This window comes from Paracnuella aquatica, from assembly GCF_003332885.2.
In the GTDB taxonomy this organism is placed as follows: Bacteria; Bacteroidota; Bacteroidia; order Chitinophagales; family Chitinophagaceae; genus Flavisolibacter; species Flavisolibacter aquaticus.
On the sequence record NZ_QOWJ01000009.1, the window covers coordinates 115344 to 200194 of the forward strand.

An 84851-nucleotide genomic window follows, 5' to 3' on the forward strand; every position below is an offset into this window, starting at 1 on the left:
CAGCGTATCATGATTATTTTAACTCGTTCAGCACCGCATACATTTTTTGCACAATGCCTGAAGCAGCACCGTTGTAGTTGTTGATGAGAATGGAAAACGCATAAGTGGTACCGCTCTTTGCCGTGTGGTAACCGGCAAAACCCTTTACGCCACCAATGGTTCCGCTTTTCATTTTCATACCATTATACACAGGCAGCGACGCAAAAAAACCGGGATACCAGGCTTGTTTTTTTGCAAACAACAACACCGCCACCTGCGCCCTGGTGGTTACCCGGTTGGCCGGCGAAAGTCCCGATCCGTCTGCAATATTCAACTCGGTTTGCGGTATGCTTTGCGCCTTCCAAAAATCTTTTACTACCGTCACCGCATCTTCCGTGCTGGCTTTTTTTCCTTTTTGCAGCGCTATTGTTTTCAATAGCGCCTCGCCATACAGGTTAATGCTTTTTTGATTGAACCAATAAATGATGCTGTCCAATGAGGGCGACAGTTCTTCATGCAAAACGTTGCCTGCAGGCAACCCTTCTTCCAGCACCAGTGCCGGTTCGGCGGGCAATTGTGCGGTGTTGCGCAGCGCTTCAGAAAGGGTTTCAGTAAACTGGTGCATCGGGTTGGGCATGGCCCCTGATACTTTAAACTGCTGCTCCCCTACCGGTATGGTTCCCCTTATCACACCTTCGCGGCTCATTACCGGCAGGTAAATCAGTGTGCGGTCGCCGGTGCCTTTTGCCGCACTGCGCACCTGCGATTGCAACGAAAAATCATACAGTTTAGGAACTGTGCCAGCCACCTGCACAGCATCGCCCACGGCATTGCCCGACTGCAGCAGCACATCATATTGGTTTTCGCGCCAATTGAGTCCATAAGCACCGGCACCGTAATAATTGCCCATGTCTTCCCAGGTCCAGCCGCCTGGTATGGCTTCTTCGTTCCAGCCTTTGTGGTACACCATGATGTTGGCTAACTGCCCTGCACCGCTGTTGCGCACCGCCGTTGCAATACGCTGTACCACTGCGGCTTCGGCAGTGCTTTTCCAGCGCCAGCTACCCAGCGTGGGATCGCCGGAAGGCTGTATGGCCAGCGTGTTGGCTGCGCCATTTTTGATCAAAGCAAATTGGGTGCGGTACCGGAAATCGCGGCCCAGCAAAGCATATGCGGTGGCACTGGTAATGAGTTTTTGTGTAGATGCCGGCGCCATGCCCACGCTGCTGTTGTGGGTAAAAACGGCTTTGCCGGTGGCGGCATCAGCCACGTAAACGGAGAGCATGGCCTGCTGCATCTGCGGGTCGGATTCGAGTTTCTGCACGGCTTTTTGCAACGCTGCAGAAACATTTTGCGCACTGCTTGTTATTACACACAACAGGCAGAGCGAAAGTGCAAAAAATGGTTTCATACTGTTTGGTACCTTGCGCTAAAATTAACCCTTCCTGCACAACACGATGAAAGAAGTAGCTGCGGCCATCATTACCATTGGCGACGAACTCCTGATTGGGCAAACCATTGATACCAACAGCGCCCATATTGCACAGGAACTAAACAAGATCGGTATTTGGGTAAAACGCAGGATTGCCATTGGCGATGATGCGGCGGAAATTGCAACCGCCTTGCAGGAGCAAAGCCGCGACTACAATGTGATCATCATTACCGGTGGCCTGGGCCCTACTGCAGATGATATTACTAAACCCACGCTATGTGCTTATTTCAACGCCATGCTGCGGGTGGATGAAGGCGCCCTGCAAAATGTGACCGACATTTTTACACGGCTGGGCCGCCCCCTCACCGACCGCAACCGAAAGCAGGCCGAAGTGCCCGATGTATGCACCGTGCTGCCCAACCTGCGGGGCACCGCGCCGGGCATGTGGTTCGAAAAAGATGGCGTGGTGTACGTGTCGCTGCCGGGTGTGCCGCATGAAATGGTGGGTTTGATGCAAAGCAGCGTGATTCCCAAGCTGCAAGCCTATTTTACCATGCCTGCCATCCTGCACCGCAGCCTGCTTACATCGGGCAAAGGCGAAAGTGAAGTGGCGGAAATACTGGAAGATTTTGAAACCCGTTTACCCGCACATATTAAGCTGGCTTACCTGCCGTCGCTGGGTATGGTAAAATTGCGGCTCACCGCAAAAGGCAACAACGAACAGGCATTAACCAACGAAATAGAACAGCAGTTTACGGCATTGCAGCAACTGTTGCAACCCTGGCTGGTGGCAACGGAAGATATACCGATGCAACAGGTGTTGCTCAACCTGCTTAAAGAACGGGGCAAAACAATGGCCACCGCGGAAAGCTGCACGGGCGGCTATATTGCCCATTTAATTACATCCATTCCCGGCTCCTCATCAGTGTTTTTGGGCAGCGTAGTAAGCTATGCCAATTCAGCAAAAGAAGCCCTGCTTTCTGTTGACCCACACACACTGGAAGCTGTTGGTGCCGTTAGTGAAGAAACGGTACGCCAGATGGCTTTGGGCGCCCTGCAACAATTTGGCTGCGATTATGCAGTAGCCACATCAGGCATAATGGGCCCCGATGGCGGCACCGCCGAGAAACCGGTGGGCACCGTGTGGGTAGCTGCCGGCAGCAAGGCGCAGATCCGTACCCGCTTATTCAAGTTTCGGTACGGCCGCAAACAAAACATTGAGCTGGCCGCTACCAATGCACTCAACTTTTTGCGGCAACTGGTGATTGAGGAAATTGGTTAGTGTTTAATTAAAAATTAAAAAGTCAAAAGTCAAAAGGAATACCGCTGTTAAAGGGTTCTTCTTTTTGACTTTTTAATTTTGACTTTTGTTTTTCAATCCTTTCCCACCTTAAAACCGCCCCACCTGAAATGGTTTCTGGCCCTTTGCTTATTTTTGACCGCTTATTATAGAGAAATGGTGCGGCGGAAAACTGGTGTTGAGTAATTACGCAACCACCGTCAATGCTGCACCAGTACATTGTTCACATACTTAACGATTGCTTACTTAAACAAAAATGATTATGGCTACAGTGGACCTGGTGATGCCGAAAATGGGCGAAAGCATTATGGAAGCGACCATTTTAAAATGGCATAAACAACCCGGCGACCCGGTAAAGATGGATGAAACAGTTTTGGATATTGCCACCGACAAAGTGGACAGCGAAGTGCCGTCTACTGCCGAAGGTGTCATTGCTGAATTATTGTTTGGCGTGAACGATGTGGTGCCCATTGGCAGCGTTATTGCCCGCATCCGCACCGGCGCCGAAGAAGCCAGTGCACCCGCACCACAAGCAGTACAGGAAATAGCTTCGGAAGACGTATACAGCGGCGAAGATGAAGAAGCCGCTGCCGCCGTGCCTTATGTACCTGCAGCAGTAACCACTGCGGCTCTTGCCGCCGGCAACGCCAACCGTTTTTACTCGCCGCTGGTGCTCAACATTGCAGCGCAGGAAGGTGTGAGCATGTCGGACCTGGAGCGCATACCCGGCACCGGCAGTGAAGGCCGCGTTACCAAGAAAGATATTTTGCAATATGTGCAGCAGAAAAAAGACGGCAAACCTGCCACGCAGCCCGCACCTGCACAGCAAACAGGGCCAGCGCAACAACCTGCACGCCACCCGCAGCCGGCCGTGATCATGGAGCAAAAACCCAAGGCCGAAGAGCAGGGTTTGCAACGTACACAATACAACGGCAACGTGGAGATTGTGGAAATGGACCGCATGCGCCGCTTGATTGCCGATCATATGGTGCGCAGCAAACATACCAGCCCGCACGTTACTTCTTTTACCGAAGCCGATGTAACCAACATGGTGCAGTGGCGCGAAAAAGTAAAGAAGGAATTTGACCGCCGCGAAGGCACCAAGCTTACATTTACTCCGCTGTTCATTGAAGCTATTGTGCGGTGTATTAAAAAGTTCCCGTTGATTAATTCATCGCTGGACGGTAACAACATTGTTGTAAAAAAAGACATCAACATAGGCATGGCAACGGCACTGCCCAGCGGCAACCTGATCGTGCCCGTTATCCGCAATGCAGACCAGCTAAACCTAGTAGGATTGGCCAAGCAGGTAAACAATTTGGCTGATGCGGCACGCAACAACAAACTGAAACCCGAAGACATTGCGGACGGCACATTTACCATGACCAACGTTGGCACTTTTGGCTCGCTGATGGGTACGCCCATCATCAACCAACCGCAGGTGGCCATATTGGCCGTAGGCGCCATTAAAAAGCGGCCCGTGGTGTTGGAAACGCCACACGGCGACAGCATTGCCATCCGCCACATGATGTACCTTTCCATGAGCTATGATCACCGCATTGTGGACGGCAGCCTGGGCGCAACGTTCCTCACGCAAGTGGGCAAAGAGTTGGAGAACTTTAATCCTGCTCGTGAATGGTAGTGAGGAGTTGACAGTTTATAGGCGACAGTCGGAAAAGAAATTTTCTAAAACCATAAAAGATAAAGCCCGGAGTTGATCCGGGCTTTATCTTTTATGGTAACGGTGTGGGTTAGTTGCCAAAGCGTTTCTTTTCCAATTGTGCTTTGTCGCCTTTTATTTTCAGTAAAAAAAGATCGCCGTATTGGCTGTCGGGTAAATCTTGCAGCAATTGTTTTCCGGCGAGGCCGTTGATGATGTCGTCTACTGTATTGGAATGGCCCACTACCAGTACCGGCGCACCTTTATGCTTGCGCAATTGCGGTAAAAAGCGGGCATCGGTTGGATTGTAAATTTGTATGGCCACGCCGGTTTCGTTGCTCAGCGGCCTGGCCGTGCCGGTGGTGCGGTGTGTGGGTGTTGAATAAATTGTACCGATCTTTTTGTCTTTCAGCGCATCTTTCAGCGCTATGGCCCTTTGTGCACCGGCCGCCGACAGTGGCACATCTGTTGTCATGGCATCACCGGCCGCCGCATCTTTTTCGGCGTGGCGTACAACATAAAATTGCGTGGTAGCGCAGGATGTAAACAGGAGTGAAAGCATCAAAACAGGTATCCGCATAATCTCAAATTTTTAACAAGGTACGCCGCAGCCGCAAAATGGGCTGTCGGCAGATTTTATTAAATTAGGTTACAAATAAAATGCGAGGCAATGAAACAATTATCCGAAACCTGGTTTGCAGAAGGATTTATTGATTTTGAGCAAAAAAAATATACCCTGCTGGCCTACCTGCAACAGGTAAGCACCTGTTTCAACGAAAACAAACTGTACCCCCAACTTTCGGACCTGATCTTTCATTACAATAACCTCAATGCCTTCCGCGAAAACAAACGTTTTCTGCAGGAGCAGTTTCCAAAGAAAGTAACGGGTTTGCAGCTCGAAAAATTGCAATTGCTGTATGAACAAATGATTGAAGACAACGAAATAATGCAGGAGCTGGAAAGCATCATCAATTTTTCGGCAAATAAGATGAAGACCACCATCAGCAGCGGCGCCGAGATCTATGATTTTGTGGAAGACAAAATCACCATCACACCTGTTGGCCTGGTGCCGCTGGATGTACAGGAAGGATATTTCTTTTTGAGTGCCGGCAAAACCCGCGACACACGTGTGTACCACTACCGGCTTTCTATTTTTGAAAAACACAATGAACGTTTCCGCAGCATTAAAACGGCATTTATCCAAAACGAAATGCGGTCGCTGGCCAGTACCTATGAAAACATGAAGCAGCAACTGATTCGCTACCAAAGCCAGTTGCCCAACCCTGCAGTGTACAGCATCGAAACGGAATACAGTTTTCCCATTGAAGAAACGCTGTTGCCGGTGGCAAAAAGAAGCCTGGTGAAGTATATAGCAACGGCCTGATGCGAGGCAAATGATGGAACGCGGCAGTCTAAAGTTTGCCTATTGCTACTTATTACGGGTACGGCTACCCGAAAATGGCTGCAGCAGCCGCCACATATGCAGGGCCACGGCCAGTGCAATCAGCAAAAAACCCAGATAGAACCAGTTACTCAGGTGTTCATTTTCCTGGTAAATAGCAAATGCCAGCACAATACCGTACAAAGGCTCCAGTGTTAGCGTCAGGTTCATGGTAAATGCGGAAATATGCTTAAGCGACCGGATGTAGAGGAAAAAAGTAAAAATGGTGCACACCCAACCCAGCACCAGCAGCCAAAGCCAGTCCCATGTAGAAGGTAGCATGCTCCCCTCCGACCATTGCAACAGCAAGGGCAACAATAGCGTCAACCCAACAAAGCCACCTGAGAGTTGGTATAATGTGATTTGCTGTGGTGTGTACTCCCTTACAATTTTTTTATTAAGCACCGAAACCAACACGGTAAGCAGCGCCGACACCAGCCCAATGATGATACCCCAGGAAAACTGCAAGTGTGTATTGTAAATAACGAGTATGCCGGCAATGGCAAAAAATCCCAGCAGTATTTCGCTGCGCTGAAATTTGTGTTTTAAAATGATGGGCTCTATCAATGATGATAAAAAAGCAGTAGTGGACAAACAGGTAAGGGCAATAGTAACGTTGGCCAGCTTAATGCTTCCATAAAACGTAACCCAATGCAGGGCCTGCACCAACCCAATTCCGCCAATGACCAACATGTACCGAAAGGGCAACCGGGTGATCTTATTTTGCACGGCAAAAAGCACCCATAGGGAAACAGCCGTGACCATCAGGCGGTACCAAACCAGCAAGGTTGCATCGAGTGAAATGGCACGCCCCAACACACCGGTAAAACCCCACAAAAACACGGCAACATGCAACTGCAACAACGCCTTTTTCATGGCCGCAAAGGTAAACGCCAAACCACCATACGCAGGCCGGAAAAGACATTATACATCGGCCCTTTTGATTTTATCCCAGCTGATATTGGCTATGCTGTTCACCACCGTCCAGGTAGCAGCGGCCGAAAGCAGCAGGCAGATCAATATCACCGGCAAATTTGAGTACAGCAAATAATGACCCGCACCGAGCAGGCCCGTAAACAGCAATACCATTATGGACCGCAATACATTGACGCCGCGATTCTGTGTTTGCTGCGGCACCGAAAAAGGAAATTCCCTTTGATTAACATACACCAGCACTGCGCCAATGAGCAGTTGATTAGCCAAGCCAAGCAGGATGTTGGGAATCATGAGCGGACCGGCAAAAACGGTTCCCACCAAAAAAATAAGCAATGCCAGCGGCAGGTAAAATTTAGCCACCAGCGCTTTGAAACCACCCACGATCAGCGGCCCCGGCTGGTGCAGCGGCGTGGCATAAAACACCCACGAAGCTTTCCATTTATCGGAAAACTTCATTTGCCCTAGTGCCACAACCAACACATAAGTGCCAAAATACAAAACCGAAAGCACCAGTGCTTTACCCCGGTCGTTGAAGGCCGAAAAGTTGTTTTTAGATAAAGCCCGGAACAAAGTGATGCCTGCAAACACCAGCAGGTAACCAATGGCGGGCAGCACCTGCATGCGAAAGTCGCGGCTGCGGCCGCTCATTTTCCAGGCAAATAAAAAACCGGCACGCTGCAAACCCTGGGGCGTTAATATACGGGCAATCTTTTCCGCAAGCCCCGATGGATGACCTGCAGACGTTTTATTCGAAACTGGGGTTTCCGCATTTCGGTTAGCCGACAACGTTAGCTGCTGAATGAATGCCCCAGCCAGGTACCGCACCACAACCCAAATGGCCAGCAACGGAATAAAAAGCCCTAGAGCTAACCCTGCCTTTTCCCAGCCGGCCAGCGGTGCATGCAGCACCTGCCACACCGACGCAAACCAAAATGGCGGCAGCAGCGGCGCAAACCAATAGTTTCCAACCTGCAGGTTCAGCCCATCGAACCTGTTCATCAGTGCAGGCACTACCTGGTAACTGGCGTATATGCCAATGGCCATACCAATTTGCACATAGCTGATGATGGCCTGAAAGCGTTGCGGCGACACCATGCGCATGAAAACGAGGTAAAGCGCATTGATAAAAAATATAGAAAACAAAATAAGCAACACTACGGGCACCAGAAACCACAAGGCCATGCCAACGCCATAATTATAACCAATGTAAACAACACCCGGCAGGCTCATGGGCAACACCAGCTTGGTGAGGTGAATGAGTATGTGCAGCAGCCGTGCCGTTAAAAAAGTAGCATCGTTTACAGGCCTGGTCAATATGATTGTATTGTCCCGCACATCTAGCAGCACCGATGTAAAATCGGCAATGAGCATGGAAGACAACAATACAAAAAACATGAAAAAATAGATCGTCAATTGGGTTACCACATCCTGCCCCAGTGCAAATGCCGACAGGTATAAAAGGCCCATAATAGCGCTCATGAACATGGCGCCCAGTGTTGCCGCTTTGGCAGGTTTACTTGCACCTTTTCGCTGCAATTGCTGCATGGTATTGGGTGTGCGGTCGTCGAGGGTAAGCTTGGTTGCCAAAATGGTTTTTACCAACACCACATCGGCTCCCATACGGCGGTAGAGTGGCGCTGGCAGCAGCACGGCCTGCATCAGCCATTTGTTGAGGAGGTTCATAGGGCGTTATTGTTTTCAAAAGCCCGCAGCAGTTCGTCGGCCGAAGAGCCTGGCTGCTGATGCTTAGTAAGCGAAGAAAAGATCTGCTCCAGATGCTGCTGGCCCATGCGTTGTTGCAGGTTGGCAAAAGTATCATCGGCCACCACAGTGCCTTCGGATATCAGCACAATGCGGTCGCTTACTTTTTCCACCACATCCATCATATGGCTGCAATAAAAAATGGTTTTGCCTTCCCGCGCCAGCCGGCTGATCAACTCTTTTACCAAAATAACGCTGTTGGCATCGAGGCCGCTGAGTGGCTCATCGAAAATGATGATGCCGGGGTTGTGGAGGATGCCGGAAATAAGCAGCACTTTTTGGCGCATGCCTTTGCTGAACGAATCCATGCGCTGGTGCAAGTTGTCCCGCAACCCAAAGGCTTCCACCATTCGTTGGATGCGGGTTTCATAAACCGATGGCTCCATGCCTTGCAGCGTAGCCACAAATTCAAGGTATTCCCAAGGCGTGAGCACTTCGTATAAATCGGCCAGTTCAGGCACATAGCCCACCAGTTTTTTCACGGCCAGCGGATCGGCTTTTACCTCCACACCTGCCACCTGCACTTGGCCGGTATAATCGGTGAGCAGGCCGCACAATATTTTTACCGTGGTGCTTTTGCCGGCGCCGTTCGGGCCAATGTAGCCTATAACCTGTCCGGGAAAAATATCGAGGTTGATATCGTGGAGCACCTGCTTGGTGCCGTACGATTTATTTACTTGCTTCAGGCTGATGATGGGTTCCATAGCAGTTGTTTGGAGGGTGACCTGTTGTTGATTTCAATGGAATGAAATTAAGGTTTCTGCCGGGCTGGCAATGCTTTGGGTAGAAAAGTGGGGCGGCAACTTGTCAATGCGGCCCTTACTTTTTTTGCAGGTGCTTGTTCATTGCCTGTCACCCTGAGCGCAGCGAAGGATCTGAGCTTTCACCTGAATGAAGTGCTGATAAAGTGCCCGCTCCTTGTTCCTTAATCACTGCATTGTGCAGGCTCAGATGCTTCGCTGCGCTCAGCATGACAAAGCGCGGTATGGTTAAATTTGAAAAAGGGAAAAGTTGGGGCACATATCGAAGCATCAAGTAAAAACCACCAAACATTTTGGCATAAAAAATGGCCGCTCAACAAGAGCGGCCAGCTATTTCTTTGCTTATCGTTCGGCAGGAATTGCCGGTGCTGTTTTTACCCGCCGGCGGTAATTGGTAAACAGGCTGTACCAGCGCAGCTTCAGCACGCCCAGTACGCCTTCCTTAATGATGCCCTTATTCATTTTCGACTCGCCGTACTTGCGGTCTTCAAACTGAATGGGCACTTCTTTGATTTTAAAACCCAATTTCCATGCGGCAAACTTCATTTCGATCTGGAAGGCATAACCTACAAAATGGATCTCGTCGAAATTGATGCTTTCGAGCACTTCCTTTTTATAGCACATAAAACCCGCCGTCGGGTCGTTGATGGGCATCCAGGTAATGAGGCGGGTGTAAATGGAACCGCCTTTGGACAGCGCAATGCGGTCCCAAGGCCAGTTCACTACTTTGCCCTGAGGCACATACCTCGAGCCAACGGCAACATCAGCGCCGCCGCGTTTGCAGGCGTCGTACAATTTGGGTAGGTCAATGGGGCGGTGCGAAAAATCGGCATCCATTTCAAAAATAAAACGGTAGCCGCGGCTGATGCCCCATTTAAAACCATGAATATATGCGGTGCCCAGGCCCAGTTTGCCGCGGCGCTCCTCCAGGTGCAGAAAGCCGGGATACACGCTTTGCAAATGGCGCACAATATCGGCGGTGCCGTCCGGCGATCCATCGTCGATCACCAGCACATGAAAATCCTGTTGCAGCTCAAACACCGCTTTCAGAATCGATGCAATATTTTCCTTTTCGTTAAACGTAGGAATGATAACTAGCTTCTCCACCAGCAACCGGGATTATTATTTTTTCAACATTGAGCGGGTATAGATCTCCGTCAGCTTTTGCTTGGTGTTCATGGGGAATTCGCCGCGCATCATCCAATCGTAATACTGCGGCTCGGCTTTCAGCACATCGGCCACTGCGCGGCCTTTGTGTTTTCCGAAATTAAATATTTCCACGCCTTTTTCGTCATAAACAAAACGGCGGGCAAAGTCAATGAGGTTGTCCTCTCCCACTACTTTCAAAATAGAGTCGAGGGTATTGCCCAATTGCGGGTAACGCTGCAGTTGCGCATCCAGGATTTCGGCGGTAGCCGTGGCATCTACTTCGGCGCTGTGTGCGTTTTCCAGCGATTTGTTGCAGTAAAATTTATACGCCGCCGACAAGGTACGCTGCTCCATGTGGTGGAAGATCTTTTGCACATCCACCAGCTTGCGGCTTTTCATGTCGAACTCCACGCCGGCGCGGATAAACTCCTCCACCAGCAGCGGGATATCGAGGCGGTAGGCATTGTAGCAGGCAATATCGCAGCCGTCGAGGAACTGTTTGATCTCGGCAGCCGCTTGTTTGAACGTGGGTGCGTCTTTCACCATCTCGTCGCTGATGCCGTGGATGTCCACAATATTTTGCGGAATGGGCATCATCGGGTTCAGCAGCTTGCGCTTTACTTTCCGGGTTCCGTCCGCCAGGTTTTTGATCATGGCAATTTCCACGATGCGGTCGGTAGCCGGGTTGGAGCCCGTGGCTTCAATGTCGATAAATGCGATCGGTTTGGTAAGTTGTAGCATGACCCGTGTTTCTTAAAAGGCCGTAAAGGTAAAGCTTTGCGGTACTATGCGGCAATATTAGCCAAATATCGAATGGAGCAGCGGGGTTTGGGGTTTAAAGTTTAAGGTTTAAGGTTGGGTAAACGGTGCCATGTATTCAATATGTTTTATCGGTTCAAGTTGTTCAATGAGTTTAAACCGTTCGATTCATTTTAAACTCCATTTCTTTAAACCAGCTGGAACAAATTGAACACATTGAACCATTTGAACATCTTTAAACCTTAAACCTTAAACTTTAAACTTCTCAGCAAACGCTGCCACATCCAGCCCGTCGTAATTTCCGGAGCTCATGAGCAGCACTACGCTGTTGGCAAATTGTTGCGTTTGCAGCCAGGCTTCAATCTCCGCACGGGTGTTTACCACCTGCAGGCCGTTTTTGCCAAAACCTGCTACCACTGCGTTCTTCGGCAGCGGCGGCATGCGTTTCAGTTCCAGCGCATGGTGGCTGTAAAAAACAGCGGCCTCATCGGCACCGTCCAGTGCGCCGCGGTACTCCTGCATAAACTGTTCGTTCAGGCTGCTGAATGTGTGCAGTTCCAGCAAGGCAATGATTTTGCGGCCGGGAAACTGTTGCCTTGCGGCATCCACCGTGGCTTTTACTTTCGAAGGTGCATGGGCAAAATCGCGGTACACAACCGTCTCCTCATTTTGCGCCAGCAGCTCCAATCTTTTTGCAGCACCGGTAAACGAGCTCATGGCCGCAACAAATTGTTCGGCATCTACGCCCAACTGGCGGCATACATGCCAGGCAGCGTGCAGGTTCAGCAGGTTGTGGGCGCCAAATACTTTCAGCTCGCCACGAGCACCCGCTATTTCAATGGTGGTTTTGCCGCCAGCAATTTCGTGGCGCGGCACGCCGTAGGGCATGTACACAATATCGTCGCGGCGGTGCTCATCCACCAACGCAGCCAGTGTTTCGTCGGTTTCGTTGTACACCAGGGAGCCCCCGGGTTCTATTTTGTCCAGGAAAATGCGGAACTGGTCGAGGTAATTTTCAAAAGTGGGAAACACGTTGATGTGGTCCCATGCAATGCCGGTGAGCACCGCAATATGGGGAAACAGGAAATGAAATTTGGGGCGCTTTTCAAGCGTGCTGGCCGGGTACTCGTCGCCTTCGCACACAATTACCGGCGCATCGGTAATGTTTACCGACTGGTCGAAACCCTCCAGCCGTGCACCCACCAGGTAATCGAAGGGCAGGCCCGACTGGCGCAGCACGTGCATGATCATCGAGGTGGTGGTGGTTTTGCCGTGGCTGCCGCCCACTATAACCCGTTGTTTTTCACGGCTTTCCTGGAAAATATACTCCGGGAATGAATAAATGGGCAGGCCTAGCTCCGTGGCTTTCTGCAGTTCGGGGTTATCCGCCTTTGCATGCATGCCCAGGATCACGGCATCCAGTTGCGGGTGAATGTAACCGGCGTTCCAGCCCATGTTTGCCGGCAGCAGCCCTTCGCGTTCCAGCGCGGTGCGGGAGGGTTCAAATATCTCGTCGTCCGAGCCGGTAATCTGGTATCCTTTTCGCTTTAGCGCTATTGCCAGCTGGTGCATCACGCTGCCGCCAATGGAGATGAAGTGCAGTTTCATGAGGGGAAAAACTTATGTATTCGCCGGTGTTTCCCAAAAAGCGGCTGCGCCAAATGGAACCACCTGAGCAATATTTATATATTTGTTTAAAATAATCCGGCAAAATAAACCGTTTTGCCACAAATCCCTTTGTAAATGAAAAGTAAATTATTGGCCTTTGCATTGCTCACCATTACCGTAATTTCGCTGTCCTCCTGTGCAGCCAGCCGCAGCAAATATGGCTGCCCCATGGCACAGAGCACCGGCAAGTTTAAAGGGTAAAAAATATTTCTGCTGTTATGCATTGGATCCATCTTACTGAAGACGAACAACTGGCGCAGATCGCCACCAGATCACACGAGCGGCCACAGGTCATTTTCAAGCACAGCACCCGCTGTTCCATTTCCTCGGTGGCTCTGCAGCGCCTGCAAAAGGTGGCGCAGCCCACGGACGTGGATTTTTATTACCTCGACCTGATTGCCTACCGGCACCTGAGCAACAAGGTGGCGGAGTTGTTCAAAGTGCACCACGAGTCGCCGCAAGTGCTGGTGATCCGCAATGGCGAATGTGTGTACGACGAAAGCCACCTCGGCATTTCGATGGACGAAATCATGGAGCAGGCAAAGGCAGCGTAACCGCTGATTTTTAGCGGCGAACGCACCCCAACTTTTTAGACAGCTACTCTTATCGGAGTGGCTGTTTTAGTTTTTATGTAACTGGCACTTGGATCATTATTAGGCTGCTGTTGCGTCGCACACTTGCACGTTCTGTATCGCTATTGGGCTTTAATCATGCACCTGTAATAAACTGCTGCCTTTTATTACCTGTCATGCCGAACCTGTTTCGGCATCTCCGACATCTCGCGGTGTTTGCAAATGCACAAGGGATGCCGAATGGAGCTCGGCATGACAGACACTGCTTGTAATCAATGTCCTCCACTACAACTGGCATGATATTCTTGGCTCACAATGCATTTTGCCTTCCAATCACGCTTCCCGCTTGTCATCCTGAGCGCAGCGAAGGATCCGAGCTTTGCACCAGGACGAACGTTGAATTAATGGCGAGCCTACTTTTTCAACACTATATTCTGCAACCATAAAATTTAGATGCTTCGCTGCGCTCAGCATGACAGCCAAAGACTGAGCACGACCAACAAAGAGGCTGCATTAAAAGAAAAAAGCCACAAAGGGCTCAACCTTCGTGGCTTTTAATTTTATCAATTGCTATCAAGAAAAAGCGCTGCTAAAAGAACCTTTCGCCACTCAAGCAGAAAGCCCATCTAACGCCTGCACAATATCCTGCACAATATCATCCGCATATTCCAGCCCTACCGAAATACGGATCAGTCCCGGCGTGATGTTTACTTCCAACCTTTCGGCTTCGGTCAGCTTTGCATGCGTGGTACTGGCCGGGTGTGATGCAATGGACCGCGCATCGCCTAGGTTAGCAGTAAGCGACAGCACTTTCAGGCTGTTCAAAAAACTCCTGCCCGCTTCGATGCCGCCAGCGAGCTCAAAACATACAATGCCGCCCCCGTTATGCATTTGCCGCGTGGCAATTTCGTATTGCGGATGCGAAGGCAGGAAAGGATATTTTACCCAACGCAACGCCGGGTGGCCCTCCAGCGCTTTGGCCAGGTGCAGCGCATTGGCTGCGTGGCGCTCCATGCGCAGGTGCAGTGTATCGAGGCTTTTACTCAGTACCCATGCATTAAAAGGCGACATAGCCGGGCCGGTACTGCGGCAAAACGCATAAATTTCTTTGATGAGGTCGGGGCGGCCCACCACCACGCCACCCAGTACACGGCCCTGCCCGTCCATCCATTTGGTAGCAGAATGAATGACCAGATCGGCGCCATATTCAATGGGCCGTTGCCCAATGGGTGTGGCAAAACAGTTGTCCACGTTGAGCAGCACGCCGCGCCGCTTGGCTATCTGCGCCACCAGCTGCAGGTCCACAATATCCAGCCCGGGGTTGGTCGGCGTTTCCAGGTAAATCATCTTCGTATTGGGCCTAATGGCTGCCTCCCATTCTTCTGCCGTAGCATCAGCTGCCACATAAGAAGTTTCGATGCCGTATTTGGGCAAAAACTTGGTAATGACTGTATGTGTTGAGCCAAACACAGCCTGGCAGGAAAGCAGGTGATCGCCGGATTTCATCAGCGCCATGAACGAAGCAAAAATGGCACTCATCCCGGATGCCGTTGCAAAGCCTGATGCGGCACCTTCCAGCACGCATACTTTGTCAACAAACTCCTGCACCGACGGGTTGGAAAAACGGGTGTAGATATTATCATCGGTTTCATCGGCAAACGCGGCCCGCATGTCTTCCGCATTATCGAAGCAAAACGAAGAAGTTAGGAACATCGGCGACGAGTGCTCCATTTGCTGCGTACGGGGCGCATGGGTTCGGATGGCTTGCGTGGTGGGATGAAGGTGCTGTCCTTCGTTTTGTGTTTCGTTCATCGTAATGTTTTCGTTTGTTGTTGCACAAAAAATGTGGCGCAAACAATCGTTGTATTTCTTGTTAAACCGCTGCCAACGGGGCAACGTTTACCTCCCAAGTAATAGTGGCTCCTGCCCTGCGCAGCGTTTCGGCCACCGAGCAATATTTGTCGATGGAAAGCTGGCAGGCACGTTCGGCTTTGCCTGCGTCCACATCGCCTTTTATTTCAAAAACCACATGCACTTTTTTCCACAACGAAGGCTCCACGCCTGCTTCCCGTTCGCCGCTGATGTGCATGGTAAATGCATCGATCTGCTGACGCTGCTTTTTTAAAATAGAAACAATGTCGATGCCGCTGCAGCCGCCCATTGCCATTAATAATAATTGCATGGGCCGCACACCTGCATCGCCGCCACCGTTTTCCGAAGATGAGTCGGTAAGCACGGCATGACCGGCTGCGTCTTTTGCTTCAAATCCATAATCGCCACTTGTGCGTTCCAATGTGATGCGTATCATCGCTATATTTTTTTTCAAAAGTAAGCCTGCAGGAGTTTACTTTGGGGCCAGAATGGAGCGGATGAATGCTTTTCACTACAAAGGCCCTTTTCAACTGGAACGTGGCGACCAGCTTACCGGAATCACCATTGCGTACCACACTTACGGCACCCTCAACAACGAGGGCAGCAACGTGGTGTGGATCTGTCATGCACTTACGGCCAACTCCGATGCTGCCGACTGGTGGCCCGGCATGATTGGCCCCGGGCTGCCGCTGGATACAAACAAGTATTTCATTGTTTGCGCCAACATTCTTGGCTCCTGTTATGGCTCTACCGGTCCGCTAAGTACCAACCCGCAAACCCGCACGCCTTACTATCTCGATTTTCCTTTTTTTACCATCCGAGACATGCTTGCGGCGCATATACTGCTCCGTAAGCACCTTGGCATTGAACAAATACATTTACTCATTGGCGGTTCAATTGGCGGCTACCAGGCGCTTGAATGGAGCCTTACCGAACCCGACCGCATCGGCCGCATGTTTTTGCTGGCTACATCGCCGGCTGAAAGTGCCTGGGGCATTGCCATACATACCACGCAACGCATGGCCATTGAAGCCGACGGTACCTGGGGACAGCCCCATGCCGATGCCGGTGCGAAAGGCCTGGCTACGGCCCGTGCCATTGGCATCCTTACCTATCGCAACTATGCCATCATGGTGGCCAAACAATCCGATGGCGATGCGCAACGGGTTGATGATTTTAGGGCATCTTCATACATGCGCTACCAGGGTAAAAAATTGGTAAACCGGTTCAATGCCTACAGCTATTACCTGCTCAGCAAAGCCATGGACACCCACAATATTGCCCGTGGCAGAACGGAAACCATTGCCGATGCGTTGCAACTTATTTCCGCACCTACACTCATCATCGGTGTGAGCAGCGATATTCTTTGTCCCGTGCAAGAGCAACAGATCATGGCTGCCAATATTCCCAACGCTACTTATATTGAAATTGATTCGGCTTACGGCCACGATGGCTTTTTAGTAGAAACACCGACCATTGCGCAGCATTTGTTGCAGTGGCTTGGGAAGGATGATAGATGAAGGATGGTGGATGATAGTTGATAGTTCTGAGTATTTGGGATGATAAGCTCAATTCAGGTAACAATCTCACTACACAATACAATCACTTTTTTGCTTTTTGTATAAAATAAAAAACATCCTCCTAAAAATCCTTCGTGTATCTTCCTTTCCTTCGTGCCTTCGTGGCTCAAATCCCTACAAAAATGCTTTGATCAAAATACGTAGGCTCCAGATGATGACCATGGCACCAACGCCGATGAACATGGTTTTCATGGGCAGTTTACCAGCGAGGCGTGCCGCCAAAGGTGCACCCAGCATACCGCCTAAGATCAATCCCACAATTACCTGCCAGTGGCTTAGTCCCAGCATCCCGAAAAACGTAAGTGCAGAAGCCAGCGTTACAAAAAACTCGGTGATACTAACAGAGCCAATCACAAAACGCGGTGTCCGTCCTTTTGAGATGAGCGTACTGGTAACCAGCGGTCCCCAGCCACCACCGCCAAACGAATCGAGAAAACCACCGGCGCCAGCCAGCCAGCCCACACGTTTAACCTTTTGCGGTTTTTGCTTTTTCTTAAATGCAGTAAACAAGATGCGGATGCCCAGTATCAGCGTGTAAGCTGCCAGTATGGGGCGGATGATATCAGCGTATTGATCGCCGTAAACAGAAAGCAGGTAAGCGCCGACAACCGCACCGATGATGCCGGGAATAAGCAGGGCACGAAACAGCTTTTTATTGACGTTACCAAACTTGTAATGGCTATAGCCCGATACACCGCTTGAAAACATTTCAGCGGTGTGAATGGATCCGCTGATGGCAGGAAGATTGACACCCATGGAAAGCAGCACCGTAGTACAAGTGACGCCGTAACCCATACCCAGTGCGCCATCAATCAATTGTGCTACAAAGCCGGTGAGTATGAGGTAATAAAATTGCTTTTCAATTTTGATCTCGCTGATGGCTGTGCCCCATTCACGCAGTGGCATGTAGGACAAGAGCAAATGCCCGACGATCATAAATAAAAACGCAAAGAGAAAATAGGTTGCAATGCGTTTCCATTTGCGTTCGCTGCTGGCGGCCACTTCTTCTTTTTGCGTGGAAAGTACCGAAGTGATCTCGTTCAACTTGTGCACCTTTTCAGTAAAATCGCCCTTCAGCCGATGGCGTATCGACTGCATGTTATCGAGCACCTGGTCCAGTTCGGAAGGCAGCGTTTCTTCTAAAGTTTCCTTGATGCGTTTGGCAATGGTTGGCGATTTCCCGTTGGTGGAAATGGCCACCTTCAGGTTCCCTTTTTTTACAACAGAAGACAAATAAAAATCGCAGAGTTCTGGTTTGTCGGCCACATTTACCAATATGCCGCGGCTCTTGATCTCCGCAGCAATGGCCTCACTGATCACAGCATCGTTGATGCCTACAATGGCAAGGTCAATGTCATCCGCATCTGAAGGAGTGAACGGCTGCTCCCAGATTTGAATGTTGTTGTGTTTCGCGGCCAGTGCTTTTATTTCATCACTCACCGTAGTGCCCACCAGACGGATGGATGTGGCAGGTGCGTTTTGCAACACAGCGGTCAGTTTTTCCATACCCACATAACCGCCGCCCACAATGAGCAGCCGTAATTGCTCCAGTTTCAAAAAAACCGGGAACAGGTGATTGGTTGCCGAGCCTTCTTTTTTAATGGCCTTAGTTTTCGATTCCGCTTCTTTCACAGTTATAAAAAATGAGTGATGAAATGTTGCCCAGTTCCAGCTACAACCGCTTTACTATGGCCATTATGTTCAAATATTAGTCCACAAAAATAGTAGAATACACCAAATACGAACGTTTCTTTCGAAAATCTTCACAATCCTGACTGCACGGCGCTGCAAAGATTTGCGCAGTTATCCCCTATTATTTCGTCTCACTTCTCCTACGTAAATCCAGGTTGTGCGTGTAAAAAATCCGTGCAACATGACTTTGGCGGTATTTATTGCCTGCGGCCTGTTGCTGAAAAATATGCATATAACCCGCCTGTATAAACGAAGCCTTACCTGTTTGCCACTGCACCCCGGCAATGATCCGGTTCTGGTCAAACGTGTTGTACACAACTTCTTTTCCGAAATTTAGCATCGCTTCGTCTGCCACCATCAAAGCCAATGTACCCGGTGCATACAACCTTTTACTCAACGGATAAAGCAATTGCCACTGTGCCCTAAAGCGCCAGTTGAAATTATATCCCGGCAATGCTTCGCCCCTGCTGCCCATATGCTGCCGCCAGCGCTCCTCCGTCCTGATGCGGTTTTGCAGCCGCAGCTTTGGCCCGTTGTTCATCCACAAAATCTGCTGGTACAAGCGGTGCTCCGGCCTTGCATCCTGCGGGTGGCTTTCGCCGGCGAAGTAATGAAAATGCGCATAACCGGCGGTGGCCTGGGTGCGGTCGTTGAAAAAATAAGTGGCGCCTGCACGCAGCAACCACAAGTTATTTCCCTGCACCCAATTGTTGACCGTTCGAAAATGTACATCTGCAATGGCACCCCATTTTTCGGTTAGGCGTACCTGTTGTATATAGCCCAGCCAGGTCTGCTCCGATGTGGTTACATCTTTTTGTGCGCCGCACTGCAACACAACTAACAACGCAAAAAATGTAATGCCCCTTTTCATAACAAAAACCAATGGCAATGCGGGGCATTGCCATTGGTTCAATTGGTGTACTTTCTTTTAAGCCGTTACTGCCGGCTGAATGTATTTGCGGTAGCTAAAATCGCCGAATGTTTCGCCGGCACTTCGCTCCTCCTTAAAAGCTGCAAACGCCGCATCCAACTCGGACAGGATTTGCGCTTCATCCAGGCTTTCCTTGTAAATCTTATTCAGCCGCAGACCCAACCGGTCGCCGCCAAAGTGTAAATTATAGCGGCCATAAGCCGTACCTACAAAACCAATTTCCGCAGCATAAGGACGGGCACATCCGTTAGGGCAACCCGTCATGCGCATGATCAGTTCTTCATTTTGCAGGCTATGTTTTTCCAGCAAACCTTCCACTTTATCCAATAGCGATGGCATGTAGCGTTGCGCCTCGGCCAGCGCCAGTGCGCAGGTGTTGAGTGCCACGCAAGCCATTGCGTTGCCACGCAGTTTGGTAGCCCGCTCGGTGTGTGCAATCAATCCGTATTGTTCCAAAATACCGGCAACAAAATCCTTGTCTTCCGGCTTAATGTCGGCAATGATCAGGTTTTGATTGGTGGTAAAACGAAACGCTGCTTTTTCGGATTGTGCTATTTCCAAAAGGGCCTGTTTCATTTTCAACTCCGGTATATCCAGCACCCGGCCGTTTTCAACAAAAAGCGTGTAATACCAAAGGCCTTTATGGTTTTGCTCCCAGCCATAATTATCGCGGCGTGAGGTGAACTCAAACGGCTTGGGATCTTCCAGCTTGAAGCCGCAACGGCGCTCCAGTTCTTCACGCCACCAGGGCAGGCCCAGGCGGTCAACAGTGTACTTGAGGCGGGCCAGTTTGCGGTCGCTGCGGTTGCCATAATCGCGTTGAATGGTGAGCACTTCGTACACCGCCTTCATGATGTTTTCCGGCGTGGTAAAAGCTAAGGGTGAAGCCAGTCGTGCATAGTGGTCGGGGTTGCCATGCGTGGTGCTCATGCCGCCACCCACGCAGATGTTGTAGCCTACAATAACGCCTTTTTTTACGATGGCAATCAGGCCCACATCATTGGTTAAAATATCTACATCGTTGGCCGGCGGAATGGCAATGCCGATCTTGAATTTGCGCGGCATATAACGGTCCTGGTACAACGGATCTTCCTCCAGTTGTTTGTCCGCAATTTTTTCGCCTTCCAGCCAAATCTCGTAATAGGCATTGGTTTTGGGCAGCAACATTTCGGCAATGTCGTTGGCCAGGCCAAAAATCTCCTCGTGCAGCGGCGATGCTGCCGGGTGTGCCGTGCAACATACGTTACGGTTGATATCGCCACAAGTAGCGATTGTGGTCAATGCCGCTTCGTTGAATGCTTTCAACGTGGGCTTTACATGGCTTTTTAAAACGCCGTGCAATTGTATGGTTTGCCTGGTGGTGATTTTGATGGTGCCTGTAGAATGATCGCCTGCAATATGATGCAGCGCCACCCACTGCGCCGGAGATATGTAACCGCCGGTGAGGCGCAACCGAATCATGAATGAATACAGCCGCTCCAGTTTTTTTGCGGCCCGCTCTTCGCGGCGGTCGCGGTCATCCTGCAGGTACATGCCGTGAAAACGAACCAGTGCCTGGTCGTCTTCGGCAATGGAGCCCGTTATTTCGTTGGCAACGCTTTCGGCAAGTGTGCCCCGCAGGCTGTCGCTGCTTTGTTTGATGCGTTCGGTGGAAGAAAGATTCTGATTATTCTGATCTGCCATTATGTAAATCCTTTTGAACTTGTTCCAGTTGTTGGAACCCAGTCGGTGTTCTGTCTGCTAATTAATAAACGTCTTTCAGGTAGCGGCCCGCTTCTTTCAGCTCCGCCAAATAGGCTTCCGCCGCTTCGGCCGATTTGCCGCCATGCTCCGCAATGATCTCCAACAGCGCCGATTCCACATCCACACTCATCGGGTCTTTTGCACCGCAGATGTAGAGTGATGCGCCACCTTGAAGCCAGTTGTACAGCTCTTTTCCCTGCTGCTTCATTTTGTGCTGCACGTACACTTTTTCTTTTTGATCGCGGCTAAAGGCCACGTTCAGTTTGGTGAGCACACCGGTATCAAACCAGTTGAGCAACTCGGTTTGGTACAGGAAGTCGGTAACAAAATGCTGGTCGCCAAAGAACAGCCAGTTGCGGCCGCTGGCGCCGGCAGCATCACGTTCGGCCAAAAACGAACGGAACGGTGCGATGCCGGTTCCCGGCCCTACCATGATCACGTCTTTGTCTTCGTCAGGCAGGCGAAATGCACCATTTTTATGGATGTAAAATTCAATGGTGGTGCCTTCTTCGAGGCGGGCCAGGTAATCGGAGCACAGCCCGAATTTATCTTCACCGTTGATGCAAAACTTATCGCGGGCTACGGTTACATGCACTTCCCCGCTGTGCGCCTCGGGCGACGAGGAAATGGAATACAACCGTGGTGCAGTGGGCTCCAGGATCGCCACCAGGTCTTCGAATGGTGCGGTGGCTTTGTATGGATAAATTTTCAACAAGTCGAGCAGACCCATGCGGGTTTCCGGGATCGTTTGGCCGGTAAGGGCAGCATATTTGGCCACCACCCGTTCGGGCAGGTGTACAATGTTCAGGCGTTTGGTCAGCAGGTCAGCAACGGCCCATTGTTCGTCTTTGTAACTTATTTTTTTCGCAGCATCCACACCGGCTACCGCCAAAATATCGGCCACCAGAGGTGCAGGGTTTGGCGGAATCATTCCCAGTGCATCGCCGGGCAGGTAGGCCACATCCTCCGCTTCAATTTCAATATGATAGGTTTCTTTATTCGAGCCGCGGTCGTTCAGGTTTACGCTGGTAAGGATGGTGCCGGTGTATGTTTTTTTACCCGCACTTTTCTTCACCGCCGGTGCGGCGGTGGCTGCAGCCGGTTCAGCGCTGCTGCTCAGCGAATGGAGCAAGGAATCAAACCAGCTTTCGGCATCGGCCTGGTAATCGGTATCGCATTTTGCCAGCGATACCAAACGCTTGCCACCGAGTTTATCCAGCTGTGCATCCACATCTTCACCTGCCTTGCAAAAAAGCGGGTACGAGGTATCGCCAAGCGCCAACACGCCGTACTTCAATTTCTCGAGCTTAAAGCCATTGGCATGAATGCCGTCGTAAAACTTTTTGGCGGCAGCCGGCGGCTCACCTTCACCCTGCGTACTGATGATGGTAACAAAATACTCTTCCTTCGGCAGGTCGGTTAGCCGGTACTGGTCCAGGCTCACCAGCTTTGCATTGATGCCGCTTTTTTTTGCCTTGGCGGCAAAATCAGCAGCCAGCTTTTTGGAGTTGCCGGTTTCGGTACCGTAGGCAATGGTGATTTTACCGGCCTTTGCAGGGGCTGCAGTGCCACCGGCCAAAGCCGATGCCGCAGCGGCTACGTTGGCGCCACCACCGGCGGCTACGCCAGCCAGGTACCCGCTGATCCAGGCCAGCTCTTCGCGGCTGGATCCTGCAATCAGTTCTTCAACAATTTTCAGTTTCGGCGATGCTATCATGCGGTTATAAGTTCAGCGTGTTAAATCTTATTTCAAAAGCTCAGGCCCTTTTGGCATCCGGCCCGTAAGCCACCAGGTTGCCGGTTACGGGGTTAAAATATTCCTCCGCGCCGTTACCATTTGGCCGCCAGGCAAATTGCCGGTGCAGGCCCACCACGTTGCCAATAATGACCAACGACGGCGATTTTAGTTGCAGCCCAGCCAACTCGGCCTCGTAATGTTCCAGCGTGCTGGTGTGCACCTGTTGCAGCGGCGTGGTGGCTTGTTCCACAATGGCCAGTTCCCTTGTTTGGGGCGCACCATTTGCCTTTAATTTGGCTACCACCTGCGGCAGTGTTTCGGACGACATATAAAAAACCAGCGTGTCCGATGTTTGTGCCAGCTCGGCCCAGTAATCATCGGTTACCACATCGTTTTTATAAAAAGTAAGGAATCGCACCGCGGTGCTGTACCCACGAGCAGTAAGCGGAATGCCACTGTACGCAGCTGCACCCAAAGCAGCCGTTACGCCGGGAACAATCTCATAAGAAATGCCGTTGGCGCTGAGCACTTCCAGCTCATCGAGTATGTTGGAAAAAATGGAAACGTCGCCGCCTTTCAGGCGCACTACCCTTTTGCCTTCCAATGCATACTCTACCAACAATTCGTTGATGGTGCGCTGCGGAGTGGAGGCACCGCGGCGGCATTGTTTGCCTACGGCAATGATCTCGGCTTCGGGGTTCGTAAGTTCTTTTAAAATTTCCGGGCTCACCAGCCGGTCAGCCAGCACCACCTCGGCACGCTGCAACAGGCGCAGCGCTTTCAGGGTCAGCAGCTCAGGATCGCCGGGGCCTGCACCCACCAAGGCAACATGCCCTTTCTGGCTCCGCTCCGGCCGCTGCATGGGCTGCGGTGTGGCTGGTGTATTCTTGATCGTTGTGTATTCCATTGTGCTGCGGGTATAGCCGGGCAGTAGCGAAAGTATTACCCCACCAATTTTGTAGATTATGCAAATATAGGGAGCCCGTTTCTAACGTCCCATCGTTTTTGCTTTTTTTTCAAACTGCCAAGGCGAATAATAGATGAAACAGCAGGGCTTGGCGGCTTTTTTAAAATTTTGTACAATAGAAAATGGTCGGGTTGTTTAGGCAGAGGAGCCGACTTGGGAGAAATTCCCGCACAAAACAGCCGCAGCATGATTCATTTTTGCCAAAAGAAGCTGTGCCGTAAATATTATTTATTTTTGCCTTATTCGGCTCTTTGGCCCCGAAAGCAAAAGCGGCGTCTTATCTTTCCGGCCGCTATTCCGCACCTAATCAGAATTAACTACCAATGGGTACCACCATTATTCAGGCAGAACATTTATCCAAACGATACCGTTTGGGCACAATAGGTACCGGTTCGCTCCGGCAAGACCTGACCCAATGGTGGCACAAATCCATAATGGGCAAAAACGGGCAACCGCATTTTCCCGACACCGATGCATTGGGCAACACCAAATACTTGTGGGCACTGAAAGATGTCAGCTTTGAACTCAAAGAAGGCGAGGCCATGGGCATCATTGGTTCCAACGGTTCCGGCAAATCCACCCTGCTCAAAGTTATTTCCCGCATCATCAAACCCACCAGCGGCACCGTTCGGGGCCGCGGCAAAATCAGCAGCCTGCTGGAAGTAGGCACCGGGTTTCATGAGGAGCTGACGGGGCGGGAAAACATTTTTATCAGCGGCTCCATCCTGGGCATGCGCAAAGCTGAGATCCAGCGCAAGTTCGACGAGATCGTAGCTTTTTCCGGCGTGGAGCAGTTTTTAGATACTCCGGTAAAACGATATTCCTCCGGCATGTATGTGCGGCTGGCTTTTGCCGTGGCTGCCCACCTGGAGCCCGATATTTTGATTGTGGATGAAGTGCTGGCCGTGGGCGATGCCGAATTCCAGAAAAAATGCCTCGGCAAAATGAACGAGGTATCGCATAAAGAAGGCCGCACCATTTTGTTTGTGAGCCACAACATGCAGGCGGTTACCAACCTTTGCGACAAAGCGATGTGGCTGAACAAAGGTACGCTCATGAACGTAGGCATTGCCACCGACGTGGTGAACAAATACATCATGGGTGTGCAGCAGTTGCAAAACGAAAAGGTTTGGACCGATGCAGCCACTGCACCCGGCAACGAGTGGGTAACGATGCAATCAGTATCGCTTGTGCCGCACCGCATCAACCCCGATGCGCCGCTCGATATCCGTACCCCGCTTACGGTGAAATTCAAACTATGGAACCATGTGCCCGGCGTACAGCTCAATGTAAGCCTGCATGTGTTTTCGTATGGTGGCGAGTGCATTTTCGACCTGCCGTCGCCTGCTATCGAATGCGATAAAGGTGTGGTTGAAGGCGTTTGCGAAATACCCGGCAACTTTTTTAACGACGGCGCTTATTTTATCAACCTGGTGGTGGTAAAAGACACCTCCGTTATGTTGTTCGAGCTCAACGAATGTTTGTCTTTTGAACTGGAAGACTACCGCGGTGATATTAAATGGTATGGTAAATGGATGGGTGCCGTTCGGCCGCAGTTTCCATTCATCATAAAACAGGATCAATTTGCGCCGCTGCCCAACACCTTTTGATGTTTTTTTTCGTTATTGTACGAAAATGGAGTTTTTTGTAACCCGCATGACGCATGAAATTTAAGGCTTATCATATTGCCCATCTTTATTTCGACCAACCGCTGGAGGATTTCCCTCTGGCCACAGAAAGCAATGGGCAGTATGTGGTGTATTGGTGGAAAGACATTCCGCTAGGCCACACATATTTCGAGGCAGGCAGCAACAATGCTTTGCCCCATGCCCTGCCTAAAATAGTGGCTTCCATTTCGGAGGCCATACAATTTTACACCGGCAAACAAGCCGCTGAATGGAGCAAGCCGCTGTTGCAAAACAACTGGCCTGAATTCCAAAGCTGGCTGCAACAGGCGCTGGACCAGCCGGAACAAAACGAGCTACCGCAATCCGTGCCGGTAAGCGTAGTGATCTGTACCCGCAACCGTGCGGCGCAATTGGCCAACTGCCTGGTATCCCTGGCTACACAAAGGGTAGCGCCGCAGGAAATCATTGTGGTGGACAATGCGCCATCCGACAACAGCACCGCCGAAGTGGCCGCTCGTTTCCCCGATATCCGTTATATCAGGGAGTCGAAAACCGGGCTCGATATTGCCCGCAATACCGGCGCACTGGCGGCCTCTTACCCTGTTATTGCCTATACCGATGATGATGTAAAACTGCATCCGCTGTGGACGTATCGCATCTGGCAGGCGTTTGACGAAAGTCCACGCATGGCTGCACTTACCGGACTGGTAATTGCCACTGAACTAAAAACCGAGGCACAACTCATTTTTGAAAAATTCTGGAGTTTTAACCGCGGTTATGTAGACAAAGTATACGGCCGCGATTTCTTTGAAGGCAACCTCCGTTCCGGCCCGCCCGTTTGGGAAATTGGCGCCGGCGCCAATATGGCTTTTCGCAAAACAGCATTTGAGCAGGTGGGCTATTTCGATGAATTGCTTGACGCCGGCAAAGCTGGCTGCAACGGCGATTCGGAAATATGGTTCCGCATCCTCAACCACGGCCTGGAGATCAATTATAATCCACGCGTCATTGCTTTTCACGAGCACCGCCGCACCATGGCAGAATTGAAGCGACAGATGTTTCATTACCTGCGCGGCTTTACCGTAGCGGCATTGCTGCAGCAAGACCGTCAGCCGGCCGCTGGCTACCGCCGCCGCCTGTACCTGACGCTGCCGCGGTACAATGCCCGCCGCATCATTGATGGTTTTCCTAATTACAGGTTTCAGTACCGCACCATCGGGCCCGAAATGCGTGGCATGGTATCAGGCTTTTTTTACTACCTGAAAAATAAAAAGTACTCTTCCATTATTCCGTACAATGCTAAATAAAGCATCCGCACCAACAATTTCGGTTATTATTCCCTGTTATAATCACGGAAAGTACCTGCAGCAGGCCATTGACAGCGTCAATAGCCAGGCAGGCGTGCATACAGAGATTGTTGTGGTGGATGATGGCTCTTCCGACAACACAAAGGAAGTGGCCGGGCAAAATGGTGAGGTCAAATACATTTACCAAACCAATGCTGGCCTATCGGCTGCACGCAATACGGGCATAAAAGAGAGTAATGGCGAGTACCTGCTGTTCCTCGACGCCGACGACTGGCTGCTGCCCGGCGCCCTGCAAATCAATCTTCGCCTGATGGAGCAGCACCCCGAGGCTGCATTTGTATCGGGCGGGCACGAAAAAGTGTTTGCCGCCACCGGCAAAAAAGAGGTGGAAGACATGCCGGTTACCGATAACCATTACATGAACCTGTTGCAGGGCAATTATATCGGCATGCATGCCACCGTTTTATACCGGCGGTCGGTTTTCAACGAATTTTTGTTTGATGAAACCCTGCGTGCCTGCGAGGATTATGACCTTTATTTAAAAATTGCCCGTAAATACCCGGTGCTGCATCATACCCAACTTATTGCTGCATACCGCATACACGGCGCCAACATGTCGGGCAATATTCCTTTTATGGTGCGGCATGTGGAGCAGGTGTTGCACCGGCAGGAGCCGGTGTTGCGATCATCTGAAGAACGTGCAGCGTTAAAAAATGGCTTTCATATTTGGCGCGACTACTATGCCGGGCTTTTGCTGCAGCGGATAAAAAGGGAAAAAGGGCTCCGCAGCATCCGCGACGGTGCATATTTGTTTAGCTTGCAGCCCCACCGGGTATTCAGCATTTTCAAACGAAAAAACTAACATGCTTAAATCGATCATCAAGAAAACAATGCCTGCATCCGGCATCCGGCTCATACAAAAACTGGGTTTTTACAAACACTATAAACCTGCGCCTGGAACGGTTTCGATGGGCGACCTGAACCGGTTGACACCGCTGAGCACCGAGTTTGGCTACGACCGTGGCGGCCCTGTTGACCGCTATTATATTGAAAACTTTTTGAGTCAGGAAAGTGCCGCCATCAAAGGGCGGGTGCTGGAAATTGGCGACAATGAATACACGCTGCTTTTTGGCGGTGCTAAAGTGCAGCAAAGCGACATCCTGCACGTGGATGCCACCAATAAAAAAGCAACATTTATTGGCGACCTGAGCAATGCACCGCAAGTGCCCGACAACACATTTGACGCCATTGTGCTGACGCAAACACTGCACCTGATTTACGATGTAAAAGGCGCACTGGCCACTTGCTACCGGGTGCTCAAACCTGGCGGCGTATTGCTGCTCACCGTTCCAGGTATTACCCCTATTGATCACGGCGAGTGGAACAAAACCTGGTACTGGGCTTTTACCGATAAAGGGATGCGGGCCCTGACGGCCGAGATGTTTCCTGATGGCAACACGGTGGTGGAAAGCCATGGCAATGTGCTGGCGGCTACTGCATTCCTGTACGGCATGGGACTGCCGGAAGTAGCTAAAGAAAAACTTGATCATAACGACCCGTTTTTCCAGGTGATCGTAACCGTTAGGGCACAGAAAAAAGCATAGTTTGAAGCAACTGCTCACCACATTTTACTACCGTTACCTGGCACCAAAATGTATGGTGCTGATGTACCACCGTGTGGCTACGCCACCAACGGATGTGTGGGAAATTGCAGTGAGTCCAAAACATTTTGAAGAACAGCTGCAGGTGTTACAGGCTACCGGCAGAGTGGTGCCGTTGAACGACATGGTGCAATCGATCAAGCAAGGGAAGATCAAGGATAAAACCATTGCCCTGACCTTTGATGATGCTTATGCCGATAATATAACAGTGGCACTGCCGTTATTGGAACAATACGGCTTGCCCGCAACCTTTTTTGTAACATCCATTGAGAAAGGACCTTTTTGGTGGGATGCACTTGAGCAGACTTTGCTCACCTCTCCGCACTTGCCGGCTACATTACAGATACCAATGGATGGCGGAAGTTTCGATTTGACGGAGGAAGCTACACTCACCGAACGGCTACAGCAACTGCATCGTACGTGGAAACCTTTTGAAGCTGATGCACCTACCCGCAGGGCAAAATTGTACTTGCAATTGTGGCAACAAATGCGGCCCATGGTTCCGGCGCAACAGCAGCATTTTTTACAACAATTATTGCAACTGAATAATTTAGTTTTAACCGCACCAAACGAAATCGCTACACCGCGACAGTTGCAATCACTCAAAGGGCACCGCCTGATTGACATAGAAGCCCATACCGCGCAGCACCCGGCATTGGGTATGCATGATGCGCAGTTTCAAAAAGAACAGGTACAAAGCAACAGGTTGGCGCTGGAACAACGCTTTGGCAAGAAGGTATCGCTGCTGGCTTATCCGTATGGCCATTACAATGGCGACAGCATGCAGGTGGCCGCCAGTCTTAACTTTGATGCGGCTTTTACCACCAATCCCGAACCCATCACCAAACGCAGCCATCCGTTTCAACTTGGACGATTCCAGGTGCCTGATTGCAGCGGCGATGCCTTTGCACAAAAACTGTCCGGCTGGCTCCGCAAATATTAAACCTATGGAATTAACACCTCTTGTTTCGGTCATCATCACTTTTCTCAATGAAGAGCGGTTCCTTGCACAGTCTGTGGAAAGCGTGCTTGCCCAGACTTATAAAAACTGGGAACTGATCCTGGTAGACGACGGCTCCACTGATAGCAGTGTGGCGCTGGCAAAACAATATGCAGCCCAACACCCCGGAAAAATATTTTACTACGAACATCCCGGCCATTCGAACCAAGGGCTCAGTGCCAGCCGCAATGCAGGCATCGCTGCCTCACGGGGAAGCCTGGTTGCTTTTTTGGACGCCGATGATATCTGGCTACCCGAAAAAATGGTGCAGCAGGTGGGCTTGCATCTCAAATACCCTGATGCAGGATTGATTGCCGAAGGATCGGTGCATTGGTACAACTGGAACGAACGGCAGAAAGAAAACTGTATCGTGCCGGTGGGTGTACCGGGTAACCAATTGTACCCGCCGCAGGCACTTACCGTACTATTATACCCGCTGAAAAATGCAGCAACCCCAGGGCCCTGTTCGTGGATGCTTACCCGTGCAGCCATCGACCGGGTGGGCGGCTTTGAATCTTCATTTCGTGGCAACTTGCAGTTGTACGAAGACCAGGCGTTTTTATGCAAAGTATACTTGAACGAATACGTGTATATAGCCAACACCTGCAACAACTGGTACCGCCAGCGTGACGGTTCCATCATGAAATCGGTAAAGGATGATGGCAAGTATGATGTGGTGCGCCAGCATTTTTTGGGCTGGATGAAAGCGTACTTGCAGCAAAAAGGCATTCATAATACGGAAATAGACAAGCTGGTGGATAAAGCGCTGTTCCCATACCAACATCCGCAGTTGCATTTCATCATGTACCAATTGCCGAAAAAAGTATGGAACGGTGTAAAACGGGTGACGCCGGTACGAGTGAAAGATGCGTTGCAAAAACTAACCGGCGGCGCATGATATCACTCACTGTTGTGCTGCCTGTGTACAATGGCCTGCCGTTTCTTACAGCAGCCGTCAACAGTGTGTTGCAACAAACCTTCACCGATTTTGAATTCATCATTATTGATGATTGCTCTACCGACGGCAGTTACGAGCTCCTGCAAACCTATACTGATCCGCGTATCCGCCTTTTTCGCAACGAAGCAAATAGCGGCATCAGTTTTACACTCAACCGCGGCATTGCGCTGGCGCAAACCGACTGGATTGTGCGCATGGACAGCGATGATATTTGCCGACCCAACCGGCTTGAACAGCAGGCGAAATTCATACAACAACACCCCGATGGTGCCTTGTACTCCTGCGATGTACAAAAGATCAACGAGCAGGGCGCACCCATAAGCAGCGACCGGTTTGATACCCAGTTTTATTTTTATCACCTGCATTTTTTCTGCATTGTTTACCACCCTGCCGTGGTGATGCGTAAAAGCGCCGTGCAGGAAATTGGCGGCTACACCGTGCCTTATGCCGAAGACTGGGAACTGTTTTGGCAACTAAGCCGCAAGTATAAAATGTACCACCAACCTGAGGTGCTGCTCGATTACCGGGTGTCGAGCAAAAGCCTGCACCAGGTGGTGCGTAAAAAAGAATATGCAGCTGCGCAAATGGAGCAATTGATGCGCAACCTGCATTCGGTTACACATCCCCGTTTGCAAGTGCCCCAAAGCCACTTATATTGCCTGCAGCACTATTACGAGCCGCTGGAAGCTGAAGGCAACATCCGCAGTATTGCAGCCTGTCTGCATACGTTAGATGTCATTTCAGAAGGCATTGCAGCGCAACCGAATCCCAACAATGATCCTGCAATAACAAAGCAAGCTGCTGCGAGCAAAAAGCGTTTTATTTTAGAACATTTCATGCGCAGCCTGCCCGGCCCCAAAGCCGTGGCACTGCTGGTTTTGCTGGGCGAATGGGCTTACCTGTGGGACCGGCTTACCAGCCGCTTACCTTTTAGCAAAGCGCAATAAAAAAGCAGCCCAAAGGCTGCTTTAAAACATTTATATCAATTCGGTATTTACACCAGTTTAAAACCGTCTTTCTCCAGCTTCTTATACTTGTGGCTGTCGAACACGTAAAGGAATGCACCCTTCCGCGATGACTCTTTTTCCTTTTCATCCAGCTTGCGCAGAATTTCAAAAGAAAGAATTTTGCGGGTAAAATTGCGTTTATCCAACTCCGTTTCATAGATGGCCTCATACAGCGCCTGCAATTGCGGCAGCGTAAACTTGTGCGGCAACAATGCAAACCCGATGGGATAGTTTGCCACCTTTTGCCGCAGCCGTTCGCGGGCCATATCCAGCATGTGGCGGTGGTCAAACACAAGCGGCGGAATCGCCTCCATGCTAAACCACTGCGCCTGGTGTTCTTCCATCAGCTCGCTGCTGTAGTCATCTATTTTAATGAGGGCATAATAAGCAATAGAAACCACGCGGCCACCGGGATCGCGTTCCACTTCGCCAAAGCAATGCAGTTGCTCCATGTAAATATCCTGCATGCCGGTAAGCTGGTCTAGGATGCGCTTGGCAGCATCATCCACACTTTCCTCCTGTTGCACAAAGCCGCCCATCAGCGACCACTTGCCCTGCTGCGGCTCAAATCCGCGTTTAATGAGCAAAGCTTTCAATTGGGAACCATCAAAGCCAAAAATGATGCAATCGATGGCCAGCAGTACGGGTTCGAATTTTTTGTATTCGGCTATCAAACTAAACTGCGTTTTAATAGATGATGAAAACAGCAAAGTGCCAACAAGATGCGGCACTTTGCTGTCACAATATTACCAGAATTTAATATACAGCGCACTTAAAATAAGCAGCGTGGCCACAATGAGGGCGATGGTTCCCGGCTTTACCTTAAACATCGAAGAATCAATTTCGATGGCTTTCGGGTTGTCTTTAGGCCCGAACATAGAGATGGCGACCATTACCAACACGGTGAAGAAGAACGACCAGCCCATGCTGATGAGGAACGGAATTTCCACGAAGGTTTTTGTTTCACCGCCAACTACTTTGGTGTATTCATAGGCAGTGTACAACAGGGTTTCGCGGCCAAACATATCGGGCAGCACCGTGGTATTGAATAGCAGCGAAACAAGGAAACCTGTAAGGATACCAGCTACCGCAGCAGCGCCAGTGGTACGCTTCCAGAACATGCCCAGGAGGAACATGGCCAGGATACCCGGCGAAATAAAGCCGGTGTATTTCTGGATAAAAGTAAAACCGCCTTCGCCGCCAATACCCAGCAAATCTTCCCAGGTAAAAATGAGGGAAACCAGCAGGGATGCAATCACCGTCACGCGGCCGATCCACACCATTTTCTTTTCGGTGGCGTCTTTGTTGAAATACTTTTTATACAAGTCCAACGTAAAGATGGTGGAAATGGAGTTGGCCTTTCCCGCCAGCGACGCCACAATGGCTGCCGTCAATGCCGCCAGCGACAAGCCTTTCAGGCCGTTGGGCAAAAACCCGAGGATAGCCGAATAAGCACCGTCTTTGTTGCCTTCAAGCTGCGGCAGGTCACCATTTTCGTACAGCGCATAAGCGGCAATACCCGGAAGCATTACAATTACCGGCATGAACAATTTGAGGAAGCCGGCAAACAGGATACCATTGCGGGCCGTGTTGAGATCAGCACCGAGGGCACGCTGTGTAATGTACTGGTTGCAACCCCAGTAGTTGAGGTTTACAATCCACTGGCCTGCAAAATACATGGCAATACCGGGCAGCACCACATATTTCTGAATGTCCAGGTTCGATGAATTGGGTCCGGGCTTTTCGAGAATCATTTTAAAGTGATCGGGGTGCTTGTCCATCAGCACCTGGAAGCCGGCAAACGCATCGCGGCCCACGCCAAATTTTTCACCCACAATGGTCAGCGCCATCCATGTGGTAGCCAGGCCACCAATGATGAGCACCGCTACCTGGATTACGTCGGTATAGCCAATCACCTTCATACCGCCGAGGGTAATAATGAGGGCCATGATAGCCAGCGCCACCATGATGGCATGCAGGTATCCGCCGCCCATCAAACCATTGATGGCAACGGCACCGAGATACAGGATGGAAGTAAGGTTTACAAATACATACAGGAACAACCAGAAGATTGCCATGATCAGTGCCACCGTGCTGTTGTAGCGGTTGGTGAGGAACTGCGGCATGGTCATGATCTTATTCTTCAGGTATATGGGCATGAAGAACACGGCAATGATGATGAGGGCCAGGGCGGCAATCCATTCGTAGGCCGCAACCGCGGTACCTACAAAAAAGCCGTCGCCCGACATGCCGATAAATTGCTCTGCAGAAATGTTGGAAGCAATCATTGAGGCACCGATAGCCCACCAGGTAAGCGAACCTTCGGCGAGGAAGAAATCATGTGTGCTGGTTTGGGCCTTTTTCTTTCGGTTGTAGATCCAGTAACCATAGCCGGCCACAATCACGAAGTAGACCAGGAACACTACATAATCACTCCAGTTAAGTCCATTTCTCATAATGGAAGTATGCGTTTTAAAGTTGGTGGAAGAAAGATGCGGCGGGAAACCGCATCTTTCAAAAATAGGGCAACATGGGGATTTCGGATTGCGGATTTTAGATTGACGATTTAATACAGTTAGCCGGTAAAAGAAGGCGAACTATCCATTTTCATAAACCCAATCCAAAATCTTAAATCGTACATCCGAAATCCTCTTAACCTTTGATTTGATGATACACTTCGCTCCAGCGCAGCTCTTGCTTCAGTTGGTGCAGCCTGGTGTCCTGATCGATCAAAACATACTCGATGCCGGCAATCTCGGCAAAGTCGGCCATGTGTTCAGCAGTCAGGTTTTGGCTGTAGCAGGTGTGGTGTGCACCGCCGGCATAGATCCATGCAGCGCAACCGGTTTTCATATCCGGCATCGGTTTCCACAGCACACGGGCTACGGGCAGTTTGGGCAGTTCGTGTTGTGGTGCCACGGCTTCAACCGTATTGACCAACAGGCGGAAACGGTTGCCCATATCCACGATGGATGCGTTTAATGCAGCACCGCCATCTACGTTAAACACCAGGCGCACCGGGTCGGCTTTGCCGCCAATACCCAGCGGGTGAATTTCGCAGGAAGCTTTTCCGTTGGCAATGGAAGGACAGATCTCCAGCATGTGCGACCCCAATACCAGCGGGTTCTTTGGATCGAAGTGGTAGGTATAGTCTTCCATGAACGAGTTGCCGCCAGGTAGCCCCGCTCCCATTACTTTCATGGCCCGCACCAGGGCAGCAGTTTTCCAGTCGCCTTCGCCGCCAAAGCCATAGCCATCGGCCATCAGGCGCTGGGTGGCAATGCCCGGAAGCTGCACCATGCCGTGCAGGTCTTCAAACGTATCGGTAAATCCTTTGAAGTTTCCATCCACCAAAAACTTGCGCAGGCCCAGTTCAATTTTAGCGGCATCACGGAGCGAAGAATGTTGTTCACCGCCTTTCTTCAGCTTATCGGCCAGGTTGTAGGTGGTTGCATATTCTTCAACCAGCGCATCCAGGTCGCCATCACTAACGGCGTTGATCACCTGCACGAGATCGCCAATGCCATGATAGTTTACCGAGTAGCCAAACTTCATTTCGGCTTCTACTTTGTCACCTTCGGTTACGGCCACAAAACGCATATTGTCGCCAAAGCGCACAAAACGTGCACCCTGCCAGTCGTTCCAGCCGGCGGCGGCCCGGGTCCATGCACCCAGTTGTTGCAGCACTTCTTCGTCCTGCCAGTGGCCTACAACCACTTTGCGGTTGAGGCGCAGCCGGCTCACCATAAAACCAAACTCACGGTCGCCATGAGCGCTTTGGTTCAGGTTCATAAAGTCCATGTCGATTTCGCCCCAGGGAATATCACGGTTGAACTGCGTGTGCAGGTGCGCCATGGGTTTTTGCAAAATCTGCAGCCCGCGGATCCACATTTTTGCCGGCGAAAAAGTATGCATCCAGGCCACTACGCCAATACACTGCTTGGCGGCGTTGGCTTCGGCGCAAACGCGGTAAATTTCTTCGGGAGTGGTTACTACCGGCTTAAACACAACAGACACCGGAATGGCTGCAGCGCCGTTGAGCGACTGGGCAATTTCCTGCGAATGGGCAGCTACCTGCTTCAGGGTTTCTTCACCGTACAGATGCTGGCTGCCGGTAACAAACCAAACTTCGAACTCTTTTAAATTGATCATTGTGGTTGGTCTTGATATTATTAGTTGAAGAAGTTAAACGAGTGGCCTGCGCAGCGACCGTTGCTTCACGGCGCTGGGGCTACATTTTAAAAAAATGGGGTGCAAAAAATTTTGAAAAGGTAATGAATGATGGGGCAACATTTACAACCGCAACAGATTGATGAAAGCATGGAGCATGTGCAGCAAGCAAACGGCCTTGCGGCACCTGTTGCAAACAGGCATCAAACAAAATTTGGGAATGGCTGTAAGTGTTCATTTTTTGTTGCGGGCAATCGTAAAAATGGAGCAAAGCCAATGTAAAATGGTCAATGGCGAAACTAAACCTGTTGTGCGCCATTGACCATTTTATTTACTGACCGTAATAAGAATTCGGTCCGTGCTTGCGTTCGTAATGCTTATTCACCAACGCATCTTTTAACCTCGGTGCGTTCGGATTGATCTGCTCGGTTAACAAAGCCATTTTAGCAACCATTTCCAGCACGGCACTATTGTACACTGCTTTGTCTGGTGTTTTGCCCCAGGTAAATGGTGCATGGTTGCCCACCAAAATCATTTCTACTTCTTTGTAGCTCAGGCCCCGCTCCTGCAGGCAATTGATGATCTGGAAACCGGTCTGGTATTCGTAATCGCCGCGGATCATTTCATCAGACATGGGCGGTGCACAGGGAATGTCCACTGTTGTATGATCGGCATGCGTGGTACCGTAGTTAACAATATCGCGCTGCGATTGTGCCCAGGCCGTTGCATACACCGAATGCGTGTGTACAATGCCGCCAATATCTTCCCAATGTTTGTACAGCACGGCATGCGTTAATGTATCGGAAGAAGGCCGCAAAGAACCGGCAACGGTTTTACCGTCAAAATCAACGATCACCATTTTATCGGGCGACAAATCCTTGTAAGGCACGCCGCTTGGCTTGATGGCAAATACGCCCTGGCTGCGGTCGGCGGCGCTAACGTTGCCAAATGTAAAAAGCACCAGCCCCAGTTCGGGCAGTTGCATGTTGGCTGCATAGGCAGCTTCCTGTATGTGTTGATACGGATTCATGTCAGGCTTCGGTGAGTGTATTTTCTGCGATCAGTTTTTTGGTTTGTGCTTCGATGAATGCACCGGTCCGGGCATATTTCTGGTAGCGTTTGGCATAAATGCCTACACTTTCTTCATTGGGAAAATACTCGGCATCAAAGCCCTGCCCCATTGCGTTCATGGCGTCTTCTACTTTATCATACACACCAGCGGCAGTTGCAGCAAACATGGCAGCACCCAGGGCGCAGGTTTGCTCAGAGCGGTGAATGCGAATAGGCATGTTCATTACATCGGCCATCATCTGCATAATGAACGGCGATTTTTTGGCAACGCCACCCAAGCCGATCAAACCTTTTACAGGCACGCCTTCTTCTACAAAACGATCAACAATGGCCTTAGCGCCAAAGCAGGTAGCTTCCACCAGTGCACGGAACATACGCGGTGCATCGGTGCCCATATTGAGGCCAGTAAATGCACCTTTCAGCAGTTGGTCGGCATCGGGTGTGCGGCGGCCGTTGATCCAGTCAATGGCCAACTCGCAGTTGTCGTCGGGCTCAATTTGAGCAGCCTGGCGGCTTAGCTCGGGAATGATTTTATCCACCGATTCTTCTACCAGTTTTTTAGCGGTATCGGCATCGATGATCGACGATTGCGTGAGCACATTTTGCAACGGCCAGGCCAGCACATTGCGCAGCCACGCATAGGCATCGCCAAAGGCCGACTGGCCCGCTTCCATACCCAGCATGCCAGGAATAACAGAACCGGGAACCTGTCCGCAAATGCCCCGCACCAGTTTGTCGCCCACTTCTTCGTTGGGCGCCACCAGTATGTCGCAAGTTGAAGTGCCCATTACTTTCGACAAGTAATAAGGCTCAATTTGTCCGCCCACTGCACCCATATGGCAATCGAACGCACCGGCGCCGATTGCAACGGTTTCGGGCAGGCCCAGGCGCTGCGCCCACTCGGCCGAGATGGTGCCTACAGCGGTATCGGACGTGTATACTTCGGTAAATAATTTTTGGGTAATGCCTTGCAGCAACGGGTCCAGTGCAGTGAAGAATTCATCGGGAGGCAATCCGCCCCACTCAACTGCCCACAGCGCTTTGTGGCCCGCAGCACACACGCCGCGTTTGATATCAGCGGCACGTTTGCCACCGGTCAGCAAAAACGGGATCCAGTCGCAATGTTCCACCCACGAATGTAGGGCGCTGCGCACAGCGGGATCAACGCGAATGGTGCGCAGCAGTTTTGCCCAAAACCATTCCGACGAATAAATACCGCCTACATACTGCAGGTAGTTGGTGTCCCACTTGTCGGCATGGGCATTGATTTCAGCGGCTTCGCCTACTGCGGTATGGTCTTTCCACAACACAAACATGGCGTTGGGATTTTCGGCAAACTGCGGCAACAGGGCCAGCGGCGTACCGGTTTCGTCAACAGCAATGGGTGTGGAACCGGTAGTGTCTACCGAAATGGCTTTTACATTGGCAGCAATGGCCGGCCCGGCCTGCAACAGGCAACGTTTGATGGTATCTTCCAGGCCTTCGATATAATCGAGCGGGTGCTGCCGAAACTGGTTAGCGGCAGCATTGCAATACAAACTTTCTTTCCAGCGGGGATAATAAAAAACTGCGGCGGCAACCTCAGTGCCATTGGTGGCATCTACCAGCATGGACCGCACCGAATCGGTACCGTAATCCACGCCAATTACGTAGGCTTCTGACAAGCTCATAGTCAAGCGGGTTTTGAATAGGAAAGATACAGCATTTCTTTAGAAGTGTCAATATTACATTTATGGAGCTATGCTATTTTTGCCCACTCCTTTTTTGGCAAAACAAGTTACTGCAACCATCGCATGCTCCATGCGTCCATTTTTAGGACCAAATCGGTGCTGCGTAAGGGATACGTGTTTAATTAAAACAGCCACTGACCAGTTTGGCAGCGGCTGTTTTAAATTGTGTCAGGTAAATATTGTAACGGCCAACTCAGCCCTTACAAAGATGCCAGCGAAGCTTTGCCTACTGCATTTTTGCGTTGCATTACTTTCTGCACCGCTTGTACAATATGCGCAGCGTCGAGGCCATATTTGGTCATCAGTTGTGCAGGGGTTCCGCTTTCGCCAAAGCTGTCGTTTACAGCCACATACTCCTGCGGTACCGGGTCGTGCTGCACCAGCACCTGCGCAATGCTGTCGCCCAAGCCACCCAGGCGGTTGTGCTCCTCGGCCGATACCACGCAACGGGTTTTCGCAACCGATTTCAAAACAGCTTCCACATCCAGCGGCTTGATGGTGTGGATGTTGATGATTTCGGCATCAATACCCATTTCTGCAAGCTGCTCGCCAGCCAGGATGGCTTCCCACACCAGGTGGCCTGTTGCAAAAATGCTCACATCGGCACCTTCGTTTACCATCCATGCTTTACCGATCTCGAACTTCTGATCATCGGCGGTAAAAATGGGAACAACCGGGCGGCCAAAACGCAGGTACACCGGGCCATGATGTTCGGCAATGGCGATGGTGGCGGCTTTGGTCTGGTTAAAATCGCAAGGGTTAATTACGGTCATGCCGGGCAGCATTTTCATCATGCCCAGGTCTTCCAATATCTGGTGGGTAGCACCGTCTTCGCCCAGGGTAAGACCTGCATGCGATGCGCAGATCTTTACGTTCTTGTCGCTGTAGGCAATGCTCTGGCGGATCTGGTCGTACACACGGCCGGTGGAGAAGTTGGCAAATGTGCCGGTGAATGGCACTTTGCCGCCAATGGTTAAACCGGCTGCAATGCCCATCATGTTGGCTTCGGCTATGCCTACCTGAAAGAACCGCTCAGGAAACTCTTTAATAAAAGCATCCATTTTCAGCGAGCCTACGAGGTCGGCACAAAGCGCCACCACATTGGGGTTGCGGCGACCGGCTTCCAGCAATCCGGCACCAAAGCCGCTGCGGGTATCTTTCTTTTCGGTGAATGTATATTTCTTCATTTTGAAAAAGTCTTTGGTAATGTGATTTATGGTGAATTATGATTGATGAATGATGAGTTATGAATGAGGGATGTTTTCGTGATTGAAGCATCCATACAATTCATAATTAATAATTCCTAACTCATAATTCAATCGGCTATTTCGCTATTTCATAATCTTCCAGCGTGGAATGCAGTTGCTCCAGCGCCTGCGCCAGCTGCTCGTCGTTGGGTGCAACGCCGTGCCATTTGTGGCTGCCCATCATAAAGTCTACGCCATAGCCCATGCCGGTGTGCATGAGGATGCAAACGGGTTTGCCCTGTCCGCACATGCCTTTTGCTTTTTCAAGGGTTTCTACCACTTCGTCCATGTTGTTTCCGTTCATTTCCAGTGCCTGCCAGCCAAAAGCTTCCACTTTTGCACGCAGATCGCCCAGCGGCATTACCTTATCGGTAGAGCCATCAATCTGCTGCCCGTTGTAGTCAACGGTCCAGATCAGGTTGTCTACTTTTTTGCCAGGTGCATACAAGGCTGCTTCCCAGATCTGGCCTTCGTCCAATTCGCCATCGCCGGTAAGTACAAAAACAAAGCGGTCGTCGCCGTTGAGTTTTTTCGCTTGTGCGGCACCGATAGCCACCGAAATGCCCTGGCCCAGCGAGCCCGAAGCAATGCGCACACCGGGTAGCCCCTCGTGTGTGGTGGGGTGGCCCTGCAGGCGCGAATTTATTTTACGGAAAGTAGCCAGTTCGGATACGTTGAAATAACCAGAGCGGGCCAGCACCGAGTAAAACACGGGCGAAATATGACCGTTGGAAAGAAAAAACAAATCTTCACCCGTACCGTCCATATTGAACTGCGGGTTGTGTTTCATTACCTTAAAATAAAGGGCAACCAGGAAATCGGCGCAGCCCAGCGAGCCGCCGGGGTGGCCCGACTGGCAGGCATGCACCATGCGAACGATATCGCGACGCACCTGCACCGCAATACCTTTTATTTCTTCAATGGAACGTTCTTGACTCATGTTGGAATTGGTGATTGTAAACGTGAATGGTGAATGGTCAATAGAGGAACGTGAATCGTGAATCGTCAAACGTGAATAGTAAACCTATTTGCCAAAACCACTACACAATTTTGACGATTCACGTTTGACGTTTCACGAAAAAGCTTTACGCCTTTGCAACCGTTTCCAGCTGCATCTTCTGGGCGTCTTCTACAAACTTGGCCAGGCCAATGTCGGTGAGCGGGTGCTTCAGCAGGCCCAGGATGGGCTCCAGCGGGCAGGTGCACACATCGGCACCGGCAGCTGCGCAATCAATAATGTGGTTGGGGTTGCGGATCGATGCAGCCAGGATCTGTGTTTTGAAACCCTGCACGCCAAAGATCTGCGCAATTTGCTCAATCAGTTGTACACCGTTCCAACCGCTGTCGTCAATGCGCCCAATGAATGGCGATACATAGGTGGCACCTGCCTTTGCAGCCAGGATGGCCTGACCTGCAGAAAAAATCAGGGTGCAGTTGGTTTTAATGCCGTTGTCGGTAAACCATTTAATGGCTTTGATGCCGTCTTTGATCATCGGCACTTTCACCACGATGTTGGGGTGAATGGCTGCCAGTGCTTTGCCTTCGGCAATGATGCCGTCGAAATCGGTAGACAGCACTTCGGCAGAGATGTCGCCATCAACCAGTTCGCAAATGGTTTTATAATGGTTGTGAATTGCTTCTTCGCCACGGATGCCTTCTTTGGCCATCAGTGAAGGGTTGGTCGTTACGCCGTCGAGGATGCCCAGGGCGGCGGCTTCTTTAATCTGCGCCAGGTTGGCGGTGTCAATGAAAAATTTCATGATGTTGAAACTTGACTGTGGTTATATAAAACGTTAGCTTATTACCGGTAAAAATGAACTTTTTCGGCCTAATTTCTTGACTACTTATTATTGATTACTGACTGAATTTTATTGAATACCGCGGGTAAATGGCGGATAATTTCATCAATATTGAATAACAAGCAATGCAGATCCGTCGGCCTTTACTATTCCAGCACCAGCACAAATCCGCCCGACGGCTTCAGTGTGATGGTGTGCTCGGCAGCAACCGTTGGCAGCACTGTTTCCACTAAAAACTGATCGTTGCCCGAATCGGTGATCAGTGTACCCTTTTTCTTTCCAAACTGGGCCAGTGGCAACCGCAATTCTTTGTCTGCAGTTTCGCTGCTGAGGCCTGCAAGGTACCAACGATTACCCTTACGGCGGGCCAGTACGGCAAATTTTCCCGGAAACCCATCTATGTAGCGTGTTTCATCCCAGGTGGCGGGCAGCTGCCGCAGGTAATCTTTTACAAAAGCGGGCATTTTAGCCATGCCCTCAGGTGACTCTGCAAAGTGCTGCACTCCCGACAGGAACATCACCGTAGTGGCCAGCTCGAAGGCCGGTGTAGTGCGCCGCTTTACGTTGGTGTAAATGCGGTTGAGGTTCATGGGTGTAAAGTCCATGGGGTCAAATGCATTGCGGGTAAACGGCAGCATGGTGGAATGCGTAGCCTCCTGGTCGGCATCGTACTGCGAAAAAGTAATGAACTCAAAACCTTTCACTGCTTCCACCGTTACCAGGTTGGGATAGGTGCGCTGCCAGCCACGCGGCAATGTGGCGCCATGGAAATTCACCATCAGGCCAACCACCGCGGCGTCTTTCAAAATCTCGTGGTAGTACTTGATATTCGATTGACCATCGCCGCCAAAAAAATCAATTTTCACCCCGCTGATGCCCATCGCTTTGATGCGGTTAAACTCCTGCATGCGGCTTTCGTGGGTCAGCAGTTTATCCTTCGGTGTATATTTCACCGTGTTCCAAGGTCCCGCCGAGTTGTACCACAAGATCAGCCCCACTCCTTTTTGGGCACCATATTTAGCCAGCTCCGCAATTTTATCGTAGCCAATTTTCTGGTCCCAGTTTACATCAATCAGGCAATATTGCCAGCCCATATCAGCAGCAAAATCGATGTACTTTTTTTGTTCGTCGTAAACAATAAAATCATCTTTTGAATTGATCCAGCTCCACGATGCCTTGCCGGGTTTTACAAAAGCCGTATTCATCTTGATCTCCGGTGCTGCTACATCGGTGCCCAGGGTTGAGTGCACAATAGTGGCCAGCGAGCCCACTACCAGCACACGCCACGGCGAATACAGTGCACCGCTGCTGCGCGGTAGTAAATTACCGTCGCCAATCACTTCGCGGGGATCGGGAAAAGCCACGCGGTACTCACCGCCGGTGGATGCCGAATCCAGGCGGGTGCCGCAATACGCAGTATCGAGGCCGGCTTCTGAAATAAGTACCCAGTTGTTGCCTGTTTGAAACAACGCAGGATACACCCAGCCAGCTTTGTTAGGTGCTGGTGTGCCTGCGGCTATACCTTGCCGGTAGTGCTCCTCGTAAGAAGGGTTGGTACTTTCCCAGCCGGTTTTGGCTACCGACATGGGTTGCAGCCACGCCTTTGTTTGAGCCGGGAAAAGAAAAGAAGTTTTTTCGGCTTGCACCGTTTGCATTGCGCCGCCCTTTGCGGGCAGATGATAGCGAAATGCAACGCCATCATCCGACACCTGGAACTCAATATTCATCTGTTGCCCGGCGCCGTTGCGCAACTGCAGCACCTGGCGGTTAGCAGTATAGTTAGCTACCATTTTTTTACCGGTAAACAACTGGTAGCGGTCCTGAACTTTCTGCAGCGGCGTGGTGCCCCCTACAGAAAGACCTTCCGAAAAATCGGCATCGGGCTGCACCAGGCCCAGGGACGAAGGCTGCAGTACCATCTCGTTACCCAAGTAAACGGCGTATTTCGGTTGTCCCTGCCCGTTAACAAACGCAGTGACCTTTATGTTACCCGAAGGGCTTACTACACTCAGCGATGGCTTTTGTGCTGCAACAATGTTACCCGCCAAAAAAGAAAATGCAACGACGAAAAAATGTTTCATGCTGGAAAAAGAATAAAAAAGTGATGGGCAGTTGCCCGCCCATCACCGAGGAAATTATCGAACAACCGAAACTTTGTACACGGTTTCGGTATGGTACTTCTGACCCGGCTGCAAAATGGTGCTTGGGAAAGAAGGTTGGTTTGGTGAATCAGGGAAATGCTGTGTTTCAAGGCAAAAACCGGTGTGCTTGTTAATGGGCTGGCCGGCGTTCGACTTCAGGGTGCCATCAAGGAAATTACCCGAATAAAACTGCAGGCCGGGCTCCATGGTTTGCACTTCAAGCTGGCGTCCGCTTACCGAATCGGTAACGGTTGCCACAGAACGCAGCGCCGTGGTTTTGCCGCCATTGAGCACATAGTTGTGGTCGTAGCCGCCGGGCACCTGTGCAATGCGTTCGCCAATAACTGTTGATGTATTGAAATCGAACGGCGTACCTGCAACAGCTTTCAGTTCGCCGGTTGGGATCAGGCCGCGGTCAACCGGAGTGTAGCGGTCGGCAGCAATCTGCAGCTTGTGGTTCAAAATAGTGTTGGCCACATCACCAGTGAGGTTGAAATAGCTGTGGTTGGTGAGGTTCACTGGCGTTGCTTTATCGGTAGTTGCATCATACACAATACGCAACTCATTGGCGTCGGTTAGGGTGTACGTTACCGTTACATCGAGGTTACCGGGGTAGCCTTCTTCGCCATCTTTGCTCAGGTAGTGCAGCGTGATGGAAGGGTTGCCTGCAGACGGTGCAGCGGTAACATCCCAAACCACTTTATCAAAACCCTTGTTGCCACCATGCAGGTGGTTGCGGCCGTTGTTGGTAGCCAGTGTATACGTGGTATCATTCAGCTTAAACTTGCCACCGGCAATGCGGTTGCCGTAGCGGCCAATGAGTGCACCAAAATAAGGCGGCGGTGCCAGGTAGCCTTCCAGTTTGTCAAAACCCAGAACCACGCTGCTGCGGTTGCCGGCCTTATCGGCAGTTACCCACGATGTAACAATGCCGCCGTAGTTGATGATCTTTACTTCATCGCCGGCCTTATTGGTAAGGGTGTACTGCGTGATCTTTTTACCGTCCACTTCGCCGAAATCATTTGTCATTGGGGATTGGTTTGTTGTTGCAGAATCTGTTTGGGTGCTGTTGGCGCTGCCATCGTTGCCACAGGAAAAACTAATGAGGGCAAGCGTTGCAACCGCCAGTGATGAAAGCTTGATTTTTTTCATGCCTGCTGTTGGGTGATTGGTGAGTTATTGAAAAATGATGAATCAGTGATCAAGGTAAATGAATGTGTTCAAAAATAGCCTTTACGTTTTCAAGCCTTCGCTGGCAACAGCCCGTTCTTTTGCTCATTTCTTTTGATAGAAACCGGCTGTGGCTATTGGATGGCTGCGGTTTCTTTTGCAACATTCAAAACCGGCCAGCCCGCTTTATCCCAGGTCATTGGCTCAATGCGCAGTTTTGAAATCCCACGGTCTGCCGCATCGTATCCATGAAAAACAAGGTAGTCCTTGCCGTCGAAGGTATATGCCGAATTGTGCCCTACGCCATGCCACGATTTATCGCCTTGCAGTACCAATGTGCCGCCGCCATAACGCAGGTCTTTTCCTTCCCTATCCAGAAACGGTCCTACTGCGCTTTTCGAGCGGCCCACGATCATTTTGTACGTACTGTTTTCGCCTTTGCAGCAGTAATCGATGGAAGCGAAATAGTAGAACCAATCGCCTTTTTTAAACACAAACGGTGCTTCAATGGCATTGCCGCCGGCATCTTTTGGATTATTGTCCACTGCAGGCGGGTTGTCGGCCGACGATTTTGATTTGCGGCTGGCAACGGTTGGAATGGTTGCTACATCTTCTGCAGTGTGCAACCGGTCGGCGGTTAGTTTTACTACTTTCAATCCATCCCAAAACGAACCGAAGTGCATGTACGCGTTGCCTTTTTTATCAGTAATAATGTTGGGGTCAATCGCATTCCAGTTGGTTTTACCGGGATAAGACTGGATCACCCTTCCATGATCCAACCATTTAAAATCAGCCGATGCGGAATCGAGTGTTTTGTTGGTGGCTACGCCAATGGCCGATGTGTTTTTACCAAAAGCCGACACCGAATAATAAAGGTAGTACTGACCGTTGTGGTAGCTGATATCCGGCGCCCAGATATGGCCGCGAAAACCGGGAATGGTATCCACTGCCCATTGCGGCGCTTGTGCAAATACGGGGCTTTCCTTGCGCCAGTTGCGCAGGTCTTTTGATGACCAAACCGAAATGCCCATACCGGTGCAAAAAAGATAATAAGTGTCGCCTTGTTTCGCCATCACGGGATCGTGTACCGAAACTTTTTCGATGGGTAAAATTGAGCCCACGGGCAGTTGTGGCGGCCGTTGGCCAAATGCTGCAACAGCGCACAGCATGAATATAGTGGCAATGAATTGTTTCATGTTTGTTACATGTTTTTATATGGCAAAAAATGGAACGGGCAGGGCTGTATACCGTGCAACTTTACAATTGGATGCACTGTACGCAACCGTTTGCCCCTTCCCTCATTCAGGGCTATTGCCCTTACATTTTGATCCGCACCACGTTGAATGAATAAGGCTGCGCATTCAGCTTTACAGCCTTGCCATTTACGGAAATGGTGCTTTCTTTCGGTGCCAGCGCCTGCGGGTTGTTCAGCGTGTTCACCAAGTCCAGGTCGCTGCTTTGCATCACGGTCAGTTTACCTTGTGCTGCCAGCTTTTTCACGCCCTGCAGGTTCATGGTTACATCCTGCGCCTGCTCCGATGCATTGACCAGTTTTAAGATCAATTCATTTGTTTTGGTATCTACCGCAGCCGATGCAAACAAACTGTCCTGCCCCGCCACTGTTTCATTGCCGAGTGTTACCGGGATGATCTTATTGCCTTTATTGAGCGAATACAATTTTTGCACATAATAATTAGGCGTACCGTAAGCCTGCAGGTTATCCACCCAAATCATATCGGGCGTCCACTGCCAGCCCTCGCTGTGTGCAAAAAGCGGTGCATACGATGCCATGGTTACCACATCGGCATTGCGTTCGAGGCCCGTCATGAATGCGGCTTCGGCAATGGCGGCCTTCCAACTGTTTTTGTTGTTGGGGCTGGCAATGCGATCGGTTTGCGCAGCATACTCACCGGCAAATACTTTGGAACCGTTGCGTGGGTAATTATCGTAGCGACGTGCATTTTGCAAAAACCAGCCGGGCGGCCGGTAATAATGTTCGTCGATGATGTCGGCGTTCATTTTGCGCAGCTCGGTATTAAGCAGGTCAAAGCGGTCGCCGTTGGGATCGGTACCCGAAGAAGTGATCAGTTGAATGTTGGGATATTTATCTTTTACGGCCTTGGTAAAAATCTTCAGGCGCTCCAGATACTGCGGGCCCCAGTTTTCGTTGCCAATGCCCAAGTATTTCAGGTTAAATGGCGCAGGGTGCCCCATCTGTGCCCGAACGGCGCCCCATTTCGTTTGTACATCGCCGTTAGCAAACTCAATCAGGTCCAGCGCATCCTGCACGTAAGGATCGAGTTCATCCAGCGGTACCACTTCGGCAGTGTTGAACTGGCAGGCCATGCCGCAGTTTAAAATGGGCAGCGGCTCAGCGCCAATATCTTCTGACAGTTGGAAATATTCAAAAAAGCCGAGGCCGAATGTTTGGAAATAATCGGGCGACGGACGATGTGCAAATTCAAAGTTCCAGCGGTTGATCACCAACTGGCGATCTTCGAGCGGGCCGATGGTTTTTTTCCATTGGTAGCGCTGCGACAGGTCGTAGCCTTCAACAATACAGCCACCGGGGAAGCGTACAAAACCGGGCTTCATATCGGCCAGCAGTTGGATCATATCGGCACGCATGCCGCCGGGCCGCCCCTTCCAAGTATCGGTCGGAAACAGAGAGATCATATCCAGGTCCACGCGGCCGGTACCTTCCAGCCACAGGTTCATTTTGCCTTTTGCTTCAGTAGCAGTGGCCGTTAGCGAGCCTGTTGCTTTGTGCCATTCTTCGCCGGCCTTGGGCAGGGCCACTACGGTGCTGCCAATGGCTTTGCCGGTGGAGTCGGTGAGTTCCACATGCAGTTTTACACCGGGTGCCTGCTGGCGGTACATTACAGAAAAGTCGTAGCGCAGGCCCGACTTGATGCCCATGCCTTTAAAGCCTTCGTTGGTGAGGCCAACATCGCCCTTGGCGGCATTGCGAACAGTGGCCTGCAGGTAGCGCGGGTTGGAAGGCTTTTCGTCCTTCCGGTTTTGGATCAGCAGGTCGCCTTCCTTAACGCCTTTGCCTTTGATGCTCCATCCCATCATGGGGCGGAAAAATTCAAAGGAGCGGTTCTTGACCAGTTCGGCATAAATGCCGCCGTCAGCGCCCATGTTGATGTCTTCGAAAAACACACCCCACATGGTGGGCTGAATTTCGCCCTTGGGTGCATTTACCGCAACCTGCAACGTTTTTTGTGCCGTTGCCAATGCAGGTGCCAGCAAAGCCGCACCCACACATAAGTTTAAGAATTGTTTTTTCATATACTTTCAAACGTTTGTGAGAACAGAGGTTTTCCTGCGGGATAATGAATACCCAGGCAGGACTGCGCCAAATGTGGCAACTCCTTTTTGCGGAGCGCATTATGCACCACTACCAGTAAGGAGCAAAAGAGAATAGACCTAGTAGCAAAAGCAGTGTTGTTTGTTGCAAAAACAAGTGTAGTGGCGCTGTGTAAAAGACTGCAAATAGAAAGTGCAGTAAGTGTAGATAAAAATGAATGCCTGGCAGCCGATTGCACCCATGCGCTGCTTAAAGCGAAAGCCTTAATTGATCCATGCAGGAATTGTTGCAAACCTGCACCTGGTGTTGGGCACAAAGCAATCATGAATGGTTGTTTATATGGCTGCGCAATGGCGAGGCGTAAGGGAAAGTAGCTGCACCGGTTACAGCAAACCGGCGCAGCTACTGGGTTTCAACAGCAGATAATTAATTCAATTGCAAAACAACCACGCTGAATGGCGGCATTTTTACATTCAGGGTGTTGCCTTTGATGGTAGCACCTTTAAATGCTGCCGGCTGGATTTTATTGGGTTGTTCAAACGAGTTGTAGTCCTGCAGCTTAGCCGAAGCCAGGATACGGCCACTAACATTTTTGAACTGCGCACCTTGCAGGTCGATGGAAATATCCTGCGCCTGTGTTGCGTGAATATTGGTCAGCGAAATATGGGTTCTGCCCAGGCTGTCTTTTGATGCCGATACCGACAGTGCCGGCAGCGTTTCGTTGCCTACTTTATAATCAGCCGTCTTGATGGTCAGCGGCAGCCATTTTGCATCCTGGTGCACCTTGTACATTTCCATAACATGGTAAGTCGGTGTCAACAACATTTTGTCGCCCTGGGTAAGGATCACCGCCTGCAACACGTTTACCACTTGCGCAATGTTGGCCATGCGAACACGGTCGCTGTGGTTGTGGAAAATATTGAGTGTTGCACCGGCCAACATCGCATCACGCATCGTATTTTGCTGGTACAAAAATCCGGGGTTGGAGCCGGGCTCCACTTCATACCATCCGCCCCATTCGTCTACTACAAGGGCAATCTTTTTTTCCGGATCGTATTTATCCATGATGGCCGCATGCTTGGCAATAAGTGTATCCATAGCCAGGGCCCGCTGCATGGTGGTAAAATATTGCTGCTCGTTGAAGGCGGTAGAAGGCCCCTTTTTGTTCCAGTCGATCACGGAATAGTGGTGCAGTGCAATGCCTTCGATCAGGGATTTAGGCACATTCTTCATCAGTACTTCCGTCCAGTTGTAATCGTTGGAGTTGGCGCCGGAGGCAATCCGGAACATATTTCCGGTGTTGGTCCAATCGGCCATGAATGTGGCGTATTTACGATAAATGTCGGCATAGTACTCGGGGCGCATGTTGCCGCCGCAGCCCCAGGCTTCGTTACCCACACCCCAGTACTTTACATTCCAGGGTTTGTCGCGGCCGTTTTCGCGGCGCAGTTTCGACATGGGGCTTTCGCCCGGAAAATTGGTGTACTGCACCCAGTCGGCCAGCTCCTGCACCTGACCGCTGCCCACATTTCCAGACACGTAAGGCTCGGTGCCGAGCAGTTCGCACAGGTTCAGGAAATCGTGGGTACCAAACGAGTTGTCTTCGGTAACGCCACCCCACCATACGTTTACAATTTTAGGACGTTGCGCCCTTGGGCCAATGCCGTCTTTCCAATGGTAGGTATCGGCAAAGCAGCCACCCGGCCAGCGCAGGTTGGGGATCTGCAGCTTTTTCAGCGCAGCCACCACGTCGTTGCGTACACCGGCGGTGTTGGCAATTTTCGACGTGTCGCCCACATACAGCCCGCCATAAATAAGGCGGCCGAGGTGTTCGGCAAAATGGCCATAAATATGTTTGGAAATAACCTGCTTGGGACTGCCCGCCTGCAGGGTGGCCGTGTTTTGCGCATCGGCATAGGGCAGCGTGCCCATCAGCGCAATAATTCCGGTTAGGATTTTTTTCATACAGATTGACAAGGAATGGTTAGATAAACGCAATATGAACAGAAAAAAGTTTACAAAAAAGACCGGTGCTGCTCCAGTTTTGTGCCTGCCTGTTATTGCAAAATCATCAGACTATAATTTACAGCAACACCGCTGCGTTGCGCCTTTACCGGGGCAAAGCAAACAATCAATAGCGCCGATCCAATTGACCCAAGTGGACTTTATCCATAACAATACTTACCTGCACCAAATGGGGCTGAATTGGAAAGTCGAATTTAAGTGTATTTTTTACAATTATAAATTTTTCTTGTAAAAATCCTGTCCCCTTTTGGTAAAAAACGGAAAGCCGGTTTGCGGGTAAATGATGCGGCTTGCAGATACAAACGCCGGCAGTTGTTTACGATTGCAACAGCGGCTGCAGCACCGGGTCGGTATAATCTTTTATAAATGCGAGGATGTTGCTGTATTGCGCAAACTCGTGGGCTTCGTGCATGGTGGTGAGCACAATGGCCTGCATGCCGGCGTTTTGTGCAGCCTCCACTCCTTTGGGCGCATCTTCAAACACAATGCATTGCTGCGGCGGCACGCCCAGCCGGGCCGCTGCCTGCGTAAAGGTTTCGGGATGGGGTTTGCTTTCGGCCACGTCTGCAGCGGAAACGATTGCGCCAAAATAATGGCGGATGTCCAGGTTGTCCACCACAAAATCAATATTGAACGGGATGGCAGCCGAACCAATGGCCATGGCCTTTCCCCCTTTTTTAGCCCCTTCCAAAAATTCGGGCAGTCCTTTGATCAGCTGGAGTTTGGGAAAAAATTCCTTTTGATACCGCTTTTCTTTTTCAATGGACAAGTGGTCCATTTCGGCCAGCGTAAACCGGTCGGGACCAAACACCCGCACCAGCAGTTCGTGGTTCTTGCCATACATTTCCTGCTTCAGGTCGTCCCAACTAAGTCGGGCGCCCAGGTCGTTGTTGAGTATATCGTACCAGGCACGGGTGTGAAATTCCATATCGTCGATCATGGTTCCGTTCAGATCGAATAAAAATGCTTGTGCAGTAAACGACTTCATGAATGTAAAGCTTTGCGGCAGGCGGGATCGTTAGTCCGGGCTGGGCCCGGTGCAAAGTAAAGGAGGTTTGGTGATAGTGTGCAATTAGAAGTTGATGGTTGAGAGTTGGGAGTTGACAGTTGATAGTTGGTAGTCTGGTATTCATCTGAATAAGATATTGTTTCCTAATTGTCAATGCTCAATGCTGCCGGGAACACAGATTCTTAGTCGAATAACGTTTTCTCTTCGTTGCATATCAATGGCGTTTTTATACAAATGAAAAACGTCCAGGAATGGTGCAATGACACGGCTCCTGAACGTTTTGTGCTGATACTGTTATTTATTTTTTTCGCTAAAACATAAACAAACGGTCGCGGCCACCCACTTTTTTCGGCGCAGCCATGTTGCGGATGTTGTAGGTGAACGAAAGCAGGAAATATCGCTGCAGCACATTGGTTTGCGTGTCGACCACCTGGTTGAGTGTTGCATACCGGTAAAAAGCATTGTTGCGGTTCAGGATATCAAACACGCTGAGCTTCAGCAAACCTTTACCATCCTTGTTGGTGAGGAAGGTCAGGCCTGCATTCCAGAGCACATTGTCTTTGGGCAGCCCCGGCGCCACCTGGCTGTTGTAGCGGTAGGCCACATTCGTTTCCCAAACAAACCTTTTGGGCAGCCGAATGATCAGTTCACTTTCCAGGTTGTGCGTGGTAACATTTAGATTAGTAAAAGCGGGATCGGAGTAACGGGTACGCGTAACGCCGGGCCGGTATTCGGGCCGCAGTTCCACTACATCGTTCCAGTTCAATCCAACCGAAACATAAGGACCGTATTGAATATTTTGAACGCTGCTGGTAATGCTGTTCACGATCATCTTGCGCCGGTCAATATAGAAATAAGGCGATACGCGGAAATTGAAAATAAACTTGGTGTTGCGCTTAAACTCACGACCGTAACCCACTGAAACATTCAACCGCGAGGAGCCATCCACGTTTACCGGAATGGAACGGGTTACGCCTTTTGCATCAATGGTGCGGCTCATGACCACATCATCATCTGTGACGCCGCCACTGATGTACATGTTGATGTTGGTGCCGCTGCCCGCTATATACTTATAATTATTAATGGAAAAGTTTTTGCTGCGGGAGGGCCGTAAATACGGGTTGCCGAGCCGAATGAAAAATGGATTGGTACTGTCGGGAATGGGAACAAGATAGAATGCGGAAGGCGCCGTTACATTCTGGTTGTAGTTTACAGACAACTGCTTCCATGTAAGTGCAAAACTGGGCAGCACGTTGAAATAATCCATTTTTACAGGATTGGCAACGCTGTAGAAATGGTTATTTATTTTTTGCCACAATGCATTTACACCGCCGGTAATATTTACCGCTTTGATCCGGTATGATACCGATGCGTTGGTGTTGAAACGATGCTGTGTTCTGTTGTATCCGCTGTTGCGCCCTAAATAACCCAGGTCGTATTTATCGGTTGCGTCATTTTTTCCAAACAGCGTTACATCCTGTTCATCAGAAATATACTCATGCCCGCCCGAAAGGCGCAACGTAGATTTCGGGTTCAATGGTTGCGCAAATGTTGCGGTGCTGTTCACCCGTAGGTTGGGCACATCCTGCCGGCGCAATTGTTCAAAAAGCCGCGTGGTGGTGTCGGGGTAATAATAATCGAGGTCCGATTCCGTCACGTATCGCTGCAGGTTATTGGTGTAGTTGGTGTATTGGTAAACGTTGAGCGATCGCCCTTTTTTCTTCGCAGAACGGCGGGTTACAGTGAGGCTATGATAGTAGTTGTTGTTAAAAAATTTGTTGAACAGGTTGCCACTGCCGCTGCTCACCGGTCCAACTTTGTTGTTTCTAACGCCAATGGATGCCCGAATATCGTCGCTGCTGGCAGTGTAGGAGTAGGTAAGCCTTAAATTAATATCAGTCAACGAGTCGGGTTTTAGGTTGGCGCCTGCACCGAGGTTGTGTGTGTTGTTATTTCGAATGGTTTCGGTAGCGGTCCGCGTGGTAATGGTTGTATCTGATATAAACTGGTCGGTGTTGTTCAATTCCTCCACCCTGTTGTAGGTGTTGCCCAGGAAATACTGGAGGAAAAAGGTTTTGCGTTTGGATGGCGCATGGTTTAAATTAAATCCACCTCCACTCGACCGGGCAATGCCCGCTTCGGTGCCGCCGAAGTTGATGTTATTGATCGCAAAGCCTTCCTGTCCGCCCCTGCGGCTGATCATCATAGAATTGTAGCCGCTGCGATTGAAGCCGCCCAGGTCCTGCACATCCTTCATCGAAAAGCCGCTTCGGTTTACGTTGTTGCTGAAACCCAGCACACTGAGTTGCATCGTATCGCGGTAAATGTTGGCAATACCACCAACCTCATACCGGTCGTCGGTACCCACGCCGCCATATGCTTTACCAAACCAACCTTTCTTTACGCCTTTACGCAATGTAAGGTTGATCACCTGGCCCACGTTGGTCAGGTCGCCGTCCGTGTTGCGGTTGATTTCATCTTTATCATCGGTCAGTTGTACCCGATCAATTACATTGGCTGGCAGGTTGCGGGTGGCCATCTTCGGGTCATCGCCAAAAAACGATTTACCATCCACCATAATGCGATTAACACGACGGCCATTGGCGGTGATGTTGCCGTCGCGGTCTACCTGCACACCGGGCAGTTTGCGCAGCAGGTCCTCCACCAGTGCCGTAGGCAGGGTTTTAAATGAGGCCGCATTGAATTCAATGGTGTCTTTCCGAACCGTTACCGGTGGACGTTCGGCTACAACCATCACTTCTTCCAATGCCTGTGCTGCAGGCGCCAGCGCCACCGAGCCCAATTCAAATGCATTGTCGTCGCTGAGCGTAAACTCTTTTCGAAACACTTCATACCCGGAAAAAGAAATCACGACGCGCAGCGGCAAACGCAGCGGCAGACCGGGCACCCGGAACTCGCCTTCGGGTGTGCTTAACCGGTAGGTGATGAGGGCAGTATCGGCTGCTTTGAAAACGGTGACCGTAGCAAGGCCCAACGGTTTTTGTGTGGTGGAGTCCAATACTTTTCCGCGGACAGAACCTTGAGCAAAAAGCGGGTGATTGAAAGAAAGGCAGGCAAGGACAATAAGCAGGTAGCGCATGGTTTGGTTTGTGGGATTTAATATACGCAGCAATTATTATACGTATCGTGAAACGACCGGTTAAATTTTGTCTTTGTCTCTTATTCTTTTGCCAATGGCTTCGTGGTTATTTGAAGAAGCGCCGCGTCAACGCCTAAGTTTTTCTTTGCGTAAGACCGGTCCATGGCACCAATTGATTCAACCTGGCTGCGTGCCAGTTTCCTGTTTACTTCGGCACCCGTCATTTGTACCCCATCCACCATTACCACATCGGTAATTTCATCAACGCTGGCCCAGCCGCCGCCTGATGTCACATAACTTTTCCCTTCAAACGCCAGGTACACTTCATCGGTTTTATCGCGTGCCAGCTCAAATCGTTCCTGCTCTTTCCATGAGCTGATAGCATCGGGTAATTGGGCAGCAATCATTTCATAAGTTGGCGCCACTTCACCGGCTGCGCCTTCAATTGGTTTACCGGTGGTGGCCAAGCCGGTGGTACCGTCAGCACCAGCACTTTTCATCTTCATGATAAAGGCAATCCTGTTTTCTGCTGCATCACCTGTAAATGTTTTGGTTTGGGTGAACGAACCATAACCTTCTTTACGCAGGTTAATATTTGATGCAACAGCAGGCGCTGTAAGGGGAAGTCGCAAACTAAAATATCCTTGCGCATCAGTTTCTGTTTGTACATGGGTAGCACTGTCGGAAATGATGACGCCGGGCAAGCCCTTGTATGTTGTTGCATCTACAATGATCCCGAAATAGTTAGCTTCATTGCCACCAGTTGGAGGTTCAAAAAAATGGTTATTGCTCCGGCACGCCACCAGCAATAGCGCCGCTAAAGGAAAGACCAGCAAAAACCTGATGGCATTGGTTTTTGCACTCGGCATCCGGTTGAGCATGACGATGCGTTGTTTGATGGCTGAAAAATTAAACTGGTGTGCCACCGGGTAAGCAACACCGCCCATGACATTAAGGAGCAAATACTGGTATGCGGTTTTGTTTGCGCCGCTTTGCACTACTTTACTGTCGGCAATAAACTCAAGGTTTTGCCTAACAGCATGACGCAGCAACCACGCAAACGGGTTGAACCACGCAAACACACAAAGCAATTCTGCCCAAACCACATCGACCGTGTGCCGTTGCCGCACATGAACCAGCTCGTGCCGGATGATTTCTTCCATTTCAGGTGCTGTATGCCGCTGCGGATTAAGGTAGATGGCGTTGCCAAACGAAAAAGGCAGAACAGGCCCTTCCAACTGGTAAAGCTGCATGCTATTGTATGTAAATGGCTTCGCGCCATTGCGCAACCGGAGGTAAGAAAAAAGGCCCACCATAATGCGCACCAATAACAACATGCTTCCGGCCAGCCAAACAGTTGCCGCTACACTCCAAATATCAAAAGCAGCTTGCTTGCTGGGCGTTGCGATCGATGCTGTTTGCGAGCTGATATAATCGTGCACTGATGGTATGGATTGCACCACGATTGCTGTTGTATTTCCCTCCGCTTCAATCCATCCGGTTACATCAATTAAAGGCACTGCAAAACACAGGAGCGAAAAAAGGAGCAGGTACCAACGGTTGGCTGTGTAAAAAGTTAGTCCGCGCAATACCAGTCTGTAGAACAAGTAAACAATCAGCAAACCGGCAGAAACTTTCAGCAGGTAAATAAGGATGGCAGGCATGGGCAAGAGTTTAGGCTTTGTCTTTTTTTGGATCGATCAGGTCGAGGATTTCTTTCAGTTCGTCAGCCGACAATTTTTTCTCCGACACAAAAAAGCTAACGAGCTCTTTATAGGAGTTGTCGAAATAATTTTTCACTACGTTGGTGATGAACTTTTTTTTATACGCTTCTGGCGTAATGGCCGGCGTGTACAGGTAAACGTTACCCACCATGCGGCTGCGCAGGTAACCTTTCTTTTCCAGGTTTTTGATGGTTGATGCCAATGTAGTGTAGGGTGGCTTGGGCTGTTCTATCTGTTCCAGAAAATGTTTTACGGTGCCTTCGCCGGCCTGCCACACGGCACGCATGGCCTGTTCTTCGGGAGGGGTAAGATTTTCCATTTTTACGACTATTTCGTAAACCTACGAACATTTCGTAATTCATGCAAACGTTTTCCCTAATATTTTATCACGTATTAAATGTTTCGGCGCTCCAATTACGCAACCGCGATTACCTCCAACGGATTTTTTTAGAAGATGTAACCCATTTGGCGCTTGTGAAAGGCTTAATGCGACCCGCACTACCGGCGTTTTATTTTTCCAAATAATTCCTTGCCATAATGTGATTGCCCCTAGCTTTGCGGCGCCTTCGGGCAATCGGGCAGTGCTGCTGCCCCTATTATATGAACCACACCTCCCACCAAAAAGTTACCGCTGCCGGTTTACTGGTAGCGTTGGGTATTATCTACGGCGACATTGGCACTTCTCCCCTGTACGTGCTCAACGCCATTCTGAAAAACAAACCGGTTACCGAAACCCTGATCTTGGGATCGCTGTCGCTGGTCATCTGGACGCTGACGCTGCAAACCACCATCAAATATGTACTGCTTACCCTCCGCGCCGACAACCGCGGCGAAGGCGGTATTTTTTCCCTGTATGCGTTGGTGCGCAAACAGGCTAAGTGGCTTGTGTTCCCGGCCATGATTGGCGGTGCTGCGCTGCTGGCCGATGGCATGATCACACCGGCCATTTCGGTGACTTCCGCCGTTGAAGGTTTGCGCAACATCCCGATGCTGCACGAAATTTCGGATCAAACAATTGTGGGCATTGTGCTGGGCATTTTGGCATCACTATTTTTCCTGCAGCAATTCGGCACGCATTCTATTGGTAAATTATTTGGCCCTGTGATGGCCATTTGGTTTGGCATGCTGGCCGTGTTGGGCAGCCTGCACCTGGCCGATGATCTATCTGTTTTTAAAGCATTCAACCCGTGGTACGGGTATAATTTGTTGGTCAACTTTCCGCAAGGGTTTTGGATACTCGGTGCGGTGTTCCTGTGCACCACTGGTGCCGAAGCACTGTACAGCGACCTGGGGCATTGCGGCCGCAGCAACATTAGGGTGTCGTGGATGGCAGTGAAGCTGTGCCTGATCTTGAATTACCTCGGGCAGGGCGCATGGCTGCTCAGTCATTACAGCGGCAAAACCATCACCGGCCAAATGATTGAAACCGGGTTCAATCCATTTTACGGCATCATGCCTTCCTGGTTTTTGGTAGCCGGTGTAATGATCGCTACCATTGCCGCCATCATTGCCAGCCAGGCCCTTATCAGCGGCTCATTTACCCTTATTTCAGAGGCCATGCGCCTCAACCTTTGGCCCAAAATGAAGATCAAATACCCCTGCGAAACAAAGGGGCAGTTGTATATGCCGGGCATCAACCTGATCCTGTTCCTGGGATGCACGGGCATGGTGCTTTATTTCCAAAAAGCTACCAACATGGAAGCGGCTTATGGCTTGGCCATTACGCTGTGTATGATGGCCACCACTATTTTGTTTACCCACTACCTGTTGGCCCACCGCACCAGGCCATTTTGGATCTGGCTGTTCCTGCTGGTGTACACCTCTATTGAAGTGGGCTTTACCGTGGCCAACCTGCAAAAATTTCCGCATGGCGGCTATGTGGCGCTCCTTATTGGTGGCTGCCTGTTGCTCATCATGTACGTTTGGTATCGTGCCCGCAAAATTAAAAACCGCTACGTGGAATTTGTGGGGCTGGATTATTTTGTGCCCAAGATCCAGGACCTAAGCAATGACCGCTCCGTGCCCAAATACGCCACACACCTGGTGTACTTAACATCGGCCAACAACCCAAAGGAAATTGAGCACAAGATCATGTACTCGATCCTGAACCGCAAACCCAAGCGGGCCGACATTTACTGGTTTGTGCATGTAAATACTTTGGACGAACCATATACCACCGAGTACGTGGTGGAGCACATTATTCCCAACGACATTATCCGCGTGGAATTTAACTTGGGCTTCCGGGTGCAGCCCCGCATCGATTTGCTATTCCGCAAAGTGGTGGAAGACCTGGTAAAAAACAAAGAAGTAAACATTACCAGCCGCTACGAAAGCCTGGAGCGCCGTAACGTGGTAGGCGATTTTTCGTTTGTTGTGATGGAAAAATACCTGAGCCAAGACAACGACCTGCCCATTGTGGAACGCATGGTGATGAAAGCCCATTTTCTGCTGAAGGACATTTCACTTTCAGAAGAAAAAAACTTCGGCCTCGATACCAGCAATGTGGTCATTGAAAAATTCCCGCTGGTGGTGGCACCGGTAGCCAACATCAACCTAAAGCGGGTGTTTGACCCCGAGCCAACGCTGTAGGGCGCTTTGTAATAAAGCCGGTCGCTCAAATATTAATACTTCGGTTGCGGGCACCCGTTGCCCAGGAGGCTGTTACTCTTCCCTGTTCAATCACCGCCGCCCGGTCGTAGAGCGACACGGTGGGGCAAATATGGTGCGGCAGGCCAAACAGCACATCACCTATTTGAATGCCATGCCCCGCAGGCAGTTGAATAACTCCGTGCTCTTCCGAGTGTTTTACCAACTCCGCATCCGGTGCATTTAAAAAATGTACCCGGTGCGCCATATCGCTTTCCGAAGCCACCGCCTTATGTCCCAGGTCGATGGTCAGTTGCGTGTCACTGCACTGCGATACCACGCGGGTAGCAAGCAGCGCCGCCGGTATAAAAGGCATTTCCGGGAAAAGCCTTCCATAACCCGCATCCCAATACACAAATGTGCCGGGGCTGCACTCACGGTCGGGGTACTGCGCATGCACCAAAAAAGTGGGTGTGCCGCCTGCAATCAGTTGCGGCATGGGCAGCCCCTCGGCCTGCAGTTGGCGCCGCATCTCTTCCACCGGTTCAAAAGCCGCATCGCAGGCCCGCTGGCGCTGCTCCATATCGGGCTGGGTAAGATGGCCGTCGTATACATGAAACCCAATGGGCTCAATTCCTTTTTGCTTGTGGCACAGCCGGTACAGGTACAGCGCTTCAATACCGGGCAAAATGCCGGTGCGGTTCATGCCGGGGTTGATGTCAACAAACACAGGCAGGTGCAACGCCAGGCGTTGGGCAGCCGCAGCAATAGCCTTTGCCGGCACCGGGTGGTCGACCAGGCAGGAAAACTGCGTGGCCGGGTATTGCTGAATGAGTTGCATCAGCCGCTCCACTTTTGGCCCCACGGGCTGGTAAGCCAGCAACACATCAGGCGCACCGCACATGGCTACCAACTCGGCTTCGGCTATGGTAGCACATTTAAATTTACGGATGCCTTCATCCAGCAGCATCTGGCACACATGTGAGCATTTGCTGGTTTTCATGTGCGGCCGCAACCGGTCCGGTCCACCCGCCAGTAATACCGCCCGGCGAATATTATCGCGAACCCTGTCGGGGTACACCAGCAGCGCAGGCGTGTCCAGCTCTTCAATGTTTTCGATCTCAAACCAGTCTTTTATGTTCAACAGCGCAGGACTTTCGGATGGTGTATGCATGTGTGGCGTAAATTAATGGTAAACAAATGGCGTGGCATTGGCTGTAATAGCTCGCTAAAAACCGGCCAGAAAACTTTGCCGGCCTTTGGGTACCAACAAGTTCCTGCCACTGAATGTTGAATATAGCGCTGCGCAACTGTTTGGCCATGCGGCCCGCTGATTATTTATAAAATGCCGCGTTGGAGATTGGTAGCGGTTCCGCATGCGAAAGCCAGTCGCTGCCGGTGGCGTAACTATTGCAATTTAATGCGGGCCCACGGGCTTTTATTTTTTGCAAAAACTACAACATGAACCCCCTGAAGCTATATCAAAAAACAGTGGTGATCACCGGAGCATCGAGCGGCGCCGGCAGGGCCATTGCCCTGCAGTTTGCACAGGAAGGCGCTTATCTGGTGCTGGCGGCCCGGCGCCAAGCAGCCCTGGATGAGGTGGCCGCGCTGTGCAGCGATGCCGGCGCCAAAGCCACCGTGGTGGTGTGCGATGTAACCGATGCCGCGGCGGTAAAAAGCCTCGCTGAAAAAGCCTTCATTACCTATGGCAGCATTGATGTGTGGGTAAACAATGCCGGTGTGCTTGCAGCCGGCACTTTTGAAGAAACGCCCATTGAGGTACACGACCAGGTGGTACGCACCAACCTGCTGGGCTACATGCACGGCGCCCATGCCGCGGTGCCTTATTTTAAAAAACAAGGGCACGGCGTGCTGATCAACAACATTTCGGTAGGCGGCTGGTTTCCCACACCATACGCCGTGGGCTACACCGCCAGCAAGTTTGGGCTGCGCGGCTTTTCCGAAGCGCTGCGTGCCGAGCTGAGCCGGTTTACCAACATCCATGTGTGCGATGCCTACCCTGCTTTTTTGGATACACCGGGCATACAACATGCCGCCAACTACACCGGCCGCTATTTAAAACCTGCGCCGCCAGTGTATGACCCGGTGCCGCTGGCAGCAGCCATCGTAAAGCTGGCCAAAAACCCGGTAAACCGCACCAATTACAGCGCAGTGACTACCATCTTGAAAACCGGTTATGCCCTGGCGCCAAAGCTTACCCGCAACACCACCGCGGCTGTGATCCGGGCTTATCTAAAAAATGCACAACCGCTACCCGATACACCGGGCAATGTGTTTGCGCCGACCGAATTTGGTACGGGCATTCATGGCGGGTGGAACTCACCGGCCGATGCAGCTAAGCGGAAAAAAAGTGGCCTGCTCCTGCTTGCGGGGCTGGCACTGGGCTGGATGTTGCTGGCAAGGCGATAACATTTTTGCAAACGCAAGCTGCATTTACCAATACGGCATTTTTGTTTACGGTAAAATAACTTACTGTTGTACCATCGCTACCTTTGGTACCCACTCTTTTTTGTATCCCTAATATGCGTTCAGCCGCCACCGAAAGACTTTACCGGATTGTTTTTGGCACCGATACCCGGGCCGGCAAAGTGTTCGACATCACGCTGCTTTGGATGATCGTGATCAGCGTGGTAGTAGTTATTTTGGAAAGCATTCCGCGCCTGAGCCGCGAATACCGCAGCTTATTTTTTTCGCTGGAGATTTTTTTTTCGGTGTTGTTTACGGTGGAGTATATCCTGCGCATTGTTATTTCGCCCAACCCGTTTCGGTACATCCGCAGCCGGCTCGGCATCATTGACCTGCTTGGCATTTTGCCCTTTTATATGAGCATGTTTGCAGTGGGTTATCATTACCTCATCGTGTTCCGCTTTCTGCGGATGCTAAGAGTGTTCCGCATCCTGCGGCTGTTCCGGTTTGTACGCGAATCGGAGCAACTGTTTGCCGCGCTTCGGGCCTCGTTTCATAAGATCGCAGTATTCATTTCATTTGTACTCACCATCGTGGTGTTGCTCGGCACATTGATGTACGTGGTGGAAGGACAGGAAAACGGTTTTACCTCGATCCCGGAAAGCATTTACTGGACCATTGTTACCATTACCACCGTGGGCTACGGCGACATTACGCCGCAAACGGGTTTGGGTAAATGGATCGCTTCGGTGATCATGTTGTGTGGCTATGCCATCATTGCAGTGCCCACCGGTATTGTTACGGTGGAAATGACCCGCCGGGCTGGAAGCATCGGCAAAAAACCCTGCGCTAATTGCGGGCACAACAACGAGGAACAAGCCCGTTTTTGCAACTACTGCGGCACCCAGTTTACCGAAACGCCGCAGCAATAATTACTATCTTTTGCAGGTACATTTTGGGGCAACAAAAGTTGTGGTAAAGCAATTTTAAAAAGGTGTAATTACCACTTGCATAATTGCAGGCTTTTTCGCCAAGCGCATCATTTACATTGCAGCCTAAAACCAGACAACCGCTTATGTGCTGCACCCTAAAGCATGCATTTTTCCTGATGGCATTTTGCCTGATCCAAATATGCGCCACTGCGCAGGATGCACGTTTGCGCCTTGGTGCCGGCGTCAATTTCGTCGCCAATAATTTTGACGAATCAACCCTGAACAGTTTTGCTACCTACTCCCTGAATACATCGTACACGGTGCTGCAGCAGCAACGCTACCTGGTGGTGTGGGAACAAAATATTATGCTGCGCAACAGCGAAGCTGACTTAAAGCACAAACGGGCCTTTGTTTTTTCCGTTCCGCTTTCCTTTCGGTTTCAGCCGGGCTATAAAATGGGCTATTATATTGGCTTTGGCCCTACTTATATGAGCCAGCGCTACAACGATCCCAACATCACCCAACGGGTACGGGGCTGGAATGCTACGGCGCAGGCAGGGTTGGCCTATAAAACGCAACCCATTGCAGATGCCCTGTTTGTTGAGTACCACCTGAAAGCCGGTGTGCACCATAGCCTTAATGGCAGCGGAAATATGGCGCCATTCATTACCCTTGCGGTGCAACTGGGCGCCAACCAGCGGGTGGAACGGCTGGCTAGTAATTAAATCCCGGATTTGAGATAGGCAACAGCCATGATTTTTTGTTTAAAGAATGTACGAATACCGGCCACTTTTTTATAGTTTTTTCAAAACGGCTTCATAAAAACCAAAAAAAGTTAGCCTTTAACACCGATTGCTAAGAAAGGGGCTGTAACTTACACCCATTGATGGCGCAACAGCTTTCATGTAATTCTTCACCCAAACAACAATATCTGATGAGCCTGAGAGAATTTTTGTCGATTTTGCTTGGTTATAAAAAGCCGGAACTGGTGCCGGTACGAGTGCAACCCCAACAAAAAAAATTACCTAAGAAGTAATCAAAATACAAAGCAGCGACGGCTGCTTTTTTTATGCCCACAGGTGCCACAAAAGGCCCGCTATAACAGCACCCACTAAAGTATTCAGCGCATTTACGGCATTATTACCCAACACCCCGCCCCGCTCCAAAGTAGCACCCAGCCACGAGTCGGTAAGATTGCCCGCCAGGCCCGCCAGCACCACCACAAACAATGCAATGATAGAAAACTCCGCCTTAGCCAACAGCAATGATCCAATCACCACACTGCCCACCACACCCAATAAGGTTCCCTCCAAACTAACGACGCCATCCAGCCCACGCCGGTCGGGTCGCATGGTGCGGATATTGTAAAACCGGCGGCCATACAACACACCCAGTTCCGAGGAAAGCGTATCGGCTGTGGCGGCCGAAAAAGAACCTGCCAGCATGATAGTCAATAGCATTTGATGTTGCGGCCAGACGGCAGCACAAAGCCCACAGAAAGCTGCCACACCACCATTGGCCAATACCTGTCCTGCTGTGCGCCGGCTGCTTTCAGCATCGGCCAGTGCTGCTTTTACTTTTTTTTCTTTTTGCCAGGAAGTGGCAGCCGTGCCCAGTATGAAAAATGCACCGAGCAGGATGATGCCAATCCAGTCTGTTCCGGCCCAAATAACTACGGCAACAGCGCCGGCGGTAAGCGTGCCGGCAAGGGTGAGTTTTTTTGCAACATATACTAGGGCCAACACGAGGAGCAACGCCAGCAAGGCCAACCAGGAATTCATTGGTGCAAAGATGGAAGCTTTTTTGGGTAACCTGCCGTCGGAATACTGTTCGGCTGCTGTTGCGTCGCACACTTGTGCGGCAGGACCTTTATTCAGCAATTTTATTTAACAACAATACACATCACTGCATATCTCCTCCTTCATACCTGCGCAGTGTTTTGGCCTTGTCATGCTGAGCGCAGCGAAGCATCTGGTCTTTGCAAAAGGTACTTCGTACAGAATTCAGATGCTTCGCTGCGCTCAGCATGACAAAGCAGTAATCACTCCTTTACTCGAAAACACATCGCGAACAACGACGCCTTGTCCGTGCCCGCAGGTTATTTCAACAACCGCACATAAAAAATACCGCCGGCCATGGAACCCGGATGTGCCGCAAATTTCACCGCCATGGTTTCATTCGCCAGGTTTTGCAACAACGCAGCCGGGATGGCATAGTCCACATCGTAAAACCCTTGCTGCTGGCGGCCTTCGAGCCGCACTGTTTGCAACAGTTGCCCATTGATGAAAATATCAAACGTACGGTTGCGGTCGCCGCTGGCATAGGTGATCCGCAGGGTGCGGCCCTGACCACCCTTGTTCTTTAAATCGTAGCTAAACCAACCGCTGGCATGGCGCCAATGCCGGTCCTGGAACACACCTGATTCGGTTTGCTCCCCTTTGAAATTATGGTCCGATTCGGGTTGTTGTTCACCCGGCGCCACCTGGTCAATCGTGATGCTTTCCAGTTGCAAGCGGGCTCGTTCCCGTTCCCGGATGGCTTCGGTTCGCTTGGCCAAACCTTCAGGCGTAGTCAGCGGCCAGTACACCATGTACCGCGCCTCGTGCACGGTATAAAAAGGCACCAGTTGCAACGACTTATATTGTTCCGGATGAATCAAACCTGATGCGGTAAAGTGCAGCGGCTTTCCGGGCACCGGTTTCAGTGCGGCAGCCACATCAGTATTGTTGGTTACCAGCAGCGGCGCATCATCGGCCGGGTACAGCGGCCCATTGGCAATATGGCCCATGCGGCTGTTGTCGGCCCAAATGCCCTGCAAATTGGTGGTGTCTGTAGCGGCCGCCAGCACTACCGGCCCGTGCACAAACGATACCCACGGCGATCCATCAGGCAGTTTTTCAGCCTTGGTTTGCATGGGCAGCATCACGGTTACCACATCGCCAGTTTTCCATTGGCGGTTCACCGCCAGATAAGATGAGGTGGCATCGAGCTTACCTGTCACTGCTTTGCCATTTACCAACACCTTCATGGCCCCTTTGATCCATGACGGCTGGCGCAGGTGCAGCGCAAATTGCTGCGGCTTTTGTATCGTGATACGGATGCTCGTTTTTTCTTCAGACGGAAATGCCGTTTGCTGTGAAAGGCTGATGCCTCGCTCCTTCCACTGCAACGTGGACGGGATGAATAGGTTTACGAAAAGGTCTTTATCGTTGTGGGCATAAATCAATTCACCGTACTTAGTGTGGTTTTCCAAACCCGATCCAACGCAGCACCAAAAGCCTTCCTGCGGTTGTGAGTACACCCGGTAATGGCGTGGCCGCATGGGCGTAAAATAAACAAAGCCGCCATTGGGGTGCTGCGATGAAAGAATATGGTTGTATTGTGCCCGTTCGTAATAATCCATATAAGCTGCCGACGGCTGTTGCAAAAACAGCTGCTTGGTCAGCTTCAGCATGTTGTAGGTGTTGCAGGTTTCGGGGCCTTCCTTCGAATCAACCATCGACGAAAAATCCGACGCGGGATGGAAATGTTCCCGCACACTGTTGCCACCGATTGAAACAGTTCGGTTGTGCACCACCGTTTGCCAGAAGTAGTTGGCAGCTGCCGCCCACTCCTTATTGCCATCCACTTCGGCCACCCGCATATAACCAATCACCTTTGGAATTTGTGTATTGGCATGCATGCCGGTCAGCGAATCTTTTTGCTGCAACAGGGGCTGCAACACCCGCTGGTGCGAAAACCTGCGGGCCAGCTCCAGGTATTTTTTGTTGCCGGTAAAATGGGCCACATCGGCAAACACTTCGTTCATGCCGCCGTGCTCGCTGCGCAACATATTTTGCAATTGCTGGTCGGAAAGATTGGCAACCAGATTGGCGCACCAGTCAGAGAAGCGCACCAACATGATCTTTGCTTTTTCATTGCCGGTCTGGCGATACACATCTGCAAGGCCCGCAAACATCTTGTGTATGTTGTACCACGGCACCCATTTGTCGTTGAGCGAAAAGCTGCCCGCATTTATTTTACCGGCCGCAATATCCTGCCACAATTGTTTACTGCCCGGCACGCCGCCCAGGTAGCCGTTGCCATTTTGCACCTGGCATTTTTCCAGCCAGTCCAACATATAATCGAGGCGCTTTTTTATTTCCGCATTGCCGGTTGCTGCATACATATTGGCCAGCGCCGAAACATAGTGGCCGCCAATATGCCCGTCAAGCCCTGTGTTTTCCCAGTTGCCGTATGGTGCCGCTTTGGGCGTGATGCCCGCTTCGCGTAAATACGGCGCCAGCAGGCGGTCGGCATCCAGTGCCAATATGTATTTCAGGTCGGTTTGCTGCGCTTGCTGAAAAGGACTTTCCAAAAGCCGCACCGACTGTAACGGAAAACTTTGAACGCTTTGCTGCTGGCTAATAGCAGCTACCGGGGCCAACAGGGAAAAGGAGATTTTGATAAATAAATGCTTCATTACTTACACATTACTCAACGCACTGGGCGTTTTATTGAATAGAAATTGATGCGAACCTATTTTTCAGATGCTTTCAAAGTTAGCCTTTGTTGCAGTGCGCCCATTTTAAAATAATGGCAAAAACATCTGCACTTACATGACGTGCATAAAAAAGACAGCATTGCCGCTGTCTTCAAACGTTATCAATAAAAATGAAATGTCACTCAGTTAAATCCAATCGATGCCTTACAACGGGCGGATCCAAATGTTGCGGAACGAAATGGGCTCGCTGGGATCACCATGGTCCTGCAACTTGATCGGCGTAGGTCCGTGTTTCACATACTGCGGCTTGCCGATGTAGCGGGTTTCGCCCAGTATCTCTACGTTGTTTTGCACCAACACACCATTCAAAAATGCTGTTACCCGTGCAGGCGTTTTTACGCTGCCATCTTCGTTAAAACGTGGTGCGGTCCAAGCAATATCGTACACGTTCCACTCGCCGGGAGGCCGCACGGGATTGGCTAGCGGAATATGTTGTTTGTAAATAGAACCTACTTGTCCGTTTACATAGGTTGGGTTATTGTAGCTATCGAGGATCTGAATTTCATATCCGCCATCGCCTTTGCCATAAGCCGACAAGAACAAGCCGCTATTACCGCGGCCCTGACCCTTACCGGAAATATTGGTGGGCACCTGCCATTCAAGGTGCAGCTGGTAATCGGTAAATGCATCTTTGGTTTGGATATTGCCGGTTCCTTTTTTTACCGTCACCACGCCGTTGGCAACGGTCCACAAGGCGGGTTTTAACGTATCTCTGGTGGATACCCATTTATCTAGGTTCTTTCCATCAAAAAGGATGACGGCGTCGGCCGGCGGCGCCACCAGCACCGACTTTCCGGTGTTCACCATTTTGGGTACCGGCTCCCAAATTTCTGTTTCTTCGGGTTTGGTTTGGGCTCCTGCTACCATCGAGGTTGCCAGCGCCATCGTCATCAATGCAAGTGTACGATTCATACAGCGTTCGGGGCGTTTAAGGTTTAGTATTGTTAGGCAAATATTTAGGCAGACAAGTTAATGTTTGTTTCTGCATCCGGCGCTGCCAAACCGCCGGTTTTTGCAAAACAAATTGCGGCACCTCCATTATTTCAGCGTGTTGATCCAGGCTGCAATGATGCGGGCATCGGCCTCCGGCACATGCGGCATGGGCGGCATGGGCGTGGCGTAATCAGGCCAGTTTTGCGGCTGCGGGTTATGAATCAGTTGCACAATTTTGTTTACCGTGTATTTACGTTTAGCCACGTCCTTAAAGGATGGACCAACCTGGCGCTTGTCTGCATTGTGGCAGGCATTGCAGGTGTGTTTCGCCAGCAATGGTTTTACATCGGCAAAGGTTGGTGCCTTAGGCGCTGTTGCAGCAGCTTTTGCAGGGGCAGGTTTAGCTGCGGCTGGCTTTGCCGAAGGCTTAGCAGCAGGCGTTGCCGGCTTGGCTGCCGAATTACGGGTACTCATTTCCGTTACCGAAAGCTTAACTCCTTCCGGAATGGCATTCAATGTGTAATACGCAGTTGGGTGCACCAGCGAAAAATGTGTTTCCGCATCGCGCAGCCCTTCCAGTGTAATGGTGTGCACATAGTATGGCCGCAGGCCATCAACCACAATGCGGGCCCGCAGGCCATCCGGTGAAACCTTCACACCTTTTACTTCCAGCTTCTTCCCATTTACGGGCGGCGATCCATACACCGAATGGTATTTGTAGATATAACTTTCGACGTTGTATGAAGCTAAATCCTCGGCATATTTACGGTCAGCAGGGCGGGTAAATTCAATTTCGAAACCATCTGGCATGGCCCGAACGGCCCGCATTTCAAAAGGCACTTTGCCGTTCCAAACCAGCCGCTGCAGCCCCTCGCCTGCTTCACCTGCCGAGCCCCATCCGCGGGCAGTTTCGCCGGCAAAAAGCGACCCGTCCTTACCCCATGCCAGGCGCACAATGCCGCTTTGAAACCCGCTACGGAACTCGATCGCAGCTCCCTGATACTCGCCATTCACCTTTTCCATAAATACGCGGCTCAATTTGCTTTGGCCCTGGTCGCCCACCAGCAGCTGGCCGGCAAAAGGCCCAAAACTGCCTTCCGGAATTTTTACAATTTCGGAATTGGATATGCCCAGGATACCGTGCGGCAACCACACTGCGGGCAACTGCAACTCAGGAATCTTGCTTTTCACCTGGTATTCAGAAAGGAATGTTTCATTGACAATATTTTCTGGCTTTACCGGCCGGCCCGCCTTGTTTACATCATTGCGCATGGGCACCAGCGAATAAATTTGATCTTCTTTCAGCTTAAGCGGCGAGTTGGGCAGCGAGGTCCAGACAAGGCTTGCCGGGTGCCCCATGAAAGCGCCTTTTTTTACATGCATAATCGACCCTGAGCCAACCCAGTCGCCCTGGTTGTCGGTATAGAAAAGTTCGTCGTCGATCATCGAAATGCCACATGGCGAACGCATGCCGGCAGCCCAAGGCTCCACGCTCCCATCGGCACCGATCTTAAGCGTCCAGCCACGCCAGGGCACCATGCTTTTAGGATGCCACCAGGTGTCGGGAAAACCAAGGTTGAGGGTCACGAAAAACTTTCCGTCCGGGGCTATTTTAGGTCCAAAACTATACTCGTGGTAGTTGCCCGAAACCGGCCAGGCGTATACGGTTTCATACAAGTCTGCTTTGCCATCGTGGTCGGTATCGGTAAGCTTGGTGAGCTCGCCGCGCTGTGCGCAATACAGCGAACCATCTTTATAAGCCACACCCAGCACCTCGTGCATGCCGGTGGCAAATTTTCTGAAAAAAGGTCGCGGGCTGGTGGGATTTTCTACGATAAAAACATCGCCGCGGCGGGTAGTCAGCGCGAGGTCGCCGTTGGGCATGGTACACAGGCCGCCCACTTCCAGCAGGTTGCCTTCAGGTACAGGCACCCGCATGATCTTGAAGTAATCGTCTTCTTTTGCCGACTCGGCCTGTGCAACGGCTTGTCGGTTTGTAACCAACAGCGCTGCAAGCGCCAGCAAGCAGATGCTTGTTTTTTTAAAAAAATGTGTTGATATGAATTGCATGGTATGGAAGCAATGAATGAAGCAATAAAATTGTGTGGTTAGGGCTAATTTTCGGTTGTGCCTGCCTGTTAAAACAGCAGCGCATATTTTACCGTCGACTTCAGCGGCAGCAATAGCTCTTTGCCATTCGCACCATCGCGAATAAGTGGTGTTGCGCCACCTGCATCATCAATGCGCAGGTAAGCGGCCTTGTCGCCCACCAGGTATAGCCCTTTTGATATCTCGGTAAAATTGGCGCCTTCAGCAATGCGCACATACAGGTTGGTGGGTGCATTTTCCGCGGTGATGGTGCGTTGCAGCTCATGCCCATCGGCACTTACGCGGGGTGCATCCTGAATAAATGCGCCATGCGTTTGAATGCGAAAAGTAGGGCGATCGTCACGGTCTACCGCGTAACCTTTCGAGGCAAAATTGCTGCCGGTAGAATCCTTCGGCCATGCGGCACCGTTATCCTGCAGCACTGCAAAAGCCGGTTTGGGTAGTCCAAAGTTTAAGACAGAACCGGTAGCGCGGGAAGATCCGTCGCCACGCGAATGCCACATGGGGGTAGCATCTAAAAAGCCTCCGCGCCACACCTGAACGATTGTTCCGTTGTCCAGATCATAAGTGTAATGCAGCCCTTCGGCCGAACCTATATTAATGGCATGCGTAACCCGGTAATTTCCGGGCAGGTCCACAAAAGAACGTAGCATCGTGTTTTTGGGTGCCTGCACCAAGATTGGGTCGACAGGATCAGCGGCACTCAGCCCCGATTCGCTCAACAGCGTTTCGCGCAGTCCGGGACCAGAAATGGAAAACGAAAGTGCGGGTTTGGCCCAGTCGGCAATTTTTGCATAAACCAGTTCTACCTGGTGATTGCCGGCACTTAATTCCGTGCTGTTTCCGCCCTGCCGCTCGCCAAAAGGAATCACTTCTTTTCCGTCGATCTTCAGCATGCCTTTAGCGCCAGGTGCCGCCAGGCGAAACGAATATTTGCCTGCCTTTTCCACCGATAAATTGCCAGTATAGGCCACCAAAAAATCGTTGGCCAGCGTGGTAACGGCAGCAGACAGCTGCAACAGATTACCTGTTACCAATGGTGTGGTTTGGGTGGCCTGTGCTGGGCTTTCAAACTGGCCTTTGTACACCGAATATTTCAGCCCCGAAAGCGCAGGCTTGGTTACATCAAATTTGTTGACTTTAATGTTGCGGAATGCAACAGCTCCGTGGTCGCCTTGGATGCGGATTGGGCCTTCGGCCACTTCATTGTTTTGCATGGCGCCGCGGGTAGGGCCGGAGAGCTCCACATCTTCATGTATCGTTACGCCATTAAGACTTAAGGAAAGAATGCGTGCATTCTGGATCTTTTTACCCGAGCCGTCAAAGCGGGGAGCCTGAAAAGAGATCCGCATCTTTTGCCAAAGGCCAGGTGCTTTTGAAACGTTTTGTCGCGGTGCATGGCCTTCGTACCCTTTTTGCCCATCGGGTTTGCTATCATCCCAACGCTCATAAATACCGCCATTATCGCCGGCACGGGGCTGGGTTACACCCCAGGAATCAAGCAATTGAATTTCGTAGCGACCCTGCAGGTAAATGCCCGAATTGGAGCCCTTTGCCATCAGGTATTCCAGCTCTATGTCGGCATCGCCATGGGTAAGGTTGGTAAACAGGTCGGCGCCCTGCTCTTTGTTGGTGGGCACATTTACCAGTACACCGGTGCCACTGGCCGGCTTCAGTGCATTGGCTGCTGCAAGATCGGCCTGCACATCGCCTGCAATGCGCCAGGTTTTGGAAGAAGGTTGAAAAGAAGACAGATCGTTTAGGGGCAGCGCCTGCTGGGCGTTGGCAGCCGCAGTGCCCAATAGCAAGCAACTGCAGAAAAAAGCGCTCAACCGGAGCGGTTGCCGCCCGGGTGCATCATTAAATTTCATCAATGGATCAACGGTTTGCGATGGTTCGGGAAAAAGTAAAAAGAAAGTGAATGCTGCCGCAGTATGTTATTGCAGTGCAATTTGTTGAGCAAAAAATATGGGGCAGCAATCGACATCATGGCATTTTTAAAACGGCACAGGGGCCATACATTATTGAAAGGATCAAACATATCCGGGCTACAACAGCATTCACCATTTGGCGTTAACTGTTCATCCGGTTCTTGACCTCTGTCCCGGAAAGTTAAACCCCTTTGGCGAATGATAGACAACCCGGCCGTATCAATCTTCAATAATTTATGGCCCCCTTGCACATTTTTCTCCCGACACATCGCATTGCAGCGATGAAAAGATGCGCTCCTTACTGCACCGCAGTATTAAACGTCACATCCACATCCGAGGATGATTTAGGACTGTCCCACGTATCCTGTGCGCCTTTGTTGGGTGGGTTGCCGCCGTAGTGGCGCAACACCACACGCAGGTTGCCGGTGCCGGCAGCGCCGGTGGTGATAAAGCCGGTAGTGCCCAGCGGAATACCATTATCGTCGTTGTTCAAGCCAGTAACCTGGATGTTGCTGCCAGCAGAAGGCAGGTAATAAATGCGGTGGGCATCGCCTTCTTCATCCACTTCGCCGGTAATATCGGCTGCGGGATTCTTGGTTTTGTCCAGCAGTTCCAGCTCAAAATGATACATGGTATTGGGCGCCAGTACCACGTTTTGCTGGGTGGGTAGATTGCCTCCGGGGCCATCCGGGTCGTCGATGCTAAATACGACTAGGTTGCCGCCACCGGTGTGGGGCGTCACTTTCAGGTTTACGGTAGTGATTACTTCTTCATCGTTGTTTTCGCCATCCGAAGCCTTGCTGCATGCGGTAAGCAAAATTGGCGCTGCCAACAGCAGCATCGACCAACGCTTCATTGTTTGTTTCATCATGATCAGGGTTTGTTTTAAAAAATGTTTGGAAAAATGGTAATGAACGGCAAGTGCCGACGCAAAGCGGTCATCCACTTTACCGAGTAAAAATTTTGGAAAAATGGGCTTACCCTTTGCCCGCACCAATGGGCACTTTCAGGCGCAGCTGCACGTTGCGGCCCATTTCATCGGTAAAAAACCGCAGGTAGTTCAGGTAATCGCGGTAGCGTTCGTTCAGCAAATTGCGTATGCTGATGCCCAGGCCCACCGGCACCGAGCCGATGGTAATGGTGGTGCCCGCATCAATATGGGTTAAAAAGTAGCCCGGTGGCGGCGGCGCATAGTCTTGCTTGCCGCCGGTTTCGTCGGGCACCCGTGTTTGGCGCCACACCTGCTGGCCTTCAATCATCAGGTAAGTGGCGCTGCGTTTGGCACCGTCTTTAAAAGTATAGCGCAACGAAGACGCCAGCCGGTCGGCGGGCATGCGGATCAGCCAGTCGGCCGTTTTCTTATTTTTTGCCCGCAGCAAATTGTATTGCCCGGTCCACTCCCACTGCGCCGCCGGCTTCCACCAAAAAGAGGCATCCATCCCTTGCAGCCGTGCATCGGTTTGCGCAAAGCGCAGCGCCTGGTACACACCCGAAATCGTTACTACCGGCTCGCCGGGCAGCGGTTGCTGGTAAATAAAATCCCGGATGTTATTTTGGTACAGCGACAACTCGCCGCCCAACGTACCCTGGCGGTTGTTAAACCGCTGGCCCAGGTGCAGGTAAACGGATCGCTCCGGTTTTAAATTAATATCGCCGGTTTCAAAAGTAGCGGTGCCCTGGTGGATGCCGTTGCTCAGCAACTCGTTGATATGCGGCGCCCTGCTCGACAGCGTTGCACCGCCCGAAACGCGCCAGCCATCAGTGATGCGGTAACCACCACCCAGCGAAGCAGCAAAAGTGTTGAAATCAAAATCGTAGCGGGCAAACTCGGCGCCACCGGCCCGCAGCCGGTTCGATTGAATGGCGCGGCTGTCGAACCGCAGGCCGCCTTGCAGGTCAAGGGCGTTGTGGTTCCATTTGGTGATATAGTATCCGCCCCAGTTCTGCGCGTTGTAGGCCGGGATGTAATAACGGCCGGCATAACTATTGGATTGCTGCATGGCCAAAACGGCTGCGGTGTGCTGCCATGGGCCTTTGCGCGGCGCCTCCCAGTTCAGCTCCTGCTGCAGCGTGCCGATGGTGAGGTGCATTTGCGGCCCACGCCGGCTGCTGCTCCGTACCACGTCAAACTCCTCGCGGTCGTTGAACTGACCCGAAAGCAGCAGCGAAAATTTATGACCCGACACATCCACCACCGTTTTTGATTTCAACAGGTGGTGCACCACGGCCTGGTACGGCCGGGCAATGTCAAAGCTTTGTTGGCCGGTAAAAGTCGGATCGGGTTTTGCCGCATCCAAGGCCTGCTCAAAATCGGTGGTGTTGCCGATATGGGCGCCGGTGAACTGCCCAAGTTTTGTTTGGAAATAAGAGTAAAAAAGTTCGGTTTGAAAATGGTGCCGGCGGTAGCCTCCTGCAATGGAAAAGTTGCCTTCCCTGCTGGCCGTGTTGTTCAGCCGGTAACTAGGCGTTGCCACATTGCCGCTGCCTTTCAAGGTGCCTTGGAGGCGGTAATTAAATCCCTCCCATTTTTGGCTGGCCCCTTCCCACACCCCCGAAACAACGCCCTGGCGGTTGTTGGTGCCATACACCGCATTTACCTCACCACTATTGCCATGTGCCTGGCGGATGGGTTTGGGTTCCACCAGGATAATGCCGCCGATGGCATCGGAACCATAACGCAACTGGTCAACACCGGTTACTACGGCGATTTTACCCGCAATGAAAGGATCCACTTCCGGCGCGTGTTCGTTGCCCCATTGTTGGCCTTCCTGCCGCACGCCGTTGTTGATGGTCAAAATACGGTTGCCGTGCAGCCCATGAATGATGGGCTTGGCAATCGTAGAGCCGGTTTGCAAGAGGGTAACGCCGTTGATTTTTGCCAGCGCATCGCTAAACGAGCGGCCACGGGCTTCTTCAAGGGCGGTGCCGCTTACCTCGGAGCGGGTGCCGGCCAGGGGCACATTGCGCTGCGCCGCCACGGTCACGCCTTCCAGCACTGTACGGCTCACCGGCATATCCACATCGAGGTGGGCCGTGCCCTGCAGGCCAACGTACCGCACAATAGTATCGAACGACACATGGGAAATGCGCAATGTATAATGACCGGCGCAGAGCGCATCAAAACGAAAATCGCCTTTGCTGTTGGTGGTGAGGGTGCGTTGGAGTTCCAACAACTCCACGGTGGCACCAGCCAGGTTTTCGTGGCTGGCAGAATGGTGCACATGACCGGTTAGCGAACCGGCGCACACCTGTGCCTGAACAAGGGCAGCTTGCCCCACAAAGAGCAGCAACAATAACTTTTTCACGGAAGAAAAGTTTACACAGAAAAAAGGGTGAAGCAACGGGAAAGCTTACCCCTGGGGCGGTCCACGGCTTTGGGCGTTGGCGTGAAAGCCGGCAGCCGGGTCTGTGTAAAAAAATGGTATTTCGGAGGAGTGGTACACTACCTGCAGTGCGGGCAGTTGCACCGGGTTGGCACCAGTGTACGGCGATTCGGCCACCTGGTGGTCAAAGCCGCATTGATAGGTTGTGGCGCTGATCCATTTGCCCTCACCTTTGAACCCATAGCTTACATCGCTATGGCCGGCCAGTGCATCGTGCAGGTACTTTTTGGGCGTGCTGCCCAAAAGCGCCACTGCCAGCAGCAGCATTGCAACGATAGACCGTATGGTGCCGGGTGTTTTCAAAAATGTGATTTCATTGATTGAAGCGGTATGCTAAATATACGCCATCACTTTGTGGTGTTCCTAAATTGGTCCATATCGGTGATGGAACACCAAAATTAAAGGAATGCAACTAAGTTGCAAAAACAAAATCGGATTAATTCGCGTAGGTTAAAGCTGGAAGCAGCCACAAGATGTTGTTAAGCCATCTTAGTTAGTCTAAACGAGCAATTTTTATCTGGCCTACTGCCTATTTTTGCAGCCTGCATGTCGCTATTTATTGCATCGCTCAACTCGGGCTCCAACGGTAATTGTTATTATGTGGGCAACGGCACAGAAGCCGTGCTGGTAGACGTGGGCATTTCGTGCCGCGAGGTAGAAAAGCGCATGAAAGACCTGGACTTGCCGCTGAGCGGTGTCAAGGCTATTTTTGTTTCGCATGAACATACCGATCATGTCCGCGGCATTTCGCGGCTAGCCAACAAATGGCGCCTGCCCGTATACAGCACCAAGGCCATGCGCCGCAACGGCGGCTTTTGGGTAGATGCCGAACTCGTGTGCACCTTTACCGCCCACCAACCGGTAACCGTTGGCGGCTTGAGCATTACGCCATTTCCCAAATTTCATGATGCGGCCGACCCGCACAGTTTTATTGTGCAGGGCAATGGCGTAACGGTAGGTGTGTTTACCGACCTGGGCCGCCCTTGCGACCAACTGGTGCGCCATTTTTCGCAGTGCCATGCGGCTTTCTTGGAAAGTAATTACGACGAGGAAATGCTGGAGCGGGGCAATTATCCTTTTCACCTCAAAAAACGCATCCGCGGCGGTGATGGGCACCTGTCGAACAAACAGGCGCTGGATATTTTTATACAACACCGCCCGCAACACCTGACGCACCTGTTACTGGCACACCTGTCGAACAACAACAATCATCCGCAACTGGTAGCCGACCTTTTTGCGCCCCATGCCGGCAATGCACAGGTCGTAGTTGCCTCCCGGTTTGCTGCTACGCCCCTGTTTGAGATCAGGGCCGAAGGAGCTGCAGCGCCGCTTTTCCGCGGCAGCATGCCCGAAGCCCAGCAACAGCAACAGTTGGCGCTTTTTGAGTAAAAGGCATTGTACAGCGTTTTCCCAACCTTATTTGTCCGGCCGGAGTAAGATTCACTCTTGGTTTGCACCTACAGTTCGCGACCGACGAATTGAACGAGCATGTTCGGTTTTACCGTATTTCACTGCACAGCAATAGTTTGGGCATAAAAAAAGTCCCGGCGGAAACCGGGACTTTATCAACAAATACTTTGCTATTACTTTTTAGCGCCAGCACGCTTAGCGGTTGCTTTTTTAGCAGTCGCCTTTTTTGCGGTGGTCTTTTTAGCTGCAGCTTTTGGAGCGGCTTTCTTAGCAGTTGCTTTAACGGCCGCTTTTTTTGCTGTGCTTTTTTTGGCAGCAGCCTTAGGGCCTGCTTTTTTCGCTGTAGCTACCGCTTTTTTGGGCGCTGCTTTTTTGACAGCAGCCTTTTTAGCGGTGGTTTTTTTTGCAACTGCTTTTGGAGCAGCCTTTTTTGCTACGGCTTTTTTAGGCGACGCAGACTTAGCCGCGGCCTTTTTTGAAGTTGCCATGTTTGTTGAATTTAATGGTTAGTAAAAAACGGATCTAGGCAAAATTAAGCGCAAATGCCCAGCTTCCAAAGTTTTTTACAACCATCATGCCAGTTAGGCAGAAACAGCAACAGGCGTAACCGAAACAAAAGTACGGTCGTGCTTGCCTTTGCGGAATTCAACAGTACCGGAGGTCAGTGCGAACAGGGTCCAGTCTTTACCTACACCTACGTTGCTGCCGGGGTGGTAGCTGGTGCCACGCTGACGTACGATGATGTTACCGGCAATGGCTGGTTGACCGCCATAGATTTTAACGCCCAGGCGCTTGCTTTGCGAGTCGCGGCCGTTCTTTACACTACCTTCACCTTTCTTATGTGCCATGGTGATTTAGAATTTTGAATGTTTTAAATCCGAAATCCGAATCCGTTTCGGATTTCGATATCCTATTTTCGGATTTACTTAAGCGATGTCCGCAATGCGGATCTTGGTGTACTGGATGCGGTGTCCTTTTTTCTTGCGAAAACCCTTGCGGCGCTTTTGCTTGTAAGCAATCACCTTATCACCCTGCACATGGTTCAGGATTTCAGCCTGTACTTTTACGCTAACTGCGCTGCCAACCGACAGGTTGCCATCGGCGTCAGCCAGGAGCACTTCACCGAATTCTACTTTATCGCCAGCGTTGCCACCTACGTGGGGCACGTACAAAGTCTGGTCTTTTTGCACCTTAAACTGCTGGCCGGCTATTTTTACTATTGCGAACATAACGGTTCAAAAATTAGGACGGCAAAAGTAGTGAGAAATAAATTACTGACCAAGGAAAGCGGGAGAGAATTTCGGATTTCGGATTTGTGATTTACGATTTAACAACACACTACCGCTTTTTCGAGGGTATTCATTTCCGTCTTTAAACCAAAATCCAAAATCCAAAATCCGCAATCCGAAATCGTAAATCATAAATCCCTTCCTACCTTGCAGCCAACTTAAGAATGAAATGAAGGTTAAATCATTGCTGGCCAAACCGCTTGCCTATTTTGTGCACAGCCAGGTAAAGAAAGGGGCGCAAACCGCCGTTCCTGACCAGGAGGCCTTGTTTAAAAAGCTGGTTGCTGCCGCTGCCGATACCGAATTTGGCCGCGACCATAAGTTTGCCCAGGTGGCTTCCCATACCGATTTCAGGCAGGCGGTGCCCATCCGCGACTACGAGGGCCTGAAGCCTTATATTGAAAAAATCAAAAGTGGTAAGCACAACATCCTCTGGAAAGGCAAGCCCATTTATTTTGCAAAAACTTCAGGCACCACCAGCGGTGTAAAGTATATACCTATTACTAAGGAGTCGATTCCCAACCACATCAACTCGGCCCGCAATGCGCTGCTTTGTTATATGGCTGAAACGGGCAACACGGCTTTTTCGGATGGCAAAATGATCTTCTTGTCGGGCTCGCCGGTGCTGGAGCGCATTGCCGATATTCCTACCGGCAGGCTAAGCGGAATCGTAAACCACCATATTCCAAAATACCTGCGCACCAACCAGCTACCCAGCTACGAAACCAATTGCGTAGAAGACTGGGAAACCAAGCTCGACCGCATTGTAGGAGAAACCATCAACCAGAATATGACCCTGATCTCGGGCATTCCGCCCTGGATGCAGATGTATTTCGACCGGCTTGTGGAAAAATCTGGTAAAAAAATAGCCGACCTGTTCCCGCAGTTTTCGGTGATGGTGCACGGCGGCGTCAATTTTCAACCCTACGCGGCCCGCTTGTTTGAAACCATTGGCCGCAAGGTGGATGCCATTGAAACCTTCCCCGCCTCGGAAGGCTTTTTTGCTTTTCAGGATACGCAAGATGGCGAAGGCCTGCTGCTGAACACGGCCAGCGGTATTTTCTTTGAGTTTGTGCCCGCCGCAGAAATTTTTAACGAGGCCCCCACCCGGCTTACCCTGCGCGATGTAAAAGTGGGCGAAAATTATGCGCTGATCATCAACAGCAACGCCGGCCTTTGGGGTTATAATATTGGTGATACGGTCAAATTTGTGTCCACCGATCCCTACCGCGTGGTCGTGTCGGGCCGCATCAAGCACTATATTTCCGCCTTTGGCGAGCACGTAATTGGCGAAGAAGTGGAAGCCAGCCTGCTGAAAGCAGCGCAGGAACACGGCGTGCCCATTACGGAGTTTACGGTGGCGCCGGTGGTGGATGGCGGCCGTGGCAAAAGCTACCACGAGTGGTTGATTGAATTTGGCACCGAACCCGCCGACCTGGCCGGGCTGGCCCAAAAAATAGACGACAACCTGCGCCAAAAGAATATTTATTACGACGACCTGATCCGGGGCAACATCCTGCTGCCGCTGAAAATATCAGTGGTGCGTAAAAACGGTTTTATCGATTATATGAAATCGGTGGGCAAACTGGGTGGGCAAAACAAAGTGCCCCGCCTGAGCAACGACCGTAAAATTGCAGATGCCCTGATGCCCTGGACCGAGCGGAGTTGACAGTAGAGAGTTGATAGTTGACAGTTGGTAGTTGACAGCGATTTGAAAATTGGTCTACTCTGTATTCACTATCAACTATTAACTACCAACTATCAACCAATATCTCCTTTACTTTGCTACACTTACCCCCAGCATGAATCAAAGCGGACAGATTAAAAGAATCGCCATTTTCGGCTCAACCGGCTCCATCGGTACGCAGGCCCTCGACGTTATTGACGCCAACCGCGACAAATTCAGCGTTGAAGTGCTTACCGCCAACAGCAACGCCGAGCTGCTCATTGAACAGGCCCTGAAGTACCAGCCCAATATTGTAGTGATCGGCGACGACAGCAAGTACGCCCAGGTGCGGGATGCGCTGGCCAGCTCCGATTGTAAAGTATTTGCCGGCGAGCAGGCCCTTGAGGAAGTGGCCTCCATGGATGTATACGACCTGATGCTGGCGGCCATTGTAGGTTATGCCGGCCTCCGCCCTACCCTCAATGCGCTCAATGCCGGCAAGCCCATTGCCCTGGCCAATAAAGAAACCTTGGTAGTGGCTGGCGACATTGTGATGCGCACCGCCTACGAAAAGCGGGTGCCCGTCATCCCCGTCGATTCGGAGCATTCCGCCATTTTCCAATGCCTGGTGGGCGAAACCCGCAACCCGGTGGAGAAAGTGATCCTCACCGCATCCGGCGGGCCATTTTTAGGTAAAAAACCCAATTACCTGCTGAATGTGCGCCGCGACCATGCCCTGCAACACCCCAACTGGACGATGGGCGCCAAGATCACCATCGACTCGGCCACGCTGATGAACAAAGGCCTCGAGATGATCGAAGCCAAGTGGCTGTTCAACCTTGAGCCTTCGCAGATCGAAGTGGTCATTCACCCGCAAAGCATCATCCACTCCATGGTGCAGTTCCAGGATGGCAGCATCAAAGCACAAATGGGCCTCCCCGATATGAAGCTGCCCATCCAATACGCCATGGGTTTTCCGCGCCGCATTCCCAACGATTTTCCCCGACTCGATTTCCGGCGGGTTCGCACCCTTACGTTCGAGGAGCCCGATATCCGCACATTCCGCAACCTGGCCCTGGCCATGGAAGCGCTCAACCGCGGCGGCAACCTGCCCTGCGTGATGAATGCCGCCAATGAAATTGCAGTCTATGCTTTTTTGCGCAACAAGATCGGGTTCCTGGAAATGACCGACGTCATTGAAAAGACCATGGACAAGGTGCATTTTGTGCAGCAGCCCACCCTCCACGAGTATTTTGAAAGCGACGGTGAGGCCCGCAGCTATGCCGCTGATATGATCAAGCTTTAAAACGTGGTTAAAGCCGCTGCCGCCCGTCCATTGGCGGCCGGTTCATTTCGCTGCATCCCTTATCTTGCGGAGTAAGTATTTTTTGAAGCCGGCTTTAGTGCCCCTGCCCACCTTTGGTTGTGTCACTCACTTCGGCGTTCTGTTCTTTATTCAACCATTACAATCAGCGCTTCCGGCCCGCGCTTTGGGCCAGGGCAAACCTAAGTATGATTTTATTAGCTGTTAACTGGTCGGCTTTTTTTGCCAATGTTGGCCAATTTATCCTTGCCTTTTCCATCCTGGTGGTGCTGCACGAGCTGGGGCATTTTCTGCCGGCCAAATGGTTTGGCTGCCGCGTGGAAAAGTTCTACCTGTTTTTTAACCCCTGGTTTTCGCTTTGGAAAAAGAAAGTGGGCGAAACCGAGTATGGCCTGGGCTGGGTGCCACTGGGCGGATATGTAAAAATATCCGGCATGATCGACGAAAGCATGGATAAAGACCAGCTCAACCGTCCGCCGGAACCTTGGGAGTTTCGCAGCAAGCCGGCCTGGCAACGCCTCATCATTATGCTGGGTGGTGTTACCGTCAACTTTATCCTGGCCCTGGTGCTGTTTGCCGCCATCCTGTTTGTGTGGGGCGAAGAACGGCTGCCCATGAGCAGCCTTAAATACGGCGTGGCGGTCGATTCGCTGGCCAGCGCTGCTGGTATGCGCGACGGCGACCAGATCAAAGCCCTTAACGGCGAGCCCGTTCAGTATTACGGCGAGTTTATGAAAGACCTGGCCTACAGCGAGTCGGTTAGTTTAACCGTAAACCGCAACGGCGCCGATACCACCCTCCAGTTTCCCGAAGGCACGGTGCGCCAGCTTACCCGCAACCAGTTGCGCGGTTTTGTTACGCCCCGCATGCCGGTGGTGGTGGATAGCATTGGCGGTACTCCTGAATACACCAGTGGCGAACTGATGAAAGGCGACCGCATCCTTGCCATGAATGGCAAACCCACGGCCTTTTTCGACGAATTCAACGAAGTAAAACAACAATACAAAGGGCAGAACGTAACCATGAGCCTGCTGCGTGGTGCCGATACCGCCACCGTGGGTGTAAAGGTGAAAGAAGACGGCTCTATTGGCTTTTTCAACATTGCGCCGGACCGCATTTTCCAGACCGAGAAAAAAGAATACTCTTTTGGTGAATCCATTCCTGCTGGTGTAAACTACGGCGTGGACCGCCTGGGCGAATATGTAAACGGCATCCGCCTCCTTTTTACCTCCAAAGAGCATAAAGTTTCCGACAACCTGGGTTCAGTCATTTCCATTGGCAAAACCTTTGGCGGCACCTGGGACTGGCAGCGTTTCTGGACCATGACAGCCCTGTTTTCCATCATCCTGGCTTTTATGAACATCTTGCCCATTCCGGCGCTTGATGGCGGCCATGCGCTGTTTACCATTGCCGAAATGGTGAGCGGCCGCAAGCCCAGCGACAAGTTTATGGAATACGCCCAAATGGTAGGCATGGTGCTGCTGCTTGGCCTGATGCTCTACGCCTTCGGCCTCGACATCTGGCGCCTGGTGAGATAATTGCACCAGTTCCAAACATTTAAATCTGGATTCTATCCCCAATAAAAAAAATCCATCTCTCCCACGAGATGGATTTTTTTATGGAACAAACAGTAGTAATGCTGTTCAACGTCTGTTGCGTCGCACACTTGTACATTCTGTCCGCTGCCGGGCTGACAACTACTTCCATCACCGCACCCAATTTTCAGGCAAACACTGTCGTGCATCCATCACTATGTACCCCGCTCCTTTTTTAAGATTTTAAAACCCATGCTTGCATATAAAATGCTTATTTTTGTCGCCGCTGAAAACCTGTTCGGACTTCGGACTTTTTCTCCCCGGGGGTGTTTGGTTTTGACAGCATAGGTCTTTGAACGTGTAAGCATGCCGAGCGTTGTATCATTAGCTCGTAAATCTGAAGATTCAAACTCTAAATGGCGAATCTAACTTTGCCATGGCTGCCTAATCAGTGATTAAGTAGTCATTAGGGCCGCCGCGCAGGTTGGTCTCTTACCAAGCGCCGCCGCCGACTTAAAAACAAAAGAGGCTGCTGCAACGAAAGGCTGTGATCGTTGCTTAAGCCCATCCAGCTAAGGAAAGAATTGGTTTGTTCCGCTCCGGTTTTTTCCCGACAATTAATTCGGAAATAAGCATGTAGAAAGCGTTTGGATATCATGTTTGGACACCGGTTCGACTCCGGTCACCTCCACAATGGTCCATTTTTGAACATTTGTAGAGCCGACTCTTTCCCTTCTGAGGATCGCAGTCGGCTTTTCTTTTTTTCCCTGGATCCCGCGTCTTTACTGCCATTTATAAAAAAGGGGCTGGGTATGGATGGGGCGAAAGTTCTTCCTACGGTTCGATTCCATTCTTTAAAAAGGCACTTTCCAGTAGTAGAAAATACTGCTACCTGTTATGGACCACTACCAATTTTGGCAGCAATTTGGTCTCACTTTTTTGGTTTAAGCCTTGGTAGGAAAGGGTTTCAGCACTTCTGTTTTGTTGCGGTTTTCTTTTGTTTAAAACCGTTAAACATATGGAGTCACAAATCAAAATTTCCTTCTTTCTCAACCATTCCAAACGCACCAAGACCCGCCAAACCCCCATTTACATGCGGATCCGCTACAACTACAATCAGGTAACGGTATCCACAGGCCATTTCATTGCGGCTGCCAGCTGGGATAAGAAAGCCAAGAAAGTAAAAGGTCAAGGTGGGGAAGTAGCTTCCATTAACGGAGGCTTGAAAGCGTTGGAAGTAAAGGTTCGTTCTATAATTAACAAGTTGATCCTGGAAGGAAAGCCTTTTAACGTGTACACGGTGAAAGAAGCTCTCACAGGTCCATCTAAACAGGCGTACACGGTAAAGGATGCTTTTGAAGCCTACCTCTCTATGGTAAAAAGCCTCATTGGCAGAGAATACTCACCAATCACCCATGGTAAGTACAACCAAACTTTTGATCGGGTACTGGAGTTTGCAAAACACAAGTTTCGCCGTAATGACTTTTACCTCTACGATCTGGATGATTCATTCATGGAAGAATTTGCATTGTACTTGAAGGTGCAGATTGGAAACAATCAGACGACTGTTTATAAACACTGGCAAAGGCTATCCAGAGTAAGGGTTGTCTTAAAATAGGTAATTGGTTGGTGTAGAGTTTGGGTATTGGATGGAAAAGGAGTTGTTATGAAGCGGAAGCCCATCATTGATTTGTGGAGTTTGTTTGAGCCAATGGTCATCAGGAAATATGGCAGAAAGCGGGGCCCCGGCAGACCACCTGTAGACCTGAAACGGACCTTTGAGGCAATCATTTGGATATTGAAAACCGGTGCACCCTGGCGGGCCATACCCGAGGATTTATATCCTTCATTTCAGAGCTGTCACCGTTATTTTCAGATGTGGGCAGATGAAGGTTTATTCAAAAAGCTGATGCGCAAGGTGCGCCGGCACCCACTTTATGGTAAGGACATCCGGGTGCAGGAAATGTTCTATATCGATGGAAGCTTTGCACCATCCAAAAAAGGGGGGCGCACCAGGGTCCTACCAAGAAGTGTATCGGCCCCTTATAAACTGGAGGGTTTTTCAAAGGTAGTTGAGTTATTTTTTAAGTATTCAAAAGGGTTTGGATTAAAATATTGTTGATAGACAGCATTGGGTGTTTTTCCCTTCAACGAACCATGTCTTCTCTTTTCATTGTACCACTGATAATAGCGGTTGATGATCATCTGGGCGTGGTAGATGGAATCAAACTCAAACCTTTCCATTACCTCCCGCTGCAGATTTGAATGCAGCGCCTCGATGTAAGCATTATCTTCTGGTGTAGCCACATGCGAGAACTCCTGCTTTATCCCTTTTTCTTTTAAAAACTGCCGAACCGCCGTGGCAATGAACTGTGAGCTATTGTCATTTCTGATGCGCATGCCTTCTGTTTTATACTCCAGCAGCATCAGCGATAGCATGACCAGCACATCTCCTTTTTTAATGCTTTGCCTGCACATATGAATCAGCACCTTGCGGCTGTAAATGTCCATGACCGTCAGCAGGTAAACATTTCTGTTCCATCCATGGATGTGTACATACTTAATGTCCATGGACAGATACTGAAGCGGCCGCTCAGCTCCAGGTGTTCTAAAGCGTATAAAATCACGTTTGAAAGGTTCTGGCCTGATCCTGCCGCCATACAGCAGCTTTGAGATGGTCTAATTTTTCTGGACAGTTGACTTGCGTAAATTAGCAAGTAACAATGCAGCACAAAAATGCACAGAAACCCCGGCGCAAGTACGATGCTTCCTTCAAATC

At 50.9% G+C, this 84851-nt stretch carries 72 protein-coding genes and 1 other RNA gene; 27 read left to right on the forward strand and 46 right to left on the reverse strand.

From position 1 onward, the window contains the following. Positions 1-13 precede the first annotated feature (13 nt). Complete coding sequence (gene dacB / locus DRJ53_RS13685) at positions 14-1390, reverse strand: D-alanyl-D-alanine carboxypeptidase/D-alanyl-D-alanine endopeptidase (protein ID WP_114236216.1); 1377 nt, start codon at positions 1388-1390, stop codon at positions 14-16. 46 nt (positions 1391-1436) lie between these two features. On the opposite strand from dacB, the gene DRJ53_RS13690 reads away from it, so the two are divergent. Together DRJ53_RS13690 and DRJ53_RS13700 are read left to right on the forward strand one after the other, a co-directional pair. After that, positions 1437-2693, forward strand: coding sequence for a CinA family nicotinamide mononucleotide deamidase-related protein (locus DRJ53_RS13690; RefSeq protein WP_114236217.1), 1257 nt, complete (start codon positions 1437-1439; stop codon positions 2691-2693). A gap of 280 nt (positions 2694-2973) precedes the next feature. Beyond that, positions 2974-4353, forward strand: coding sequence for a dihydrolipoamide acetyltransferase family protein (locus DRJ53_RS13700; RefSeq protein ID WP_114236283.1), 1380 nt, complete (start codon positions 2974-2976; stop codon positions 4351-4353). A 109-nt stretch (positions 4354-4462) separates the two neighbouring features. On the opposite strand, the gene DRJ53_RS13705 is transcribed toward DRJ53_RS13700, so the two are convergent. Then, positions 4463-4951, reverse strand: coding sequence for a SixA phosphatase family protein (locus DRJ53_RS13705; protein WP_114236219.1), 489 nt, complete (start codon positions 4949-4951; stop codon positions 4463-4465). Between the two features lie 90 nt (positions 4952-5041). On the opposite strand from DRJ53_RS13705, the gene DRJ53_RS13710 reads away from it, so the two are divergent. Beyond that, positions 5042-5755, forward strand: a complete 714-nt coding sequence (locus DRJ53_RS13710) for a hypothetical protein (protein WP_114236220.1) — start codon at positions 5042-5044, stop codon at positions 5753-5755. Between the two features lie 45 nt (positions 5756-5800). Here DRJ53_RS13710 and DRJ53_RS13715 read toward each other — a convergent pair whose 3' ends face one another. The 6 genes from DRJ53_RS13715 to DRJ53_RS13740 all read right to left on the reverse strand — a co-directional run bounded on the left by DRJ53_RS13715 (position 5801) and on the right by DRJ53_RS13740 (position 12786). Further along, positions 5801-6688, reverse strand: coding sequence for a DMT family transporter (locus DRJ53_RS13715; RefSeq protein ID WP_114236284.1), 888 nt, complete (start codon positions 6686-6688; stop codon positions 5801-5803). A 48-nt stretch (positions 6689-6736) separates the two neighbouring features. Next, positions 6737-8431 carry a hypothetical protein gene (locus DRJ53_RS13720; protein ID WP_114236221.1) on the reverse strand — a complete coding sequence of 565 codons (1695 nt, stop codon included), beginning with the start codon at positions 8429-8431 and terminating at the stop codon, positions 6737-6739. Continuing rightward, positions 8428-9213, reverse strand: coding sequence for an ABC transporter ATP-binding protein (locus tag DRJ53_RS13725; protein ID WP_114236222.1), 786 nt, complete (start codon positions 9211-9213; stop codon positions 8428-8430). Before DRJ53_RS13725 ends, DRJ53_RS13720 begins: the two co-directional genes overlap by 4 nt. Before the next feature lie 399 nt (positions 9214-9612). Continuing rightward, entirely contained in the window at positions 9613-10377 is a 765-nt protein-coding gene (locus tag DRJ53_RS13730) for a polyprenol monophosphomannose synthase (RefSeq protein ID WP_204743178.1), read from the reverse strand. Between the two features lie 15 nt (positions 10378-10392). Next, positions 10393-11160, reverse strand: coding sequence for a 3'-5' exonuclease (locus DRJ53_RS13735; protein ID WP_114236223.1), 768 nt, complete (start codon positions 11158-11160; stop codon positions 10393-10395). 267 nt (positions 11161-11427) lie between these two features. Further along, positions 11428-12786, reverse strand: coding sequence for a UDP-N-acetylmuramate--L-alanine ligase (locus DRJ53_RS13740; RefSeq protein ID WP_114236224.1), 1359 nt, complete (start codon positions 12784-12786; stop codon positions 11428-11430). 135 nt (positions 12787-12921) lie between these two features. Here DRJ53_RS13740 and DRJ53_RS21795 point away from each other — a divergent pair, with 135 nt between their 5' ends. After that, positions 12922-13047, forward strand: coding sequence for a hypothetical protein (locus DRJ53_RS21795; RefSeq protein ID WP_262707868.1), 126 nt, complete (start codon positions 12922-12924; stop codon positions 13045-13047). A 17-nt stretch (positions 13048-13064) separates the two neighbouring features. Continuing rightward, on the forward strand, positions 13065-13400 hold the full coding sequence (gene ytxJ, locus DRJ53_RS13750) for a bacillithiol system redox-active protein YtxJ (RefSeq protein ID WP_114236226.1): 336 nt from the start codon (positions 13065-13067) through the stop codon (positions 13398-13400). 627 nt (positions 13401-14027) lie between these two features. Here ytxJ and DRJ53_RS13755 read toward each other — a convergent pair. Further along, positions 14028-15230: a trans-sulfuration enzyme family protein gene (locus DRJ53_RS13755; protein WP_114236227.1), complete on the reverse strand. Its 1203-nt coding sequence runs from the start codon at positions 15228-15230 to the stop codon at positions 14028-14030. Positions 15231-15291: 61 nt separating this feature from the next. Beyond that, the gene (locus tag DRJ53_RS13760) at positions 15292-15726 is read right to left on the reverse strand and encodes an OsmC family protein (RefSeq protein ID WP_114236228.1); all 435 of its coding nucleotides are present in this window, start codon (positions 15724-15726) and stop codon (positions 15292-15294) included. Between the two features lie 61 nt (positions 15727-15787). Between DRJ53_RS13760 and metX the strand changes: the two genes are divergently transcribed. Continuing rightward, entirely contained in the window at positions 15788-16810 is a 1023-nt protein-coding gene (gene metX / locus DRJ53_RS13765) for a homoserine O-acetyltransferase MetX (protein ID WP_114236229.1), read from the forward strand. A gap of 174 nt (positions 16811-16984) precedes the next feature. Here the strand turns inward: metX and DRJ53_RS13770 are convergent, their stop codons facing one another. From DRJ53_RS13770 to cobA, 5 genes are all read right to left on the reverse strand, one after another. Next, complete coding sequence (locus tag DRJ53_RS13770; RefSeq protein WP_241558553.1) at positions 16985-18502, reverse strand: TSUP family transporter; 1518 nt, start codon at positions 18500-18502, stop codon at positions 16985-16987. A gap of 181 nt (positions 18503-18683) precedes the next feature. Beyond that, the gene (locus tag DRJ53_RS13775) at positions 18684-19433 is read right to left on the reverse strand and encodes a DUF2490 domain-containing protein (protein ID WP_114236230.1); all 750 of its coding nucleotides are present in this window, start codon (positions 19431-19433) and stop codon (positions 18684-18686) included. Positions 19434-19490: 57 nt separating this feature from the next. Continuing rightward, positions 19491-21176 carry an NADPH-dependent assimilatory sulfite reductase hemoprotein subunit gene (locus DRJ53_RS13780; RefSeq protein WP_114236231.1) on the reverse strand — a complete coding sequence of 562 codons (1686 nt, stop codon included), beginning with the start codon at positions 21174-21176 and terminating at the stop codon, positions 19491-19493. 61 nt (positions 21177-21237) lie between these two features. Then, entirely contained in the window at positions 21238-22953 is a 1716-nt protein-coding gene (locus tag DRJ53_RS13785) for a diflavin oxidoreductase (protein WP_114236232.1), read from the reverse strand. Positions 22954-22993: 40 nt separating this feature from the next. Continuing rightward, the gene (cobA, locus tag DRJ53_RS13790; RefSeq protein WP_241558554.1) at positions 22994-23881 is read right to left on the reverse strand and encodes a uroporphyrinogen-III C-methyltransferase; all 888 of its coding nucleotides are present in this window, start codon (positions 23879-23881) and stop codon (positions 22994-22996) included. A gap of 431 nt (positions 23882-24312) precedes the next feature. Between cobA and DRJ53_RS13795 the strand changes: the two genes are divergently transcribed. The 7 genes from DRJ53_RS13795 to DRJ53_RS13825 are packed head-to-tail and all read left to right on the forward strand — an operon-like array spanning position 24313 to position 31442. Further along, positions 24313-25551, forward strand: a complete 1239-nt coding sequence (locus DRJ53_RS13795) for an ABC transporter ATP-binding protein (RefSeq protein WP_241558555.1) — start codon at positions 24313-24315, stop codon at positions 25549-25551. A gap of 53 nt (positions 25552-25604) precedes the next feature. Next, the gene (locus DRJ53_RS13800) at positions 25605-26876 is read left to right on the forward strand and encodes a glycosyltransferase family 2 protein (protein ID WP_114236234.1); all 1272 of its coding nucleotides are present in this window, start codon (positions 25605-25607) and stop codon (positions 26874-26876) included. Next, positions 26866-27738 (forward strand): glycosyltransferase, encoded by an 873-nt coding sequence (locus tag DRJ53_RS13805; protein ID WP_114236235.1) that lies wholly within the window; start codon positions 26866-26868, stop codon positions 27736-27738. Before DRJ53_RS13800 ends, DRJ53_RS13805 begins: the two co-directional genes overlap by 11 nt. A gap of 1 nt (position 27739) precedes the next feature. Further along, the gene (locus tag DRJ53_RS13810) at positions 27740-28480 is read left to right on the forward strand and encodes a class I SAM-dependent methyltransferase (RefSeq protein ID WP_114236236.1); all 741 of its coding nucleotides are present in this window, start codon (positions 27740-27742) and stop codon (positions 28478-28480) included. Position 28481: 1 nt separating this feature from the next. Then, the gene (locus DRJ53_RS13815; RefSeq protein ID WP_114236237.1) at positions 28482-29480 is read left to right on the forward strand and encodes a polysaccharide deacetylase family protein; all 999 of its coding nucleotides are present in this window, start codon (positions 28482-28484) and stop codon (positions 29478-29480) included. Between the two features lie 4 nt (positions 29481-29484). Beyond that, complete coding sequence (locus DRJ53_RS13820) at positions 29485-30435, forward strand: glycosyltransferase family 2 protein (RefSeq protein ID WP_114236238.1); 951 nt, start codon at positions 29485-29487, stop codon at positions 30433-30435. Then, positions 30432-31442: a glycosyltransferase family 2 protein gene (locus DRJ53_RS13825; protein WP_162303875.1), complete on the forward strand. Its 1011-nt coding sequence runs from the start codon at positions 30432-30434 to the stop codon at positions 31440-31442. The genes DRJ53_RS13820 and DRJ53_RS13825 overlap by 4 nt, the downstream gene beginning before the upstream one ends. Positions 31443-31489: 47 nt before the next feature. Here DRJ53_RS13825 and DRJ53_RS13830 read toward each other — a convergent pair whose 3' ends face one another. The 3 genes from DRJ53_RS13830 to araA all read right to left on the reverse strand — a co-directional run bounded on the left by DRJ53_RS13830 (position 31490) and on the right by araA (position 35654). After that, on the reverse strand, positions 31490-32176 hold the full coding sequence (locus tag DRJ53_RS13830) for an NUDIX hydrolase (RefSeq protein WP_114236240.1): 687 nt from the start codon (positions 32174-32176) through the stop codon (positions 31490-31492). Between the two features lie 72 nt (positions 32177-32248). Beyond that, the gene (locus tag DRJ53_RS13835; RefSeq protein ID WP_114236241.1) at positions 32249-33958 is read right to left on the reverse strand and encodes a sodium:solute symporter family transporter; all 1710 of its coding nucleotides are present in this window, start codon (positions 33956-33958) and stop codon (positions 32249-32251) included. A 196-nt stretch (positions 33959-34154) separates the two neighbouring features. Continuing rightward, complete coding sequence (gene araA / locus DRJ53_RS13840) at positions 34155-35654, reverse strand: L-arabinose isomerase (protein ID WP_114236242.1); 1500 nt, start codon at positions 35652-35654, stop codon at positions 34155-34157. A 126-nt stretch (positions 35655-35780) separates the two neighbouring features. Here araA and DRJ53_RS21320 point away from each other — a divergent pair, with 126 nt between their 5' ends. Continuing rightward, the gene (locus tag DRJ53_RS21320; RefSeq protein WP_155523213.1) at positions 35781-35954 is read left to right on the forward strand and encodes a hypothetical protein; all 174 of its coding nucleotides are present in this window, start codon (positions 35781-35783) and stop codon (positions 35952-35954) included. A 49-nt stretch (positions 35955-36003) separates the two neighbouring features. Here DRJ53_RS21320 and DRJ53_RS13850 read toward each other — a convergent pair whose 3' ends face one another. The 11 genes from DRJ53_RS13850 to DRJ53_RS13895 form a co-directional block, all read right to left on the reverse strand. Further along, complete coding sequence (locus tag DRJ53_RS13850) at positions 36004-36702, reverse strand: L-ribulose-5-phosphate 4-epimerase (RefSeq protein WP_114236244.1); 699 nt, start codon at positions 36700-36702, stop codon at positions 36004-36006. A gap of 1 nt (position 36703) precedes the next feature. Next, positions 36704-38413, reverse strand: a complete 1710-nt coding sequence (locus DRJ53_RS13855) for a ribulokinase (RefSeq protein WP_114236245.1) — start codon at positions 38411-38413, stop codon at positions 36704-36706. 260 nt (positions 38414-38673) lie between these two features. Next, positions 38674-39660 carry a transketolase family protein gene (locus DRJ53_RS13860; RefSeq protein WP_114236246.1) on the reverse strand — a complete coding sequence of 329 codons (987 nt, stop codon included), beginning with the start codon at positions 39658-39660 and terminating at the stop codon, positions 38674-38676. 136 nt (positions 39661-39796) lie between these two features. Beyond that, positions 39797-40660 (reverse strand): transketolase, encoded by an 864-nt coding sequence (locus DRJ53_RS13865; RefSeq protein WP_114236247.1) that lies wholly within the window; start codon positions 40658-40660, stop codon positions 39797-39799. A 145-nt stretch (positions 40661-40805) separates the two neighbouring features. Beyond that, complete coding sequence (gene fsa / locus DRJ53_RS13870; protein WP_114236248.1) at positions 40806-41480, reverse strand: fructose-6-phosphate aldolase; 675 nt, start codon at positions 41478-41480, stop codon at positions 40806-40808. A 185-nt stretch (positions 41481-41665) separates the two neighbouring features. After that, complete coding sequence (locus DRJ53_RS13875; protein ID WP_114236249.1) at positions 41666-43600, reverse strand: glycoside hydrolase family 97 protein; 1935 nt, start codon at positions 43598-43600, stop codon at positions 41666-41668. Positions 43601-43654: 54 nt separating this feature from the next. After that, positions 43655-44812, reverse strand: coding sequence for an aldose epimerase family protein (locus tag DRJ53_RS13880; RefSeq protein WP_114236250.1), 1158 nt, complete (start codon positions 44810-44812; stop codon positions 43655-43657). Between the two features lie 152 nt (positions 44813-44964). Then, positions 44965-46026, reverse strand: a complete 1062-nt coding sequence (locus DRJ53_RS13885; protein WP_114236251.1) for an arabinan endo-1,5-alpha-L-arabinosidase — start codon at positions 46024-46026, stop codon at positions 44965-44967. 121 nt (positions 46027-46147) lie between these two features. Further along, complete coding sequence (locus DRJ53_RS13890; protein ID WP_114236252.1) at positions 46148-48124, reverse strand: alpha-L-arabinofuranosidase C-terminal domain-containing protein; 1977 nt, start codon at positions 48122-48124, stop codon at positions 46148-46150. Continuing rightward, positions 48121-48468, reverse strand: a complete 348-nt coding sequence (locus DRJ53_RS21135; RefSeq protein WP_123893568.1) for a hypothetical protein — start codon at positions 48466-48468, stop codon at positions 48121-48123. The genes DRJ53_RS13890 and DRJ53_RS21135 overlap by 4 nt, the downstream gene beginning before the upstream one ends. 101 nt (positions 48469-48569) lie before the next feature. Continuing rightward, on the reverse strand, positions 48570-50108 hold the full coding sequence (locus tag DRJ53_RS13895; RefSeq protein ID WP_114236253.1) for an alpha-N-arabinofuranosidase: 1539 nt from the start codon (positions 50106-50108) through the stop codon (positions 48570-48572). A 34-nt stretch (positions 50109-50142) separates the two neighbouring features. Between DRJ53_RS13895 and DRJ53_RS21140 the strand changes: the two genes are divergently transcribed. Beyond that, complete coding sequence (locus DRJ53_RS21140; protein ID WP_123893570.1) at positions 50143-50400, forward strand: hypothetical protein; 258 nt, start codon at positions 50143-50145, stop codon at positions 50398-50400. 84 nt (positions 50401-50484) lie between these two features. On the opposite strand, the gene DRJ53_RS13900 is transcribed toward DRJ53_RS21140, so the two are convergent. The 4 genes from DRJ53_RS13900 to DRJ53_RS13915 all read right to left on the reverse strand — a co-directional run bounded on the left by DRJ53_RS13900 (position 50485) and on the right by DRJ53_RS13915 (position 56320). Next, the gene (locus DRJ53_RS13900) at positions 50485-51156 is read right to left on the reverse strand and encodes an HAD family hydrolase (RefSeq protein ID WP_114236254.1); all 672 of its coding nucleotides are present in this window, start codon (positions 51154-51156) and stop codon (positions 50485-50487) included. A gap of 331 nt (positions 51157-51487) precedes the next feature. Further along, positions 51488-54277 (reverse strand): outer membrane beta-barrel protein, encoded by a 2790-nt coding sequence (locus DRJ53_RS13905; RefSeq protein WP_114236255.1) that lies wholly within the window; start codon positions 54275-54277, stop codon positions 51488-51490. A gap of 80 nt (positions 54278-54357) precedes the next feature. Next, positions 54358-55941 (reverse strand): M56 family metallopeptidase, encoded by a 1584-nt coding sequence (locus DRJ53_RS13910; RefSeq protein WP_114236256.1) that lies wholly within the window; start codon positions 55939-55941, stop codon positions 54358-54360. Between the two features lie 10 nt (positions 55942-55951). Continuing rightward, positions 55952-56320 carry a BlaI/MecI/CopY family transcriptional regulator gene (locus DRJ53_RS13915; protein WP_114236257.1) on the reverse strand — a complete coding sequence of 123 codons (369 nt, stop codon included), beginning with the start codon at positions 56318-56320 and terminating at the stop codon, positions 55952-55954. A 281-nt stretch (positions 56321-56601) separates the two neighbouring features. Between DRJ53_RS13915 and DRJ53_RS13920 the strand changes: the two genes are divergently transcribed. Further along, a complete protein-coding gene (locus DRJ53_RS13920; RefSeq protein WP_114236258.1) occupies positions 56602-58590 on the forward strand; it encodes a KUP/HAK/KT family potassium transporter in 1989 nt (662 codons plus the stop codon). Between the two features lie 25 nt (positions 58591-58615). On the opposite strand, the gene DRJ53_RS13925 is transcribed toward DRJ53_RS13920, so the two are convergent. Then, positions 58616-59761, reverse strand: a complete 1146-nt coding sequence (locus DRJ53_RS13925; RefSeq protein ID WP_175580755.1) for a D-TA family PLP-dependent enzyme — start codon at positions 59759-59761, stop codon at positions 58616-58618. A 287-nt stretch (positions 59762-60048) separates the two neighbouring features. On the opposite strand from DRJ53_RS13925, the gene DRJ53_RS13930 reads away from it, so the two are divergent. From DRJ53_RS13930 to DRJ53_RS13940, 3 genes are all read left to right on the forward strand, one after another. Continuing rightward, positions 60049-61020: an SDR family oxidoreductase gene (locus DRJ53_RS13930; protein WP_114236259.1), complete on the forward strand. Its 972-nt coding sequence runs from the start codon at positions 60049-60051 to the stop codon at positions 61018-61020. Positions 61021-61133: 113 nt separating this feature from the next. Then, positions 61134-61949, forward strand: a complete 816-nt coding sequence (locus DRJ53_RS13935) for an ion transporter (RefSeq protein WP_114236260.1) — start codon at positions 61134-61136, stop codon at positions 61947-61949. 143 nt (positions 61950-62092) lie between these two features. Further along, entirely contained in the window at positions 62093-62674 is a 582-nt protein-coding gene (locus DRJ53_RS13940; RefSeq protein WP_114236261.1) for a DUF3187 family protein, read from the forward strand. Between the two features lie 342 nt (positions 62675-63016). Here the strand turns inward: DRJ53_RS13940 and DRJ53_RS13945 are convergent, their stop codons facing one another. The 8 genes from DRJ53_RS13945 to DRJ53_RS13980 all read right to left on the reverse strand — a co-directional run bounded on the left by DRJ53_RS13945 (position 63017) and on the right by DRJ53_RS13980 (position 75151). Next, the gene (locus tag DRJ53_RS13945) at positions 63017-63730 is read right to left on the reverse strand and encodes a DUF92 domain-containing protein (protein WP_114236288.1); all 714 of its coding nucleotides are present in this window, start codon (positions 63728-63730) and stop codon (positions 63017-63019) included. A gap of 317 nt (positions 63731-64047) precedes the next feature. Further along, a complete protein-coding gene (locus DRJ53_RS13950; RefSeq protein WP_114236262.1) occupies positions 64048-66411 on the reverse strand; it encodes a glycoside hydrolase family 127 protein in 2364 nt (787 codons plus the stop codon). Between the two features lie 225 nt (positions 66412-66636). Continuing rightward, the gene (locus DRJ53_RS13955; protein WP_114236263.1) at positions 66637-67404 is read right to left on the reverse strand and encodes a 3-keto-disaccharide hydrolase; all 768 of its coding nucleotides are present in this window, start codon (positions 67402-67404) and stop codon (positions 66637-66639) included. 126 nt (positions 67405-67530) lie between these two features. Further along, positions 67531-69450: a c-type cytochrome gene (locus DRJ53_RS13960; RefSeq protein ID WP_241558556.1), complete on the reverse strand. Its 1920-nt coding sequence runs from the start codon at positions 69448-69450 to the stop codon at positions 67531-67533. 113 nt (positions 69451-69563) lie between these two features. After that, positions 69564-71405 (reverse strand): 3-keto-alpha-glucoside-1,2-lyase-like domain-containing protein, encoded by a 1842-nt coding sequence (locus DRJ53_RS13965; protein ID WP_114236265.1) that lies wholly within the window; start codon positions 71403-71405, stop codon positions 69564-69566. A 358-nt stretch (positions 71406-71763) separates the two neighbouring features. After that, positions 71764-72336, reverse strand: a complete 573-nt coding sequence (locus DRJ53_RS13970; protein WP_123893572.1) for a hypothetical protein — start codon at positions 72334-72336, stop codon at positions 71764-71766. A 106-nt stretch (positions 72337-72442) separates the two neighbouring features. After that, the gene (locus DRJ53_RS13975; protein ID WP_162303876.1) at positions 72443-74770 is read right to left on the reverse strand and encodes a TonB-dependent receptor; all 2328 of its coding nucleotides are present in this window, start codon (positions 74768-74770) and stop codon (positions 72443-72445) included. 45 nt (positions 74771-74815) lie between these two features. Next, positions 74816-75151, reverse strand: coding sequence for a hypothetical protein (locus tag DRJ53_RS13980; RefSeq protein ID WP_123893574.1), 336 nt, complete (start codon positions 75149-75151; stop codon positions 74816-74818). A 243-nt stretch (positions 75152-75394) separates the two neighbouring features. Between DRJ53_RS13980 and DRJ53_RS13985 the strand changes: the two genes are divergently transcribed. Both DRJ53_RS13985 and DRJ53_RS21485 read left to right on the forward strand, forming a co-directional pair. Next, positions 75395-76237 (forward strand): MBL fold metallo-hydrolase, encoded by an 843-nt coding sequence (locus DRJ53_RS13985; RefSeq protein ID WP_114236269.1) that lies wholly within the window; start codon positions 75395-75397, stop codon positions 76235-76237. Between the two features lie 252 nt (positions 76238-76489). After that, positions 76490-76768, forward strand: a complete 279-nt coding sequence (locus DRJ53_RS21485) for a hypothetical protein (protein WP_175580756.1) — start codon at positions 76490-76492, stop codon at positions 76766-76768. Positions 76769-76839: 71 nt separating this feature from the next. Here DRJ53_RS21485 and rpmA read toward each other — a convergent pair whose 3' ends face one another. Then, entirely contained in the window at positions 76840-77106 is a 267-nt protein-coding gene (rpmA, locus tag DRJ53_RS13995; RefSeq protein WP_114236271.1) for a 50S ribosomal protein L27, read from the reverse strand. A 78-nt stretch (positions 77107-77184) separates the two neighbouring features. Next, entirely contained in the window at positions 77185-77487 is a 303-nt protein-coding gene (rplU, locus tag DRJ53_RS14000) for a 50S ribosomal protein L21 (RefSeq protein ID WP_114236272.1), read from the reverse strand. Positions 77488-77716: 229 nt separating this feature from the next. Here rplU and DRJ53_RS14005 point away from each other — a divergent pair, with 229 nt between their 5' ends. The 6 genes from DRJ53_RS14005 to DRJ53_RS21885 all read left to right on the forward strand — a co-directional run bounded on the left by DRJ53_RS14005 (position 77717) and on the right by DRJ53_RS21885 (position 84194). Continuing rightward, on the forward strand, positions 77717-79216 hold the full coding sequence (locus DRJ53_RS14005; protein ID WP_114236273.1) for a GH3 auxin-responsive promoter family protein: 1500 nt from the start codon (positions 77717-77719) through the stop codon (positions 79214-79216). A gap of 133 nt (positions 79217-79349) precedes the next feature. Further along, the gene (locus tag DRJ53_RS14010; RefSeq protein WP_114236274.1) at positions 79350-80519 is read left to right on the forward strand and encodes a 1-deoxy-D-xylulose-5-phosphate reductoisomerase; all 1170 of its coding nucleotides are present in this window, start codon (positions 79350-79352) and stop codon (positions 80517-80519) included. Between the two features lie 206 nt (positions 80520-80725). After that, the gene (rseP, locus tag DRJ53_RS14015) at positions 80726-82075 is read left to right on the forward strand and encodes an RIP metalloprotease RseP (protein ID WP_114236275.1); all 1350 of its coding nucleotides are present in this window, start codon (positions 80726-80728) and stop codon (positions 82073-82075) included. Between the two features lie 319 nt (positions 82076-82394). Beyond that, positions 82395-82766, forward strand: a transfer-messenger RNA (tmRNA) gene (gene ssrA / locus DRJ53_RS14020). Positions 82767-83090: 324 nt separating this feature from the next. Next, on the forward strand, positions 83091-83690 hold the full coding sequence (locus tag DRJ53_RS14025; RefSeq protein ID WP_114236276.1) for a phage integrase SAM-like domain-containing protein: 600 nt from the start codon (positions 83091-83093) through the stop codon (positions 83688-83690). Between the two features lie 48 nt (positions 83691-83738). Beyond that, complete coding sequence (locus tag DRJ53_RS21885; protein WP_114236277.1) at positions 83739-84194, forward strand: transposase; 456 nt, start codon at positions 83739-83741, stop codon at positions 84192-84194. On the opposite strand, the gene DRJ53_RS14035 is transcribed toward DRJ53_RS21885, so the two are convergent. Both DRJ53_RS14035 and DRJ53_RS21595 read right to left on the reverse strand, forming a co-directional pair. Beyond that, positions 84116-84643 carry an integrase core domain-containing protein gene (locus DRJ53_RS14035; protein ID WP_162303877.1) on the reverse strand — a complete coding sequence of 176 codons (528 nt, stop codon included), beginning with the start codon at positions 84641-84643 and terminating at the stop codon, positions 84116-84118. The two genes, DRJ53_RS21885 and DRJ53_RS14035, sit on opposite strands and share 79 nt — an antisense overlap. Next, a partial coding sequence (locus tag DRJ53_RS21595; protein ID WP_206609795.1) for a hypothetical protein occupies positions 84589-84851 on the reverse strand: 263 nt, incomplete at its 5' end. The genes DRJ53_RS14035 and DRJ53_RS21595, both read right to left, overlap by 55 nt.

What these genes read in the sequence shown, in the direction of transcription:
- dacB (WP_114236216.1), bottom strand. Translation starts at nt 1,390, where the DNA reads ATGAAACCATTTTTTGCACTTTCGCTCTGCCTGTTGTGTGTAATAACA.
- DRJ53_RS13690 (WP_114236217.1), top strand. Translation starts at nt 1,437, where the DNA reads ATGAAAGAAGTAGCTGCGGCCATCATTACCATTGGCGACGAACTCCTG.
- DRJ53_RS13700 (WP_114236283.1), top strand. Translation starts at nt 2,974, where the DNA reads ATGGCTACAGTGGACCTGGTGATGCCGAAAATGGGCGAAAGCATTATG.
- DRJ53_RS13705 (WP_114236219.1), bottom strand. Translation starts at nt 4,951, where the DNA reads ATGCGGATACCTGTTTTGATGCTTTCACTCCTGTTTACATCCTGCGCT.
- DRJ53_RS13710 (WP_114236220.1), top strand. Translation starts at nt 5,042, where the DNA reads ATGAAACAATTATCCGAAACCTGGTTTGCAGAAGGATTTATTGATTTT.
- DRJ53_RS13715 (WP_114236284.1), bottom strand. Translation starts at nt 6,688, where the DNA reads ATGAAAAAGGCGTTGTTGCAGTTGCATGTTGCCGTGTTTTTGTGGGGT.
- DRJ53_RS13720 (WP_114236221.1), bottom strand. Translation starts at nt 8,431, where the DNA reads ATGAACCTCCTCAACAAATGGCTGATGCAGGCCGTGCTGCTGCCAGCG.
- DRJ53_RS13725 (WP_114236222.1), bottom strand. Translation starts at nt 9,213, where the DNA reads ATGGAACCCATCATCAGCCTGAAGCAAGTAAATAAATCGTACGGCACC.
- DRJ53_RS13735 (WP_114236223.1), bottom strand. Translation starts at nt 11,160, where the DNA reads ATGCTACAACTTACCAAACCGATCGCATTTATCGACATTGAAGCCACG.
- DRJ53_RS13740 (WP_114236224.1), bottom strand. Translation starts at nt 12,786, where the DNA reads ATGAAACTGCACTTCATCTCCATTGGCGGCAGCGTGATGCACCAGCTG.
- DRJ53_RS21795 (WP_262707868.1), top strand. Translation starts at nt 12,922, where the DNA reads ATGAAAAGTAAATTATTGGCCTTTGCATTGCTCACCATTACCGTAATT.
- ytxJ (WP_114236226.1), top strand. Translation starts at nt 13,065, where the DNA reads ATGCATTGGATCCATCTTACTGAAGACGAACAACTGGCGCAGATCGCC.
- DRJ53_RS13755 (WP_114236227.1), bottom strand. Translation starts at nt 15,230, where the DNA reads ATGAACGAAACACAAAACGAAGGACAGCACCTTCATCCCACCACGCAA.
- DRJ53_RS13760 (WP_114236228.1), bottom strand. Translation starts at nt 15,726, where the DNA reads ATGATACGCATCACATTGGAACGCACAAGTGGCGATTATGGATTTGAA.
- metX (WP_114236229.1), top strand. Translation starts at nt 15,788, where the DNA reads ATGAATGCTTTTCACTACAAAGGCCCTTTTCAACTGGAACGTGGCGAC.
- DRJ53_RS13775 (WP_114236230.1), bottom strand. Translation starts at nt 19,433, where the DNA reads ATGAAAAGGGGCATTACATTTTTTGCGTTGTTAGTTGTGTTGCAGTGC.
- DRJ53_RS13780 (WP_114236231.1), bottom strand. Translation starts at nt 21,176, where the DNA reads ATGGCAGATCAGAATAATCAGAATCTTTCTTCCACCGAACGCATCAAA.
- DRJ53_RS13785 (WP_114236232.1), bottom strand. Translation starts at nt 22,953, where the DNA reads ATGATAGCATCGCCGAAACTGAAAATTGTTGAAGAACTGATTGCAGGA.
- cobA (WP_241558554.1), bottom strand. Translation starts at nt 23,881, where the DNA reads ATGGAATACACAACGATCAAGAATACACCAGCCACACCGCAGCCCATG.
- DRJ53_RS13800 (WP_114236234.1), top strand. Translation starts at nt 25,605, where the DNA reads ATGAAATTTAAGGCTTATCATATTGCCCATCTTTATTTCGACCAACCG.
- DRJ53_RS13805 (WP_114236235.1), top strand. Translation starts at nt 26,866, where the DNA reads ATGCTAAATAAAGCATCCGCACCAACAATTTCGGTTATTATTCCCTGT.
- DRJ53_RS13810 (WP_114236236.1), top strand. Translation starts at nt 27,740, where the DNA reads ATGCTTAAATCGATCATCAAGAAAACAATGCCTGCATCCGGCATCCGG.
- DRJ53_RS13820 (WP_114236238.1), top strand. Translation starts at nt 29,485, where the DNA reads ATGGAATTAACACCTCTTGTTTCGGTCATCATCACTTTTCTCAATGAA.
- DRJ53_RS13825 (WP_162303875.1), top strand. Translation starts at nt 30,432, where the DNA reads ATGATATCACTCACTGTTGTGCTGCCTGTGTACAATGGCCTGCCGTTT.
- DRJ53_RS13835 (WP_114236241.1), bottom strand. Translation starts at nt 33,958, where the DNA reads ATGAGAAATGGACTTAACTGGAGTGATTATGTAGTGTTCCTGGTCTAC.
- araA (WP_114236242.1), bottom strand. Translation starts at nt 35,654, where the DNA reads ATGATCAATTTAAAAGAGTTCGAAGTTTGGTTTGTTACCGGCAGCCAG.
- DRJ53_RS21320 (WP_155523213.1), top strand. Translation starts at nt 35,781, where the DNA reads ATGATGGGGCAACATTTACAACCGCAACAGATTGATGAAAGCATGGAG.
- DRJ53_RS13850 (WP_114236244.1), bottom strand. Translation starts at nt 36,702, where the DNA reads ATGAATCCGTATCAACACATACAGGAAGCTGCCTATGCAGCCAACATG.
- DRJ53_RS13855 (WP_114236245.1), bottom strand. Translation starts at nt 38,413, where the DNA reads ATGAGCTTGTCAGAAGCCTACGTAATTGGCGTGGATTACGGTACCGAT.
- DRJ53_RS13860 (WP_114236246.1), bottom strand. Translation starts at nt 39,660, where the DNA reads ATGAAGAAATATACATTCACCGAAAAGAAAGATACCCGCAGCGGCTTT.
- DRJ53_RS13865 (WP_114236247.1), bottom strand. Translation starts at nt 40,660, where the DNA reads ATGAGTCAAGAACGTTCCATTGAAGAAATAAAAGGTATTGCGGTGCAG.
- fsa (WP_114236248.1), bottom strand. Translation starts at nt 41,480, where the DNA reads ATGAAATTTTTCATTGACACCGCCAACCTGGCGCAGATTAAAGAAGCC.
- DRJ53_RS13875 (WP_114236249.1), bottom strand. Translation starts at nt 43,600, where the DNA reads ATGAAACATTTTTTCGTCGTTGCATTTTCTTTTTTGGCGGGTAACATT.
- DRJ53_RS13880 (WP_114236250.1), bottom strand. Translation starts at nt 44,812, where the DNA reads ATGAAAAAAATCAAGCTTTCATCACTGGCGGTTGCAACGCTTGCCCTC.
- DRJ53_RS13885 (WP_114236251.1), bottom strand. Translation starts at nt 46,026, where the DNA reads ATGAAACAATTCATTGCCACTATATTCATGCTGTGCGCTGTTGCAGCA.
- DRJ53_RS13890 (WP_114236252.1), bottom strand. Translation starts at nt 48,124, where the DNA reads ATGAAAAAACAATTCTTAAACTTATGTGTGGGTGCGGCTTTGCTGGCA.
- DRJ53_RS21135 (WP_123893568.1), bottom strand. Translation starts at nt 48,468, where the DNA reads ATGATTGCTTTGTGCCCAACACCAGGTGCAGGTTTGCAACAATTCCTG.
- DRJ53_RS13895 (WP_114236253.1), bottom strand. Translation starts at nt 50,108, where the DNA reads ATGAAAAAAATCCTAACCGGAATTATTGCGCTGATGGGCACGCTGCCC.
- DRJ53_RS21140 (WP_123893570.1), top strand. Translation starts at nt 50,143, where the DNA reads ATGAACAGAAAAAAGTTTACAAAAAAGACCGGTGCTGCTCCAGTTTTG.
- DRJ53_RS13900 (WP_114236254.1), bottom strand. Translation starts at nt 51,156, where the DNA reads ATGAAGTCGTTTACTGCACAAGCATTTTTATTCGATCTGAACGGAACC.
- DRJ53_RS13905 (WP_114236255.1), bottom strand. Translation starts at nt 54,277, where the DNA reads ATGCGCTACCTGCTTATTGTCCTTGCCTGCCTTTCTTTCAATCACCCG.
- DRJ53_RS13910 (WP_114236256.1), bottom strand. Translation starts at nt 55,941, where the DNA reads ATGCCTGCCATCCTTATTTACCTGCTGAAAGTTTCTGCCGGTTTGCTG.
- DRJ53_RS13915 (WP_114236257.1), bottom strand. Translation starts at nt 56,320, where the DNA reads ATGGAAAATCTTACCCCTCCCGAAGAACAGGCCATGCGTGCCGTGTGG.
- DRJ53_RS13920 (WP_114236258.1), top strand. Translation starts at nt 56,602, where the DNA reads ATGAACCACACCTCCCACCAAAAAGTTACCGCTGCCGGTTTACTGGTA.
- DRJ53_RS13925 (WP_175580755.1), bottom strand. Translation starts at nt 59,761, where the DNA reads ATGCATACACCATCCGAAAGTCCTGCGCTGTTGAACATAAAAGACTGG.
- DRJ53_RS13930 (WP_114236259.1), top strand. Translation starts at nt 60,049, where the DNA reads ATGAACCCCCTGAAGCTATATCAAAAAACAGTGGTGATCACCGGAGCA.
- DRJ53_RS13935 (WP_114236260.1), top strand. Translation starts at nt 61,134, where the DNA reads ATGCGTTCAGCCGCCACCGAAAGACTTTACCGGATTGTTTTTGGCACC.
- DRJ53_RS13940 (WP_114236261.1), top strand. Translation starts at nt 62,093, where the DNA reads ATGTGCTGCACCCTAAAGCATGCATTTTTCCTGATGGCATTTTGCCTG.
- DRJ53_RS13945 (WP_114236288.1), bottom strand. Translation starts at nt 63,730, where the DNA reads ATGAATTCCTGGTTGGCCTTGCTGGCGTTGCTCCTCGTGTTGGCCCTA.
- DRJ53_RS13950 (WP_114236262.1), bottom strand. Translation starts at nt 66,411, where the DNA reads ATGAAGCATTTATTTATCAAAATCTCCTTTTCCCTGTTGGCCCCGGTA.
- DRJ53_RS13955 (WP_114236263.1), bottom strand. Translation starts at nt 67,404, where the DNA reads ATGAATCGTACACTTGCATTGATGACGATGGCGCTGGCAACCTCGATG.
- DRJ53_RS13965 (WP_114236265.1), bottom strand. Translation starts at nt 71,405, where the DNA reads ATGAAATTTAATGATGCACCCGGGCGGCAACCGCTCCGGTTGAGCGCT.
- DRJ53_RS13970 (WP_123893572.1), bottom strand. Translation starts at nt 72,336, where the DNA reads ATGATGAAACAAACAATGAAGCGTTGGTCGATGCTGCTGTTGGCAGCG.
- DRJ53_RS13985 (WP_114236269.1), top strand. Translation starts at nt 75,395, where the DNA reads ATGTCGCTATTTATTGCATCGCTCAACTCGGGCTCCAACGGTAATTGT.
- rpmA (WP_114236271.1), bottom strand. Translation starts at nt 77,106, where the DNA reads ATGGCACATAAGAAAGGTGAAGGTAGTGTAAAGAACGGCCGCGACTCG.
- rplU (WP_114236272.1), bottom strand. Translation starts at nt 77,487, where the DNA reads ATGTTCGCAATAGTAAAAATAGCCGGCCAGCAGTTTAAGGTGCAAAAA.
- DRJ53_RS14005 (WP_114236273.1), top strand. Translation starts at nt 77,717, where the DNA reads ATGAAGGTTAAATCATTGCTGGCCAAACCGCTTGCCTATTTTGTGCAC.
- DRJ53_RS14010 (WP_114236274.1), top strand. Translation starts at nt 79,350, where the DNA reads ATGAATCAAAGCGGACAGATTAAAAGAATCGCCATTTTCGGCTCAACC.
- rseP (WP_114236275.1), top strand. Translation starts at nt 80,726, where the DNA reads ATGATTTTATTAGCTGTTAACTGGTCGGCTTTTTTTGCCAATGTTGGC.
- DRJ53_RS14025 (WP_114236276.1), top strand. Translation starts at nt 83,091, where the DNA reads ATGGAGTCACAAATCAAAATTTCCTTCTTTCTCAACCATTCCAAACGC.
- DRJ53_RS21885 (WP_114236277.1), top strand. Translation starts at nt 83,739, where the DNA reads ATGAAGCGGAAGCCCATCATTGATTTGTGGAGTTTGTTTGAGCCAATG.
- DRJ53_RS14035 (WP_162303877.1), bottom strand. Translation starts at nt 84,643, where the DNA reads ATGGACATTAAGTATGTACACATCCATGGATGGAACAGAAATGTTTAC.